The sequence below is a fragment of the Streptomyces sp. NPDC050145 genome, assembly GCF_044460245.1.
Taxonomy (GTDB): Bacteria; Actinomycetota; Actinomycetes; order Streptomycetales; family Streptomycetaceae; genus Streptomyces.
Genome location: NZ_JBITJS010000014.1, coordinates 110829 through 222439, shown reverse-complemented (window position 1 = coordinate 222439; position 111611 = coordinate 110829). Strand labels below are relative to the sequence as shown.

At 72.9% G+C, this 111611-nt stretch carries 92 protein-coding genes and 1 riboswitch (1 of these 93 only partly in view); of the genes, 61 read left to right on the top strand and 31 right to left on the bottom strand.

The genetic code is table 11. The features are described 5' to 3' along the window. Window positions 1-134: 134 nt before the first annotated feature. The gene (locus ACIBTU_RS27630; RefSeq protein WP_399129206.1) at window positions 135-1526 is read right to left on the bottom strand and encodes a cellulase family glycosylhydrolase; all 1392 of its coding nucleotides are present in this window, start codon (window positions 1524-1526) and stop codon (window positions 135-137) included. Window positions 1527-1683: 157 nt separating this feature from the next. On the opposite strand from ACIBTU_RS27630, the gene alr reads away from it, so the two are divergent. The 3 genes from alr to tsaE are packed head-to-tail and all read left to right on the top strand — an operon-like array spanning window position 1684 to window position 4589. Then, window positions 1684-2862: an alanine racemase gene (gene alr, locus ACIBTU_RS27625; protein ID WP_399129171.1), complete on the top strand. Its 1179-nt coding sequence runs from the start codon at window positions 1684-1686 to the stop codon at window positions 2860-2862. 13 nt (window positions 2863-2875) lie between these two features. Beyond that, complete coding sequence (locus ACIBTU_RS27620; RefSeq protein ID WP_399129170.1) at window positions 2876-4093, top strand: alpha/beta fold hydrolase; 1218 nt, start codon at window positions 2876-2878, stop codon at window positions 4091-4093. Next, complete coding sequence (gene tsaE / locus ACIBTU_RS27615; protein ID WP_399129169.1) at window positions 4074-4589, top strand: tRNA (adenosine(37)-N6)-threonylcarbamoyltransferase complex ATPase subunit type 1 TsaE; 516 nt, start codon at window positions 4074-4076, stop codon at window positions 4587-4589. Before ACIBTU_RS27620 ends, tsaE begins: the two co-directional genes overlap by 20 nt. 777 nt (window positions 4590-5366) lie before the next feature. Here the strand turns inward: tsaE and ACIBTU_RS27610 are convergent. Next, a complete protein-coding gene (locus ACIBTU_RS27610) occupies window positions 5367-5915 on the bottom strand; it encodes a hypothetical protein (RefSeq protein ID WP_399129168.1) in 549 nt (182 codons plus the stop codon). A gap of 146 nt (window positions 5916-6061) precedes the next feature. On the opposite strand from ACIBTU_RS27610, the gene tsaB reads away from it, so the two are divergent. The 6 genes from tsaB to ACIBTU_RS27580 all read left to right on the top strand — a co-directional run bounded on the left by tsaB (window position 6062) and on the right by ACIBTU_RS27580 (window position 10376). Continuing rightward, complete coding sequence (tsaB, locus tag ACIBTU_RS27605; RefSeq protein ID WP_399129167.1) at window positions 6062-6718, top strand: tRNA (adenosine(37)-N6)-threonylcarbamoyltransferase complex dimerization subunit type 1 TsaB; 657 nt, start codon at window positions 6062-6064, stop codon at window positions 6716-6718. 20 nt (window positions 6719-6738) lie between these two features. Then, window positions 6739-7221, top strand: a complete 483-nt coding sequence (gene rimI / locus ACIBTU_RS27600; RefSeq protein ID WP_399129205.1) for a ribosomal protein S18-alanine N-acetyltransferase — start codon at window positions 6739-6741, stop codon at window positions 7219-7221. After that, window positions 7214-8308: a tRNA (adenosine(37)-N6)-threonylcarbamoyltransferase complex transferase subunit TsaD gene (tsaD, locus tag ACIBTU_RS27595; protein ID WP_399129166.1), complete on the top strand. Its 1095-nt coding sequence runs from the start codon at window positions 7214-7216 to the stop codon at window positions 8306-8308. The genes rimI and tsaD overlap by 8 nt, the downstream gene beginning before the upstream one ends. Then, on the top strand, window positions 8305-8553 hold the full coding sequence (locus ACIBTU_RS27590; protein ID WP_399129165.1) for a hypothetical protein: 249 nt from the start codon (window positions 8305-8307) through the stop codon (window positions 8551-8553). The genes tsaD and ACIBTU_RS27590 overlap by 4 nt, the downstream gene beginning before the upstream one ends. A gap of 153 nt (window positions 8554-8706) precedes the next feature. After that, on the top strand, window positions 8707-9063 hold the full coding sequence (locus ACIBTU_RS27585) for a YciI family protein (protein WP_399129164.1): 357 nt from the start codon (window positions 8707-8709) through the stop codon (window positions 9061-9063). A gap of 98 nt (window positions 9064-9161) precedes the next feature. Beyond that, window positions 9162-10376 (top strand): RNA polymerase sigma factor, encoded by a 1215-nt coding sequence (locus tag ACIBTU_RS27580; RefSeq protein WP_399129204.1) that lies wholly within the window; start codon window positions 9162-9164, stop codon window positions 10374-10376. A 31-nt stretch (window positions 10377-10407) separates the two neighbouring features. Here ACIBTU_RS27580 and ACIBTU_RS27575 read toward each other — a convergent pair whose 3' ends face one another. Beyond that, the gene (locus ACIBTU_RS27575; RefSeq protein WP_399129163.1) at window positions 10408-11607 is read right to left on the bottom strand and encodes a methyltransferase domain-containing protein; all 1200 of its coding nucleotides are present in this window, start codon (window positions 11605-11607) and stop codon (window positions 10408-10410) included. A gap of 496 nt (window positions 11608-12103) precedes the next feature. Between ACIBTU_RS27575 and ACIBTU_RS27570 the strand changes: the two genes are divergently transcribed. The 5 genes from ACIBTU_RS27570 to ACIBTU_RS27550 all read left to right on the top strand — a co-directional run bounded on the left by ACIBTU_RS27570 (window position 12104) and on the right by ACIBTU_RS27550 (window position 16698). Then, window positions 12104-12922, top strand: coding sequence for a polysaccharide deacetylase family protein (locus ACIBTU_RS27570; protein WP_399129203.1), 819 nt, complete (start codon window positions 12104-12106; stop codon window positions 12920-12922). Beyond that, window positions 12919-13773, top strand: a complete 855-nt coding sequence (locus ACIBTU_RS27565) for a polysaccharide deacetylase family protein (protein ID WP_399129162.1) — start codon at window positions 12919-12921, stop codon at window positions 13771-13773. The genes ACIBTU_RS27570 and ACIBTU_RS27565 overlap by 4 nt, the downstream gene beginning before the upstream one ends. A gap of 331 nt (window positions 13774-14104) precedes the next feature. Beyond that, on the top strand, window positions 14105-14413 hold the full coding sequence (groES, locus tag ACIBTU_RS27560) for a co-chaperone GroES (protein ID WP_399129161.1): 309 nt from the start codon (window positions 14105-14107) through the stop codon (window positions 14411-14413). Window positions 14414-14546: 133 nt separating this feature from the next. After that, window positions 14547-16175 carry a chaperonin GroEL gene (groL, locus tag ACIBTU_RS27555; RefSeq protein WP_399129160.1) on the top strand — a complete coding sequence of 543 codons (1629 nt, stop codon included), beginning with the start codon at window positions 14547-14549 and terminating at the stop codon, window positions 16173-16175. 88 nt (window positions 16176-16263) lie between these two features. Next, window positions 16264-16698 (top strand): SAM-dependent methyltransferase, encoded by a 435-nt coding sequence (locus tag ACIBTU_RS27550; RefSeq protein WP_399129159.1) that lies wholly within the window; start codon window positions 16264-16266, stop codon window positions 16696-16698. On the opposite strand, the gene ACIBTU_RS27545 is transcribed toward ACIBTU_RS27550, so the two are convergent. The 3 genes from ACIBTU_RS27545 to ACIBTU_RS27535 form a co-directional block, all read right to left on the bottom strand. Beyond that, the gene (locus ACIBTU_RS27545; RefSeq protein ID WP_399129158.1) at window positions 16699-17472 is read right to left on the bottom strand and encodes an SDR family NAD(P)-dependent oxidoreductase; all 774 of its coding nucleotides are present in this window, start codon (window positions 17470-17472) and stop codon (window positions 16699-16701) included. It abuts the gene before it with no gap. 20 nt (window positions 17473-17492) lie between these two features. Further along, entirely contained in the window at window positions 17493-19049 is a 1557-nt protein-coding gene (locus ACIBTU_RS27540) for a multicopper oxidase family protein (RefSeq protein ID WP_399129157.1), read from the bottom strand. Window positions 19050-19160: 111 nt separating this feature from the next. Next, the gene (locus tag ACIBTU_RS27535; protein WP_399129156.1) at window positions 19161-19841 is read right to left on the bottom strand and encodes an MOSC domain-containing protein; all 681 of its coding nucleotides are present in this window, start codon (window positions 19839-19841) and stop codon (window positions 19161-19163) included. Between the two features lie 82 nt (window positions 19842-19923). Between ACIBTU_RS27535 and ACIBTU_RS27530 the strand changes: the two genes are divergently transcribed. Next, window positions 19924-20874 carry a LysR family transcriptional regulator gene (locus tag ACIBTU_RS27530; RefSeq protein ID WP_399129155.1) on the top strand — a complete coding sequence of 317 codons (951 nt, stop codon included), beginning with the start codon at window positions 19924-19926 and terminating at the stop codon, window positions 20872-20874. Between the two features lie 102 nt (window positions 20875-20976). Here ACIBTU_RS27530 and ACIBTU_RS27525 read toward each other — a convergent pair whose 3' ends face one another. Next, entirely contained in the window at window positions 20977-21318 is a 342-nt protein-coding gene (locus ACIBTU_RS27525; protein ID WP_188337339.1) for a WhiB family transcriptional regulator, read from the bottom strand. A gap of 393 nt (window positions 21319-21711) precedes the next feature. Between ACIBTU_RS27525 and ACIBTU_RS27520 the strand changes: the two genes are divergently transcribed. The 4 genes from ACIBTU_RS27520 (at window position 21712) to ACIBTU_RS27505 (ending at window position 26125) form a co-directional block, all read left to right on the top strand. Next, window positions 21712-22323, top strand: coding sequence for a response regulator transcription factor (locus ACIBTU_RS27520; RefSeq protein ID WP_003948568.1), 612 nt, complete (start codon window positions 21712-21714; stop codon window positions 22321-22323). Window positions 22324-22653: 330 nt separating this feature from the next. Then, a complete protein-coding gene (locus ACIBTU_RS27515) occupies window positions 22654-23241 on the top strand; it encodes a sigma-70 family RNA polymerase sigma factor (protein ID WP_188337338.1) in 588 nt (195 codons plus the stop codon). Between the two features lie 151 nt (window positions 23242-23392). After that, entirely contained in the window at window positions 23393-24898 is a 1506-nt protein-coding gene (gene guaB, locus ACIBTU_RS27510) for an IMP dehydrogenase (RefSeq protein ID WP_399129154.1), read from the top strand. A 102-nt stretch (window positions 24899-25000) separates the two neighbouring features. After that, window positions 25001-26125: a GuaB3 family IMP dehydrogenase-related protein gene (locus ACIBTU_RS27505; RefSeq protein ID WP_399129153.1), complete on the top strand. Its 1125-nt coding sequence runs from the start codon at window positions 25001-25003 to the stop codon at window positions 26123-26125. A gap of 74 nt (window positions 26126-26199) precedes the next feature. Here ACIBTU_RS27505 and ACIBTU_RS27500 read toward each other — a convergent pair whose 3' ends face one another. Further along, window positions 26200-26778: a hypothetical protein gene (locus ACIBTU_RS27500; protein ID WP_399129152.1), complete on the bottom strand. Its 579-nt coding sequence runs from the start codon at window positions 26776-26778 to the stop codon at window positions 26200-26202. A 61-nt stretch (window positions 26779-26839) separates the two neighbouring features. Continuing rightward, entirely contained in the window at window positions 26840-28093 is a 1254-nt protein-coding gene (locus tag ACIBTU_RS27495; protein ID WP_399129151.1) for a nucleotide sugar dehydrogenase, read from the bottom strand. 343 nt (window positions 28094-28436) lie between these two features. Here ACIBTU_RS27495 and ACIBTU_RS27490 point away from each other — a divergent pair, with 343 nt between their 5' ends. From ACIBTU_RS27490 to ACIBTU_RS27450, 9 genes are all read left to right on the top strand, one after another. Next, window positions 28437-30143: a glycerol-3-phosphate dehydrogenase/oxidase gene (locus tag ACIBTU_RS27490; RefSeq protein WP_399129150.1), complete on the top strand. Its 1707-nt coding sequence runs from the start codon at window positions 28437-28439 to the stop codon at window positions 30141-30143. 1227 nt (window positions 30144-31370) lie between these two features. Continuing rightward, on the top strand, window positions 31371-33281 hold the full coding sequence (locus tag ACIBTU_RS27485; RefSeq protein WP_399129202.1) for a serine/threonine-protein kinase: 1911 nt from the start codon (window positions 31371-31373) through the stop codon (window positions 33279-33281). A 94-nt stretch (window positions 33282-33375) separates the two neighbouring features. After that, window positions 33376-35664 carry a protein kinase gene (locus tag ACIBTU_RS27480; protein WP_399129149.1) on the top strand — a complete coding sequence of 763 codons (2289 nt, stop codon included), beginning with the start codon at window positions 33376-33378 and terminating at the stop codon, window positions 35662-35664. Between the two features lie 135 nt (window positions 35665-35799). Next, complete coding sequence (locus tag ACIBTU_RS27475) at window positions 35800-37422, top strand: protein kinase (RefSeq protein ID WP_399129148.1); 1623 nt, start codon at window positions 35800-35802, stop codon at window positions 37420-37422. A 70-nt stretch (window positions 37423-37492) separates the two neighbouring features. Beyond that, a complete protein-coding gene (locus tag ACIBTU_RS27470; protein ID WP_399129146.1) occupies window positions 37493-39106 on the top strand; it encodes a serine/threonine-protein kinase in 1614 nt (537 codons plus the stop codon). Between the two features lie 80 nt (window positions 39107-39186). Next, window positions 39187-40956, top strand: coding sequence for a serine/threonine-protein kinase (locus ACIBTU_RS27465; RefSeq protein WP_399129144.1), 1770 nt, complete (start codon window positions 39187-39189; stop codon window positions 40954-40956). Between the two features lies 1 nt (window position 40957). Next, window positions 40958-42589, top strand: a complete 1632-nt coding sequence (locus ACIBTU_RS27460) for a serine/threonine-protein kinase (RefSeq protein ID WP_399129143.1) — start codon at window positions 40958-40960, stop codon at window positions 42587-42589. A 146-nt stretch (window positions 42590-42735) separates the two neighbouring features. Beyond that, complete coding sequence (locus ACIBTU_RS27455; RefSeq protein ID WP_399129142.1) at window positions 42736-44352, top strand: succinic semialdehyde dehydrogenase; 1617 nt, start codon at window positions 42736-42738, stop codon at window positions 44350-44352. A gap of 250 nt (window positions 44353-44602) precedes the next feature. Then, window positions 44603-46393, top strand: coding sequence for a GMC family oxidoreductase N-terminal domain-containing protein (locus tag ACIBTU_RS27450; protein WP_399129141.1), 1791 nt, complete (start codon window positions 44603-44605; stop codon window positions 46391-46393). Between the two features lie 83 nt (window positions 46394-46476). Here ACIBTU_RS27450 and ACIBTU_RS27445 read toward each other — a convergent pair whose 3' ends face one another. Both ACIBTU_RS27445 and ACIBTU_RS27440 read right to left on the bottom strand, forming a co-directional pair. After that, a complete protein-coding gene (locus ACIBTU_RS27445) occupies window positions 46477-47595 on the bottom strand; it encodes a peptidase (protein WP_399129140.1) in 1119 nt (372 codons plus the stop codon). Between the two features lie 116 nt (window positions 47596-47711). Further along, on the bottom strand, window positions 47712-49883 hold the full coding sequence (locus ACIBTU_RS27440; protein ID WP_399129139.1) for a glycosyltransferase family 4 protein: 2172 nt from the start codon (window positions 49881-49883) through the stop codon (window positions 47712-47714). 196 nt (window positions 49884-50079) lie between these two features. Between ACIBTU_RS27440 and ACIBTU_RS27435 the strand changes: the two genes are divergently transcribed. Both ACIBTU_RS27435 and guaA read left to right on the top strand, forming a co-directional pair. Further along, on the top strand, window positions 50080-50796 hold the full coding sequence (locus ACIBTU_RS27435) for a hypothetical protein (RefSeq protein ID WP_399129138.1): 717 nt from the start codon (window positions 50080-50082) through the stop codon (window positions 50794-50796). A 630-nt stretch (window positions 50797-51426) separates the two neighbouring features. Further along, the gene (gene guaA / locus ACIBTU_RS27430; protein WP_399129137.1) at window positions 51427-53007 is read left to right on the top strand and encodes a glutamine-hydrolyzing GMP synthase; all 1581 of its coding nucleotides are present in this window, start codon (window positions 51427-51429) and stop codon (window positions 53005-53007) included. 69 nt (window positions 53008-53076) lie between these two features. Here guaA and ACIBTU_RS27425 read toward each other — a convergent pair whose 3' ends face one another. Beyond that, a complete protein-coding gene (locus ACIBTU_RS27425) occupies window positions 53077-53511 on the bottom strand; it encodes a pyridoxamine 5'-phosphate oxidase family protein (RefSeq protein ID WP_399129136.1) in 435 nt (144 codons plus the stop codon). A 128-nt stretch (window positions 53512-53639) separates the two neighbouring features. Between ACIBTU_RS27425 and ACIBTU_RS27420 the strand changes: the two genes are divergently transcribed. The 3 genes from ACIBTU_RS27420 (at window position 53640) to ACIBTU_RS27410 (ending at window position 56512) form a co-directional block, all read left to right on the top strand. Next, entirely contained in the window at window positions 53640-54431 is a 792-nt protein-coding gene (locus ACIBTU_RS27420) for a class II aldolase/adducin family protein (protein ID WP_399129135.1), read from the top strand. Between the two features lie 176 nt (window positions 54432-54607). Continuing rightward, a complete protein-coding gene (locus ACIBTU_RS27415) occupies window positions 54608-55879 on the top strand; it encodes a hypothetical protein (RefSeq protein ID WP_399129134.1) in 1272 nt (423 codons plus the stop codon). 117 nt (window positions 55880-55996) lie between these two features. Further along, window positions 55997-56512, top strand: coding sequence for a DoxX family protein (locus ACIBTU_RS27410; RefSeq protein ID WP_399129133.1), 516 nt, complete (start codon window positions 55997-55999; stop codon window positions 56510-56512). A 367-nt stretch (window positions 56513-56879) separates the two neighbouring features. On the opposite strand, the gene ACIBTU_RS27405 is transcribed toward ACIBTU_RS27410, so the two are convergent. Then, window positions 56880-58187, bottom strand: coding sequence for a PspC domain-containing protein (locus ACIBTU_RS27405; protein WP_399129131.1), 1308 nt, complete (start codon window positions 58185-58187; stop codon window positions 56880-56882). A gap of 174 nt (window positions 58188-58361) precedes the next feature. On the opposite strand from ACIBTU_RS27405, the gene ACIBTU_RS27400 reads away from it, so the two are divergent. The 3 genes from ACIBTU_RS27400 to ACIBTU_RS27390 are packed head-to-tail and all read left to right on the top strand — an operon-like array spanning window position 58362 to window position 61176. Further along, window positions 58362-59657 carry a PspC domain-containing protein gene (locus tag ACIBTU_RS27400; protein WP_399129130.1) on the top strand — a complete coding sequence of 432 codons (1296 nt, stop codon included), beginning with the start codon at window positions 58362-58364 and terminating at the stop codon, window positions 59655-59657. Continuing rightward, on the top strand, window positions 59654-60346 hold the full coding sequence (locus ACIBTU_RS27395; RefSeq protein WP_399129129.1) for a LuxR C-terminal-related transcriptional regulator: 693 nt from the start codon (window positions 59654-59656) through the stop codon (window positions 60344-60346). The genes ACIBTU_RS27400 and ACIBTU_RS27395 overlap by 4 nt, the downstream gene beginning before the upstream one ends. After that, window positions 60343-61176, top strand: a complete 834-nt coding sequence (locus tag ACIBTU_RS27390; RefSeq protein ID WP_399129128.1) for a phosphotransferase — start codon at window positions 60343-60345, stop codon at window positions 61174-61176. The genes ACIBTU_RS27395 and ACIBTU_RS27390 overlap by 4 nt, the downstream gene beginning before the upstream one ends. 3 nt (window positions 61177-61179) lie before the next feature. On the opposite strand, the gene ACIBTU_RS27385 is transcribed toward ACIBTU_RS27390, so the two are convergent. Next, the gene (locus ACIBTU_RS27385) at window positions 61180-61608 is read right to left on the bottom strand and encodes an ATP-binding protein (protein WP_399129127.1); all 429 of its coding nucleotides are present in this window, start codon (window positions 61606-61608) and stop codon (window positions 61180-61182) included. 81 nt (window positions 61609-61689) lie between these two features. Here ACIBTU_RS27385 and ACIBTU_RS27380 point away from each other — a divergent pair, with 81 nt between their 5' ends. From ACIBTU_RS27380 to ACIBTU_RS27365, 4 genes are all read left to right on the top strand, one after another. After that, on the top strand, window positions 61690-62487 hold the full coding sequence (locus tag ACIBTU_RS27380) for a helix-turn-helix domain-containing protein (RefSeq protein ID WP_399129126.1): 798 nt from the start codon (window positions 61690-61692) through the stop codon (window positions 62485-62487). Then, window positions 62484-62744, top strand: a complete 261-nt coding sequence (locus tag ACIBTU_RS27375) for a DUF397 domain-containing protein (RefSeq protein ID WP_399129124.1) — start codon at window positions 62484-62486, stop codon at window positions 62742-62744. Before ACIBTU_RS27380 ends, ACIBTU_RS27375 begins: the two co-directional genes overlap by 4 nt. A gap of 216 nt (window positions 62745-62960) precedes the next feature. Beyond that, window positions 62961-63824, top strand: a complete 864-nt coding sequence (locus tag ACIBTU_RS27370) for a hypothetical protein (protein WP_399129123.1) — start codon at window positions 62961-62963, stop codon at window positions 63822-63824. Between the two features lie 59 nt (window positions 63825-63883). Then, window positions 63884-64558, top strand: a complete 675-nt coding sequence (locus ACIBTU_RS27365; RefSeq protein ID WP_399129122.1) for an esterase/lipase family protein — start codon at window positions 63884-63886, stop codon at window positions 64556-64558. Here ACIBTU_RS27365 and murJ read toward each other — a convergent pair. Then, a complete protein-coding gene (gene murJ, locus ACIBTU_RS27360; protein ID WP_399129200.1) occupies window positions 64527-66212 on the bottom strand; it encodes a murein biosynthesis integral membrane protein MurJ in 1686 nt (561 codons plus the stop codon). The two genes, ACIBTU_RS27365 and murJ, sit on opposite strands and share 32 nt — an antisense overlap. Window positions 66213-66361: 149 nt before the next feature. Between murJ and ACIBTU_RS27355 the strand changes: the two genes are divergently transcribed. Then, window positions 66362-66814 carry a hypothetical protein gene (locus tag ACIBTU_RS27355; protein WP_399129120.1) on the top strand — a complete coding sequence of 151 codons (453 nt, stop codon included), beginning with the start codon at window positions 66362-66364 and terminating at the stop codon, window positions 66812-66814. 9 nt (window positions 66815-66823) lie between these two features. On the opposite strand, the gene ACIBTU_RS27350 is transcribed toward ACIBTU_RS27355, so the two are convergent. Beyond that, window positions 66824-67723 (bottom strand): sigma-70 family RNA polymerase sigma factor, encoded by a 900-nt coding sequence (locus tag ACIBTU_RS27350; RefSeq protein ID WP_399129119.1) that lies wholly within the window; start codon window positions 67721-67723, stop codon window positions 66824-66826. A 13-nt stretch (window positions 67724-67736) separates the two neighbouring features. Beyond that, on the bottom strand, window positions 67737-68786 hold the full coding sequence (locus ACIBTU_RS27345) for an NlpC/P60 family protein (protein ID WP_399129118.1): 1050 nt from the start codon (window positions 68784-68786) through the stop codon (window positions 67737-67739). A gap of 347 nt (window positions 68787-69133) precedes the next feature. Between ACIBTU_RS27345 and ACIBTU_RS27340 the strand changes: the two genes are divergently transcribed. After that, window positions 69134-69487, top strand: coding sequence for a hypothetical protein (locus ACIBTU_RS27340; RefSeq protein ID WP_399129117.1), 354 nt, complete (start codon window positions 69134-69136; stop codon window positions 69485-69487). Here the strand turns inward: ACIBTU_RS27340 and ACIBTU_RS27335 are convergent. Both ACIBTU_RS27335 and ACIBTU_RS27330 read right to left on the bottom strand, forming a co-directional pair. Then, complete coding sequence (locus tag ACIBTU_RS27335) at window positions 69465-70409, bottom strand: tellurite resistance/C4-dicarboxylate transporter family protein (protein ID WP_399129199.1); 945 nt, start codon at window positions 70407-70409, stop codon at window positions 69465-69467. The genes ACIBTU_RS27340 and ACIBTU_RS27335 overlap by 23 nt on opposite strands. 88 nt (window positions 70410-70497) lie before the next feature. Next, window positions 70498-71712, bottom strand: a complete 1215-nt coding sequence (locus ACIBTU_RS27330) for an NlpC/P60 family protein (protein ID WP_399129116.1) — start codon at window positions 71710-71712, stop codon at window positions 70498-70500. 7 nt (window positions 71713-71719) lie between these two features. Then, window positions 71720-71923: riboswitch (cyclic di-AMP (ydaO/yuaA leader) on the bottom strand. Window positions 71924-72200: 277 nt separating this feature from the next. Between ACIBTU_RS27330 and pcrA the strand changes: the two genes are divergently transcribed. Next, a complete protein-coding gene (pcrA, locus tag ACIBTU_RS27325; RefSeq protein ID WP_399129115.1) occupies window positions 72201-74789 on the top strand; it encodes a DNA helicase PcrA in 2589 nt (862 codons plus the stop codon). A gap of 35 nt (window positions 74790-74824) precedes the next feature. Here the strand turns inward: pcrA and ACIBTU_RS27320 are convergent, their stop codons facing one another. Both ACIBTU_RS27320 and ACIBTU_RS27315 read right to left on the bottom strand, forming a co-directional pair. After that, window positions 74825-76585: a peptidoglycan DD-metalloendopeptidase family protein gene (locus ACIBTU_RS27320; RefSeq protein WP_399129114.1), complete on the bottom strand. Its 1761-nt coding sequence runs from the start codon at window positions 76583-76585 to the stop codon at window positions 74825-74827. Window positions 76586-76859: 274 nt separating this feature from the next. Further along, on the bottom strand, window positions 76860-77918 hold the full coding sequence (locus tag ACIBTU_RS27315; RefSeq protein WP_399129113.1) for an esterase/lipase family protein: 1059 nt from the start codon (window positions 77916-77918) through the stop codon (window positions 76860-76862). A 665-nt stretch (window positions 77919-78583) separates the two neighbouring features. Between ACIBTU_RS27315 and ACIBTU_RS27310 the strand changes: the two genes are divergently transcribed. Further along, on the top strand, window positions 78584-78994 hold the full coding sequence (locus ACIBTU_RS27310; protein ID WP_399129112.1) for a cobalamin B12-binding domain-containing protein: 411 nt from the start codon (window positions 78584-78586) through the stop codon (window positions 78992-78994). Between the two features lie 273 nt (window positions 78995-79267). Here the strand turns inward: ACIBTU_RS27310 and ACIBTU_RS27305 are convergent, their stop codons facing one another. Together ACIBTU_RS27305 and ACIBTU_RS27300 are read right to left on the bottom strand one after the other, a co-directional pair. Next, the gene (locus ACIBTU_RS27305) at window positions 79268-80854 is read right to left on the bottom strand and encodes a DUF5691 domain-containing protein (RefSeq protein ID WP_399129111.1); all 1587 of its coding nucleotides are present in this window, start codon (window positions 80852-80854) and stop codon (window positions 79268-79270) included. A 76-nt stretch (window positions 80855-80930) separates the two neighbouring features. Next, on the bottom strand, window positions 80931-82298 hold the full coding sequence (locus tag ACIBTU_RS27300; protein WP_399129110.1) for an SWIM zinc finger family protein: 1368 nt from the start codon (window positions 82296-82298) through the stop codon (window positions 80931-80933). Window positions 82299-82441: 143 nt separating this feature from the next. Here ACIBTU_RS27300 and ACIBTU_RS27295 point away from each other — a divergent pair, with 143 nt between their 5' ends. The 7 genes from ACIBTU_RS27295 (at window position 82442) to sucD (ending at window position 92436) form a co-directional block, all read left to right on the top strand. Further along, window positions 82442-83575 carry an AAA family ATPase gene (locus tag ACIBTU_RS27295; RefSeq protein WP_399129109.1) on the top strand — a complete coding sequence of 378 codons (1134 nt, stop codon included), beginning with the start codon at window positions 82442-82444 and terminating at the stop codon, window positions 83573-83575. Then, the gene (locus tag ACIBTU_RS27290; protein WP_399129107.1) at window positions 83572-85830 is read left to right on the top strand and encodes a DUF5682 family protein; all 2259 of its coding nucleotides are present in this window, start codon (window positions 83572-83574) and stop codon (window positions 85828-85830) included. Before ACIBTU_RS27295 ends, ACIBTU_RS27290 begins: the two co-directional genes overlap by 4 nt. A gap of 241 nt (window positions 85831-86071) precedes the next feature. Next, window positions 86072-87244 (top strand): vWA domain-containing protein, encoded by a 1173-nt coding sequence (locus ACIBTU_RS27285; protein ID WP_399129106.1) that lies wholly within the window; start codon window positions 86072-86074, stop codon window positions 87242-87244. A gap of 104 nt (window positions 87245-87348) precedes the next feature. Beyond that, window positions 87349-88506 carry a hypothetical protein gene (locus tag ACIBTU_RS27280; protein WP_399129104.1) on the top strand — a complete coding sequence of 386 codons (1158 nt, stop codon included), beginning with the start codon at window positions 87349-87351 and terminating at the stop codon, window positions 88504-88506. 121 nt (window positions 88507-88627) lie between these two features. Beyond that, window positions 88628-89884, top strand: coding sequence for a hypothetical protein (locus tag ACIBTU_RS27275; protein WP_399129102.1), 1257 nt, complete (start codon window positions 88628-88630; stop codon window positions 89882-89884). A gap of 470 nt (window positions 89885-90354) precedes the next feature. Beyond that, window positions 90355-91533, top strand: a complete 1179-nt coding sequence (sucC, locus tag ACIBTU_RS27270) for an ADP-forming succinate--CoA ligase subunit beta (RefSeq protein ID WP_399129101.1) — start codon at window positions 90355-90357, stop codon at window positions 91531-91533. A gap of 21 nt (window positions 91534-91554) precedes the next feature. After that, a complete protein-coding gene (gene sucD / locus ACIBTU_RS27265) occupies window positions 91555-92436 on the top strand; it encodes a succinate--CoA ligase subunit alpha (protein WP_399129100.1) in 882 nt (293 codons plus the stop codon). A gap of 81 nt (window positions 92437-92517) precedes the next feature. Here sucD and ACIBTU_RS27260 read toward each other — a convergent pair whose 3' ends face one another. Next, window positions 92518-93675, bottom strand: coding sequence for a helix-turn-helix domain-containing protein (locus ACIBTU_RS27260; protein WP_399129099.1), 1158 nt, complete (start codon window positions 93673-93675; stop codon window positions 92518-92520). Between the two features lie 122 nt (window positions 93676-93797). Here ACIBTU_RS27260 and ACIBTU_RS27255 point away from each other — a divergent pair, with 122 nt between their 5' ends. Continuing rightward, entirely contained in the window at window positions 93798-95417 is a 1620-nt protein-coding gene (locus tag ACIBTU_RS27255; protein WP_399129198.1) for a DUF6350 family protein, read from the top strand. A 31-nt stretch (window positions 95418-95448) separates the two neighbouring features. Here the strand turns inward: ACIBTU_RS27255 and ACIBTU_RS27250 are convergent, their stop codons facing one another. After that, window positions 95449-96222: a hypothetical protein gene (locus ACIBTU_RS27250; RefSeq protein WP_399129098.1), complete on the bottom strand. Its 774-nt coding sequence runs from the start codon at window positions 96220-96222 to the stop codon at window positions 95449-95451. Between the two features lie 297 nt (window positions 96223-96519). Between ACIBTU_RS27250 and purN the strand changes: the two genes are divergently transcribed. The 3 genes from purN (at window position 96520) to ACIBTU_RS27235 (ending at window position 99320) form a co-directional block, all read left to right on the top strand. Beyond that, entirely contained in the window at window positions 96520-97140 is a 621-nt protein-coding gene (gene purN, locus ACIBTU_RS27245) for a phosphoribosylglycinamide formyltransferase (RefSeq protein ID WP_399129097.1), read from the top strand. Then, window positions 97137-98711 (top strand): bifunctional phosphoribosylaminoimidazolecarboxamide formyltransferase/IMP cyclohydrolase, encoded by a 1575-nt coding sequence (purH, locus tag ACIBTU_RS27240; protein ID WP_399129096.1) that lies wholly within the window; start codon window positions 97137-97139, stop codon window positions 98709-98711. The genes purN and purH overlap by 4 nt, the downstream gene beginning before the upstream one ends. Before the next feature lie 171 nt (window positions 98712-98882). Further along, a complete protein-coding gene (locus ACIBTU_RS27235; RefSeq protein WP_399129095.1) occupies window positions 98883-99320 on the top strand; it encodes a hypothetical protein in 438 nt (145 codons plus the stop codon). A 9-nt stretch (window positions 99321-99329) separates the two neighbouring features. On the opposite strand, the gene ACIBTU_RS27230 is transcribed toward ACIBTU_RS27235, so the two are convergent. From ACIBTU_RS27230 to ACIBTU_RS27220, 3 genes are all read right to left on the bottom strand, one after another. Then, window positions 99330-100907: a protein kinase gene (locus tag ACIBTU_RS27230; protein ID WP_399129093.1), complete on the bottom strand. Its 1578-nt coding sequence runs from the start codon at window positions 100905-100907 to the stop codon at window positions 99330-99332. Next, complete coding sequence (locus tag ACIBTU_RS27225) at window positions 100904-101638, bottom strand: FHA domain-containing protein (RefSeq protein ID WP_399129092.1); 735 nt, start codon at window positions 101636-101638, stop codon at window positions 100904-100906. The genes ACIBTU_RS27230 and ACIBTU_RS27225 overlap by 4 nt, the downstream gene beginning before the upstream one ends. Before the next feature lie 158 nt (window positions 101639-101796). Then, window positions 101797-102468, bottom strand: a complete 672-nt coding sequence (locus ACIBTU_RS27220) for an RDD family protein (RefSeq protein WP_399129091.1) — start codon at window positions 102466-102468, stop codon at window positions 101797-101799. A 143-nt stretch (window positions 102469-102611) separates the two neighbouring features. On the opposite strand from ACIBTU_RS27220, the gene ACIBTU_RS27215 reads away from it, so the two are divergent. The 4 genes from ACIBTU_RS27215 to ACIBTU_RS27200 all read left to right on the top strand — a co-directional run bounded on the left by ACIBTU_RS27215 (window position 102612) and on the right by ACIBTU_RS27200 (window position 106591). Next, the gene (locus tag ACIBTU_RS27215; RefSeq protein ID WP_399129090.1) at window positions 102612-103475 is read left to right on the top strand and encodes a bifunctional methylenetetrahydrofolate dehydrogenase/methenyltetrahydrofolate cyclohydrolase; all 864 of its coding nucleotides are present in this window, start codon (window positions 102612-102614) and stop codon (window positions 103473-103475) included. Continuing rightward, the gene (locus ACIBTU_RS27210) at window positions 103465-103884 is read left to right on the top strand and encodes a DUF3017 domain-containing protein (RefSeq protein WP_399129089.1); all 420 of its coding nucleotides are present in this window, start codon (window positions 103465-103467) and stop codon (window positions 103882-103884) included. Before ACIBTU_RS27215 ends, ACIBTU_RS27210 begins: the two co-directional genes overlap by 11 nt. Window positions 103885-104189: 305 nt before the next feature. Then, window positions 104190-105233 (top strand): DUF2690 domain-containing protein, encoded by a 1044-nt coding sequence (locus ACIBTU_RS27205; protein WP_399129088.1) that lies wholly within the window; start codon window positions 104190-104192, stop codon window positions 105231-105233. Window positions 105234-105598: 365 nt separating this feature from the next. Further along, a complete protein-coding gene (locus ACIBTU_RS27200; protein ID WP_399129087.1) occupies window positions 105599-106591 on the top strand; it encodes a malate dehydrogenase in 993 nt (330 codons plus the stop codon). 257 nt (window positions 106592-106848) lie between these two features. Here ACIBTU_RS27200 and ACIBTU_RS27195 read toward each other — a convergent pair whose 3' ends face one another. Further along, window positions 106849-107907 (bottom strand): alpha/beta hydrolase, encoded by a 1059-nt coding sequence (locus ACIBTU_RS27195; protein WP_399129086.1) that lies wholly within the window; start codon window positions 107905-107907, stop codon window positions 106849-106851. A 66-nt stretch (window positions 107908-107973) separates the two neighbouring features. Further along, entirely contained in the window at window positions 107974-108903 is a 930-nt protein-coding gene (locus tag ACIBTU_RS27190) for a zinc-binding dehydrogenase (protein ID WP_399129085.1), read from the bottom strand. Window positions 108904-108991: 88 nt separating this feature from the next. Here ACIBTU_RS27190 and ACIBTU_RS27185 point away from each other — a divergent pair, with 88 nt between their 5' ends. Beyond that, complete coding sequence (locus ACIBTU_RS27185) at window positions 108992-109969, top strand: LysR family transcriptional regulator (RefSeq protein WP_399129084.1); 978 nt, start codon at window positions 108992-108994, stop codon at window positions 109967-109969. 4 nt (window positions 109970-109973) lie between these two features. On the opposite strand, the gene ACIBTU_RS27180 is transcribed toward ACIBTU_RS27185, so the two are convergent. Beyond that, window positions 109974-110876 (bottom strand): hypothetical protein, encoded by a 903-nt coding sequence (locus ACIBTU_RS27180; RefSeq protein ID WP_399129083.1) that lies wholly within the window; start codon window positions 110874-110876, stop codon window positions 109974-109976. Window positions 110877-111108: 232 nt separating this feature from the next. On the opposite strand from ACIBTU_RS27180, the gene ACIBTU_RS27175 reads away from it, so the two are divergent. Continuing rightward, window positions 111109-111611 carry the 5' end (the start) of an aldehyde dehydrogenase family protein gene (locus tag ACIBTU_RS27175; RefSeq protein WP_399129082.1) on the top strand. The gene runs 1000 nt beyond the window's last position, so the window shows 503 of its 1503 coding nt (coding positions 1-503); it begins with the start codon at window positions 111109-111111; its stop codon lies beyond the right edge, outside the window.

Below are 111611 nucleotides of genomic sequence, written 5' to 3'. Positions count from 1 at the left end.
CGCGCAGTTCCCCGCGCCCCTGAGATGCGCACTTCGTGCGCCATCTCAGGGGCGCGGGGAACTGCGCGAGAAGCCCCACCGGGCCGCACTCGCACGACAAGCGCACCAGGCAGACGAAAGGGCGCCCCCGAACCTCAGCCCCGGGTCACCGTCACCGACACCCGAGAGCCCGGCACCGCCGTCACCACCAGGCGCCCCGGGCCCAGGGCCCGGACCCGGGCCCGCCCCTCGACCCCGACCCGCCAACCCCGCGACGGAAGAGAGAGCACCGTCGCGTGCGCGCCGCGCCGCGCCGCGTCGTAGGTCAGGCGATAGACACCCGCCGCCGCGTCGAACGCCGAGGAACGGACCCGCCCGGCGACCGCCTCCGCGTAGGGCTCCGCCGTCGCCTCCTTGTTCGTACGGAACGCGCCCTTCTCGTCGACCGCGCAGTAGCCGCCCCCGTAGCACCAGACGTAGCCCGCCGAGCCGGAGCTGTAGCGGCCCAGGGAGGCCATCGCGTCGCGGTAGAAGGGGCCCATGTTCGGGAGGGAGTTGTTCAGCGGGCCCCATTCGCCGACGACGACCGGGACCTTGTACGTGCGCGGGTACTCGGTGACGGCCGCTTCGTACGTCTCGACCCAGCCCGCCGACGGGTCGTAGTCCGCGCCCGCCTCCATGGCCGTGTTGTAGAAGTGCGGGGCGTAGACGACCTTGCGGTCGTCGATGCGGCCGAGGTCCGTCGGGACGCCCTCGCCGACGATCGGGGTCGGCTCGACGAACAGCCACGCGTCGCGGTCCTCGGTGCGGATCGCGTCCGCGACCCGGTTGTACATCGGGGTCAGCTGCTCGCGCTCGATGCGCCGGGCCGCCGTCGGCAGGTCCTCGCCCTCCCGCAGCTCACCCATCGGCTCGTTGATCACGTCGTAGCCGAGCACGGCCGGGTGGTGCGCGAAGCGGTCCGCGACGACCTTCCACATGCGGGCCTGTGCCTGCCGCAGGTCCTCGTCCTCGTACAGGTGCGTGAAGGCCCGCTGCACGGCCGGCTCGAAGTACTCGGCGAACCAGTCCTCGGGATGCCGCTGGAAGGGCAGCCCGTCCGTGCGCGTCGCCCACTCCGGGATGCCGCGGTGCCCGAAGGCCGGCCCGAAGACGTCCTGGTGGGCGTCGAGGACGACATGGATGTCGTAGCGGTCGGCCCAGTCCAGGACCCGTTCGATCTTGTCCAGGTACGCGCGGCTGTACCGGCCCGGGCTCGGCTCCAGGTCGTCCCAGAAGATCAGCAGCCGGGCGAAGTCGAAGCCCTTGGCCCGCATGTCGCGGAAGTGCCGCTCGGTGATCGCGGACAGGGCGGCGTCCCCGCGGTTCCCCTTGTCCTCGACGTTCCAGCCGCGCAGCGTCAGCGTCCGGCCGTGCTCGTCGGTCAGTACGGGGGCGGAGGAGGAGGGCGGGGACGGCTTACGGGGGGACGGGTGCGCGGTGCCGGCCTGGGCGGCCGAGACCGGGAGCAGGACGGCCGCCAGAGCGGCCGCAAGGGTCACACGCAGCAAGAAAGGCTCCCTCGGGGATGGGCGGGCCGGACGGTCAACCGAGGTTCTACCGGTCGGTAGCGCAGTTGGGAATGGGTACGGCACGCCGACTTCGCGGCCCCGGGCGGCCCGGCACTCGAGGGCCCCTCGAGGCGCTCTGAGAGACTGGCGCACGATGAACGAGAACGTGACTGCCCCGCTCCGTGCCCGCGCCGAGATCGATCTGGCCGCCCTGCAGGCCAATGTCAGGTCGCTGCGCGCCCACGCGCCCTCGGCCGCGTTCATGGCCGTGGTGAAGGCGGACGCGTACGGGCACGGCATGATCCCGGTGGCCCGCGCGGCGAAGGCGGCGGGCGCCGAGTGGCTCGGCACCGCCACGCCCGAGGAGGCGCTCGAACTGCGCGCGGCGGGCCTGACCGGTCGAATCATGTGCTGGCTCTGGGTGCCGGGCGGCCCCTGGCGCGAGGGCATCGAGGCCGACCTCGACATGTCGGTCAGCGGCATGTGGGCGCTGCGCGAAGTGACCGCCGCCGCACGGGAGTCGGGCCGCACCGCCCGGATCCAGCTCAAGGCCGACACGGGCCTCGGGCGCAACGGCTGCCTGCCCGCCGACTGGCCCGAGCTGGTCCGCGAGGCGCTCGCCGCGCAGTCCGAGGGCCTCGTCACGGTCACCGGCCTGTGGTCGCACTTCGCGTGCGCCGACGAGCCCGGCCACCCGTCCATCGCGGCCCAGCTGGACCGCTTCCGGGAGATGACGGGGTACGCCGAACAGCAGGGTGTCACCCCCGAGGTGCGGCACATCGCGAACTCGCCGGGCACGCTCACCCTCCCCGAGACCCACTTCGACCTCGTCCGCCCCGGCATCGCGATGTACGGGATCTCGCCGAGCCCCGAGCTCGGCACCCCCGCCGACTTCGGCCTGCGCCCGGTGATGTCGCTCAAGGCGTCGCTCGCGCTGGTGAAGCACGCGCCGGGCGGACTCGGCGTCAGCTACGGCCACCACTACGTCACTCCCGGCCCGACCACGCTCGCCCTGGTCCCGGTCGGCTACGCGGACGGCGTCCCGCGGCACGCCTCCGGCACCGGACCCGTGCAGATCGGCGGCAAGCGGCGCACGGTCGCGGGCCGCGTCGCCATGGACCAGTTCGTCGTCGACCTCGGCGGGGACGAGCCCGCCGCCGGCGACGAGGCGGTGCTCTTCGGGCCCGGCGACGCGGGCGAGCCGACCGCCGAGGACTGGGCGGTCGCGGCGGGCACCATCGCGTACGAGATCGTCACGCGGATCGGATCCCGCGTCCCGCGCGTCTACCTCCAGGGGGACCGCGGGGCCGGACGAGAAGGAGCGGGCACGTGAGCGAGACCGGGGCATGACCGAGAGCAGCGGCGCGACGCGGGCCGCGCAGGCCGTGACCGAGGCCGCCGCTACGGGGAACTGGCGGCGGGCCGGCATCGCGGGCGCGGCGATAGGTGTGGTCGCCGCGGGCGCCGCGGCCGGTGTCGCCATCGAGCGGCTCACGGTCGGGCGCGGCATGCGCAAGAAGGCCCGCCTCGCCCTGGACGCGGCCGGACCGTACGGTGCGCTGCGCGGCACCCCCGGCAAGGCCCGCGCCCAGGACGGCACCGAGCTCTACTACGAGGTCGACGAGGCCGAGCCGGGCGGTGACGGCGCGCGCCGGCGCCGCCTGTTCGGGCGCAAGGCCCCGGCCCCGGTCACCGTCGTCTTCAGCCACGGCTACTGCCTCGGCCAGGACTCCTGGCACTTCCAGCGGGCGGCGCTGCGCGGCGTCGTGCGCTGCGTGTACTGGGACCAGCGCAGCCACGGCCGCTCCGGGCGCGGCGTCGAGCAGACCGAGCAGGGCGCGCCGGTCTCCATCGACCTGCTCGGCGCGGACCTCAAGGCCGTCATCGACGCGGCCGCGCCCGAGGGCCCGCTCGTGCTGGTCGGGCACTCCATGGGCGGCATGACGGTGATGGCGCTGGCCGACCGCTACCCGGAGCTGATCCGCGACCGCGTCGTCGGCGCCGCCTTCATCGGTACGTCGGCGGGCCGGCTCGGCGAGGTCAGCTACGGGCTGCCGGTCGCGGGCGTCAACGCGTTGCGGCGGGTGCTGCCCGGGGTGCTGCGGGCGCTCGGGCAGCGGGCCGAGCTGGTGGAGAAGGGGCGGCGGGCGACCGCCGATCTGTTCGCCGGGGTCATCAAGCGGTACTCGTTCGCGAGCCGGGACGTCGATCCGGCGGTCGCGCGGTTCGCCGAGCGGATGATCGAGAGCACGCCCATCGACGTGGTCGCCGAGTTCTACCCGGCGTTCCAGGATCACGACAAGACGGCGGCCCTGGAGCGGTTCGCGGACGTGCCCGTCCTCGTCCTGGCGGGGGAGGGCGACCTCGTGACGCCCAGCGAGCACAGCGAGGCGATCGCGGCGCTGCTGCCCGACGCGGAGTTCGTACTGGTCCCCGACGCCGGGCACCTGGTGATGCTGGAACACCCCGAGCTGGTCACGGACCGCCTGGCCGACCTCCTCGCGCGTGCGGGGGCGGTGCCCGCAGCCGCTACCGTGGGGACTCATGGAGAACCCGGCGACTGACGCCCTGCCCGTCACCACAGTCACAGCCACCGTCGACTCCCCGGACGCGATGCGCGAGCTGGGCCTCGCGCTGGCCAAGCGGCTGCGCCCCGGCGACCTCGTGATGCTCACGGGAGAGCTGGGCGCCGGCAAGACGACACTGACCCGGGGGATCGGTGAGGGGCTCGGCGTGCGCGGCGCGGTCACGTCGCCGACCTTCGTGATCGCCCGCGTGCATCCGCCGCTGGGCGACGGGCCGGCGCTGGTCCACGTCGACGCGTACCGCCTGGGCGGCGGGCTCGACGAGATGGAGGACCTCGACCTCGACGTGTCCCTGCCGGACTCGGTGGTCGTGGTCGAGTGGGGCGACGGCAAGGTCGAGGACCTCGCGGACGACCGCCTCCACGTGATCATCGACCGGGCGACGGGCGACACGACGGACGAGCTCCGCGTCGTCACCCTGAACGGGATCGGCCCCCGCTGGACCCAGTCCGACCTGGCCTCCTTCGCCCTCTGACCCACCCGGCATGTGGCTGTGCGGTTCCGCCGCGTGGGCGCGCTCAGCCACGACGCTGGTGTCACCCGGCGACGAAGCCGCGCCCCGCGACGGTGTTGCCCCCAGGGGGCTCCGCCCCCGGCCCCCGCTCCTCAATCGCCGGAGGGGCTTGTTATTGCCGACCCACCACTGTCGGGCGCGCGAAGGCGTCGCCCCTGGTGCGCACGGAGTGCGCCTTCAGGGGCGCGGGGCTGTGTCCGATCAGCGACTCGTCGCGGGGCGCGACCAGCCACGACGCACCCGCACTCGGCGACGATTCCGCAATCCGCAACGGCGCGAGGCCCAGGGGCTCCGCCCCGGCCCCGCTCCTCAATCGCCGGAGGGGCTTGATTGGGCGACCCCTCGCATCAACCTTGACCGCAGCGCCGGTCCCAGGCGTGGGCGCCGGGCCGACGGCCCCCGGAGGGGGCGGGCGGGTGGGAGAAGGGCTGGGCGGATGGGGTGCGGTCAGGTGCCGAGAGGATGGCGGGGGCACCAGGGCGGGGCCGTACCGTACCGACACCCTGTCGGTAAAACCTTGCGCACAGGGGAACCCGTAGTTAGGGTTACCTAACTACGGGGCTCTGATGAGGTGCGGGAGGCTGTTATGGCCGGTGCGGAGCAGGACGCACGGGGACCGGAGACGCAGGCCCGGCGGGACGCGAAGCGCGGCGTGAGCATGCGGGACCTGCTGGCCTCCTGCGCCGCGGCGCGGGCCGTCTCGACCCCGCCCCCGGCACCGGAGAAAGCCGCCCGGACTCAGGGGACGACGACGACCTGACGGCCGATCCCGGCGAACTCCCACATCTTGTCGCCCTGCTCCCGCGACGAACGGATGCCACCGGTCTGCTTCGTCGGGTCCGGCTCCGGCGTAGAGCCGTCCACCGCGGCACTGAAGCCGATCGCCACCCCGTTCACCAGGGCGAACCGCACGACGTGCTCGATCGACTTCCCGTCCGTGCCGACCACAGACCCGGTCCGCGAGTCGACCGTGTACTTCCCCGGCGCGGGATCCACCGTGCCCGGCATGACCTCGTACGTGCTCAGCGCCTTGCCCCGCGCGTCCACCAGCCACACCCGGTCGGTGCTCAGCGCGTACACGACCCGCTCGCCCTTGCCGGACGCGGCGGGCAGCGCCTCCGGGTCCTTGTGCTTCGGCTTCTTGGACGCGGTCGCGGCCGGGGTGGCGGACTTGTGGGCGCCGAGGTCGGCCGGGGCGCTCGCCGAGGCCTGGTAGGCGAGGAAGCCGACCACGGTCAGCGCGCCCGCGGTCAGCGCGGTGACGAATCCGGTGCTGCTCCGTGCCACCAGGTGCCTGCCTCTCATGTCCCACGTACCGACGTCCCGCGTACGACGCCAGGACGGCTCCCCGTGACGTTAGCAGCAGGGCGCGGCGCCCCCCGGCCGACAGGAGGACGGACGTGTCCGGGGCTGTGTGGCCGTAGGCTGTTCGCGTGCTGTTGCTCGCTCTGGATACCGCCACCCCCGCCGTCACCGTCGCCCTGCACGACGGGACCTCCGTCGTCGCCGAGTCGGGTCAGGTCGACGCCCGCAGACACGGGGAGCTGCTGCTGCCCGCCGTCGACCGGGTGCTCCGCGAGGCCGGCACCGGCCTCGACGCCGTGACCGGGATCGTCGTGGGCACCGGCCCGGGCCCGTACACGGGTCTGCGCGTGGGCCTGATGACCGCCGACACCTTCGGGCTCGCCCTCGGCGTGCCCGTGCACGGCGTGTGCACGCTCGACGGACTCGCCTACGCGGCCGAGGACGTCGAGGGCCCCTTCGTCGTCGCCACCGACGCGCGGCGCAAGGAGGTCTACTGGGCGCGCTACCAGGACGCCCGTACCCGCCTCACCGGCCCCGCCGTCGACCGGCCCGCCGACATCGCCGAGGAACTCGCCGGGCTGCCCGTCGTCGGCGCGGGCGCGCTCCTGTACCCCGACACGTTCACCGACCCGCGCGGCCCCGAGCACGTGTCGGCCGGTGCGCTCGCCGCGCTCGCCGCCGAGCGTCTCGCGGCCGGCGAGGAGCTGGACGAGCCGCGGCCGCTGTACCTGCGCCGCCCCGACGCCCAGGTCCCCAAGAACTACAAGGTGGTCACCCCGAAGTGACCGGCGCCGAACTGCGCGAGATGCGCTGGTGGGACATCGATCCCGTGCTCGCCCTGGAGAAGGAGCTCTTCCCGGACGACGCCTGGTCGCGCGGCATGTTCTGGTCCGAGCTCGCGCACGCGCGCGGCACCGGCGCGACCCGCCGCTACGTCGTCGCGTACGACAGCGACGGTGACGGCGGCGAGCGGCTCGTCGGCTACGGCGGCCTCGCCGCCTCCGGGGACCTGGCCGACGTGCAGACCATCGCCGTCGCCCGCGACCAGTGGGGCACCGGGCTCGGCGCCCGGCTGCTCACCGAACTCCTGCGGCACGCCACCGCCTTCGAGGTCGCCGAGGTGATGCTCGAAGTACGCGTCGACAACACGAGGGCGCAGAAGCTCTACGAGCGTTTCGGCTTCGAGCCGATCGGCTTCCGCCGCGGCTACTACCAGCCGGGCAACGTGGACGCCCTCGTGATGCGCCTCACCACCGAGAAAGCGACTGAAGAGAACAACCATGGCTGACGAACCGCTCGTCCTCGGCATCGAGACCTCCTGCGACGAGACCGGCGTCGGCATCGTCCGCGGCACCACCCTGCTCGCCGACGCCGTCGCCTCCAGCGTCGACGAACACGCCCGCTTCGGCGGCGTCGTCCCCGAGGTCGCCTCCCGCGCGCACCTGGAGGCGATGGTCCCCACGATCCAGCGCGCCCTGAAGGACGCGGGCGTCACGGCGAAGGACCTCGACGGCATCTCCGTCACCGCCGGACCCGGCCTCGCGGGCGCCCTGCTGGTCGGTGTCAGCGCCGCCAAGGCGTACGCGTACGCGCTCGGCAAGCCGCTCTACGGGGTCAACCACCTGGCCTCGCACATCTGCGTCGACCAGCTGGAGCACGGCAAGCTGCCCGAGCCGACGATGGCGCTGCTCGTCTCCGGCGGCCACTCCTCGCTGCTGCTCTCCACCGACATCACCGCCGACGTGCGCCCCCTCGGCGCCACGATCGACGACGCGGCCGGCGAGGCCTTCGACAAGATCGCCCGCGTGCTGAACCTGGGCTTCCCGGGCGGCCCCGTCATCGACCGGTACGCGCGGGAGGGCGACCCGGCCGCCATCGCGTTCCCGCGCGGTCTGACCGGCCCGCGCGATCCCGCGTACGACTTCTCCTTCTCCGGGCTCAAGACGTCCGTGGCCCGCTGGATCGAGGCCAAGAGGGCGGCCGGCGAGGACGTGCCGGTGCGGGACGTCTCGGCGTCCTTCCAGGAGGCCGTCGTCGACGTGCTGACCCGCAAGGCCGTGCGGGCCTGCAAGGACGAGGGCGTCGACCACCTGATGATCGGTGGCGGAGTCGCGGCCAATTCGCGGCTGCGCGCCCTCGCCCAGGAGCGCTGTGAGCGCGCCGGGATCCGGCTGCGCGTGCCCCGCCCCAAGCTGTGCACGGACAACGGGGCGATGGTCGCCGCGCTCGGCGCCGAGATGGTCGCCCGCAACCGGCAGCCGTCCTCCTGGGGCCTGTCGGCGGACTCCTCGCTCCCGGTGACGGAGACCCATGTGCCCGGCCATCACCACCACGACCACGTGCACGAGGTCAGCAAGGAGAACCTGTACTCGTGACGGTCGCGCTGATGTGGGAGGCCCGGGCCGTCGAGGGCCGCGGCGAGGACCTGCTGGCGTGGGCGAAGGGCCAGGTCCTGGAGCGGGAGCCGGAGCGCCGCGAGACGTTCCGCGCCCCGCAGGACCGGGTCCTCGTCATCACGTGGTGGGACGCGGCGTACGACGCCCCGCTCCCCGAGCTGCCCGAGCCGGCGGCGGATCTGGTGACGCGGGCCGTGCACCGGTGGCGGTTCGAAGCCGTCTGACCTGGTGTTTCTTCCTCGTAGTTCGGTGGTTCTGCGGGCGCGGGAAAAAATCTTGAAGAAAAATCGGTGCCGGTGTCGATCGGGGCGTTCCCCGATCGACGCATGGGTGAGAGGCCGGGAACGGCCACCACGAAACGCACCGAGGAGAACACCATGCCCCGCTACCTGACCATGGTCCGCATCGACGAGAACAACACTCCCGCCGAGGGCATCAGCGAAGGCCTGATGCAGCGGATGGGCGCCCTCATCGAGGAGATGACCAAGGCCGGCGTGCTGCTCGACACGGCCGGACTCATGCCCACCTCGAAGGGCAAGCGCGTGCACTACGAGAACGGGCAGATCACCGTCACGGACGGCCCGTTCACCGAGACCAAGGAGGTCATCGGCGGCTACGCGCTCCTGCAGACCAAGGACGAGGCCGAGTGCCTGGAGTGGACCAAGCGCTTCCTCCAGGTCCACGAGCCGCACTGGACCGTCACGTCCGAGATCCGGGAGATCCAGGAGGGCTGACCCCTCCGTGCTTGGCGGCGCCCCGCTCCGGGGTGTCTGATGTGGCCGTGACCGAGCAGCAGCCCACCACGGCCCGCACCGTCGAGACCGTCTTCCGTATGGAGGCCCCGCGCATCATCGCGGCCGTCACCCGCGTCGTGCGCGACGTCGGCATAGCGGAGGAGCTGGCGCAGGACGCGCTGGTCGCCGCGCTCGAGCAGTGGCCGGAGGCGGGCGTCCCGGACAACCCGGGAGCCTGGCTCACGGCCACCGCGCGGCACCGCGCCGTCGACCTGGTCCGCCGCCGCGAGAACTACGCGCGCAAGCTCCAGGAGGTCGGCCGCGCCACCGAGTTCGCGTACGCGGCGCCCGAGGCCGCCGACCCGGACGACATCGACGACGACCTGCTGCGGCTCGTCTTCATGAGCTGCCACCCCGTGCTCTCCGCCGAGGCCCGCGTCGCCCTCACGCTGCGCCTGCTCGGCGGCCTGACCACCGCCGAGATCGCCCGCGCGGTCCTGGCCCCCGAACCGACCGTCGCCCAGCGCGTCGTCCGCGCCAAGCGCACCCTCGCCACCAAGAACGTCGCCTTCGAGGTCCCGTACGGGCCGGAGCGCGCGGCCCGGCTCGGCTCGGTCCTGGAGGTCATCTACCTCATCTTCAACGAGGGCTACGCGGCCACCGCGGGCGACGACCATCTGCGGCCCGGCCTGTGCGAGGACGCCCTGCGCCTGGCCCGCGTCCTGCAGACCCTGATGCCGGACGAGCCCGAAGTGCACGGCCTGGCCGCGCTGTTGGAACTCCAGTCCTCCCGCGCCGCCGCCCGCACCGCGCCCGACGGCACCCCCGTCCTGCTCAGGGACCAGCGCCGGATGCGCTGGAACCGGCTGCTGATCCGGCGCGGGTTCACGGCCCTCGCGGCGTCGCAGGCGGTCGCCACCGGCGCCCCGGGACCGTACGCGCTGCAGGCCGCGATCGCCGCCTGCCACGCGCGGGCGCACACGTACGAGGAGACGGACTGGCACCAGATCGCCGCGCTCTACGCCCTGCTCGCGGCCCGCACCCCGTCGCCGGTCGTGGAGCTGAACCGCGCGGTGGCCGTCTCGATGGCCGAGGGCCCCGAGGCCGCTCTCGCCCTCGTGGACACCCTCACCGCCGAACCGGCCCTGCGGGACTACCACTTGCTGCCGAGCGTGCGCGGGGACCTGCTGGAGCGCCTGGGGAGGCGGGAGGAGGCGGTCGCCGAGTTCCGCCGCGCGGCCGCGCTCACGCAGAACGAACGGGAACGGGACTTCCTGCTGGGCCGGGCCAAAGCAAGCCTCTCCGGCGATTGAGGAGCGGGGCCCGGGGCGGAGCCCCGTGACCTCAGCGAACGGGGGCGCCCACCAACATGGTCGGGGCGCCGGCAACCCGGGTCAGGAACACGGTCGCGGAGCCCTTCCCGTACGGCTTCGGCATCACCTTCCGCCGCAGCTCCTCCGGCTCGACGGCCGACCCCCGCTTCTTGACGGTGAGCACCCCGACCCCGCGCTCCCGCAGCAGCGCCTTCAGCTTCTTCACGTTGAACGGCAGCAGGTCCGTGATCTCGTACGCCGCCGCGTAGACGGTGTCGTGCAGCTCGTCCGCCGTGACGTACGCGATGGTCTCGTCCAGCAGCCCGCCGCCGACCTCCTCGGCGACCTCGGCGACCAGATGCGCCCGGATGACGGCGCCGTCGGGCTCGTACAAGTACCGCCCCACCGGCCGCACTTCGGGGTCGGGCAGCCCGCGCCCGGCGAGCGCGCGCGGACCCGGGAGCAGCGTGGCCCGCATCCGGCCGGGCTCTGTGCCGAACCACAGCACGGCCTCCTTGACCTCGCCCCCGTCCGAGATCCACTCGGCGTCCGCCTCCGCCGGGATCGCCTCGTGCGGGATGCCCGGGGCGATCTTCAGCGCGGCGTGCGGTGCCTTCAGGGCGGCGGACACGGCCCAGGACAGCGGCGGCGAGTACGCCTCGGGGTCGAAGATCCGGCCGCGCTTGTCGGAGCGCCGGGCCGGGTCGACGAACACGGCGTCGTAGCCGGCGGTGTCCACCTCGGTGACGTCCGCCTCGCGCACCTCGATGAGCGCGGTGAGCCCGAGCGCCTCCGCGTTGGCCCGGGCGACGGCGCAGGTCAGCGGGTCCCGGTCGACGGCCAGGACGCGGACGCCGGCGCGGGCCAGCGCGATCGCGTCGCCGCCGATGCCGCAGCACAGGTCGGCGACCGAGCGGACGCCGAGCGCGGTGAACTCGGCGGCGCGGTGGGCCGCCACGTTCGTCCGGGTCGCCTGCTCGACGCCGTGCGGGGTGAAGAACATGCGGGCCGCGTCCTGCGCCCCGAACTTCGCCACCGCGCGCTGGCGCAGCCGGGCCTGGGTGAGGGCCGCCGAGACGAGGTCGGCGGGGTGGTCGCGGCGCAGCCGGGTGGCGAGCGCGAGCTCCTGGCCCGGGTCGTGGTCGCGCAGTTCGTCGAGGAGGGCCCGGCCCTCGGGGGCGAGGAGGGCGGCGAGGTCGGCGGGGGTGGAGAAGGAGCTCACCCGGACCATTGTGGGCCAGTCGGTGGATGGTGCGGTCCCGGCGGCGGTGTCGGCCCCCGATCGGCGGTGTGAACTGCGAGGATCCGGCGCCATGCAACTAGTACGACAAAACGAAGAAACCGCCGCGAAGGGGACTCCGAGGCGTGCGGGCCGCCGGGCCGGACCTCACTCGGGACGCCGTGCGGGCCGCCGTGGCGCGGTGCGCGGCACGGCCGCGGCACTGATCGCCGCCGCCCTCGCCTCGGGCTGCGCCGCGGGCTCCGAGGACCGGGGCGGCACGGGTGCGGCCCGCGACGCGCAAGGAGCCCAGGGTGCCCAAGGCGCCCAGGGCCACGCCGAACGGCCCGCGGAGAAGCCGGCCGGCGAGCACACCGGGAAGCACGCCGAGAAGCCTGCCGAGAAGCCCGTAGGGAAGAAAGCCGAGAAGCCCTCCGGCAAGAAGGCGCAGCAGCCCGCCCGGCCCGCGCAGGGCGCCCCGCAGGCCCTCGCCGCACTCCCGGCGGGCATGCCGCGCGGCGTCCTGCGCTCGGTGCCGCAGGGCCTGGGCGCGGCGGCCCCCGCCGGGGCCCGCACGGACTACGCGGCCCGCCAGCGCGTGGCGCAGACCGCCCGGCTCGTCCTCGCCAGGCAGTGGGGCCTCGCAAGGGCGCCGCTCGTCGCGCCCGCCCCGCCCGCGCACAAGCCCGTCATCGAACCGCGCAAGGGATTCGAGGTCGACGACCAGGAGGAACTGGGCCTGCCCCCGGTCTTCACGACCATCCCCACCAAGGACAAGATCGTCTTCCTCACGATCGACGACGGGGCCGAGAAGGACCCGAGGTTCCTCAAGATGATGAGCGAGCTGCGGATCCCGTACACGGCCTTCCTCACGAACGACGAGATCGAGGACGACTACGGCTACTTCAGGAAGGCCCAGCGGCTCGGCGTCTCCCTGAACAACCACACGCTGACCCACCCCTACCTGCCGGGCCTGTCCTACGCCCGGCAGAAGCACGAGATCTGCGGCATGCAGCGGGTGATGGAGAAGGAGTACGGCGAGCGGCCCACGATGATGCGGCCGCCGTTCGGCAACTACAACCGGGACACCCTCAGAGCCGCCAAGGCCTGCGGGATCAAGTACGCGCCGATCTGGAACGCCGAGGTCTTCGTCGACCGTATGGACTACCGGGAGTGGGACAGGAACATCCATCCGGGGGACATCATCCTCACTCATTTCCGCGGACGGGACGAGTGGAAGGGCACCATGCCCGACATGGTCCGTAAATTCCTGAAGTACGTCACCGACAAGGGCTACGCGGTCGCCCGCCTGGAGGACTACCTGTGACACGTCCAGGGGTGGGGGCGGCGGTACGGCGGTGCGGCGCGCGGCTGATCGGCTGCGCGCTGGCCGCCGCGCTGCTCACCGGGTGCGCGCAGTCCGTGGATCCGATCGAGCGGATGGGCCGCAAGGCCGCCCAGAAGGTCCGCAGCCATCCGCACCGGGCGTCGGCGCGCGCCTCCGGTGCGGCGGGTCCCGCGCGGGACGACCGTGCCGGCCCGGCTGCGCACCGCCGCTGGGGGCTCGCCGAGCCGCTGGACCCGCCGCCCGTGCCGCCGTCGCGTCCGGTGCTGCCGAGCCGGGCGCCGGGCGCGGTGCCACCGGTGATCGAGCGCGTCCCCACCCGGGACAAGGTGGTCTTCCTGACCTTCGACGGCGGCGTGGAACGCGACCCGCGCTTCCCGCAGCTGGTCCACGACCTGCGCCTGCCCGTCTCGGTGTTCCTGGACGGCTCCGCCGCGGGCCCCGGTCAGGACCCGTATGGCAGGCTGCGCGCGCTCGGCGCCGGCGTCCAGAACCGCACCCTGACCCACCCGTACCTGCCCGGCCTCGGCTACGTCCGCCAGCACGCCGAGATCTGCGGGCAGCAGCGCCGGCTCGCGGGCCGCTTCGGCCGGGCCCCGCGGCTGCTGCGGCCGCCGTCCGGCGACTACGACGCCAGCACCCTGAGGGCGGCGGGTGCCTGCGGCATCGACGCGATCGTCCTGGGCCGCGACCCGTCCCGCACGGACCGCCTCCGCCCCGGCGACATCATCCTCCCGCCGTCCACCAGGTCCCTGACCCCGTCGACGGCCACCCTCCTGCGCCATATCCAGCAACAGGGCTTCACGGTCGCCAAACTGGAGGACTACATCTGACGAGCCCCTGAAGGCTGCGCGCAGCGCATGCCTTCAGGGGCTCGGGGAACTGCGCGAGAAGCCCCACCGGCCGGCACCCGGCAACGATCAAGCACCCCCGCGGCGCCCCCCCGGATCGGCGAAGCCGCCCCGAAAACCCCACGCCGCGCCGCAGGCATTTGGCACTCCGCTTGACCGAGTGCTAATCGCGGTCATAGTCTCGGCCCTGGCACTCACCACTGGAGAGTGCCAACACAGCGACGGGCAGATCCGGCACCCGCGACGACGGATCCACCTGGTCGCCACCTCAGACAGTTAACCCCGTGAGATCTCCGAAGGGGGAGGTCGGATCGTGACGACCACCAGCTCCAAGGTTGCCATCAAGCCGCTCGAGGACCGCATTGTGGTCCAGCCGCTCGACGCCGAGCAGACCACCGCCTCTGGCCTGGTCATCCCGGACACCGCCAAGGAGAAGCCCCAGGAGGGCGTCGTCCTGGCCGTGGGCCCGGGCCGCTTCGAGAACGGCGAGCGCCTGCCGCTCGACGTCAAGACCGGCGACATCGTGCTGTACAGCAAGTACGGCGGCACCGAGGTCAAGTACAACGGTGACGAGTACCTCGTCCTCTCGGCCCGCGACGTCCTCGCGATCGTCGAGAAGTAAGTCGAGAAGCAGCACCTTTGTTTCGAATCTGCGCCCCTGGCACCCGCATCGTAAGAAGCCGGGGTCGGGGGCGCGGTTCGTTGCTCACCACCCAGCAGCACCCCTAGCTTTCCGAGAGGGCTGAACCGCTCCCATGGCGAAGATCCTGAAGTTCGACGAGGACGCCCGTCGCGCCCTCGAGCGCGGCGTCAACAAGCTTGCCGACACGGTCAAGGTGACGATCGGCCCCAAGGGCCGCAACGTCGTCATCGACAAGAAGTTCGGCGCCCCCACCATCACCAACGACGGTGTGACCATCGCCCGCGAGGTCGAGGTCGAGGACCCGTACGAGAACCTCGGCGCCCAGCTGGTGAAGGAGGTGGCGACCAAGACCAACGACATCGCGGGTGACGGTACGACCACCGCCACCGTGCTGGCCCAGGCTCTGGTCAAGGAAGGCCTGCGCAACGTCGCCGCCGGCGCTTCCCCGGCCGCCCTGAAGAAGGGCATCGACGCCGCGGTCAAGGCCGTGTCCGAGGACCTCCTCGCGACCGCCCGCCCGATCGACTCGAAGTCCGACATCGCCGCCGTCGCCGGTCTGTCCGCCCAGGACAGCCAGGTCGGCGAGCTCATCGCCGAGGCGATGGACAAGGTCGGCAAGGACGGTGTCATCACCGTCGAGGAGTCCAACACCTTCGGTCTGGAGCTGGACTTCACCGAGGGCATGGCCTTCGACAAGGGCTACCTGTCCCCGTACTTCGTCACCGACCAGGAGCGTATGGAGGCCGTCCTCGACGACCCGTACATCCTGATCCACCAGGGCAAGATCGGGTCCATCCAGGACCTGCTCCCGCTCCTGGAGAAGGTCATCCAGGCCGGTGGCTCCAAGCCGCTGCTGATCATCGCCGAGGACGTCGAGGGCGAGGCCCTGTCGACCCTGGTCGTGAACAAGATCCGCGGCACGTTCAACGCCGTCGCCGTGAAGGCCCCCGGCTTCGGTGACCGCCGCAAGGCGATGCTCGGCGACATGGCCACCCTCACCGGTGCCACCGTCATCGCCGAGGAGGTCGGCCTCAAGCTCGACCAGGCCGGTCTGGACGTGCTCGGCACCGCCCGTCGCGTGACCATCACCAAGGACGACACGACGATCGTCGACGGTGGCGGCAACTCCGACGAGGTCGCCGGCCGCGTCAACCAGATCAAGGCCGAGATCGAGAACACGGACTCCGACTGGGACCGCGAGAAGCTCCAGGAGCGCCTCGCGAAGCTCGCCGGTGGCGTCTGCGTCATCAAGGTCGGTGCCGCGACCGAGGTCGAGCTCAAGGAGAAGAAGCACCGTCTGGAGGACGCCATCTCCGCGACCCGCGCCGCGGTCGAGGAGGGCATCGTCTCCGGTGGTGGCTCCGCGCTCGTCCACGCCGTGAAGATCCTCGAGGACAACCTCGGCAAGACCGGCGACGAGGCCACCGGCGTCTCCGTCGTCCGCCGCGCCGCCGTCGAGCCGCTGCGCTGGATCGCCGAGAACGCCGGCCTCGAGGGCTACGTCATCACCTCGAAGGTCGCCGAGCTCGACAAGGGCCAGGGCTTCAACGCCGCGACCGGCGAGTACGGCGACCTGGTCAAGGCCGGCGTCATCGACCCGGTCAAGGTCACCCGCTCCGCCCTGGAGAACGCGGCCTCCATCGCCTCCCTGCTCCTGACGACCGAGACCCTGGTCGTCGAGAAGCCGGCCGAGGAGGAGGCCGAGGCGGGCCACGGCCACGGCCACGGTCACAGCCACTGACCCTCCCAGGTCTCACGAGGCCCGGCTCCCCGAAGCACTTCGGGGAGCCGGGCCTCGGCGCGTTCGACACACGCCCTAGCCTGAGGTCATGACCTCGCGTCCGTCCCCCCGCCTTGCCGCGATCGTGGACGCGCTGCCGCTCCGCCCCGACTCCCGCGTCCTGGAGATCGGCTGCGGTCCCGGCGTCGCCGCCCGCGCCGTGGCCGACCGGCTCGACACCGGCTTCGTCCTGGCGGTCGACCGCTCCGCCACCGCCGTCGAGCAGGCCCGCCGCGCCGGGGCGGCGCAGATCGCCGCCGGGCGCCTCGCGGTCCGGCAGGTCGCCGCGGAGGACTTCGTCCTGCTGGACGGCGAGGAACCGTACGATCTCGTCTTCGCCGTGCGCGTGGGAGCCCTGGACGGCCGCCACCCGGAGGCGGGCCGCCGCGCCCTCACCCGCATCGCCGAGGCCACCACCCCCACCGCCCGCCTCTTCGTCGACGGCGGCGCCCCCCTGCGCGAGCTCACCGTCCCGCGGGCCTGACTACTGAGGCCCGTACTTGCGCCCCGTCCGCGACGTGAGGCCGCCGAGCAGCGGGCGCGGGGTCACCTTCACGACGCCCATCAGGGCCTTGTAGCGGGGGTCGGGGATCGAGAGGGTCTTGCCGCGGGAGAGGTCGGCCAGGGCCGCCGCGACCAGCTTGTCCGCGTCGAGCCACATCCACTTCGGGATGTTGTCCGTGCCCATGCCGGCCCGCTCGTGGAACTCCGTCCGCACGAAGCCGGGGCACAGCGCCATCAGGCGGACGCCGCTGCCCGCCAGGTCCTTCGCCGCGCCCTGCGTGAACTGCACGACCCACGCCTTGGACGCCCCGTACGTGCCGCGCGGCACGAACGCCGCGACCGACGCCACGTTGATCACGCCGCCGCGCCCGCGCTCCCGCATCGACTCGGTCGCCGCCGAGGTCAGCCGCAGCACCGCCTCGATGTGCACCTTCAGCATCGTCAGCTCGTCGGCCATCGGGACGTCGAGATAACGGCCCTTGTTGCCGAAGCCCGCGTTGTTGACGAGGAGGTCGACGGGGGAGCGGCGGTCACGCAGCCGCTCCTCGACCGCCGCGATGCCCTCGTCCGTCGACAGGTCCGCGGAGAGGACCTCGGCCTCGATGCCGTGCCCGTCGTGCAGTTCGGTGGCCTGCTCCCGGAGCCGCTTCGTGTCGCGGGCCACGAGGACCAGGTTGTGGCCGTCGGCGGCCAGGCGCCTGGCGAACGCGGCGCCGATGCCCGCGGTGGATCCGGTGATCAGTGCCGTAGTCATGGGGCAAGGGTAGTGAGCGATCAGTGCCCCGCGTGCCCGCCGCCCTTCGGAGTGCCGGCCCGGCCGCCCTTGTCGACGACCACGAACTGGCCCATCATTCCGCCGTCCTCGTGGTACAGCAGATGGCAGTGGTACATGAACGGCGTGTCGGGGTCGGCGAATTCGGGCCCGCCGTCGAAGCGCAGCGCCAGCTTCACCGTCGTCCCGCTCGGGATCAGGACCGTGTCCTTGCGGCCGCGCAGCGCGGCGGGCGGCGGCGCGCCGTTCACCTCCACGACCCTGAACTGCACGTCGTGGACATGGAAGTTGTGCGGCATGCCGTTGTCGTTGCGCACCGTCCAGACCTCGGTGGTGCCCCGGGTCACCGTCGCGTCCACCCGGTCCCTCTTCATCGCCCGGCCGTTGATCCCGCCCATCTCCAGGTCGAAGAACCGGGAGCGCACGGCGTCGGCGGGGTCCGGCAGCTCGGTCCCGGCGAGCTTCGCGGGGACGTCGGGGGAGGGGCGCAGCCGGGACGCGGCCCGCAGTTGCAGTACGTCGAACGAGTCGTCGCCGCCCCCGAACCGCTTCTGCCACGCGTCCCCGTACCCCGAGCCCAGCGGGAAGCCGCGCAGCACCGCCCGCTCCCCGGCCCGCATCCGCACCACGACCTCGGCCCGTTCACCGGGCGACAGCCGTACGCGCCGCATGGCCGCGGGCCGTTCGAGGAGCCCGCCGTCCGTGCCGACGAGCGCGACGCCCCGCCCGTCGGAGAAGCCGAAGTCGTACGTGCGCGCGGTGGAGGCGTTGAGAAGGCGCAGCCGTACGCGCTCGTCGTGGACCGTCCGGTACGGGTCCAGGGTGCCGTTGACCATGGTGCGGTCGCCGAGGAAGCCGATGTTCTGCATCAGTCCGTGGCCGTGGTCGAAGCGGTCCCCGTCGAACTTCACGTCCTGCACCACGACCGGCAGGTCGTCCACCCCGTACCGCTTCGGCAGCGCGAGCCGCTCGCTGTTCTCGTCGTCCAGCAGGAACATCCCGGCGAGCCCGCGCTGCACGTGCCGTTCCGTTTTCCCGTGCGGATGCGGGTGGTACCAGAGGGTGGCCGCGGGCTGGTCGATCCGCCAGTTCGGGGACCAGCGGGCGCCCGGCTGGACCATCTGGTGCGGGCCGCCGTCCATCCGGGCGGGCAGGTGCATGCCGTGCCAGTGCACGGTGGAGGCCTCGTCGAGGGAGTTGCGGACCCGGACCTCGACCCGTTCGCCGCGCTTCGCGCGCAGCGTGGGGCCCAGATAGGTCCCGTTGAAGCCCCAGGTCGGCGTCTTGCGGCCGGGGCGGAACTCGGTCTCGCCCGCCCGCATCCGCAGGTCGAAGACGCGCCGCCCGGTCCTCTTGTCGACGTGGGACTTCGCGAGCGGCGGGATCGCCAGTTCGTTCGTGAACGTCGTCCGGCCGGCCGTCGTCACCTTCGCGTCGGACCACAGCCACCACACCCCCGCGCCGATCGCGAGGGCGAGGACGGCGACGAGGGAGCCGAGGACGACGAGGACACGGCGCAGGCGGCGTCTGCCGGGGGACTTTCGGTCGGTGTGGGCCATGCGCCGAGCGTCCCGTCGGGGCCCGTCCCGGCACATCGGGGACGGCCCCGGAGCCGACCCCGATCCCCGCCCCCACTCCCGGCCGGGTTCTCCCTTAAGAGGCGCCCCGGCTCAAGAGGCGTCCCCCGAGCCGTACTTGGCCACGTACTCCCGCGCCGCCCGCGCGGTGTCGGGGCTCAGCGCGTCCCCGGCCGCCAACACCCGCGGTAGCAAAGCCCGTTCGACCGTCACCGCGCGGAACTGGAAGGCCACCGTCACCTCGTGCTCCGGCCGGTGCACGACCTCGATCGGGTCCCCGGCCCGGATCTCTCCCGGCTCGATCACCCGCAGGTACGCCCCCGGCGCCCCCTCCTGCGTGAACCGCTTGACCCAGCCCTGCTCGCCCAGGTGCCCCTGGAACGTGCGGCACGGGATCCGGCCCGAGGCCACTTCGAGGAGCAGCTCGGAGCCGACCCGCCAGCGCTCGCCGATCCGGGCGCCCGACACGTCGACGCCCTCCGTCGTGAGGTTCTCCCCGAAGCAGCCGCTCGGCAGCGCCCGGCCCAGGGCCCGCTCCCAGCCGTCCAGGTCCTCGCGCGCGAACGCGTACACGGCCTGGTGGTCCCCGCCGTGATAGCGCAGGTCGCACACCGCGTCCCCGGCCAGGCCGCTCCCGCCGACCCCGCGCTCCCCGGGCGCCGCCACCCGGACGGGCCCCTCGACGGGCTGCTTGTCGATACCGGTCACGCCCTCGGCCTGATCGGTGTACTCCACGGCCTTGGGGCGGCCCAGATTGAGAGACAGAAGCTTCATGACAGCGCACGCTACGGGACTCCGATCCAAAGCCGCCATGCATTAATCGGCGCCAACCCCAAGCTCCGCTTATGCTTGAGGAATGATCGAGGCTCGTCATCTCCGTGTCCTGCGCGCCGTCGCCGCCACCGGCTCCTTCTCCGCGGCGGCCCGCGAACTGGGCTGCACCCAGCCCGCGGTCAGCCAGCAGATGAAGGCCCTGGAGTCCTCGGCCGGCACCCCCCTGCTCATCCGTACCGGCCGCGAGATGCGCCTGACCCAGGCCGGCGAGGCCCTCGTGCGGCACGCGGCGGGCATCCTCGCCGGGCTCACCGCCGCGGAGGAGGAGGTCGCCGCGATCGCGGGCCTGCGCGCGGGCCGGGTCCGGCTCGTCTCCTTCCCCAGCGGCAGTTCGACGCTCGTACCGACCGCACTGGCCGCCCTGCGCGCCGAGCACCCCGGCACGCGCGTGTCGCTGGTCGAGGCCGAGCCGCCGCGCTCGGTCGAGATGCTGCGCGAGGGCGACTGCGACGTGGCGCTCGCGTTCCGATATGAGGGGCGGCGCGAAGCGCCTCAGGAGAAGGGTGGTGGTGGGAGACGGGAGGGCGAGGGGGCGCAGGCCAAGGAGGAGTGGGACGACCTCGTCGTACGGCCGCTGCTCGCCGACCGCCTGGTCGGCCTGGTGCCCGAGGCGCACGCGCTGGCGGGCGCGGGCTCGGTGACCATCGACGCGTTCGCCGACGAGCCCTGGATCGCGGGCTGCCCCCGCTGCCGCCGTCAGCTGGTGGAGGTGTGCCGGGAGGCGGGCTTCACGCCGCGCATCGACTTCGCCACGGACGACTATCCGGCCGTGGTCGGACTCGTCGGCGCGGGTCTCGGCGTGGCGGTCCTGCCCGAACTGGCCATCGAGTCTGTTCGGCCCAAGGGTGCACGCACAGTGACGGTGGAGCCGCCCGTGCAGCGCGAGATCGTCGCGCTCACCCTGCCGGATCTGGCCCAGGTGCCGGCCGTCGCGGCGACGCTCGACCATCTGGCGCGTGCCGCCACGCGCTGATCCGCCGGCGCGCGGGAAACACCGCGGGCCCGGGCGCGCCGCAGCGCGCCCAGGCCCGTCCGGTGTGCAAAAACGTTCCTTCAGTGGTTCCTCGGCGGTCCCTCAGTGGCCGGCCGAACTGGTCGCCGGGCGCCCCGCACCCCCCGCCGACGCCGTGACGAGCCGGTTGCGCGCCCGTCCCATGAGTTCTTCGCGTTCGTCCTCGGTCAAGCCGCCCCACACGCCGTACGGCTCACGCACCTGTAGCGCGTGAGCTGCGCACTCTGCACGTACGGGGCACCTCATGCACACCTCTTTGGCCGAGTTCTCACGGGCGCTGCGCGCCGCCCCCCGCTCGCCCTCCGGGTGAAAGAAGAGCGAGCTGTCGACCCCGCGGCAGGCCGCGAGGAGCTGCCAGTCCCACAGATCTGCGTTCGGTCCGGGAAGGCGGGAGAAATCTGCCATTGCGTTGTCCCCTTGTAGCCGTTGTGACGCGGATACGGTGCCCATGACCGTACATCTACTGTCTAAGGAGATGAAAATATGACTCATTGAGAATCTAGCTACAGACACCAGCGGATGGGAAGAAAAGCGGCCGAATGGGGCATAGGTTGTGGGGAAACCTTGTGAGTACGCCGCGCTGCCCTTGCCGTGTGCGGCCCCTCACGTAGAGTGCCGAACCAGGCCGTCCGACCCGTAACTCTTTCGGGTGACCGTCGTTGAGAGTGCAGAGGCGGTTGCAACACCGAGGGGTTCGGGCAGATGTCCGGATCGCTCGGAGAGGGTCGACCGCACAGGTGACGATTTCGTACCAGCCTGGAGGCTCAAGGTGACGCGCATCAGCTGCGGAGGACGGTCATGACATCCGTCCTCGTCTGCGACGACTCCCCGCTTGCCCGAGAAGCGCTCCGCCGCGCGGTCGCGACCGTGCCCGGCGTCGAGCGCGTGACGACCGCGGCCAACGGCGAGGAAGTCCTCCGCCGCTGGGGCGCCGACCGCTCGGACCTGATTCTGATGGACGTACGCATGCCCGGTCTGGGCGGCGTCGAGACGGTCCGGCGGCTGCTGTCCGCCGACCCCGGTGCGCGCATCATCATGCTCACCGTGGCCGAGGACCTGGACGGCGTGGCCCTCGCGGTCGCCGCCGGTGCCCGTGGATACCTGCACAAGGACGCCTCGCGCGCCGAGCTGCGGGCCACGGTGACGCAGGCGCTCGCCGACCCGACGTGGCGGCTCGCCCCGCGCCGGCTCCGCTCGGCCGAGATGGGCGCCGCGCCCACGCTCACCGCGCGCGAGATCCAGGTGCTCGAGGGGATGAGCCACGGGCGGTCCAACGCGGAGATCGGGCGCGAGCTCTTCCTCTCCGAGGACACCGTGAAGACGCATGCCCGGCGCTTGTTCAAGAAGCTCGGCGCGTCCGACCGGGCGCACGCGGTCGCGCTGGGTTTCCGGTGGGGGCTCGTTCGATAACGCCTGAGGCTCGGGGTTGGTGGTCGTTCTCGCGCGACTGGCCCGCCGTCGTGGCTGGTCGCGCAGTTCCCCGCGCCCCCTCAGGCGCACTTCGTGCGCCCCGGAGACGTTCGGCGTGGGCGTCGCTGTCTCGTTTCGCGTCGGATGCCGCATCCTTGATGTGTGGAGTTCCTCGGGAACGACGAGTCGGGCGAACAGGGTCAGCGAGAGGGGAGGGCGCAGGAGATGAGTTCCGGCGCACCTGTCCATGACGCTTCTGTCCATAACGCTTCGGTGCACAACCAGGGGCGCGGTGCCGCGGACCGCGCCTCGGCAAGGCACCATGGATCGATGCGCGACGACGAGACAGTGACCCCTCAGGGGGGCATCGGCACACTCGTCGGCCGCGCCGTCGACGGCGACGAGCAGGCCACGCACGATCTGCTCGCGCACGTCCATCCCCTGGCCATCCGCTACTGCCGCACGCGGCTGTCGCGGCTCCCGGGGGACGCGCGGCACTTCGTGGAGGACCTCGCGCAGGAGGTCTGCGTCGCGGTGCTCCTCGCCCTGCCGCGCTACAAGGACACCGGCCGGCCCTTCGAGGCCTTCGTCTTCGCCATCGCCGCGCACAAGGTCGCCGACCTGCAGCGCGCGGCCATGCGCGGGCCCGGGTCCACGGCCGTGCCCTCCGACGAGATGCCCGAGCGGCCCGACGACTCTCTCGGCCCGGAGGAGCGCGCGCTGCTCAGCAGTGACGCCGCATGGGCGAAGAAACTGCTCGCCAACCTTCCGGAGAACCAGCGGGAGCTGCTCCTGCTGCGCATCGCTGTCGGGCTCACCGCGGAGGAGACCGGGCAGATGTTGGGCATGTCACCCGGCGCCGTCCGGGTCGCCCAGCACCGCGCGCTCAGCCGCCTGCGAGCCCTGGCGGAGCAGTGAATCCGGCCGTAGCGGCCAGGTGACGCACGACCCCTGTGGCAGACGTGTGAACGTACAAAGTCTGCCGATGATCTTGCTCGTGGAATGAGACGGGTCCTGTTCCCGTTAGCATGGACATCCGCACCGATCAAGGCCATTTGGGGAAGGTGTCATGACTGCAAACGTCGACGGAGTGCCCGCTAAATTCGCGACACTCGGGCTGACCTACGACGACGTGCTGCTGCTGCCGGGCTCGTCGGACATGGCGCCCGACGACATCGACACTTCCTCGCACGTGTCCAAGAACGTCAAGGTGAACATCCCGCTGCTGTCCGCGGCGATGGACAAGGTCACCGAGTCCCGCATGGCGATCGCCATGGCGCGGCAGGGCGGCGTCGGCGTGCTGCACCGCAACCTGTCCATCCAGGACCAGGCGAACCAGGTGGACCTGGTCAAGCGCTCCGAGTCCGGCATGGTCACCGACCCGATCACGGTGCACCCGGACGCGACGCTCGGCGAGGCCGACGCGATCTGTGCCAAGTTCCGGATCTCCGGCGTCCCGGTGACCGACCCGGCGGGCAAGCTGCTCGGCATCGTCACCAACCGCGACATGGCCTTCGAGTCCGACCGCACCCGGCAGGTGCGCGAGGTCATGACGCCGATGCCGCTCGTGACCGGCAAGGTCGGCATCTCCGGCGTCGACGCCATGGAGCTGCTGCGCCGCCACAAGATCGAGAAGCTTCCGCTGGTCGACGAGGCGGGCGTCCTCAAGGGCCTCATCACCGTCAAGGACTTCGTCAAGGCGGAGAAGTACCCGAACGCCGCGAAGGACTCCGGGGGCCGGCTGCTCGTCGGTGCCGCCGTCGGTGTCGCCGGTGACGCCTTCGAGCGCGCCCAGGCGCTGATCGAGGCGGGCGTCGACTTCATCGTCGTCGACACCGCGCACGGCCACTCGCGCCTCGTCGGCGACATGGTCGCCAAGATCAAGTCCAACCACGCGGGCGTCGACGTCATCGGTGGCAACATCGCGACGCGCGACGGCGCCCAGGCGCTCATCGACGCGGGCGTCGACGGCATCAAGGTCGGCGTCGGCCCGGGCTCCATCTGCACCACCCGCGTGGTCGCCGGTATCGGCGTCCCGCAGGTCACCGCCATCTACGAGGCCTCGCTCGCCGCGAAGGCGGCCGGTGTCCCGGTCATCGGCGACGGCGGCCTGCAGTACTCGGGCGACATCGCCAAGGCGCTCGTCGCGGGCGCCGACACCGTGATGCTCGGCTCGCTGCTCGCGGGCTGCGAGGAGTCGCCGGGCGAGCTGATGTTCATCAACGGCAAGCAGTTCAAGTCGTACCGCGGCATGGGCTCGCTGGGCGCCATGCAGACGCGCGGCGAGCGCAAGTCGTTCTCGAAGGACCGCTACTTCCAGGAGGGCGTCGCCTCCGACGAGCAGCTGATCCCCGAAGGCATCGAGGGCCAGGTGCCCTACCGCGGCCCGCTGTCCTCGGTCGTCCACCAGCTCACCGGCGGACTGCGCCAGTCGATGTTCTACGTCGGCGGCCGCACCGTGCCGGACCTGCAGGCCAACGGCAAGTTCGTCCGCATCACGTCGGCGGGTCTCAAGGAGAGCCACCCGCACGACATCCAGATGACGGTCGAGGCGCCGAACTACAGCCGCAAGTAGCCGTACGCCCATGAGGGGCGGTCCCGGACACTCCGGGGCCGCCCCTCACGCGCGTGTCGGGGATACTGGTACGCGCAGACCAAGAGGGAAAGGCCCCACAACGTGACTGAGATCGAGATCGGGCGCGGCAAGCGCGGCCGCCGCGCGTACGCCTTCGACGACATCGCCGTCGTGCCGAGCCGGCGCACCCGCGATCCGAAGGAGGTCTCGATCGCCTGGCAGATCGACGCCTACCGCTTCGAGCTGCCGTTCCTCGCGGCCCCGATGGACTCCGTCGTCTCGCCCGCCACCGCGATCCGCATCGGTGAGCTCGGCGGCCTCGGCGTGCTGAACCTCGAGGGTCTGTGGACCCGGTACGAGGACCCGCAGCCGCTGCTCGACGAGATCACGGAGCTGGACCCGGAGACCGCCACGCGCCGCCTCCAGGAGATCTACTCGGCCCCGATCCAGGCCGACCTGATCAAGCAGCGCATCAAGGAGGTGCGCGACTCCGGTGTCGTCACCGCCGCCGCGCTCTCCCCGCAGCGCACCGCCGAGTTCTCCAAGGCCGTGGTGGACGCGGGCGTCGACCTGTTCATCATCCGCGGCACGACGGTCTCGGCCGAGCACGTCTCCGGTGCCGCCGAGCCGCTGAACCTGAAGCAGTTCATCTACGAGCTGGACGTGCCGGTCATCGTCGGCGGCTGCGCCACGTACACCGCCGCGCTGCACCTGATGCGGACCGGCGCGGCCGGTGTCCTCGTCGGCTTCGGCGGCGGCGCCGCGCACACCACGCGCAACGTGCTGGGCATCCAGGTGCCGATGGCGACCGCGGTGGCCGACGTCGCCGCCGCGCGCCGCGACTACATGGACGAGTCCGGCGGCCGCTACGTGCACGTCATCGCCGACGGCGGCGTGGGCTGGTCCGGCGACCTGCCCAAGGCCATCGCCTGCGGCGCGGACGCCGTGATGATGGGCTCGCCGCTCGCCCGCGCGACGGACGCGCCGGGTCGCGGTCACCACTGGGGCATGGAGGCCGTCCACGAGGACGTGCCGCGCGGCAAGAAGGTCGACCTCGGCACGGTCGGCACGACGGAGGAGGTCCTCACGGGCCCGTCGCACCGCCCTGACGGCTCGATGAACTTCTTCGGCGCCCTCAAGCGCGCGATGGCCACGACCGGCTACAGCGAGCTCAAGGAGTTCCAGAGGGTCGAGGTCACGGTGGCTGACTCCCAGCACCGTCGCTGACGCTGTGTCGTAGCAGGACATGAGCGGGGCCCCACCGATCCGGTGGGGCCCCGCTCATATGTGGTGAGCGCTGCTTACAGCGCGGCCTTCTTCGAGCTGCCGAACGCCGCGATGGCGCCGACCGCCATGAAGACATAGGTCAGGACGTCGGACTCCGACTTCCAGGCCTCGTTGATGATCTCGAAGTGGTCGAAGAGGGCCTCGAAGAAGCCGATGTTCGCGTAGTCCGCGAAGGCCATCGCGAGGCCGGATATCTGGCCGAGGTACACGGCGACCAGGGAGATCACGGCGCAGATGAAGGGCAGGGCCTCGTTGCGGCCGCCGATCTTGCCCGCGGTGAAGCCGACGACGGCGCCGACGGCCACGGCCGCGTAGCCGATCTCGTGCTCGGTGGCCTTCATGATGGCGCCGTAGATCCCGGCGAGCACGAGGGCGACGACCACGGCGGCGAGGATCGCCAGGCCGGTGTTGCCGCTGCGGGCGGCCGGCGGGGGCGGGAAGCCCATCGGGGCCTGGCCCTGCTGCTGGGGGAACGGGGCGTAGGGCTGGCCCGGGGCGGGCGGCTGCTGCTGCGGGTAGCCGTAGCCGGGCTGCTGCGGCTGCTGCTGGGCGTAGGGGTTGTTGTTGTCCTGTGGCGGTGGCGGCTGGGTCATGCGGTCCCCCATGTGAGTGAACACTGGTACGGATGTACGCAGCGGGGCCGCACAGTAGCAGTCAGAGACGGTGGGCCGCCCCCGCCGGAGTGACGCCTCTGGTGTCCAGGAGGAGTTGGGCCTTGACCGCGAGGCCCTGGAGGTCGTACGTGCGGTGCGGCTGGAGCAGGATCGTCAGGTCGGCGTCGGCGGCCGCCTCGTAGAGGGAGTCGGCGCGGGGGACCGGGCGGGCCAGCACGTTCCAGGACGGGACGTACGGGTCGTGGTAGCTGACGGACGCGCCGAACTGCATGAGGCGGGTGGCGATCTCCTCGGCCGGGGTGGCCTGCTGGTCGGCGAGGTCGGGCTTGTAGGTGACGCCGAGGAGCAGGACGCGGGCGCCGCGGGCCGACTTGCCGTGCTCGTTGAGGAGGGCGGCGGCGCGCTGGACGACGTAGGTCGGCATGTGGTCGTTGACCTGGCGGGCCAGTTCGACCATGCGCAGCGGGCGGGTGGGCAGGTGGGGGGAGGTCAGGTCCTGGGGGAGGGCGTGGCCGCCGACGCCGGGGCCGGGGCGGAAGGCCTGGAAGCCGAAGGGCTTGGTCTCGGCGCAGCGGATGACGTCCCACAGGTCTACGCCGAGGTCGTGGCAGAGCACGGCCATCTCGTTGACCAGCGCGATGTTGACGTGCCGGTAGTTGGTCTCCAGGAGGTGGACGGTCTCGGCCTCGCGGGGGCCGCGGGCCCGTACGACCTTGTCGGTGAGCCGGCTGTAGAAGGCGGCGGCGGACTCGGTGCAGGCGGGGGTGAGGCCGCCGATCACCTTGGGCGTCGCGGTGTACGGGTGCGAGCGGCTGCCCGGGTCGACCCGGCCGGGGGCGTGCGCGAGGTGGAAGTCGCGGCCGGCGCGCAGCCCGGAGCCCTCCTCGAGGACGGGCAGGAGCAGGGTCTCCGTGGCGCCGGGCGGGACCGGCGACTCGACGACGACGGTGGTGTGCGGGCGCAGGTGCGCGGCGAGGGTGCGGGTCGCGTCGAGGACCTGGGTCAGGCTCGGGGTGCCGTCGGGGCCCGGTGGGGTCGGGGCACAGATCACGGCGGTGCGGACCCGGGCCAGCTCGGCCGGGTTGGCGGTGGGGCGGAAGCCGGTGGCGAGCATGCGGCGGATGTCGGCGGCGGTCAGGGCCGTGCCGTCGCTGTCGCAGGGGAGCCGCCCCGCGGCCAGGTCGCGGGCGCGCACCTGGTCGTGGCCGACGGTCGCGATGCCGGCGGTGACGGCGGCCTGGGCGAGGGGCAGGCCGAGGTGGCCGAGGCCGATGACGGCGAGGTCTGCGGGCATGGCTGGTGCGTCCTTCCCGGGAGACGGACCGGCCTTTAGCCGGAGCGGGACGAGGGCGCAAGCCCTGTGGACAGGACGGGCGAGCGCACAGTCAGACTAGGAGTAAATATGACCGTTATGTGGCATTGCGCGATCATGGCCTGTCGCATGTCGCCGAACCGGGGTACGCGCGGGTGGGGCGCGGCCGGAAGCCGTCGGGGTTGTCCACAGGCGGCGGGACAGTGGTGGCCGGAATCGGGCAGCCGGGACAGAATCGGGAGCATGCCGCACCGGGGGTGACACCGGCCGGCCCGGGTACATCTGGCGGTGAAGGCGGCGGCCGACGACAGCGGGAGGCAGCAGCATGAAGGCAGCGGCACTGGGACCCGAGGAGCGCGCGGAGGCCCTCGCGGGCATGGCCGAGCGTGAGCTGGACATTCTCGTCGTGGGCGCCGGGGTGGTCGGCGCGGGCACCGCGCTCGACGCGGTCACCCGCGGACTGTCCACGGGGCTCGTCGAGGCGCGCGACTGGGCGTCCGGCACGTCCAGCCGCTCCAGCAAGCTGATCCACGGCGGACTCAGGTATCTGGAGATGCTGGACTTCGCGCTCGTGCGGGAGGCGCTGAAGGAGCGCGGACTGCTGCTCGAACGGCTCGCGCCGCACCTCGTCAAGCCCGTGCCGTTCCTGTACCCGCTCCAGCACAAGGGCTGGGAGCGGCTCTACGCGGGCTCCGGCGTCGCGCTCTACGACGCGATGTCCATGGCCCGCGGGCACGGGCGCGGCCTGCCCATGCACCGGCACCTCAGTCGCAAGCACGCGCTGCGCGTGGCGCCCTGCCTCAAGAAGGACGCGCTCGTGGGCGCGCTCCAGTACTACGACGCCCAGATGGACGACGCCCGCTACGTCGCCACGCTGGTGCGCACCGCCGCCATGTACGGCGCCAAGGTCGCCAACCGGGCCCGGGTCACCGGGTTCCTGCGGGAGGGCGAGCGGGTCGTCGGGGCGCGGGTGCGGGACGGGGAGGGCGGCGGCGAGTACGAGATCCGCGCCCGGCAGGTGGTCAACGCGACGGGCGTGTGGACCGACGACACGCAGGCGATGGTCGGCGAGCGCGGCCAGTTCCACGTGCGCGCCTCCAAGGGCATCCACCTCGTCGTCCCCAAGGACCGGATCAACTCGACGACGGGACTCATTCTCCGTACGGAGAAGAGCGTGCTGTTCGTCATTCCGTGGGGGCGGCACTGGATCATCGGCACGACCGACACGGACTGGGACCTCGACAAGGCGCACCCGGCGGCCTCGAGCGCCGACATCGACTATCTGCTGGAGCACGTGAACTCGGTGCTCGGGGTGCCGCTCACGCGGGACGACGTCGAGGGGGTCTACGCGGGCCTGCGGCCGCTGCTCGCCGGGGAGTCCGACGCCACGAGCAAGCTGTCGCGCGAGCACACCGTCGCGCATCCGGTGCCCGGGCTCGTCGTCGTGGCGGGCGGCAAGTACACGACGTACCGGGTCATGGCGAAGGACGCCGTCGACGAGGCGGTGCACGCGCTCGACCAGCGGGTCGCGGAGTGCGTCACGGAGGACGTGCCGCTGGCGGGGGCGGAGGGGTACCGGGCGCTGTGGAACGCGCGGGCGCGGATCGCTGCGCAGACCGGGCTGCACGTGGTGCGGGTCGAGCATCTGCTCAACCGGTACGGCGCGTTGGCCGAGGAGGTGCTCGCGCTCATCGGCGAGGACCCCGGGCTCGGGGCGCCGCTCGGTGGCGCCGAGGACTATCTGCGGGCCGAGGTCGTGTACGCGGCCTCGCACGAGGGGGCGCGGCACCTCGACGACGTCCTGACCCGGCGTACGCGCATCTCCATCGAGACCTTCGACCGGGGGACGCGGTGCGCGAAGGAGGCGGCGGAGCTCATGGCGCCGGTGCTCGGCTGGGACAAGGACCAGGTCGAGCGGGAGGTCGAGCACTACGAGAAGCGGGTGGAGGCGGAGCGCGAGTCCCAGCTCCAGCCGGACGACCTGACGGCGGACGCGGCACGCCTGGGGGCGCCGGACATCGCGGCGCCGTAACCGGGTCCTTTCGGCCGCGCCCCTCTTGGTGCCGGGGCGCGGGGAACTACGCGCTCGGCCACGATGGCGCGGTGGCCGGGGGTGATGCTCGGCGCCTACGGTGAGAGCCGGAGGTGCGGGCCGGTGGGGGCTGGTCGCGCAGTTCCCCGCGCCCCTGAAATGCAGACGCTTCGCGTCGCATTTCCCCGCTCAAGGTGCGGGGTGCCTGTGGTCGGGGGAAGGCGCGGCAAAGCCGCATGCCTTCCAGGGGCGCGGGGAACTGCGCGAGCAACCACGACGGCGCGGCAGTCGGCGTGGATGCTCGGCGCCTGTGTCGAGAGCCTGTGGTGCGGGCTGCCCGCGGTCTTCTGGCTGACGGGGCGATGGCGCCCCGTCAGGGGCGCGGGGAACTGCGCGAGCAGCCACGATGGCGCGGCAGTCGGCGGAGGTGCTCGGCGTCACGGCGAGAGCCGGTGGCGCGGCTGTCCGCGGGATCCTCTGGGCGCCGGGGTGGTGGCGTCCCGTCAGGGGCGCGGGGAACTGCGCGAGCAACCACGATGGCGCGGCAGCCGGCCGAGATGCTCGGCGCCCACGGCGAGAGCCCGTGGGGCGGGCCTCCCAAAGGGCTGGGGCGGCCGGATCAGGGGCGGGAACTCGGCCACGTACTCGCCGAGTTCAGGCGTGCCCGCGCCTCAAGACAGGGCTTGCCACCCGTTGCGCGGAGCGGAAGAGTGGGGCCCGGTGCGGAGGCGGAACGTGGCGGACCGCTCTTCATCGGGCGCAACCGGACGTTCCTGACAGCCGCGCCGGGGGCCACCCTGGGCGCCGGACGGTCCCCGGGTGAGGGACAATGAAGGCTCTGTCAGGGCGGGTTGCAGAGGGGACGCAGTGTCGGAGGCGGAGCGGGCGGGCGAGGCCCGTCAGGACAACAGCACGCGTCGGGACTCTCAGGACGCCCGGCCCCCCAAGGATGCCCCGGCCCCCGAGGACGCCAAGGCGCCCCAGGACGCCGATCCCGGCCTGGACGCCAAGACCGGCCGGGACAGTGACGCGGCCCAGGATGCCAAGGCGGCCCAGGACGTCAAAGGCGGCCAGGACTCCGAGGCGGCTCAGGACGTCAAGGGCGGCCAGGACTTCAAGGCGGCCCAGGACGTCAAGGGCAGCCAGGACTCGAAGGCCGGCCAGGACTCCAAGCCCGGCCGCGACTCCAAGGCCGGTCAGGGCGGGAAGGCCAAGGATCCCCGGCGGGTGGACGACACGCCGTCCAAAGTCGAAGGGCGGCTGCTTTCCGGGCGGTACCGGCTCGGCGAGGTGCTCGGCCGGGGCGGCATGGGCACCGTATGGCGCGCGAAGGACGAGACGCTCGGCCGTACCGTCGCCGTCAAGGAGCTGCGCTTCCCGTCCGCGATCGACGAGGACGAGAAGCGCCGCCTGATCACCCGGACCCTGCGCGAGGCGAAGGCCATCGCCCGGATCCGGAACAACGGCGCGGTGACGGTCTTTGACGTGGTCGAAGAGGACGACCGCCCCTGGATCGTCATGGAGCTCATCGAGGGCAAGTCCCTCGCCGAGGCCGTCCGCGAGGACGGCCTGCTCGACCCCCGCCGCGCCGCGGAGGTCGGCCTCGCCATCCTCGACGTGCTGCGCGCCGCGCACCGCGAGGGCATCCTGCACCGCGACGTGAAGCCGTCCAACGTGCTGATCGCCGAGGACGGCCGCGTCGTCCTCACCGACTTCGGCATCGCCCAGGTGGAGGGCGACCCGTCCATCACCTCCACCGGCATGCTCGTCGGCGCCCCCTCCTACATCTCGCCCGAGCGCGCCCGCGGCCACAAGCCCGGCCCCGCCGCCGACCTGTGGTCCCTCGGCGGCCTGCTCTACGCCTCCGTCGAGGGCATCCCCCCGTACGACAAGGGGTCGGCGATCGCGACGCTGACCGCCGTGATGACCGAGCCGGTCGACCCGCCGCAGAACGCGGGACCGCTGGAGCCGGTCATCTACGGGCTGCTCGCCAAGGACCCGGACCAGCGACTCGACGACGCCGGCGCCCGCGCGCTGCTCACCGAGGTGCTGCACGCCCCGGAGCCGAAGCCCGCCCCCGCCCCCGAGCCGGAGCCGGTCGAGGCCACCAAGGTCGTACCGCTGCCGCCCCTGCCGCCGAAGCTGAAGAAGCGTCCCGCCAAGTCGGGTCCGGCCGTCGCCCCCGCCGCGGCGACCGGTGTCGCCGCCAAGGGCGAGGCCGCCGAGCGGCTGCGCGGCGCGCTGAGGTCGGTCCGCAACGCGGCGGCCGCGTCCCGCGCCAAGGACGGCGCGGCCACCACGACCGTCACGGGCGGCCCGGCACAGCCCGCGACCCCGCCGCGCACCCCCGCCAAGGCGTCGATCACCGACGTCGTACCGCGCCGCACGCTGGTGATCGCCGCGGTCGTCGCGGCCGTCCTGGTGCTCGGCAGCATCCTGGCGCTGTCCCTCAAGGGCGGCGACGACTCCGGCACCAAGGGCGGCGGCACGGCCGCCTCCGCCGGTGCCAGTGGCGGCGACGACGCCAAGGGACAGGACTCGGGCAAGGGCACGGGGGACAAGGGCCAGGGCGCCGACGACCACGCCCAGGGCTCCGGCGACAGCACCGCCGAGCCGAGCGGCAAGCCCGACGACGACGCCTCCGGTGACAGCGGCGCCGGCCAGGGCGCCTCGCCCGGCAGCGACACCGACGGCTCGAACGGCAGCACCGCCGAGCAGATCTACCGCCACCCGCAGGGCTTCTCCATCGGCCTGCCCAAGGGCTGGAAGTACGCGTCGACGAGCGCGGCCGGCGCCCGCTTCAACGGCCCGAAGGGGCAGAAGCTGCTCGTCGGCTGGACCAGCACGCCCAAGGACGACCCGGTCGGCGACTGGCGCAACCAGGAGAACTACATGCGCCGCTCCCAGTACGACCGGATCAGGATAGGGGCCGTCGAGTACCGCGGCTGGAACACGGCCGACTGGGAGTTCACCTACGTCGACGGCGGCACCAAGTACCGCACGATAGACCGCGGTTTCGTGGTGAACGGCTCGCAGGGCTACGCGCTGATGTACACCGCGAAGGACGCCGACTGGGGCAGCGCGCTGCGCAAGTCCACGTGGCGGACGTTCACACAGACGTTCAAGCCCAAGTCCTGACTCGGGGACCCGTTCTGCACGTATCGTGAGTGCTTGCGGACCGTGTGCGAACGGATGTGACGCCCGGTGACCACCGGGCGAGGCAGGGGGCGTTGTGGAGGAGTACGCGGGGCGAGTGCTCGCCGACCGTTACCGCCTGCCGCTGCGCGCCTTCGACGACGACGGCTTCGGCGACGCCGCGGCGTACGCGCCGCACGACGCGACCCGCGCCTTCGACACGTACAGCGGGCAGGAGGTGCTCGTCCGGCAGGTGCCGCTGCCGGAGGTCGTCGAGGCGGAGGTGCTCGACGCGGACGGACTGCCGGACGGGTTCCGGCCCGGGGCGCCGGTCCGGGCGTCCGCCGAGCCGACCGTGGCCCGGGCCATCGAGGCGGCGCAGGCCGCCGCGCAGATCCCCGACCACCCGAGGCTCGACCAGGTCTTCGACGTGTTCGCCGAGGGCGGTTCGCTGTGGATCGTCAGCGAGGCCGTCGCCGCCCGGCCGCTCGCGGCGCTGCTCGACGCGGGGCCGCTGAGCCCGTACCGGGCCGCCGAGGTCGCCTCCGACGTGCTCACCGCGCTGCGGGCGCTGCACGCGCACGGCTGGGTCCACCGGAACGTGACGGCGCGGACGGTGATGATCTGCGACGACGGGCGCGTGCTGCTCACCGGGCTGGCCGCGGGAGCCGCGGAGGAGGCCCTGTGCGGCTACGATCCGCGGCCCGAAACCGCCCTGGAGGACGCCGAGTCGGAGTCCGAGCCGGATGAGGAGTCGGAGCCTGTGGCGCCGCCGGCCGCCGGGCCCGGCGCGGAGGACTTCCGGGCGGCCCGGGCCGGGGCCATCGCCGCGTACCGGGCCGGGGCGCGGGCCGCCACGTCCGGCGGTCGGATCGACGATCCGTACGGGGTGCGGGAAGAGTGGCACGGAGCCACGCCCCGCGCCGGTGTCCCGGTGCAGCCTGCCCGTTGGAACGAGCTGATACCCCGCGACGGCGGCACCGACCCGGAGCTCCGCCCCGAGCCCCGCCCGTCGAGCGCCGGAGAAGCCGGGACCGAGAGCCCCGTGCTGGGCGCCGTCGCCGCCGAGCGCGCCCGCCAGGTCCGGATGACCGTAGTCGGCCCCGTCACCGAACGCTGGGCGCCCGAACAGGCCCACCCCGTGCAGGACAGCTGGCAGTTGGCCGCCCCCGTCGGGCCCGCCACCGACCTGTGGGCGCTCGGCGCCCTCCTGTTCCGCGCTGTGCAGGGCCATGCCCCGTACCCGGAGGAGTCGACGCCCGAGCTGGTGCAGATGGTCTGTGCCGAGCCGCCCGCGTTCGCCGAGGAGTGCGGGCCGCTGCGGCCGGTCGTCGAGTCGCTGCTGCGCCAGGACCCCACCGAGCGGCTCGACATCGAGGAACTGCGCGGCTGGCTGCGGTCGTTGGTGCGCTCCGCGCCGGAGCCGGAGGCTGGGACGAACGTCGTGCCCGCGCCCGCCTTCGACGCGGCCCGGCTCCCCGTCGTCCGCCGCCGGGGCGAACTCGTCCGCAGACGGCGCCGCTCCAAGGCCGCCGCCGGGCATCCGCACGCCCGGCACAAGCGCGCCCCGCGCGAGCCCCAGCCGCCGCGCCGGGCCCCGCAGCCCCGGAGAGCCCCGCAGCCCCAGTCCCGGCAGGGCGGCGGCGAGCGGCGACCCGCCTCGCTGGGGCGCTGGCTGCTCGTGCTGATCCTGCTCGGCCTGGTCGGAGCCGTCGCGTACGCGATGGTGTTCCTGCCCGAGGCGGGCTCCAGCTCGGGCGCGCCGCGCGAGCAGGCGGGCGTCGTCGGCGGCGCCCCGGACAAGAACGGGGACGCCGACCCGAAGGCCGATCCGTCAGGACCGGACGCGAAGCCGAAGGACGGTACGCCGAAGGGCAAATCGCCGTCGAAGAAGGAGACCTCCGACCCGTCGAGCACCCAGCCGCAGTCGGACGTCGCGGCCGGATTCAGCCTGCGCAAGGACCCCGAGGGCTTCCAGGTCGCTGTGGCCAAGGGGTGGCAGCGCCAGGCGAAGAACGGGCGGGGCCAGATCCTGTACACGCACGGGAACTTCGCGCTGCTCGTCGTCCCCGGCCGTGACAGCACCGCCACGTACGGCGGCGACCCGATGAAGTACCAGCGCGAGGACGAGCGGGAGCTCCAGCCGTTCCGCGACTCCAGCTGGGCCACGTCCAGCGGCATGAAGACCATCGAGGTCGGCGGACGGACCATGGCCGAAGGGCAGTTCACCTGGCAGGAGTCCGGCGGCGAGGTGTTCGTGCGCAATGTGGCGATGGTGATCGGCGGCAGGTTCCACATCGTGCAGGTCCGGGGCCCCGAGGCCGAGCGCGACGAGGTGTCCCGGCTGTTCGAGCAGGCGTCCGCCACCTACCGGTACGGCGGTTGAGGCCGGTTCGCCGCGAGGTGGCCGGATCCCGTCCTGCGTCACAGTGACGTATCCATGGCACCCCGGCTGTTCCTCGGGGGCCGCCCGCTCCCTAGTGTGACCCTGTCAAGACCATTGCGGGGGAACGTGAATCAGATGCAGGGCGAGCTCCTCGCCGGGCGCTACCGGCTCGGCGAATCGATCGGGCGCGGCGGCATGGGACGCGTGTGGCGCGCGCACGACGAGGTGCTGCACCGCGTCGTCGCCGTCAAGGAGCTGACCGCCGCCACGTACGTGTCCGAGGCCGACCGGGCCGTGCTGCTGACGCGGACCCAGACCGAGGCGCGGGCCGCGGCCCGGATCAACCATCCGGCCGTCGTCACCGTCCACGACGTCCTGGAGCACGACGACCGGCCGTGGATCGTCATGGAGCTGGTCGAGGGCCCCTCGCTCGCCGACGCCGTCAAGGAGCACGGCCGCATCGTCCCGGCCGAGGCCGCGCGGATCGGTCTGTGGACGCTGCGGGCGCTGCGCGCCGCGCACACCGCGGGCGTCCTGCACCGCGACGTGAAGCCGGGCAACGTGCTGCTCGCGCGCGACGGCCGGGTCAAGCTCACCGACTTCGGCATCGCCCAGGTCGAGGGCGACTCGACCATCACCCGGACCGGCGAGATCGTCGGCTCCGTCGACTACCTGGCGCCCGAGCGGGTCAGCGGCGCCGAGCCGGGCCCCGCCTCCGACCTGTGGGCGCTCGGCGCGACGCTCTACACGGCCGTCGAGGGCCGGTCCCCGTTCCGCCGCACCTCCCCGCTGAGCACCATGCAGGCCGTCATCGAGGAGGAGCCCGAGATCCCCGCACACGCCGGGGCGATCGGGCCGGTGATCAGCGCGCTGCTCCGCAAGGACCCGGCCGCGCGCCCGGACGCCGACACGACCGAGGCGATGCTCGCGGAGGCCGCCGAGGGCCGCAGGCCGAGCGCGGCCCAGGCGTACGTGCCGACGCAGGTGCACCGCACGGGGCAGACCCAGGTGCACCACCAGGCCCCGCCCGCGGCGCCGGGCGGCACCGCCGTCATGGCCCCCCAGCCGGCCCCGCACCCCGCTCCGCACCCCGCGCCCCGCCCGCGCCGGCTGCCCCGGGTGCTGGCCGTCGTGGTCGCCGCGCTGCTCGTCGGGGGCGGCGGCGCGTACGGCGGGATGTACTACCTGGAGCACCGCGACGACGGCTCCACGTCCCGGCAGAACGCCGGCGGGAGCACGGGCGGGAAGACCGGCGGCACCGGCGAGAGCCCGTCGAAGCCGGCCAAGCCCGCGTCCGGCGCGATCCCCGAGAACTGGGAACGGGTCCATGACGTCGAGGGTTTCAGCCTGATGCTGCCGCCGGGCTGGACCCGCCAGCAGGACGGCACACAGATCGACTACACGCCGGACGGCGGGCAGCGGTTCGTGCGCATCGCCGTCGACAAGAACTCCCAGTGGCCGGACTCGTACCAGCACCAGCTGGACCTGGAGAAGGGCGTGCGCCCCAAGCTGCCGCAGTACCAGCGGGTGACGCTGCAGTCGAACATGTACCGGGACCGGCCGGGATCCCTCTGGGAGTTCACCTGGACCGCGGGGAACAAGGACACGACGTCCGGCCCCCGGCACGCGATCGAGCAGACGTACCGGACCGCGGACGGCACCGAGTACGCCATCTACCTGTCGGTGCCCGAGGAGAACTGGCCCGAGGCACGCACCCAGTTCGACGCGATCCTGCGGGGCTGGCAACCGGACGCGTAGGCCGTGTCCTCACACTCATGACCGGAACGGCACCCGTGCGCGTCTGTGACGGTGCGGCATGATGGGACGCATGGGGACCGAGGGGGACAACGTCCGTGTCGTGGGCGGACGTTACCGGCTGGAGGCCAGGATCGGGCGCGGCGGCATGGGCGTCGTCTGGCAGGCCGACGACACGCTGCTCGGACGGCGGGTGGCCGTCAAGGAGCTCGCGGTCGACGAGACCCTCTCCGAGGCCGAGGCGGCGCAGCAGCGCGAGCGCATGCTGCGCGAGGCCCGCGCGGTCGCCCAGTTGAGACACCCGCACGTGATCGTCGTGCACGATGTCGTGGTGCACGAGGGGCGCCCGTACATAGTGATGGAGCTGATCGAGGGCTGCTCGCTCGCCGACCGGATCGCCCGGGACGGGCCGCTCGACGCCCCCGAGGCGGCCCGCGTCGGGCTTGCCCTGCTCGGCGCGCTGCGCGTCGCGCACGCCGCGGGCGTCCTGCACCGCGACCTCAAGCCCGCCAACGTCCTGCTCGAACCGGCGACCGGCCGCGTCGTCCTCACCGACTTCGGCATCGCCCAGGTCGAGGGCGCCACGACGCTCACCGAGACCGGCGGCTTCGTCGGCTCGCCCGAGTACACGGCGCCGGAGCGGATGGCGGGGGAGCGGGCCGGGGCCGGCGCCGACCTGTGGTCGCTGGGCGCGCTGCTGTGCACGGCGCTCAGCGGCGAGTCCCCGTTCCGCCGCGACTCCCTCGGCGGCATCCTGCACGCGGTCGTCTACGAGGAGATCCGCCCGCCCGCGCAGGCCGCGCCGCTGCTCCCGGTGATCCGCGGCCTCCTGGAGCGCGAGCCCGCGCGGCGCATCGGCCTCGATGAGGCGGAGCGGCTGCTGGGCGCGTACGTGGACACGGGCGCGACCCCGCGCGCGGTGGGCCAGGGCCGCGCCGCGTACTCCCCGACCCGGCGCGACGTGCCGACGGTGACCCGGCAGCAGGAGCGGCGGCGCGGCCCGGCGCCGCGGTTCGTCCTGGTGGCGGCGGCGCTCGTCGCGGCGCTCGCCGGGGCCGGGATCGTGACGGGGGTGTATCTGGCGGGGGACCGGGAGGATCCGGCGCCGCCGGGCGGTTCCACGGGTCCGACGACGGGCGCGGGCGGCACGGCCTCGGCCGGTGTGTCGCCGAGCGCGGCGCCGACCGTCACGGTCACCGCGCGGCCGACCCGTACGCAGCGCCCGGGGGCCGGGGCCCCGGCCGGGTACCGGGTCGTGACGGACGAGGAGGGGTTCCGGCTGGCGGTGCCGAAGGGCTTCACGCGCTCCGTGGACGGGCCGCGGGTGTTCTACAAGTCGCCGGGCGGGGCCTTCCGTATCGGCATCAAGGTGACGGAGCCGGTTCCGGCCGGTGGGCCCGGCGGTGTGCAGCGGCGCTCGGCCGCGGCGGGCCCGAAGAACAATCCGGGCTACCGCGACGGCAGGGTCACCGACACCACGCACCGGGGCGGCGCCGCCGCGCTGTGGGAGTTCTCCTGGGACGGCTTCAGCGTGACCGAGGGCGCCCGGCACACCGTCGACCTGTGCTGGCAGCAGGCCGGCCGGCTGTACGACGTGTGGGTGTCGGGGCCGGTCGGGCGGCGGGCGGAGGCGCGCGGGCACTTCGACGTGGCCGTCGACAGCTTCGCGCCTTCTGTCACGGATTGACCTGTTCCGCTGCTGCAGCGCGGTCACAATGCCATGACCTGAGTGGAACCGGGGCGCCTTCGCACGGTAGTCATGGACGCATGAGTGACAACGGGGGAGCCGGATACGGCCCGAACGATCCCACCAGCTTCGGCCTCCAGCCGCCGCAGCAGCCGTACGCCTCCGCGCACCAGGGCGGCAACCCCTACGGTGCGGGTGACGGCAACCCGTACGCGCAGCCCACGCAGGCCACTTCGTACCCGCAGCACCCCCAGGCCCCGCAGCACCCGCAGCACCCGCAGGCCCAGCCCCAGCAGCACCAGCAGGCGCCGCAGGCCCCGCAGCCCACGCAGGTCGTGCCGGATCAGGCCGACCCGGGCGCGGGCCGCCTCGTCGCGGGCCGCTACCGGCTGCTGAGCAAGCTCGGCCACGGCGGCATGGGCACCGTGTGGCGGGCCAAGGACGAGACGGTGGACCGCGAGGTCGCGGTCAAGGAGCCGCGCATCCCGGACCACCTGCCGGCGCAGGAGCGGGCCAACGCGTTCGAGCGCATGCGGCGCGAGGCGCGGGCCGCGGCGCGCCTCGACCACCCCGCGGTGGTGAACGTGCACGACGTCGCCGTCGAGGACGGCCAGCCGTGGATCGTCATGGAGTTCGTGCAGGGCCGTTCGCTCGGCGAGGCCCTCAAGGAGGGCACGCTCGGCGCGCGGGAGGCCGCCCGGATCGGCCTGGAGGTGCTCGGCGCCCTGGAGGCCGCGCACGCCGCCGGCATCCTGCACCGTGACGTGAAGCCGGACAACGTGATGCTCGGCCGCCACGACCGCGTGATCCTCACCGACTTCGGCATCGCCCAGATCGAGGGCGAGACGAACCTGACGGACACCGGCGGCTTCGTCGGCTCGCCCGAGTTCATCGCGCCCGAGCGGGTCCTCGGCCAGCGCCCCGGCCCGGCCTCCGACCTGTGGTCGCTCGGCGTCGTCCTCTACGCGGCGACCGAGGGCGTCTCCCCGTTCCGCCGCAACAACACCCCGGCCACTCTCCAGTCCGTCCTGAACGCGACCCCGGCCGCGCCCGCCTCCGCGCAGGGCCCGCTGGCCGAGGCCATCAACGGCCTGCTCCAGAAGGACCCGGCCCGCCGGCCGAACGCGGCGCAGGTCCGCGCCCTCCTGGAGCGCGCCGTGCAGCCGCCCGCTCCGCAGCCCACCCAGGTCGTCCAGATCGGCTCGTCGCAGAGCGGGCTCCGGCTGGGCCGCAAGGCGCTCCTCGGGATCGGCGCGGGTGTCGTCGTGGCCGCGGTCGCCGCGTACCTGGTCCTCGCGAAGCCGTTCGCGGGCCCGCTGCCGGACGGCTGGAAGAAGCACGACGAGGCGAAGCCGGTGGACGCGACCGTCGCCGTGCCCTCCGACTACATCCGGATCCCGGACGAGGACACGGTCGAGGTCACCTACAAGGACCCGAGCGGCGCGATCACCGTCATGCTGGCGCGCTGGGACCACGTCGACGACAAGACCGACATCGCGGGGACGGCCGACGCCGAGGCGTTCAAGGACTCCGACGACATCAAGAACAACTCGTTCCTCGGTGCCGGTGCGTCCATGTCGAGCGACACCAAGCCCACGAGCGAGACCGACTCCAACTTCACGTACAAGGAGAAGGACGCCGCGCTCAACAAGATCACGTACGGCGTCAGCGGCACCGCGCTCGACCTGGACAAGGACGTGCCGCGCGAGGCGCAGGCGTTCTACTACAAGACCTCGGCCGGGGACATGTACCGGCTGTGGATCGACTATCCGGGCAAGGGCGACTTCACCGAGCGCGGCCGGGAGGTCGCCAAGACCGCCATCGCCAACCTCGACATCCACAAGCTCTGAGGTGGCCGCGCAGGGGGAACGGCTGATCGGAGGACGCTACCGGCTGGCCGAGCGCATCGGCTCCGGCGGCATGGGCACCGTGTGGCGCGCGGTCGACGAACGGGTCGGCCGCGATGTCGCCGTCAAGGAACCGCGGCTGCCGGGCGATCCGGAGCGCGCCTACGCCCGGCTCCAGCGCGAGGCGCGGGCCGCGGCCCGGGTCGAGCACCCGTCGGCGGTCGCCGTGCACGACGTCGTCGTCGAGGACGGGCTGCCGTGGATCGTCATGGAGCTGGTGCGCGGCGAGTCGCTGCACGAGGTGCTCCAGCGCGGCCCGCTGCCGCCCGCGGAGGCGGCGCGGATCGGCCGGGACGTGCTGGGCGCGCTGCGCGCCGCGCACGCCAAGGGCATCGTGCACCGGGACGTGAAACCGGCGAACGTGCTGCTCGGGCCGCACGGCCGGGTCGTGCTCACCGACTTCGGCATCGCGCACGTGCAGGGCGAGGAGTCGCTCACGATGAGCGGCGAGTTCGTCGGCTCGCTGGAGTTCATCGCGCCCGAGCGGATGGCCGGGGACGGCGCGGGCCCGTCCAGCGACCTGTGGGCGCTGGGCGTGCTGCTGTACACGGCGGTGGAGGGCTGGTCCCCGTTCCGCCGCACGACGCTGGAGTCGACGCTCGCCGCGATCCTCTCCTTCGCCCCGCCGCCGGCCGAACGGGCCGGTGTGCTGGGCCCGTTGATCGACCGGCTGCTCGCCAAGGAACCGGCGGACCGGCCGGACGCGGCGACGGTCGCGGCGGGGCTCGCGGCCGCCGCCGACGGGCGCCCGCTGCCGGAGCCGTTCACCGAGCCGGTGGCCCAGGACCCGGCGGGGCTGCGGGAGTTGGGCGACGACGTCGGCACCGTACGGCTGAAGGCGCCGGCCGCTCCTGAGGCACCGGCCGCTCCTGAGGCGGCGTCCGTCGCGGAGCGGCCCGCGGCGAAGGGCCCGCGCCGTCGCTCGCCGGTCGCGCTGGTCGTCGCCGCGCTCATGGGCGCCGTCCTGGTCGGCGGCGGTGTCTGGCTGGGCACCTCGCTCGGCACCTCGGGCGACGACGGCGCGCCCTTCTCCGAGGGGTCCAGTGGGGAGCTGCACGAGGCGTCCCTCATGCCGGAGGAGCCGCAGGACGCCACCGCGCCCGGCAAGGTGAAGGGCTGGACCGCGCACAAGGAGAGCAGCGTCGGCGCCGTGATCTCGGTGCCGGACGCGCTCACCGACGTCTACCACGAACCGTCCGACGACGGTGTCCAGTACACCGACCCCAAGAGCGACGTGACGCTGAGCCTGAAGCGCTGGGCGCCGGAGACGAGCGGTTCGACGGCGTACGCCTGGGCGACCGGCGCCGCCGACGGGTACGCCACGAACGGCAGCACCGACATCCGCAAGACGATCACGCGGACGAGCTTCCACGGCAAGGACGCCGCCCAGCTCGACATCACGTACCGCAGCGCCGCCGACAGCGGCCTCACGCGCGAGATGCGGCTCTACGTCGTCGACGAGACGGGCCGCTACGACCTCGGGGTGAGCATGCCGAAGGGCGTGAAGACGTACGAGAAACAGGGCACCGACACCTTCAAGGGGGCCCGGGACAGGCTCGAACTCGAAAAGAGTTGACCGGCCCGGTGCGGCCGGTGGCGGCACCGGTAAAGCCACTGATCAGCGGCTTTGCTGCCAGCGATCACTGGCGTGGTGTGTGGAGGCCGTGAAAGCCGATTACCGGTGGGTACACAAAGCGTCGGCTTCCGCATACCCTCCCCCTCATGACGGAGTCGCAGGCCACCCACGAGAAGACCGGAACCAACCCGACAGCGGCCGCCCCGGAGGGCGTGCGCACCGCTGCCGACGTGGTCACGCCCGAGCTGATCGCCCAGCTCACCCGAGGCGTGGTCGGCTCGGGGCGGACCGCGAACCACACGCCGTTCACCGGTGAGAAGCTCGCCGACCTGCCGGAGTCGACGCCCGAGGACGTGGCCACCGCCTTCGAGCGGGCCCGCGCCGCCCAGGAGGTCTGGGCGAAGACGCCGGTGCGCAAGCGCGCCGCGGTGCTGCTGCGCTTCCACGACCTGGTGCTCGCCCGCCAGGCCGAGGTCCTCGACCTCATCCAGCTGGAGACCGGCAAGGCCCGCCTGCACGCGCACGAAGAGGTGCAGGCCGTCGCCGTCGCGTCCCGTCACTACGGCCGCAAGGCCCCGGCCTACCTCAAGCCCCGGCGGCACACCGGCGCGGTCCCGACCCTCACCAAGGTGACCGAGCTGCGCCAGCCGCGCGGCGTCGTCGGCCAGATCGCCCCGTGGAACTACCCGCTGGAGCTGTCGGTCGGCGACGCGCTCCCCGCGTTCGTCGCGGGCAACGCGGTCGTCATGAAGCCCGACACCGAGACCTGCCTGACCGCCCTGTGGGCCCGCGACCTGCTCATCGAGGCCGGTCTGCCCGCCGAGGTCTTCCAGGTCGTGCTCGGTGAAGGCCCGGTCGTGGGGCCCGAGTTGGTCAAGCACGCCGACTACGTCTCCTTCACCGGCTCCACCCGCACCGGCCGCGAGGTCGCCCAGGGCGCCGCCGCCCGCCTCGTCGGCGTCTCGCTCGAACTCGGCGGCAAGAACGCCATGCTGGTCCTCAAGGACGCCGACGTGGAGAAGGCCGCCGCCGGCGCCGTCCGCGCCTGCTTCTCCTCCGCGGGCCAACTCTGCATCTCCATCGAGCGGTTGTACGTCCACGAGTCGATCGCCGACGCCTTCCTGGAGCGCTTCGCCGCCCGCACGAAGGCGATGCGGCTCGGCACCTCCCTCGCCTACGGGGCCGACATGGGCTCCCTCGTCGGCGAGCGCCAGCTCACCACCGTGACCCGGCACGTCGAGGAGGCCGTCGCCAAGGGCGCCACGCTCGTCGCCGGCGGCGTCGCCCGCCCCGACATCGGCCCGTACTTCTTCGAGCCGACCATCCTCGACGGGGTCGAGGCCCCGATGTCCGTCTGCACCGAGGAGACCTTCGGCCCGGTCGTCTCGATCTACCGCTTCACGGACGAGGACGAGGTCATCGCACAGGCCAACGGCACGCCGTACGGCCTCAACTCCTCGGTCTGGACGAAGGACGCCCGGCGCGGCCACGAGGTCGCCGCCCGCCTGCGCACCGGCACCGTGAACATCAACGAGGGCTACGCCCCCGCCTACGGCAGCGTCCAGTCGCCCATGGGCGGCATGAAGCAGTCGGGCCTCGGCCGCCGCCACGGCTCCGAGGGCATCCTCAAGTACACCGAGGCGCAGACGGTCGCCCACCAGCGCGTGATGCCGATGGCCCCGTCCTTCGGCATGGACGACGCGTCCTACGCCAAGTTCATGACCACCAGCCTGAGCCTGATGAAGAAGCTCCGCCTCAAGTAGCCGATTTCGTCTGCGGCCCGGTGGGGCTTCTCGCGCAGTTCCCCGCGCCCCTGAAATGCAGACGCTTTGCGTCGCATTTCCCCGATGGGGCATCGCCCCGATGGAGATCGCGCACGAAGTGCGCATCTCCAGGGGCGCGGGGAACTGCGCGACCAGCCCCCACCGGGCTGCACCCGGCAACGAGACATCCCCCGCCACGGCGAGATTCCGAAGCCCGCACCAGATCCGACCCGCACAAGGAGACGCCCCCATGGCCCAGGCCGCGCAAGACCCCGGGTACGACTACGACGTCCTGGTCATCGGATCCGGCTTCGGCGGAGCCGTCACCGCCCTGCGCCTCACCGAGAAGGGCTACAAGGTAGGCGTCCTGGAGGCGGGCCGCCGCTTCGCCCCCGGCACCCTCCCCAAGAACTCCTGGGACCTCAAGAACTTCCTCTGGGCGCCGAAGCTCGGCATGTACGGCCTCCAGCGCATCCACCTGCTCGGCAACGTGATGGTGCTGGCCGGCGCCGGCGTCGGCGGCGGCTCCCTCAACTACGCCAACACCCTCTACGTTCCGCCGAAGCCCTTCTTCGACGACCCGCAGTGGAAGCACATCACGGACTGGCAGGACGAGCTCGGCCCGTACTACGACCAGGCCAAGCGCATGCTGGGCGTCCGCCTCAACCCGACGATGACCCCCGCCGACGTGCACCTCAAGGCGGCGGCCCAGTCCATGGGCATCGGCGACTCCTTCCACATGGCCCCGGTCGGCGTGTTCTTCGGCGACGGCGAGGACGCGGACGGCGCGAGCAGGGCGAAGCCCGGCGCCCAGGTGCCGGACCCGTACTTCGGCGGCGCGGGCCCGGCCCGCAAGGCGTGCACCGAGTGCGGCGAGTGCATGACCGGCTGCCGGCACGGCGCGAAGAACACCCTGAACGAGAACTACCTGTACCTGGCCGAGAAGGCGGGCGCCTCCGTGCACCCGATGACGACGGTCGTCTCCGTCACCGACGACTCGCGGGGCGGCTACGCGGTGGCCACCCTGCCGACCGACGACAAGAAGAAGTCGGCGGGCCGCGTCTTCCGCGCCCCCAAGGTCGTCGTCGCGGCCGGCACCTACGGCACGCAGACCCTGCTGCACCGCATGAAGGCAGGCGGCCAACTCCCGTACATCTCCAAGAAGCTGGGCCACCTGACCCGCACCAACTCGGAGGCCCTGGTCGGCGCCCAGACCACCGACCGGCGCTACCGCAAGAAGCACGGCGCAGCGAAGGCCGACTTCACCCAGGGCGTCGCGATCACGTCCTCGATCCACCCGGACGAGAACACCCACATCGAACCGGTCCGCTACGGCAAGGGCTCCAACGCGATGGGCGGCCTGACCATCCTTCAGGTGCCGTACGCGGAGGGCTCGTCCCGCGTCGCCGGCTGGCTGGCGAACGTGGTCAAGCACCCGACCCTGCTGGCCCGTTCGCTCTCCAACCACCGCTGGTCCGAGAAGACCATCATCGGCCTCGTCATGCAGTCCCTGGACAACTCGCTGACGACGTACCTGAAGCCGGGCGGCGTCGGCAAGGGCCTGCTCACCGCCGAGCAGGGCCACGGCGCGCCCAACCCGAAGCAGATCAAGGCCGCCACGGACGGCGCGTCCGCGATCGCCGCCGAGATCAACGGCTTCGCCGGGTCGAACGTCGGCGAGCTCATGGGCACCCCGCTCACCGCCCACTTCCTCGGCGGCTGCCCCATCGGCGACAGCGCCGAGACCGGCGTCATCGACCCGTACCACCGGCTCTACGGGCACCCGGGGATCTCGGTGGTGGACGGCGCCGCCGTCTCCGCGAACCTCGGCGTCAACCCGTCCCTGACCATCACGGCGCAGGCCGAGCGGGCCATGTCGTACTGGCCGAACAAGGGCGAGGAGGACCCGCGCCCCGAGGTCGGCACCGCGTACGTGCGGCTCGCGCCCGTCGAGCCGAAGAACCCGGCGGTCCCCGCGGAGGCGTTCGGCGCGCTGAAGCTGCCCTTCCTCGGCATGCCCGAGGTCCCGCCGAAGAAGTAGGCCGAAGAAGGAGACAGACAAGAAAGGACCCGCACCCCCCTCCGAGTGCGGGTCCTTCCTCGCTAGCGCGTCAAGTGGCGCGCTCAGCCCTCGGCGCCCACCTTGCGGCGACGCACGGAGTAGACGACACCGGCACCGGCGACGACGGCGATGCCGCCGATCATGCCGACGGTCGGCAGCATGGAGCTGGAACCCGTCTCGGCCAGCGACCCGCCGAGCGGGGTGCTGCTGGCCTGCGGGGCGGGGGTGTTGGACGGGCGCGGCTTGACCGGCTTGCCGGGCTTGCCCTTGGCCGGCGGCACCTCGCCCGGCTTCGTGCCCGCGGCGAGGATCTCGAACTCGTAGAGCGAGTTCTCCCCGTCGTTGAACGAGCACAGGCCGTCGCTGTCCACGCTCATGCCGAGCGAGACGCCGGCGCCGAAGCCGGCCGGGGCCTTGGCGTCGACCTGGATGCGCAGCGCGAAGTCGGCGTGCTCACCCGGGGCGAGCGGGCCGGAGTGCTGGAACGGCAGCATGGTCTCGTCGCCGATCGCGGCGTCGTGCCAGCCGTCCGCCCCGCGCCACTGCACGGTCAGGTACTTGGTGGCGTCGGAGCCCTCGGCGTCGTCCGCCACCGCGAAGACGTACAGGGACGCGTACACCTTGTCGAAGTCGCGGTCCGACGCGTTCGCGACGCGGTACGTGAAGTCGTGCCAGCCGGAGCCGGCGACGATCTTCGACGGCAGGCCGCGCAGCTCGGCGACGGTGCCCTTGTCGTCCTCGTCGGCGACGTCGTCGCAGGACTCCAGCGGGTCGGTGGTCTCCGACGGGCTGGGGCTCGTGGTGGTCGGGGTCTCGGTGCCGGGCGTCTCGGTCTTCGTGCCGTCCTCGGCGCCGGGCTCGGTGCCGGGCTCGGTGCCGGCCTCCTCGCCCGTGCCGGCCTCGGCACCGGAACCGTCCTCGGTGCCCGCCTCGGAGCCGGAGCCGTCCTCGGTGCCGCCCGCCGGGGGCTGCTCGGCGTCGGCCGAGCCGTCGGACTCGCCGGTGCCCGGGGCGTCCGTCGACGGCGCCGGGTCCGGCGTCTCGGTCGGCTGGGTGTCGGTGGCGCCGGCGGTGGTGACCGGAGCCGGGTCGTCCGCGAACGCGGCCGGTGCGGACAGGAGCGCGATCGGGGCGAGGGCGGCCGTCGCGGCCGCCGTCACCAGTGCGCGGCGAAGCTTCATTCAGGACCTCGTGGGTACGAAGGGCGGCCCCGCGATGGCGGACGCGGACGTGGCCGTGGTGTCGCAAAGAGGACCCTTGATCGGCGCGCATGGTTGTCCTGCCACTGACAGGATCTTTATGTGACCTGGGTCACGACCTTCGGTGTGCGGGCGCGTACGCCCAGGTCATGGCCCCCGGTGAAGTGCAACCCGACCCTGTCGGGGCCTTCCGGGAACAGGTCCGTCTTGTTGCGGTCCATGACGTCGCTGCCGATTCGCCCGATCGGCACCGGCACCGCCGCGGCCGCCGACCGGTGCAGCCACAGCGTCCAGTCCGCCCGTTCCCCGTCGCGCCGCGCGGCCGCCTCCGCGTACGGCAGCGTGAACTCGAAGTGCTCGTCGGTCACCCGCACCACGGGCACCGAGAAGTCCCGCTCCTCGCCGGCCCGCGCGACGGCCACCACCCGTGCCCCGTCGAGCCCGCCGCGCACCCCGTACAGCGCCGCCCCGACCACGGCCCGCTCCGGCCCCGCGTCCACGTGCAGCACCTCCGCGTGCGCGGGCCGCAGCCAGGCCCGCAGCGCGAGGAACCCGTCGGACGTGGCGTACGGCAGCCAGGCCGCGACCCCGTCGGGAACCGTCCGGGGGCTCGCCCCGACCCGCCGCGCCCGCTCGGCGAGCCCGCACTCCAGACGCCGCCGCCGGTCGGTGCCGCGCGGCGCGACGTAGCAGTCCCAGCGGCCCTCGGCGAGGCGGTGCGCGTCCGCCGCGACCACGACCTCCCCGTCCTGCGGCACCGCGATCCGCACCTCCCGCCCCTTGGGGTCCCGGCGCAGCCGCGCCACGAAGTCCAGCGGTCCGGCCGGCAGCGTCGCCGGGTCGAACCGCACGGTGAACCCGCCGTCGCCGGTCGACCGGGCGAACGCGACGGGCGCGACGGGAGCCGCCGCGGCCGCGGCGGGCGCCGCCCCGGGCACCGGCGCCGCGACGGCCTTCGGCGCGGGGGCAGCCGACCGCAGCCGCCGCCACATCCGCGCCCCGAACGAGGGCGCGACCGGGGCCGCGACCGGCACCGGTCTCTGGGACGGTTCCGGCACCTGAGCCGGAGCCTCGGCACCCCGCTCCCGCCCCGCACCCAGCTCCCGGAACAGCTCCTCGTACCGGAGCGCGACCGCCGCCGGCTCGAAGTCCCGGGCCCGCTCGAGGGCCGCCGCCCCGAGCCGCGCACGCAGCCCGTCGTCCGACATCAGCCGGCGCAGCGCGTCGGCGTACCCGGCCACCCCGGCCTCCAGCGGCACGAGCAGCCCGTCCCGCTCGTGCGTGATGATCTCGGCCGGACCGTGCGGACAGTCCGTCGCGACCACCGGGACCCCGCAGTGCATGGCCTCGACGACGGTCATCCCGAAGGACTCCATGTCGGAGGTGACGGCGGCGATCGCCCCCTTCGCCCACTCGGTCTCGATGGGGGAGACCGGCCCCATGAGGCGCACCTGCCCGTACAGCCCGAGCCGGTCGATCCGCTCCCGCAGCGCCGCCTTCTCGGGCCCGCGCCCGTACAGCCGCAGCGCCCAGTCCGGATGCTCGGCGGCGACCTCCGCGAACGCGTCGACGAGCCGGTCGTAGCGCTTGACCGGGATGAGCCGCCCGGCCGCCACGATCACCTTCGAGTCCAGCGGTGACCGCTCCACGCCAGGCGCGGGCACCCCGTTCGGTACACAGGTGATCCGCGTACGGACCTGGGGCAGCTCGGCGCGGTAGCGCGCGGCGTCGGCCTCGGAGACGGTGACGAACGCGTCGAGCCCGGCCAGCGCCACGTTCTGCGCGTGCCGCACCTCGTCGGTGTGCCCGTCGTACGAGAGGTGTTCCTGGCCGACGCGGAGATAGCGGTCGGCGCCGTACCGGGCGAGGTAGCCGTTGAGGATCGGCCGGGTCGCGACGACGATGTCGGCGTCGGTCCGGTCGAGGAACGCGGCGATCCGCTCGTCGTGCAGGGCGGTGTAGGCCAGCCGCCCCGTCCGGGTGCCGCGCTCGTGGTACATCGCGCACGGCTGCTGGGCGAGGGGTTCGGCCCCGGCATGGTCGGGGCTGTCCTCGCGCAGGTCGATCAGGGTGGTCATCCGCACGCGCGGGTCGAAGGGCAGCCCGGTGCGGTCGAGCACCCGGTGCACGCTCACGACCTCGACGCTGTGCCGCTCGGCGAGCGCCGCCGACATGTTGGCCGTGGCACGGATGGTGCCGCCGATGCCGTACGCGTTGTTGAGCAGGAAGACGATCTTCTGCCGGGGGAGGGAAGAAGCAGGGGGAGTCACGATATGACACCAATGTTCCACTTATTGCGCCGTGTTGAGCGTCATGTTCGAGCAGTACAACCTTTTCGCCGATTCCCGATCGTTATGGGGAACGGGCGGTCAGGAGTGGTCCGGCACCCCAGGTCCCGGCTTTGATGGCCGCTCGGCGCGACCGCAACGGCGGCCGCGCTGTCGAGTGCATGAGGTGGGGAACGAAGTGAAGTCAGGTCTCGGGCGCACGCTGGCAGGGATCGGTGCGCTGGTCGCGCTCACGGCGACCGCGGGATGCGGCGGCGGCGGCACGGACGACGGCGGCAAGACCGGCGACAAGCCGGCCGCGAAGGCCCCGGCCACGGCGAAGCCCGGTCTGGAGCCGCTCGGCATGGCGCAGCTGAAGAAGGCGGCGCTCGCTCAGGGCGATGTGAAGGGCTACCGGATCACCCCGGCCGCCGAGGACGAGATCCCGGACGTCAGCGTCCCGGCGAAGCCGGCGTCCTGCCAGGCGATCGCCGACCTGTTCCTGCTCGGCACGGAGCCGGACGCCGAGGCGCGGGTGGCGCGCTCGGTGATCTCGACGGACGCGACGGACGCGACGCTCCTGAAGGTGGGCCTGTTCGGTCACGAGGAGGCGAACGCGAAGAAGATCCTCGCCGACGTGCGCGAGCAGAGCGAGAACTGCCACTCGTACGAGCACACCGACTACCAGTACAGCGACGTGAAGCCCGGCGAGGCGCCGAAGCTGGGCGACGAGGCGGTCGCGTTCACGGTGCGCGGGAACGTCGACGGCACGAAGATGACCTTCGGGTACACGGTCGTGCGCAGCGGTTCGAGCCTCGTGGTCTTCCAGGCGCTGAACGCCCTGGGCGGCGCGAAGGCCGAGGTGCCGGACGCGGTCGTGGAGGCGCAGATGGGCAAGCTGGAGAAGCAGGCGTAACCGCCGGCTCGTGGAGCAGGGGACCTGAGGCGAAGGCGTGGGGTCGGTCTACGCATCGTGCTCACCGATGGGGTCTCGAGCGCTGGTCTGGGGGGCGGGACGGAGGCCGACCGGCCCCGGGCGTCCCCGGGACCGGTCGTTCTCTTGGTGTGACCGGGCTGCTGTCCCCTGCCGTCCGGTCACTGAGCTGAAGCGAGGTCCCACGACGTACGGCATCACCGTGACGTCTCATCGCTCCAGCGGAGCCACGCGTGGTTCGATCGGCCCGCCCCTGGCTGGAACGGACTAACCGAACCAACGAAGCCCCTCCCCTCCGGGTCACGCGCCGTACGGGTGAGCCCGGAATCGAACTCGGGTGCGGCTCCGGTGGGGCTTCTCGCGCAGTTCCCCGCGCCCCTGAAATGCAGACCCTTCGGGTCGCATTTCCCCGATGCGTCAGCGCCCCTGGAGATGGCGCACGAAGTGCGCATCTCAGGGGCGCGGGGAACTGCGCGACCAGCCCCCACCGGGCGGCGCCCGGCGACACACGGTCGGAGCTACGGCGGCGGCCGCGAACGCCCGGAAGCCCGACAACCCCGAGCCGGTAGAATCGGGGTCACGACTCCCCGCTCAGCCGCCGGAAGGCAACCCGTGTCATCAGCGACCCCCGCTGCCACCACCCCCGACACCGTCCTGGTCGTCGACTTCGGTGCGCAGTACGCCCAGCTCATCGCCCGCCGCGTCCGTGAGGCCCGGGTCTACAGCGAGATCGTGCCGAGCACCATGCCGGTCGCGGAGATGCTCGCCAAGAACCCGGCGGCGATCATCCTCTCCGGCGGCCCCTCGTCGGTCTACGCGGAGGGCGCCCCGCGCCTGGACCGCGCGATCTTCGACGCCGGCGTCCCCGTCTTCGGCATGTGCTACGGCTTCCAGCTGATGGCCACCGCCCTCGGCGGCACCGTCGACGACAACGGTGCCCGCGAGTACGGCCGCACCCCCCTCACCGTCTCCAAGGCGAGCTCCACGCTCTTCGAGGGCACCCCCGCCGAGCAGTCGGTGTGGATGTCGCACGGCGACGCCTGCTCCGCCGCCCCCGAGGGCTTCACCGTGACCGCGTCCACGGACGTCGTCCCGGTCGCCGCCTTCGAGAACGACGAGAAGAAGCTGTACGGGGTCCAGTACCACCCCGAGGTCATGCACTCGACCCACGGCCAGCAGGTGCTCGAGCACTTCCTGTACCGCGGCGCCGGCATCGAGCCGAACTGGACCACGGGCAGCGTGATCGAGGAGCAGGTCGAGGCGATCCGCGCCCAGGTCGGCGACAAGCGCGCGATCTGCGGTCTGTCCGGCGGCGTCGACTCCGCCGTGGCCGCGGCCCTCGTGCAGAAGGCCATCGGCTCGCAGCTCACCTGCGTCTACGTCGACCACGGCCTGATGCGCAAGGGCGAGACCGAGCAGGTCGAGAAGGACTTCGTCGCCGCGACCGGGGCGAACCTGAAGGTCGTCGACGCGAGCGAGCGCTTCCTGAACGCGCTGGCGGGTGTCTCCGACCCGGAGACCAAGCGCAAGATCATCGGCCGCGAGTTCATCCGCGTCTTCGAGCAGGCGCAGCTGGAGATCCTCCAGGAGGACGGCCCCGAGGTCGCGTTCCTCGTGCAGGGCACGCTCTACCCGGACATCGTCGAGTCCGGCGGCGGCACGGGCACGGCGAACATCAAGTCGCACCACAACGTCGGCGGTCTGCCCGACGACATCGAGTTCGAGCTCGTCGAGCCGCTGCGCCAGCTGTTCAAGGACGAGGTCCGCATGGTCGGCGCCGAGCTGGGCCTGCCGGACGAGATCGTCCAGCGCCAGCCGTTCCCCGGCCCCGGCCTGGGCATCCGTATCGTCGGCGAGGTCACCAAGGACCGTCTCGACCTGCTGCGCGAGGCCGACGCCATCGCCCGCGAGGAGCTCACCGCGGCCGGCCTGGACCGCGAGATCTGGCAGTGCCCCGTCGTGCTGCTCGCCGACGTCCGCTCGGTCGGCGTCCAGGGCGACGGCCGCACCTACGGCCACCCGATCGTGCTGCGCCCCGTCTCCTCCGAGGACGCCATGACGGCGGACTGGACCCGGATGCCGTACGAGGTCCTCGCCCGGATCTCGACCCGCATCACGAACGAGGTCGCTGACGTCAACCGCGTCGTGCTCGACGTCACGAGCAAGCCGCCGGGCACCATCGAGTGGGAGTAGTCCCCACGGTTCAGTGAGAGTGCCGCCCACCGCATCGGTGGGCGGCACTTTCGCTTTCATGAGGCGGCGCTAGGTGCGCTTCATCGTGCGGACCGGGCCGCCGCCCGGGTTCCACACCTGCACCACCAGGTACTTGTCGTCCTCGACGAACGTCCGCGTCACCTCGGTCAGCTCCACGCGGAAGGCTGTCGCCTCCGGGTCCTCGACCGGTACCGCCCGTCCACTGATCCGTACGTCGCCGCCGCCCAGCGTCGTGCCCTCGCCCGGGTTGGCCATGAGGGAGAAGCGCGGGTCGCGCAGCAGGTCACGGGCCTTGAGCGAGTCCGGCATCATGGCGAGCCGGAGCTCGCCGTCCGGGAAGTGCACCTCCAGACCGCTGGTGCGCGGGGAGCCGTCCTTGCGCAGCGTCGCGAGGACATGATGGACGTGCTGCGCGAAGCGCTCCTCGACGGTCTTGGCGAATGCGGGTTCGGCGATGGCGAAGGCAGCCCAGTTCGAGGTCATGGGACGAGTCTCGCGCCGATACCCGACACCCCCTGTCCCCTTTCCCCGGGATTCCCGGGGCGTTTCGCCGCATTCTTTTCACAGCTCGGCTCTGTCGTCCTCGCGTCGCCGGAGGTACCTTCCGCAGCATGTCGACGCAGATCCCCGCCCCGATACCCACCGACCAGCTGCATTTCGCGATGCCGCCCGTGCACACCGACCCCGCCGACGAACGGCGGTACCGCAAGGAGCGGCTCGCGGGGGCGCTGCGCAACTTCGGCCGGCTCGGGTACGAGGACGGGGTGTCGGGCCACATCACGGCCCGCGACCCCGAGTTCGAGGACTGCTACTGGGTCAACCCGTTCGGCATGCCGCTGCGGCACGTCACCGTCGGCGACCTCGTCCTGGCCAACGGGGACGGCCAGGTCCTGGAGGGCCGCTACCACGTCAACCAGGCCGCCTTCACCGTGCACGCCGAGGTGCACCGGGCCCGCCCCGACCTCGTCGCCGTCGCGCACTGCCACTCCGTCCACGGGCGGGCCCTGTCCGCGATCGGCGAGCTCATCGAGCCGATCACCCAGGAGGCCTGCGCCTTCTACGAGGACCACGCGCTGCTCGACGAGTACACGGGCGTGTCCGTCGACGCGGGGGAGGGCAAGCGGATCGCGGTCGCGCTCGGCGCGTTCAAGGCGCTGATCCTGCGCAACCACGGGCTGCTCACCGTGGGCGACTCGGTGGACGCCGCCGCCTGGTGGTTCATCGCGCTCGAACGCTGCGCGCAGGTGCAGCTCGCGGCGCGGGCCGCGGGCCGTCCCGTACTGATCGACCGGCGCCAGGCCGTCGAGACCCGCGAGAAGACGGGCAGCGACCTCGTCGCGTGGATCAACTACCAGAGCATGTGGCAGGACATCACGCGCAGTGAGCCGGAGTTCCTGGCCTGACCGGCCCCGGGCAGGGAGGTCAACCCGCGTCCGGATCGTTCACCCGGGCGAGGCGGGGCCGTGCGCCGGAGCGTGCGCCGCGTAAGGCACAATTCCCTCTCATCACAAGGAAGTTGACGACAGGCGCCACGAGCCGCGTGACCGCTGTCGAACGATCTTGAAGGTGGGGCGTCGCGGTGGCGGTGCAGGAAGCCCGGCAGGGCCAGGGGACGCACGAGGGCGGCTGCGCGTGCGGCGACTGCCCGCACGGTGCGCGCGAGGGGCACCGCCGGGCCGTCGCCGCGTTCGCCGCCAAACGCGACGAGTTCGCGGCCGGGCAGGGCCTGCCGCCCGCCGTCGAGCACTCGGCCGGCGCCTCCCGCCAGTGGATCTCCGACGAACTGACCCAGTCCGCGCGGGACGTCACCGAGCGCGGCCGCGAGGAGAGCGCCATCTGGCTCGCCGCGCTGCGCCCGCGCACCCTGTGGGTGGTCTGGGGCGGCGTCGGCGTGCTGCTGCTCGTCCAGCTCCTCACCGCGTTCGGCGCCGGCTGGACCACCGCCCGCTCCGCCGGACTCGCCGCCGCCGTCCTCCTGGCCGGGCTGCTGACCTGCGCCGCGTATCTGCACCGCGCGCGCGGCGGCGCTCTCGCCCCGCTCATCGGCGAGGACAACCGGCTGTCCACCTCGCGCGCCGTCGCCGCCGCCGTCCTCCTCCTCACCGTCCTCGCCGTGCTCGTCCTCGCCGGTGAACTCGCCGTCGCCGACGGACCGGCCCGCCGCGACGCCCTCATCGACGGGCTCGAACTCGCCCGGGGCGCCGGACTGCTGACCGTCCTCGCCGTCGTCTGCGCCGTCTCCGTCCTGGTCCGCCGGGTCGTCACCCTGCGCGTCGCCGGGCAGCGCCTCCAGAAGGTGCGGGCGGCCCGGCCGCGCGCCGCCGACCTGCTCACCGACGACGCCGGACGCGGCAGCTTCACCGACACGCAGTACGTCGCCGTCAGCGCGGCCGCGGTCGTGTGGGCGGCCGCCCGGCTCGCCCGCCGCCCCGACCAGCTGCCCGACCTGCCCTGGGGGCTCGCGGTCCTCGTCGTCGTCTCCGCCGCCACGTATCTGTGCGGCAAGTACGCGGAGGGCGGCCGGCCGGTGATCCTCTCCGTGGTGCGGGCCCGCGAGGCCGGTGACCTGGACGCGCCGATCCGTACCGGCGACGACATCGAGATCCGCGGCACCGGGTTCGTGCCGCCCGGCGCGGGCGGTGCCGAACAGCTGGCCCGGGTCGCCGTCCGCATCGGCCCCGTCCACGTCCACGTCCCGCTGGTCCCGGTCCCCGGCGGCTTCACCAACCCCACCGACGCCCTGCTCACCGTGCCCGTACCGGTCGACGTCGAGCCCGGCCGCGTCGAGGTGCAGGTGATCACCGCGACCGGCGTCGAGACGAACCGGGTCACCGTCGACGTACTGGACTGACCTCCGGGCAGATTCCGCACGTCCGAACGGCCGCACGACTGAGCCGGATCGCCCTCCCGTACGTATCGTCGGATGACGGGTTGCAGGCATCAGGCGCGGAGAGGCGGCGGACCGGCGATGGCACACGGCATGCGGACGGACGTGCACACCAGCTACGTCGAGGGGAGCACGGACTGGCGGGACTCGGCGCAGCGGTTCGCCCTGCTCCCGCTCCGGATATTCCTCGGCGTCACCTTCATCTACGCGTCCTTCGACAAACTCACCGACAGCGCGTTCTTCAAGTCGAACGGGCCCGGGTCGATCGGGGCCCAGATGCACGGGGTGCGCGACATCTCCGCGTTCCCCGAACTGGTCGACCTGGCACTCAAGTCGCCGCCCGCCTTCGGCTACGCGATCGCCTTCGGCGAGCTGGCGGTCGGGATCGGGACGCTGCTCGGCATCCTCGCGCGGGTCGCCGCGCTCGGCGGCGCCGCCATCTCCCTCAGCCTGTGGCTCACGGTCAGCTGGGCCACGGAGCCGTACTACCTGGGCAACGACCTGGCCTACCTGATGGCATGGCTCCCCCTGATCCTGGCGGGGGCGGCGGTCTGGTCCGTCGACGCGTGGTGGCGCGAACGCCGAGCCCGCCCGTAGACCTCGCACGTCTCGTCGCCGGGCGCGCCCCCGGTGGGGGCTGGTCGCGCAGTTCCCCGCGCCCCTGACGAGGCTGCGCCTCATCGGGGAAATGCGCCCGAAGGGCATGCATTTCAGGGGCGCGGGGAACTGCGCGACCAGCCACGACGGACCGGTGGACGGCGACGGTCAGTCGGAGCTACGGCGGCGACCGCGAACCCGGACCAACTGAGTCGCCGCCCCCACGAGAAGCGCCAGAAACAACCCCCCGCCCACCAGAGGGACGGCGACCCACCAGGGAGCCGTCCAAGCCTCACCCGCGTCGCCGAAATAGACGACCGCCGTGACGAGCAGCACCAGCCCCGCCACCAGCCGCCCCGGAAAGAAGTCATGCCGCACGGGACACCTCCACCTGTCCGAGCCCGACCTCGACGTGGACCCTGATCAGCCCCACGTCGTCACTGCCCCGCGCCGCGGGCAGCGTCACGTTCTCGGAGACGTCAGGCCGCACGTCGACGTCCTTCGACGGATCGTCCGGCATCCGCACGTCCCCGACCTCGACCTCGAGCCGCAGTTCCACCCGCTCGTCCTTCGGCAGCACGAGTCTCACCCGCCCCGCCCCGACCTCGACCCGCGTGGACACGGACGCGCCCCGCGCCACGTCCACCCGGGACAGATCGAGCGTGCCGGTGCCGGCCCCCAGCTCGTAGCGCGGCTCGACCCGCGCCGCGCTCACCGGCGTCCAGGTCTCCCGCTTCCAGTCCTTGGAGAGGTCCGCGGGCAGCGCGGCGGAGGCCGTGAGCAGCCCCGCCGTGAGCACCGCGAGCACGATCGACCCGGCCCCGGTCCGCCCCCGGAACGCGCTCACCGCGATGCCGAGTCCGAAGACCCCGAGCGCGCAGGCGAGCCCGGTCTGCAGACTCGCCGACAGCGTCCGCTCGTCCCACGTGACCCCCGTACCGATGCCCGCGGCGACCAGCGCGCCGAGGAACACCCGCCCGCCGATGCCCCGCGGCCCGCGCGGTGGTGCGGGCGGTGCGGGACGCTTCGTCGCGGGCCCGCCCCCGGAGACCCCGGAGCCCCTGGCCCCGTACGCGGGACCGAGGTCCTCGCTGCCGTCGGGCCCCCAGAAGTACCCGGTGCCGCCGACGTGCGTGCCGTCCTTCACGATCGGGTCCCGCCACCAGGAGGGCGCCCCGGAGACCGGCGGCGCCTGCGCCTCGGGCGGCGCGTCGGCGACGGCCTGCGCGGCCACCGGGTCGGGGTCGGCGCCGCGCCGCTGCTGCGACCAGTAGCCGGTGCCCGCGAGCAGCAGGGCGAGAACGGCGGCGAACGTGAGCACGCCCCCGTTGTTCAGCATCGACAGGAACAGCCCGCACCCGAGCAGCGCCGTGACGATCGCGGCGAGCCCCGGCCCGTCGACGCGTCCGGTGAGCAGCTTGCGGAACTCGTTCTCGTCCTCGTCGTCGTAGGGGACGAAGAGCCACGCGAAGCCGTAGAAGATGAGGCCGACGCCGCCGGTCACGGACAGCACGGCGAGTCCGATCCGGAAGATCACCGGGTCCATGTCGCACTGCCGGCCGAGCCCCGCGCAGACCCCGCCCAGCGTCTTGTACCGCCGGTCGCGGCGGAAGCGGGGCGGGGCGTGGGTGTCGGGGACCGTCGGGTCCGTCGGGTTCTGGGGGGCCTCGGTCATACGTCCATCCTGACGGGCCCGCGCCGCCAGGGGCAGCAGGGACAACCCTGGCGGAACCCTGAGATCGCCCCGACCCGCGCCGCGCGCCCGCACCAGGCCCGCACCCGAGATCAGGGGAGTCCCAGGGGTCGACCCTGATGCCCGAGGACACCGTGCCGTGTGACGATCGGTGCCATGCCGGAAGCAGCGACCGCCCCTCTCACCGAAGACCCGCGCGACCCGCGGCCGCCGCGCAAGCTCTACCGCAGCAGCGACGGACGCTGGCTGGGCGGGGTCGCGCGGGGTCTCGCCGGGCATCTCGGCCTGCCGGTGATCTGGGTGCGCCTGGTCTTCGTCGGCCTGTTCATGGCCGACGGGCTCGGCGCGCTGCTCTACGCGTCGTTCTGGTTCTTCGTGCCGCTCGGCGTCGGAGGCGTCGGCGCCGACCGGCCGCCGGTGCTCACGTCGGAGGTGTCGGCGGACGGCCGGCGCCGGCTGGTCACACGCCGCCCCGACCGGGGCCAGGTGCTCGCACTGCTGCTGATGGTCGTCATGTCGATGATCTTCGTGCAGAACGTGAACCTCACCGGCAACACCAAGGCGTACGTCGTCCCCACGATCCTCGTCGGCGCGGGCGTCGCCCTCGTCTGGCGGCAGGCGGACAACGCGCGCCGGGCCCGCTGGATGGAGGTCGGCCGCCGCCGGCGCACCCTGAACCTGGCGCGGGCCGCGGCCGGCGTGCTCCTCGTCGGCGCGGGCGTCACCGGCATCTTCGTCACCCAGGGCGCCACCGAGCACCTCGGCTCGATCCTCCAGGCGGCCCTCGCCGTGCTCGTCGGCGTGGCCCTGCTCGCCGGCCCCTATCTCATCCGCATGACCCAGGACCTGTCCGAGGAACGCCTGATGCGCATCCGCGCCCAGGAGCGCGCCGAGGTCGCCGCGCACGTCCACGACTCCGTCCTGCACACCCTTACCCTGATCCAGCGCAACGCGGACAGCCCCGCCGAGGTCCGCCGCCTGGCCCGCGCGCAGGAACGCGACCTGCGGGCCTGGCTCTACAAACCGGCCGCCGCCGAGAACCCGCAGGAGCCCGAGACGGTCGCCGAGGCCGTCAGGGGCAACGCGGCGGAGGTCGAGGACAAGCACGGCGTCCCCCTGGAGGTCGTGATCGTCGGCGACGCTCCCCTGGACGACAAACTGGCCGCACAGATGCAGGCCGCGCGGGAAGCGATGGTGAACGCCGCCAAGTACGGTGGCGAGGGCGGGGCCGTCCAGGTCTACGCGGAGGTCGAGGGGGACGAGGTCTTCGTCTCCGTACGGGACCGGGGCCCCGGCTTCGATCTCGACTCCATCCCCGCGGACCGCATGGGCGTAAGAGAATCGATCATCGGCCGGATGGAGCGCAACGGCGGGACGGCCCGGCTGCGGGCGGTCCCCGACGGGGGCACCGAGGTCGAACTGACCATGAAGAGGGCGGAGAAGACGGCATGACGGAACCGACTGAGGAATCTGGTCCGGGACGGCACGTGCGGGTGGTCCTGGTGGACGACCACCGCATGTTCCGCACCGGCGTGCAGGCCGAGATCGGCCGCACCGAGGAGACCGGCGTCGAGGTCGTCGGCGAGGCGGCCGACGTCGACCAGGCGGTCACCGTCATCACGGCGACGCGCCCCGAGGTCGTCCTCCTCGACGTGCACCTGCCGGGCGGCGGCGGCGTGGAAGTCCTGCGCCGCAGCGCCCAGTTGATGGCCGACGCGGACAACCCCGTCCGCTTCCTGGCCCTTTCGGTCTCCGACGCGGCGGAGGACGTCATCGGCGTGATCCGCGGCGGCGCCCGTGGCTACGTCACGAAGACCATCACCGGCGCCGACCTCGTCGACTCGATCTTCCGCGTCCAGGAGGGCGACGCCGTCTTCTCCCCGCGCCTCGCCGGCTTCGTCCTCGACGCCTTCGCTTCGACGGACGCCCCGCCGGTCGACGAGGACCTCGACCGCCTCACCCAGCGCGAGCGCGAGGTCCTGCGCCTGATCGCCCGCGGCTACGCCTACAAGGAGATCGCGAAGCAGCTCTTCATCTCCGTGAAGACGGTCGAGTCCCACGTCTCCGCGGTCCTCCGCAAACTCCAACTCTCCAACCGCCACGAGCTGACCCGCTGGGCGACGGCACGCCGCCTCGTGTGACCGGCACCGGAACCGGCACCGGGCCCGAGCTCCTGCCCGGCGGGCTCGCCAACGCGGGCGCCGTCTTCCGCACCGGCGAGACCGTCGACCGCCCGGCCCCGCCGCACGCCCCCGCGCTCCACGCCCAGCTGCGGGCACTGCGGGCGCGGGGCTTCGACGGGGCGCCGCTCCCCGTCGCCCACGACCCGGCCCGCGGCCGCGAGCGGCTGACCTACGTCCCCGGCGACGTCGCCCTGCCGCCGTTCCCGCCCTGGGCCATGACGGACGCGTCGCTCCGCTCGGTCGGCGCCCTGCTGCGCCGCCTGCACGACGCGTCCGCGTTCGACGCGGAAGCCCGAGCCGCGGCCTGGCCGCGGGACATGGCCGACCCCGAGGGCGGCACGGTCCTGTGCCACAACGACGTCTGCCCCGAGAACGTCGTCTTCCGCGACGGCCGCGCCACCGCCCTCATCGACTTCGACCTCGCGGCCCCGGGCCGCCCGGTGTGGGACCTGGCGATGACCGCCCGCTACTGGATCCCGATGCTCGACCCGCACGCCGCGGCCCACTCCTACCCGCCCCGCCTCGACGTTCCGCGCCGCCTCACCGTCCTCGCCGACGCGTACGGCCTCGCCCCCGCCGACCGCGCCGCGCTCCCCGCCACGATCGAGGAGACCACGGCCGTCTGCCGCGCCTTCGTCGCCGCCCGCCTGACCGCGGGCGACCCGCACTTCATCCGGTCCCACGCGGAGCGCGGCGGCTGGCCCCGCTGGGACCGCCTCCAGACCTGGCTGGAGGACCACCGCGGGGAGTTCACGACGGCACTGACGGCCAGCCGCCCGGGCGCCTGACCCTTACTTCGGCGGGGCCAGCGCCAGCTCGAACCACACGACCTTCCCCACCCCGCGCTCGCGCCGCTCCGCACCCCACCCGTCCGCGAGCATCGCCACCAGCGCGAGCCCCCGCCCCGAATCGACCTCGGGTGATGCAGGGCGAGCCTTCGGAAGCACCTCGCTCGCGTCCGTCACCTGCACCCGCAGCCGCCCTTCGGCCAGGATCGCCCGCGCCCAGATCTCCCGGCCCGGCGGGACGGAGGCGTGCCGGTACGCGTTCGTCATCAGCTCGCTGAGCAGCAGCTCCGCCGTGTCGATCACCGCCGGGTCGAGCCCCCACGACCCGGCCTGGTCCCGGAACAGCGACCGCGCCCGCCCCACGCTCCGCGCACGCCGTGCCATGCGCCATTCGATGTCCTGCGGAAGCCTCGTGGGCCGTTCGCTGTGCATGCGCACCAAGGTCCCGCCCCAGCCGAGGCCAGGGGAGTAACCACATGGGTACAACGGGTACTTGTACCCATCGTGGACCCGGTGACGAATCCCGCCTGGCGGTACTGCGGCAGCCAGATCAAGCTCTGGCGCACGGAGGCGGGCGTGGCGCGCGAGACCCTGGCCGACGAGGCCGGTTACGGCTACGAGTACGTGAAGTCGATGGAGAACGGCCGGCGCCGCCCCACGACCCACCTGCTCCAGGTCGCGGACCTGCTCTGCCAGGCGGGTGGCAAGATCGCCGCCGCGCAGCAGTACCTCAAGCCGGAGCCGCATCCTCAGCGCTCCCAGGAGTTCATGTCCCTGGAGCGCGATGCGATCGCCGTCTCCTCCTACGAGCCCTTGCTCATCCCCGGCCTGTTACAGGCTCCGGAGTACGCGAAGGCCCTGATCGGGGCCAGTTCCCCGCCTCTTGACGACGAGACGGTCGAGCAGCGGGTCGCCGGTCGCCTCAAGCGGCAGGAGGCGCTGACCGCGCGGCCGGGAGTGATGTTCTCCTTCGTGATGTTCGAGGCGGCGTTGCGGACGCAGGTGGGTGGACGGGGCGTGATGCGTGGGCAGCTCGAACGTCTGTTGTGCGTAGGGGAGTTGCGTAACGTCTCGATCCAGGTGCTGCCGTTCGGCAAGGCCTACGGGGTGGGCCTCAACGGCGCCATCGCGCTGCTGGAAACTGCCGACCATGAGCGATACGCCTACGTGGAGGGGCCGGAGAGCAGCACGCTCTATGCCGAGGGAGGCAAGGTCAGCGCACTGTCCCGAGCCCATGACATGATCCGCGTGCATGCCCTCGGGCCGGAGGAGTCGGCCGAGTTCATCAGGAAGGTGGCGGAGGAACTGTGAGCGACGACGCCCGACTCTCGTGGTTCAGGTCGACCTACAGCGACAGCCAGGGCGGCAACTGCGTCGAAGCCGCCATGGACTGGCGTAAGTCGAGCCACAGCGACGATCAGGGCGGCAACTGCGTGGAGATCGCGACCCTCCCCACCCACATCCACATCCGAGACTCGAAGCTCGGGCCCCAGAGCCCGACGTTCGTCTCAACCGCCTCCGCCTGGACGGCATTTCTGGCGCACGCCTGCGCCACTCGCACCGCCTGAACCCCGAGCTTCGAGACGCGAGCCCTGCCTTTAGCGGAATGGCTGGATGGGTCTTAACCCACCACCCACCCTCCCTCGAAGCCGACCGCGATGACTTTCCGTGATCGGCTTGCGGCGGAGTGTCGCGGCACTCTAAGTTCGCGGAAAGAAACAACCCCGGTCGGGTGCTGGAACACCCGCCGGGGTCTGACCCTCAAGATCGAAAAGAGCGATCCTGTGGCTGTTCAAAACCTTAGCCCTGCCCTGCCGTCCTCCGCACACCCCCTGGCCAACCCCGGCTACGGAAAACGCGGCACCCCAGACCAGGAACCCCTCCACCGCGACAGCTTCGCGCACCTCCCCCTCCGCGCCCGCTACCTCGCAGGGTTCATCGACGCGCTCCCCGAGGGCGCCGCCATAGACGCCAAAACACTCGCCAAGGCCCAGCCGCTCTACGGGCAGATGGCCGTGCGCTCGGCACTGAACGAGCTGACCGTCGCCGGACATCTGCGCAGGGTGCGCCGGGTCGCCGAGCAAGAAGACGGCACCGTCCGCTGGGTGTCGGAAACGTACTGGTCCCGCACCGCACGCAGTAGCGCATGGTGGACCCGCTTCCTCGACGGTGACGTACCGGAGCCGGACCCCGAGGTAGCCCACGTTGACCCCGCCCCCGAGCCGCGCGCACCCCGCAGCGAGGCCTACCGAGTGCTCGCCCAATTAGGCCTCCGCGACCCCCGCCTCACCCTCTCCGCCGCCGACTGCGCCGCCCTCGAAGACCACGCCGCGACCTGGCTGGCCCGCGACCCGGCCCCGCGCAACCTCACCCAAGCCCTGACGGCGGGCCTACCGCCCACCGTCCACGCCCCCCGCGCCTTCGTAGCCCGCCGCCTGCGCGACAAACTCCCGCCCGAGCGGCTGCAGTTCAGTCCAGCGGCCCCACCCGCAGAACCCCGCCACCGCGGCGGCCATCGCAACCTGGTCGAATGCACAGAATGCGGTGTCCCCGGCCGCCCCGACGCCATCCCCGACGGCCTCTGCAACCCCTGCCAGGCGACCCGATCCCGTACGCACCCTGTTGATCTGACGGTCCGTCACGCATGATGCGCGTGCATGTCCCGCGAACATGCCACCCCCTTCGCCCGACGGACATCGGAGCAGCCATGCGTCGCCTCGCCACAGCCACCACGACCGCCGCCCTCGCCGCGGCCCTCCTCGCCGCCCCCGGAGCCGCCGTCCCGGCTCAAGCGGACGACACGGGCATCCCCGTCGTCCTCATCCACGGCCGCAGCGCGAACGCCGGAGTGTGGGGCAGCCTGAAGGACCGTCTCGTCCGGAGCGGATTCCCCGAGGACAGAATCCACACCTGGGAGTACGACACCTCGAAGTCGACCAACGAGGTCCTGGCCGGGCAGCTCGCGGCCTACGTGAACTCCCTCGGGGTACCCAGGGTGAACATCGTCGCCCACAGCCTGGGCAGCCTGCCGAGCCGCTGGTACATCAAGTTCGGCGGAGGCGGCCAGAATGTCGACCAGTGGATCTCCCTGGCAGGCCCCAACCACGGCACCTCGCTCGCCTACGCGTGCGCCCTGTGGGACCAGGGCTGCAAGGACATGACCCCGGGCTCCTGGGTCGTCAGCCACCTCAACGAGGGCGACCCCACCCCCGGCTCCACCCGCTACACGACCTTCTGGTCCCCGAACGACGAACAGATCCTCCCGCAAACCAGCACCCAGCTGACCGGCGCCACCAACATCAAGACCGACGGCCTCAAACACAACGACTTCCTGTCGAACCCGACAGTCCTCAACCAGCTCGACGCCCTGCTGACCCGCTGACCGCGACGGGAATCCGCAGCAGCCGGGCCAGGCCGAGGAACACCAGCCCCAGCACGAGGACACCCGCGGCCAGGGCGACCGCCGAGCCGGCGACGCCCTCACCCACTCCGAGCCGTCCGCACGCGCGGGCCGCCGCCCAGCCCAGCGCGGCGGCCGGCGCGGCGGCGCCGAACAGCTTCAGGTACGTGCGTCGCAGGTCGCCCTCGTCGAGTCGACGTCCCAGCCTGCGGCGCAGCAGGTACGCGGTGAGGCCGAGCCCGGCGGCGTAGGACAGGGTGTAGGCCCCGGCCATCCCGACCACGGCCCACCGCACGGGCAGCAGCAGATGGCAGGCGGTGGCCAGCACGATGTCGACGGCCGCGACCCACGCCGCCATGAAGAACGGGGTGCGGGTGTCCCCGAAGGCGTAGAAGCCGCGCAGCAGCAGGTACTGGGCGGAGAACGGGACGAGCCCGAGCCCGAACGCCGCCAGCATGTACCCGAGCGGGCGCACCGCGGCGGCGTCCGAGGTCCCGTGCGCGAACAGCAGCGCGGCGATGTCGGGGCCCAGCGCCAGGAACAGGAACGCGGCGGGGACGATGACGACCCCGGTCATCCGCAGCGCCCTCGCCAGATCCGCGCGCAGGTCCGCGAGGCGTCCCTCGGTGACGGCCCGGCTCATGCGCGGCAGCAGCGCCGTGACGAGTGAGACCGTCACGATCGACTGCGGCAGTATCCAGATGGTCTGCGCGTACGTGTACGCGGAGTAGCCCGCTCCGGCGTGCGGGAGGGCCTGGTCGGCGGCGTTGGCGTAGTTCGTGACGACGGTCAGCGCGACCTGGTTGGCGAGGACGAACAGGAGGGTCCACTTCGCCGCGTGCACCCCGGCCCCCAGCCCCGAGCCGCGCCAGTCGAACCGCGGCCGGAACCGGAACCCGGCGGCCCGCGCGAACGGGACCAGCGCCAGGGCCTGCACGGCGATACCGGCCGTCGTCCCGATCCCGAGCAGCCGCACCTGCCCGGCACTGATGTCCTCGATCCGCTCCGGAGCCGACATGAGCCCGAGATACACACCGAACATCGCGACGAGGACGACGTTGTTGAGCACCGGCGTCCACATCATCGCGCCGAACTTCTCGCGGGCGTTGAGGACTTGGCCGTACATCCCGAACAGCCCGTAGAAGAAGATCTGCGGCAGCAGGAACCGGGCGAACGTCACCGTCAGCTCGAACGCCTCGTGCCCCTGCGGGGTGTCCCGCATGTACAGGCCCACGATCTGGGGCGCGGCCCACACCGCCAGCGCCGTCCCGACCCCGAGCACACACACCACGAGCGTGACGAGGCGCTGCTCGTACGCCCGCCCGCCGTCCGCCTGTGTCGCCCGGGCCCGCACGAGCTGCGGCACGAGCACGGCGTTGAGCGCCCCGCCGATCAGCAGCGTGTACAGGCTCGTCGGCACGGTGTTCGCCGTGTTGTACGTACTGGCCAGCAGGCCCGTCCCCAGCGCGGCGGCCTGCAGCACCTGCCGCACGAGCCCGGTCCCCCGGCTCACGACGGTCCCGACAGCCATCACCACCGAGGACCGCCCGGCGCCCCCGAGCCGCCCCTTGCCCTTGCTCTCGTCCTGCTCGCGCGACCTGTCCCGCACCGCCGCCGAGTCCGCCCCCTCAACCACCATCCGGTCAACCTACGCCGCCCGGCGCCCTCGCCCGTGACCAGGCCCTCGTACGCTGGAGCGGACACGACGGGGGAGGTTCGCGGGGCATGGGGCGCTTTCGGGACTGGTGGACGGGGACGCGGTATCCGGAGGCGGGGGTCGCGCCGATGACCCGTGCGCACGTGCACTCCGCGCTGCTGGCCCTCGACGATCCGGACAAGCCGTGGCGGATCCGGGCCGGGCAGAGCGGTGCCGACATCGTGGCCGAGTGGCACATGATCGAGCCCGCCTGGGGGCGCGGCCGGGACCGTGAGCAGACGGAGCGGCGGTTCAAGTTCGTGTTGCGGCTGGACGAGTCGGCCCGTGAGGCGCGCGTCCTTGCCCACGTCCACGAGGTCACGCGGCGGGGGAAGAACCTCCGGTGGGTCGCGGAGAAGAAGGTCGGGCGGGGGCCGCGCACCCGGGTGTGGTCGAAGAAGTTCCACTGGGAGAAGGACGCGGAGGGGCGCCGTCAGCGCGTCTACAGCGTCGACTTCGACTCCAACTACATGCGGGACCCGATGCAGAAGGTCGTGCTCGGCTCGGGGTGGACGTGGCGCGGGGTCCACCGGCTGACGTGACGCGGACGGTTACTCCGGCAGCACCGAGATCTCCATCCCCGCCAGCTCCTCCCGCTCCGCCACCACTCCGATCCCCGTGATCGCCGAGTCGTCCTCCGTGAACGTGAACGTGAGGACCAGGGACAGGCGGCCGTGGACGGACATGACCAGGGCGGGGGTGCCGTCGATGAGGGCCGGGCCGGTGAGGCGGGCGCGGGACATGGCCGCCATCGCGCTCTCGGCGACCTGGCGGGCGCCGGAGAGGGTGACCGGGTGCGGGGTCGGGATGACCGCCGCGTCGGCGTGCAGGATCACGTCGGGGGCCAGGAGCGTGAGGAGGGCCTGGAAGTCGCCGCCTCGGGTCGCTGTGAGGAAGGCCTCGACCATGCGGTGGCGGCGGGTCAGGTCCGGGGAGGGATCCGGATGGGCGCCCTTCACACGGCGGCGGGCTCGGCTCGCCAGTTGGCGGACGGCCGCGGGGGAGCGGTCCAGGAGCGGGGCGATCTCGTCGAACGGGACGGCGAACGTGTCGTGCAGGACGAACGCGACCCGCTCGGCCGGCGACAGCGTGTCCAGGACGACGAGGAGCGCGACGCCCACCTCGTCGGCGAGCAGCACCTCCTCCTCAGGTCCCGCTACGCCCGCGTCCAGCGTGTCGAGCGGGTCCTCGCGACGGGTCGTACGGGAGCGCAGGAGGTTCAGGCAGACCCGGGCCACGACCGTCGTCAGCCACGCCGACAGGTTCTCGACGTCGTCCGTGCCGGCACGGTCGGCCCGCAGCCACGCCTCCTGCACCGCGTCCTCGGCCTCGCTGAGGGAACCGAGCATGCGGTACGCGACCGAGCGCAGCCGGGGCCGCTCCGCCTCGAAGCGGTCCGCCAAGTCCTGCGCGCCCAAGTCCCTTGCGCCGCTGCCCTGTTCTGTCGTCACAGGGGGCAGTAGATCACGCCACCCGGGTGGCGCCCGCGAACGGCATCTCGTCGATCGGGGCGATCCGGATCGGCGCGCTCGGGTTCGGGGCGTGGATCATCTTGCCGCCGCCGATGTAGAGGCCCACGTGGGAGATGCCGGAGTAGAAGAACACCAGGTCGCCGGGCTGGAGTTGGGAGCGGGCGATGCGGCGGCCCGCGTTGATCTGGGAGTACGTCGTGCGGGGCAGGGAGACGCCCGCGGCGCGGTACGCGGCCTGGGTCAGGCCCGAGCAGTCGTACGCGGAGGGGCCGGTCGCGCCCCAGACGTAGGGCTTGCCGAGGGCGCCGTACGCGTAGGAGATCGCCGCGGCCGTACGGGAGTTGGTCGCCTTGGAGGGGGCGCCCGCGGTGGTCTCGCGCGGGGCGGAGCGGGAGGCGCGGTCCGGGGCGGGCTCGCGCTCGGCCGGGGTGAGGCGGTCGAGGAGGCGGCGGGCCTCGGCCAGCTTCCGGGTGACGGTCTTCTTCTGGCGTTCCAGCTCGGCCCTGCGGGCCTTCAGGCGGCCGAGCTCGCCGTCCGCGCGCTCCCGGAGCTGGTCGATCTCGCGCAGCTCCTTGCGGACCCGGGTGATCGCGGCGGCCTGCCGGGTGCCCGCCCGCTCGGCGAGCGCGGCCTGGTCGAGATAGCGGTCGGGGGTGGAGGAGAGGAGGAGCTGCACGGACGGGTCGATGCCGCCGGTGCGGTACTGCGCCGCCGCCGTCTCGCCGAGCGCCCGGCGCTGGGTGCCGAGCGCGGCCTCCCGGCGCGCGGCCTCGTCCTGGAGCGCGGCGACCTTCTTGCGGGCCTCGCCCGCCTTCTCCTTCGCGCCGTTGTACTGGTCGGTGGCGGCCTCCGCCTCCTGGTAGAGCCGGTCGACCTTCGCCCGTACCTGGGCGGCGGTGAGGTCCGGCTCCGCGTACGCCGCGCCGCCCTCGAAGGCGGTGGCGGCGGTCGCCGCGGAGGCGAGCGCGAGGGTTGCCGCGGTACGGGCGGCCGTATGGCCACTGAGCGAGCGCTGTTTCGGCTTGCGATGCGCTGCCGGCACGTTCAGCCACGTCCTTTCGGGTCGTACTGCACGCACGGTTTCGTACGCCCGCCGAGAGGGAGTGATACGCGTCCGGCGGCGGCCCGCACAGGGGGAGCGGACCGCCGCCGGACCTTTCTCGGCGGTGATGGCCGACTGCCGCCCCTGGCCGGGCGGCGGTGGGGAGCCGGTCACCTGAGGAAGGACGCTAAACCTCGGAGTAACGGCTTGGTGCCGGACTGTCCCCAACTGGCCCCTTTGTTATGGGCTGTGGCGGAGTGTGAGCGTCCGATGTTCGTGCGTGACCGGCGGGAAGGGGTGGGGGAGGGGTGGAGGGGGCCGGGCGGCGCTTGGCTAGGCTCCGCCTCATGGACGTACTCCTGCACCTCTTCGTCGGCCTGCACATCATCGGCATCGCCTCGCTGCTCGGCGGGTTCCTCACGCAGATGCCGGCGCTGAAGCAGGGCACCGCCCGCTTCAACAAGGCGATGCTGCACGGCGCCCTGACGATGCTGGTGACCGGCGTCGCCCTCGTGGGCCTCAACCAGGCCCAGGACTACAGCGTCGACAACATCAAGATCGGCGTGAAGCTCGCGGTCCTGCTCGTCATCCTCGGCATCGTCTACGTGAAGCGCGACGAGGAGAAGGCGGAGAAGCCGCTGTTCCTCACGGTCGGCGCGCTGACCGTGGCGAACATCTTCATCGCCGTTCTGTGGACCTGAGCGAGGAGAACGACGCGGACAGGGACAGGGCCGCTCCCGTCGCCGTGACGAGCCACACCGCGACCGCGACCCACACGAGCACCCGCCCCGGAGTCTCCAGCCACTGAGTCTCCACCGCGGTGGCGACCATGAGCGTCGCCACCGCCGTCATCCCCATCGGGAACACCGTCGACCAGCGCCGCACGTCGTAGTGCGGACGCGGCCGCACCACCTCCGCCACGCACAGCACGGCGTACCAGCCCAGATCGAGCGCGAGCAGCAGCCCCGCCATGAACCGCAGCACCTCGGTGTCCTGGTTGTTCCACAGGTCACCGGCCCGATCCGCGAGCACGAGCCGGGCCGCCGCGAGCGCCGAGATCGCGAGCGCGCCGCCCGCCACCCAGTGGTCCCCGGCCCCGGTCAGCACCTGCCGCAGATCGAAGCGGACGAACGCGGCCGCGTACACCACGAGCCCGAACCAGAAGAACCCCACCGCCGCGTAGCCCAGCCACGCCACGTGCGCCGACGCGCTCAGCGTCGCTCCCAGCACCGCGAGCGCCTGGGTCGCGACGCAGGTGATGAAGACGGCGCCGGGCATCTTCGGCCGCCAGTGCCGCACCACGGCGACGAACAGCACCGGCCACACCACCACCGCGATCCCCAGCAGCACCTCGGCGAACCCGAGGCTGCCGGCCAGCGCGTACCGGGTGCCGAGCACACACGTCGCGGCCACCGCCGTGAGCGCCGCGGGCGTGTCCGCCTCCCGCTCCCAGCGACCCCGGTCCCCGAACAGACGGGCGCAGAAGACGACCGCGAGCAGCCCCCACAGCGCGGAGGCCAGCACGAGGAAGACCGCCGACAGCACGTTCTGCCCGAGCAGGTGCAGGCCGATCGACACGATGCCGGTGGCCATGACGGCCGCGCCGGCGGCCGGCGGGATCATCGCCCAGGGCGAGGCGGGTGCGGGGTCGGGGGTCCCGGGCACGTCCGGGCGGTCGCGGTCCACCGCCCGAACGTAACCGTGAGCGACGTCAGGCGGGGCGCACCACGCTGTGGATCGACGCCGTGCCGTCGTAGTAGATGGACTCCTCGCGCACGTACGCGCCCGGCTTCGGGGCGTGGATCATGATCCCGTCGCCCTTGTAGATGCCGACGTGACTGATGTCGTCGTAGAAGAAGACCAGGTCACCGGGCTGGATGTCGGACAGCGGGACCGTCGTGCCGAACTCCACCTGGTCCCAGGTGGTGCGCGGCAGCGAGACCCCGGCCGCCTTCCAGGCCGCCCCGGTCAGCCCCGAGCAGTCGTACGAGTCCGGGCCCGTCGCGCCCCACACGTACGGCTTGCCCTCCTGGGCCTTGGCGAAGGCGAGGGCCTTCGCGGCCTTCGTGGCGTACGAGGTGTCCGTCGAGCCGGAGCCGCCGGTCGAGGAACCCGAACCGGTGTCCGAGCCGGAGCCCGTCGAGGAACCGGACCCGGAGGCGTCCTCCTGCTGCTGCGCCTCCTCCGCGGCCTTCCGCTTGGCCTCTTCCTCGGCCTTCTGCTTCGCGGCCAGCTCGGCGGCCTTCTTGCGGGCCGCCTCCTGCTTCTGCCGCTCGATCGCGGCGAGCCGCGCCTTCTCCTCGGCTGTCAGATCCGACAGCAGCTTCCGCGCGTCGGCGAGCTTGGTCTGGACGGTCTGCTTGGACGTCTTCAGCTCGGTCTGCGACGTGGTCAGCTGCTTGAGGCTCTCCTGCGCCTCGGTGCGCTTCTTCGCCGTCTCGCGCTGCTGCACCTGGTAGTCGTCGACCGCCTTCTTCTGGCGGGACGTCAGCCGGCTCATCAGCTGGTCCTGGGCGAAGTAGTCCTCGGGGTTCTCCGCGAGGAACATCGTCGCCGTGTCGCTCACCCCGCCCGTGCGGTACTGCGCGGCGGCGAACCGGCCCAGCTCCTCGCGGGCCGTGTTCATCTTCTCGGTGCGCTGCGCGATGTCGTCGAGGAGGTGATCGACCTGCTTCTTCTTGCCGGTGGTCCGCTCCTGCGCCGCGTTGTACTTCTGCGTGGCCACCTCGGCCTGGCGGTAGAGCGTGTCGACCTTCTTCTGCACCTCTTCGAGGCTCGGCTTCGCGGGCTGGGCCGGAGCGGCCTGGGCCGTCTGCGAGAGCAGGGCGACGGAGGTGAGGGCCGCGGTCGTGATGCCGACCGCGGAGGTCGTACGGGTGCCTCCGGTCATCCGGGAGCGGGTACGCGGCTTGCGGTGCGACGCCAAAGCAGGCGACTCCTTCCGTGGTCCGCCTACCGAGTTAGCTGTCGGGTTCGGGCCCGTGCCCATCGCTTCGGTGCGCGGTGGTGCACGTCGTACGGAAGGCTGCCCTACGGTCAACCATCCGGCGCCGCCGGACTGTTGACCGATTCACCCCAAGGTCGGTGGGTCCCCGGTTCCCTGCCTCTCGGCGTACGGGACTCGGCGGGGGCTGCCCGCTCGCCGCGTTGTTCGCGGGCGGGGGGACGGGCTGCCCGCGCAGCACCGTAGCCAACTCGTGTTGCTGCTGTGAAGGTTGATGTTCGATATGCCCGATACATTTTCGTGACCATTTTCATGATCTCTACGCCGCGGGCCCCGAACGGGCTTTGCTGTCGCGCTGGGTGACCGGGTCATCGCAAAGGGTGTCGTGAGGGGTGTCTCCGTGAATGCGAGGAGCGTCTCGGTGAAGGTGACGGCGGGCTGTCGGTGGGGCGGCCTAGACTCGGAGAGCGATGAGCAGCCTCTTTGACGACAGCTTCCTGGCCGGCCTCCAGTCCCCCGCGGAGGAGCCCCCGCCGCCGCCCGAGGACGACCCCGAGCACCACGGGGCCCCCGAGCCGCTCCCGGACGACCTGTTCGGGGGGAAGTTCGACGCGCCCGTGGACCGGGACACGCACTACCGCGACGGGGCGCCCCGCCCCGCCCTGGACCCGGCGGCCCTCCTGGACGGGCTGAACGAGAACCAGCGGGCGGCCGTGGTGCACGGCGGCTCCCCCCTGCTCATCGTCGCCGGCGCCGGCTCCGGCAAGACCCGCGTCCTCACGCACCGCATCGCGTACCTGCTCGCCCAGCGCGGCGTGCACCCCGGCCAGATCCTCGCGATCACGTTCACGAACAAGGCCGCGGGCGAGATGAAGGAGCGCGTGGAGGCCCTGGTGGGCCCGCGGGCGAACGCGATGTGGGTCTCCACCTTCCACAGCGCCTGCGTCCGCATCCTGCGCCGCGAGTCCAAGAGGCTCGGCTTCACGTCCTCCTTCTCGATCTACGACGCGGCCGACAGCAAGCGGCTCATGGCCCTGGTCTGCCGCGACCTGGACCTGGATCCGAAGAAGTTCCCGCCGAAGTCCTTCAGTGCCAAGATCAGCAACCTGAAGAACGAGCTGATCGACGAGGAGGACTTCGCCGCCCAGGCCGCCGACGGTTTCGAGAAGACCCTCGCCCAGGCCTACGCGATGTACCAGTCCCGCCTGCGCGAGGCGAACGCGCTGGACTTCGACGACCTGATCATGACGACGGTCAATCTGCTGCGCGCCTTCCCGGACGTCGCCGAGCACTACCACCGCCGCTTCCGGCACGTCCTGGTCGACGAGTACCAGGACACGAACCACGCGCAGTACGCCCTGGTCCGCGAGCTGGTCGGCACCGCCGCCGCCCACGACGCGGAGGTGGAGGCGGGCATGGACGCGCCGCCGGCCACGGACGACCCCGGCCCGGCCGAGCTGTGCGTCGTGGGTGACGCCGACCAGTCGATCTACGCCTTCCGCGGCGCCACGATCCGCAACATCCTCCAGTTCGAGGAGGACTACTCCGACGCGACGACGATCCTCCTCGAGCAGAACTACCGCTCGACCCAGACAATCCTTTCCGCGGCCAACGCGGTCATCGAGCGCAACGAGTCCCGCAGGCCCAAGAACCTGTGGACGAACGCGGGCGCGGGCGCCCAGATCACCGGCTACGTCGCGGACACCGAGCACGACGAGGCCCAGTTCGTCGCCGACGAGATCGACCGGCTGACCGACGCGGGCGACGCGAAGGCCGGCGACGTCGCCGTCTTCTACCGGACGAACGCGCAGTCCCGTGTCTTCGAAGAGGTCTTCATCCGCGTCGGCCTCCCGTACAAGGTCGTCGGCGGCGTCCGCTTCTACGAGCGCAAGGAGGTCCGGGACGTCCTCGCCTACCTGCGGGTCCTCGCCAACCCGGAGGACTCCGTCCCGCTGCGCCGGATTCTGAACGTGCCGAAGCGCGGCATCGGCGACCGCGCCGAGGCCATGATCGACGCCCTCTCCCAGCGCGAGAAGATCTCCTTCCCGCAGGCCCTGCGCCGGGTCGACGAGGCGTACGGGATGGCGTCCCGCTCGACGAACGCGGTGAAGCGGTTCAACACGCTGATGGAGGACCTGCGCACGATCGTCGAGTCCGGCGCGGGCCCGGCGACGGTCCTCGAGGCCGTCCTGGAGCGCACCGGATACCTGGCCGAGCTCCAGGCCTCCACCGACCCGCAGGACGAGACCCGCATCGAGAACCTTCAGGAACTCGCGGCCGTGGCCCTGGAGTTCGAGCAGGAGAACGCGGCGGAGGAGGGTGCGGCCGAGGAGGGCGGCGCGCAGGCCGAGGCCTCCGGCGGCACGCTCTCGGACTTCCTGGAGCGGGTCGCGCTCGTCGCCGACTCCGACCAGATCCCGGACGAGGACGACGACGGCAGCGGCGTCATCACGCTGATGACCCTGCACACCGCGAAGGGCCTCGAGTTCCCCACGGTCTTCCTGACCGGCCTGGAGGACGGCGTCTTCCCGCACATGCGCTCCCTCGGCCAGGCCAAGGAGCTGGAGGAGGAGCGCCGGCTCGCCTACGTCGGCATCACGCGCGCCCGCGAGCGGCTCTATCTGACCCGCTCCTCGATGCGCAGCGCCTGGGGCCAGCCCTCGTACAACCCGCCGTCGCGGTTCCTGGAGGAGATCCCGGCCGCGCACCTGGACTGGAAGCGCACGGGCCCGGCGACGCCGTCGGCGACGGCCGGGCGCGGTGGCTTCGGTGGCAGCAGCGGCGGCTTCGGGAAGAGCGGTGTCGCGGCCTCGCTGTCGTCGACCCTGTCCTCGTCGCGCTCGCGGTCGACGCCCGCGTTCGCCACGAGCCGTGGGCGGGCGGGCGACAAGCCGGTCGTGGCCCTCGCCGTCGGCGACCGTGTCACGCACGACCAGTTCGGCCTGGGCACGGTCGTGGGGGTCAACGGGCAGGGCGACAAGGCGGAGGCGACGATCGACTTCGGCGACCCGAAGCCGAAGCGGCTGCTGCTGCGGTACGCGCCGGTCGAGAAGCTGTAGCCCGGCCCCGGGGTCGGGAGGTCGGGCCGGGGGCGTCAGGTCGGGTCGAGGCCGTGGCTGCGCAGCCACGGCAGCGGGTCGACCGCGGCGCCGCCGCCCGGGTGCACCTCGAAGTGCAGGTGCGGGCCGGTCGAGTTTCCGGAGTCGCCGGACGTCGCGATGACGTCACCCGCCTTCACCGGCCCGCTCAGCACGGTGTGCCGGGACAGGTGGCAGTACCAGGTCTCGGTGCCGTCCTTGGCGGTGACGATCGCCATGTTCCCGTACGCGGTGTTGAACTGCGTACGGACCGTGCCGTCGGTCGCCGCCATCACGGGGACGTACGAGACGGGGAAGTCGATGCCGGTGTGCGAGGACATCCAGTTGATGCCGGCCTGGCCGAAGTAGGCGGACAGTCCGTGGGCCGAGACCGGCAGGGCGAACTTGGGGCGGGCGGCCTCCTTGGCTGCGGCCTCCTCGGCGGCCTTCTTGCGGTCCGCCTCCTGCTTCGCCTTCAGGTCGATGCGCTCCTGCGTGCGGCTCGCCCGGTCGGCGAAGTCGCCCGCGTCCGCGGAGAGTCCGCGCAGCTGGGTGTCCAGCTTGTTGTTCGCGACGGAGGGCTTCACCGTCTGGACGTCGGGCGCCGCGGCGGCCTTCGTCTCCTTGGGCTCCTCGCCGCCGAGACCGCCGACGGACGCGGCCGCGACACCGGCGACACCGATCGCGCAGACCGAGGGCACGGCGACGGTCAGCAGGGCGGAACGCTTGGCGGGAGTCCGGCGACGGGCCGCCGCGCGGCCGCGCGGGGCGCTCCGCGTCGCCGCGGCCCGGGCCAACTCCGGCTCCCAGGGGTTCGGTTGCTCCTCGGCGTCCACGTCCGCCGGGTGTTCGTGCTGCTCCGCATCGGCGGGGGTGGCGGCCGGGGTGTCCGCCGCGTCGTAGGCGTCCTCGGGCACGTACTGGTCCGGTACGTGGGCGTGGAGCGTGTCCTGCGCGGGCTGCGCTGTCTGCGCGGTCCGGGTTTCGGCGCCGGCCGAGTTCCAGGCGGTGGCGTCGTAGGCGCCGGTGTCGTAGGACGTGGAGCCGAGGAGCGCCGAGTGGTCGAAACCGGGGGAGTCGAAGCCAGGGGTCTCGAAGCCCGAGGTGTCGTAGTTCGGGGTGTCGTAGCCGGGGGTGTCGAACGTGGCGGTCCCGTGCGCCGGGGTCTCGTAACCGCCGCTCTGGAAGCTCCCGGTCTCGAAGCCTGGCGTCTCGAAGCCCGGAGTCTCGAAGGCTGGCGCCTCGAACGAGGACGTCTCGAAGGCGGAGGCCTCGAACGTGGACGTCGTCGTCGCCGTGTGATCCGTGTAGCCCGTGTAATCAGGCGTCGCGGCCGGGAAGCCCGCCGAGGTGGCGTCGTAGCCCGGGTGCTGGAACCCGGTGGCGTCGAAGGTCTGCGTCCCGAACTCTGACGCACCGTCAAAACCCGTGTGTCCGTGCCCGGTATAGGACTGCGTGTCCCACTGCCCGGTGTGCTGCTGCCCGTGCCCGGGGTCGGTCCACAGGCCCGACGTGTCGTAACCGCCGGTCCCGTGCGTCCCGTGCGTCTCGTACGAGGACGTGGCGTACGGGTCCGCCGGGGACGCGTACTGCTGTTGCTGGTGCTGCCCGTCCGCTCCGTACCACTGCCCGGAGTGCTGGACATGGCCGTAGGAACCGGTGTCGTACGAGTCGGGGCCCGCCAGGTCGCCGAAGAGCGGGTCAGTGGCGAAGCTGGTCGTGGAGTAACCGTCGTAGGTCGCGTCCTGCGCGGTCCCCGACGGATGACGGTCGTTCACCAACTTCTCTTTCGCCTCGACAACAGGGGCTGCCAGAGCAGTGCGGCGACTGTACCCGGCGGTACGAGCACACGACAATCTTCGGCAGGTTTCCCCGCTCCAGGAAAGGGGCAATCGGCGTTGTTTCGGTGAACTGCGGGCATGCGCTTGGCGGTGAGTTCGAGACGAGTTCGACAAGGCCGGAGCCCAGGACGTGCGGGTACGTACCGCTCTGTGTGAGTTGGCGGCCTGGAGGGGCCGCGGGTTCGAACACAGCCCCTTGGAAAGGTCGTCGTCAGGCGACGGTCAGACCGCCGCGCGTGTCGGCGGCCCCGTCCGCCCCGGCCGCCGGGCCGGGGGCGAGCGCCTCGCGGATGGCCGCCGCGACCGCCGGATGCACCGGCAGGGCCAGGTGTCCGATGCCGGTCACGCGCACGTTCTGCGCGATCAGATCCGGGTGGTCGACGCAGGCCGTCTCCAACGGGACCATCAGCGGGTCGAGGTCGCTCCAGAAACTCACGAAGCGGGTGGCGCAGCCCGGCGCCGGTTCCTTCAGCTCCTCGATCACCGACGAGCCCGGCCGCATCTGCCGCACGATCGGATGCGCGTCCGCCAGCGGCGCGACCCGGGTGCCGCTGTGCGGGGTGCCGAGCGTGACGACGGTGCGGACGCGGCGGTCGCCGCCCAGCCGCTGCACGTAGTAACGGGCGATGAGGCCGCCCAGGCTGTGGCCCACGATGTCGATCCGGTCCTGACCGGTCCGCTCGCACAGATCCTCGATGTGCCGGCCCAGCAGTGTCGCGGCCGCCCTGATGTCACAGGTCAGTGGCGAGTAGTTGAGGGACTCCAGGTGCCGGGTGCCGTGCTGGGCCAGGGCGCGGCGCAGCAGTACGAAGACCGAGCGGTTGTCGATGAACCCGTGCAGGAGCAGCACCGGCGGGCGCTCCGGGGCCGCCGAGGGGACATCGGCGGGGGCGGGGACGCGCGGGGCGCGGCGCTCCGGGGCGAGGCCCGAGGGGTACAGCACCAGATGTCCGGCGAGGATCGCGAGCTCCAGCGCGGTCGCCTTCACCAGGACGGTCGACAGCCCGGCGAGCCGGCCCGGCAGGAGGCGGCGGGGGAGGGCCCGAAAGGGCGGGAGGTCGGCGAGGGCCGCGAGGGCGCTGAGTGTGGTGAGAGCGGTGGAGAGGGTTCTGGAGGCGGTGGAGGCGGTGGAGGCGGTGCTCACCGGGGCGGCGGGTGTGGCGTGAGGTGCGGGTGTCGCCGCGCCTGCCGGGTCCGTGGCGCCGGTGACCGTGTCGGTCGCGGCGGTGTCGGTGGCGGTGTCCGTGATGGCGGTGTCCGTGGACTTCATCGGTCGACCTCCCGTCGGCACAGGGAGGACATCAGCGTCCCCGTGTGCACTCGTGGGAGCCGGACGAGGACGAGGCGGTGGAGATGGTGGAGATGGTGGAGATGGTGGTGGGGGTGGAGGCGGTGGTGCGGTCGGTGGAGGGATGCGGCTGCGTTGCTCGTTTCTCGCTGCTTGGCGTCGCCCGGTCGTGGCGTCGGCACCCTGACTCACCTCTCACGGTGCTGCACCGTGATCAGGTCCGCCACCGCAGTCGCTGTCCGCGTTCCTGCGGACACCAGCGGTCACCGAAAGCGCCGTCTTTCCCCGCCCGCTCCTGTACTGCCCCTGTCCCCGTTCGGTCTCGTGCTCACCGTCCGCCATCGTGCTTCCGTGCCGTGCGGCCGGCGGCGCGGAAGGCGCGGTGACTTCGTCGCGGCTCCCCGCGCATCGGATCCGGAAGGGGCGGGTGGACCGCCCGGAACGGTAGCGATGCGCAGTGAACGTGTCCCACCGTGTGATTTCCCCCTCGCTCCGCACCGCGAAACGGCCGGTTGCGGGATGCTGTCGATAACGTTCGTTCACTTCGGGCGTCCGGAATCGGGTATCCGCAAGCGGGTGTCCGGACGGGCACCCGGAACCCGGGACGGTCCAGGGCCCCGGGGATCAGTCACTTCATGGAGGCAGTGATGGGTGTGGCAGCCGGTCCGATCCGCGTGGTCGTCGCGAAGCCGGGACTCGACGGCCACGATCGCGGGGCCAAGGTGATCGCGCGGGCGCTGCGTGACGCCGGTATGGAGGTCATCTACACGGGCCTGCACCAGACGCCTGAGCAGATCGTGGACACGGCGATCCAGGAGGACGCCGACGCGATCGGGCTCTCGATCCTCTCCGGCGCGCACAACACGCTGTTCGCCCGCGTCATCGAACTGCTCGCCGAGCGTGACGCGGCGGACATCAAGGTCTTCGGAGGCGGGATCATCCCCGAGGCGGACATCGCTCCGCTCAAGGAGAAGGGTGTCGCCGAGATCTTCACGCCCGGGGCGACCACGGCGTCGATCGTGGAGTGGGTCCGGGGCAACGTCCGCGCGCTGGCTTAGGGCAGGTCCCGGCCACTCGCCGTAGGGCCGGGGCTCCGTCGCCGGGTGCGGGTGCGTCGTGGCTGGTCGCGCAGTTCCCCGCGCCCCTGAAATGCAGACGCTTCGCGCCGCATTTCCCCGACGGGGCACCGCCCCGATGGAGGTGGCGCACGAAGTGCGCATCTCCAGGGGCGCGGGGCTGTATCGATATGCGGCTCCGCCGCGTGGGCGCGACCAGCCCCCACCGGGGCCGCACCCGGCAATGACGCCGAGCCCCTGCGGCGGGAAGCCGGGCTATCCCGCACCCGGCGGCGCCAGTTCGTCGCGCATGGCCCGCCGCAGGCGCAGCGTGCCGACCAGTCTCTGGAAGGCCTCCGCCCAGTACCCCCCGGCCCCGGGCGCGGCCCCCTCCGGCTCGTCGACCGCCGCGGTCAGGCCCTCGAGCCGCACCGCCTCCTCCGGGTCCAGACACCGCTCGGCCAGCCCCATCACCCCACTGAAACTCCACGGGTAACTCCCCGCGTCCCGCGCGATGTTCAGCGCGTCCACCACGGCCCGCCCGAGCTCCGGCGCCCACGGCGTCCCGCACACCCCGAGCAACTGGAACGCCTCCGACAACCCGTGCGCCGCGATGAACGCCGCCACCCAGGCCGCCCGCTCCGCCCCCGGCAACGCCGCCAGCAACTTGGCCCGCTCCGCGAGCGACACCGCCCCGGGCCCCGCCGCCCCCGGCGCCGTCGGCGGCCCGAGCAGCGCCCGCGACCAGGCCGTGTCCCGCTGCCGCACGGCCGCCCGGCACCACGCGCCGTGCAGCTCGCCCTGCCAGTCGTCCGCGACCTCCAGCGCCACGATCTCCTCCGGCGTACGCCCCCCGAACCGCGCCGCCCACCGGTCCAGCGGCGCCGATTCCACCAACTGCCCGAACCACCACGACCGTTCGCCTCGCCCCGCCGGCGGCACGGCCACGACCCCGTCCCGCTCCATTCCGGCATCGCACTCGTGCGGCGCCTCCACCACCACGACCCCCGCCGCCCGGTCGAGCGCCACGCACGACAGCGCCCGGTCCGCCATCCGCGCGGCCAGCGCCGAACGCGGCAGCGCCGACAACAGCTCGGCCGCCGTCGCCCGCACGTTCCTGCTGCGGTCGCCGAGCGCCTGCTCCAGGAACTCCTCGTCCGCGTCACCGAGCCCCGCGCGCAGCGAGTCGAGGAACATCAGCCGGTCCTCGGCCCGCTCCGTGCGCCACGTCCCCGCGAGCAGCGACCGCGCCGCCGCCGGATCATGGACACGCACCGCCGCGAGCAACGCGACCCGCTCCGCGAACAGCCCCTCGCCCCACAACCGTCCGACCCCCTCCGCGTCGTCCGGCGCGGGCAGGGCGGCCCCCGCACCCGGAGTGGCCCGGAGCGCGAACTTCCAGTCCCCGTTCAGCCGCGCCAGCCACAAGCCGCGCGGCCCCGCGAACGTCAGCACCTGCGGGCGCAGATCCGTCCGCCCCCGCGCCGCGTCCAGCAGCGCCGGAAGCAGCTCGGGCGGGGGCGCGTACCCGTACCCGTTGGCCGTGGCGAGCCACTGCGGCAGCAGCTCCAGCAGGTCGGGCGCCGAGCCGCGGCGCGTCCCGCCCGAACCGGCACGGTCCGTGAGCAGCACGGCGAGCCGCTGCCGCGCCGCGGCCGGCAGCGCGGGCCGCGCATCGTCGAGCGCGGGCTCGGGCGCGGCGACCGCGGCCACCGGCCGCAGCCCCGCCCGCCGCCGCACCGTCTCCAGGGCGGCCGCGTCGAGCAGCGCCTCCGGAGTGGTGGACGAGCGGCGCGCGGTCCCGAGCAGAGCGGTGCTGACCAGCTCGTCCCAGGACGAGCCGACACCGGACGAAGCGATCATGAGGTAGGCCTCCCTGTGCGTCAGTGCGTCAGTGCGTCAGTGCGTCAGTGCGTCGGTACGAAGGTGCGTCGTGGGGTCAGTCGGTCAGGGGGATCAGCGGCGCGTTCGGGATCCGGGGGGCCCATGCCGACAAGGGGCGGAAGCCCGCGTGGCCGCACGAGCCGAAGACCGTCACCGGGGACCCTCCCGAGAGGGCGACCAGGCGCCACAGGCCGGGGGACGCCGCCGCGGCCGGGGTGAGGGGCAGGGCGGACTTGCCGTCGGCGTCCGCCAGTTGCCAGCCGCCCGAGGTGTCCGGGTCGCGGGCCGGGACGACGTCCGCCAGCGTCACCGGCCAGGACTCCAGCCACGGATCGGCCCGCAACTCCCCTCCGTAGAGGGCCACAGCCGAGCCGGCATCGACGCCGGCCGGTCTCGCGCCCCCGGGCTCCGGCGCCCCGAACTGCTCGGTCAGCTCCGCCCGCAGGGAACCCGGACGCCCGGAGACCGACGCGTCCAGGACCAGCCCGGGCGGCAGCACGAGAGACGGCGCGCGGCCCGCCGCACCGTAGGAGAGAAGCAGTACGGTGCGGCCCGACTCCGTGCCGTACAGCCAGATACGGCGCGTCGTCAGATGGCCGTCCGACGTGTCGTACTGACACAGGATCAGCCACCGGTCGCGCAGCGGCTCACCGGTCGCCGACGCGGGCAGCCCGACACGGGAACGCACCGTCGCCGCCAGCCCCTCCGGCAGCTCCGCCCGCCGCAGCCACCCCCGGTCCAGGAGGTGGAGCAGCGCGCACTCCTCCAGCAGCCGGGCCGGCCAGCCGGGCCCGGACCCCGGTATCGCCCCCAAGTCCCGGACGCGCGCGGCCAGTCCGGGTGCCTGTGCGTCGACCATGCGCGCCGCCGTCTCCTCCCACAGCCCGTACCCGGCCTGCTCCGCCTGCGCCAGGCCCCCGCGCAGCAGATCGGTCAGCCGCTGCTCCAACTCCGTGGCCCCCGCCGAGATCCGCTGCGCGCGCCGCTCCGCCCTGCGCCGCGCCGCCTCCGGATCGGCCGGAGCCGCCGACGCGCCCTGCGGAGCCGCCCGCTGCCGCTCGGCCCGCTCGCGCCGCCCCGCGAGCCACTCCTCCGCCCAGTCCGGCGCGACGGCCGTGCCCGGCACCTGCGCCGCCCCGCCCGCCCAGAGCAGCAGCAGCCCCAGCGCGTGCTTGCACGGGAACTTGCGGCTCGGACAACTGCAGTTGTACGCGGCGCCCTGCGCCCCGCCGATGTCCACGACCGTCCGGTACGGACGGCTGCCGCTCCCCTTGCACTGCCCCCACACCGCCCCCTCGTCCGTACTCCCCGTCCCCGACCACGGCCCCGCCGTCCCGAGCTTGCTTCCCGCCTTGCGTGACGCGACGTCAGGTGCCAGTGCCAGCACCTGGTCCGTCGTCCAGCGCACCCCCAGCTGAGTCATGTCATCGACGTTAGGTCCCGCCACTGACAATCCACCCGGGAACCGCCCTGACCTGCGCCGACGCCCGGCGCGAGGTCGATTGTCAGTGGCGGGACCTACCTTCGAAACATGGCTTGACCGGGCTGATCTGGAGGGGGAGAGGCATGTCCGTTTCCGTCGAGGGACACACCGAGGGACACGTGGGGGAAGAGGTCGCGGCGCAGGTGCTGCGGCCGCACGCGGAGAACGCGTTCGCGCACGAACTCGCGGCGCTCGCCGCGCAGGACGACCGGCAGCGGCCGGACCGCTGGCGGCTGTCGCCCTGGGCCGTCGCGACGTACCTGCTCGGCGGCACCCTGCCCGACGGCACCGTCATCTCGCCGAAGTACGTCGGACCGCGGCGCCTCGTCGAGGTCGCGGTGACGACACTGGCGACCGACCGAGCTCTGCTCCTGCTCGGGGTGCCCGGCACCGCCAAGACCTGGGTGTCCGAGCACCTCGCGGCCGCGGTCAGCGGCGACTCGACGCTGCTCGTGCAGGGCACGGCCGGCACGCCGGAGGAAGCCATCCGGTACGGGTGGAACTACGCGCAACTGCTCGCGCACGGCCCCAGCCGGGACGCCCTCGTGCCGAGCCCCGTCATGCGTGCGATGGCGGACGGCACGACCGCCCGCATCGAGGAGCTGACCCGCATCCCGGCCGACGTGCAGGACACGCTCATCACCATCCTGTCCGAGAAGACGCTGCCGATCCCGGAGCTGGGCCAGGAGGTGCAGGCCGTCCGCGGCTTCAACGTCATCGCGACGGCCAACGACAGAGACCGAGGGGTCAACGACCTGTCGAGCGCCCTGCGCCGCCGGTTCAACACGGTGGTGCTGCCGCTGCCCGCCACCGTCGAGGCCGAGGTCGACATCGTCGCGCGCCGGGTCGAACAGGTCGGCCGGTCCCTGGAGCTGCCCACGGTCCCGGACGGCGTCGACGAGATCCGCCGCGTCGTCACCGTCTTCCGCGAGCTGCGCGACGGGGTGACCGCCGACGGCCGTACGAAGATCAAGTCGCCCAGCGGCACGCTCTCCACGGCCGAGGCCATCTCCGTCGTCACCAGCGGCCTCGCCCTGTCCGCCCACTTCGGCGACGGCGTGCTCCGGCCCTCGGACGTGGCCGCCGGCATCCTCGGCGCCGTCGTCCGCGACCCGGCGGCGGACCGGGTGGTCTGGCAGGAGTACCTGGAGGCCGTGGTGCGCGAGCGGGACGGCTGGAAGGACTTCTACCGCGCCTGCCGCGAGGTGAGCGCATGACGTCGTCCGGAGTGTCCGCGGCACCGCTGCTCCTGGGCATCCGCCATCACGGGCCCGGCTCCGCCCGCGCCGTCGCGCACGCGCTGGACGCCGCCGCACCCGGCGTCGTACTGATCGAAGGCCCGCCGGAGGCCGACGCGTTGGTGCCGCTCGCCGCCGACCCGGACATGCGGCCCCCGGTCGCGCTGCTCGCGCACATCGTGGACGAGCCGGGGAAGTCGGCGTTCTGGCCGTTCGCCGAGTTCTCGCCGGAGTGGGCCGCCCTGCGCTGGGCCCTCGACCACGACGTGCCCGTCCGCTTCATCGACCTGCCCGCCGCGCACAGCCTGGCCCTGCGCGACGCCGAGGACGAGGAGGAGGCGGCGGAGAAGGGGGAGCAGGTCCGGGTCGATCCGCTGGGGGTGCTCGCCGAGGCCGCCGGGTACGACGACGCGGAGCGCTGGTGGGAGGACGTCGTCGAGCACCGGCGGGGCGATGCCTTCGCCGCGCTCGGCGAGGCGATGGAGGAACTGCGCGCGGCCTGCGGCGAGGAGGGCGGGGACCGCCGCGACGCGGTGCGCGAGGCGTACATGCGACTCCAAGTGCGGGCAGCGGTGAAGGAGTTCGGGGCGGACAAGGTCGCCGTGGTCTGCGGGGCCTGGCATGTGCCCGCGCTGCGCGCGAGGACCACGGTCACCGCCGACCGCGCGCTCCTCAAGGGCCTCCCCAAGGCCAAGGTCGACATGACCTGGGTCCCGTGGACCCACCGCCGGCTCGCCCGCGCCAGCGGCTACGGCGCGGGCATCGAGTCGCCCGGCTGGTACGGGCACCTGTTCAGCGCCCCCGACCGGCCGGTCGAGCGCTGGCTGACCAGGATCGCCGTACTGCTGCGCGAAGAGGACCGCGTCGTGTCCTCCGCGCACGTCATCGAGGCGGTGCGGCTCGCCGAGACGCTGGCCGTGCTGCGCGGCCGGCCGCTCGCCGGGCTCACCGAGACGCTTGACGCCGCACGGGCCGTGCTGTGCGAGGGCTCCGACGTGCCACTGTCCCTCATCCGCGACCGGCTCGTCGTCGGGGACGTGCTCGGCGAGGTGCCGGAGAGCGCGCCCGCCGTGCCGCTGCAGCGCGACCTCACCCGGCAGCAGCGCAGCCTGCGCCTCAAGCCGGCCGCGGTGGAGAAGGAGCTCGACCTCGACCTGCGGGGCGACACCGACGCGGCGCGCAGCCGGCTGCTGCACCGCCTGCGGCTGCTAGCCGTCGACTGGGGCGAACCGGCACGGTCCGCGCGCGGCTCCACCGGCACGTTCCGCGAGACCTGGCGGCTGCGCTGGGAGCCCGAGCTGTCGGTGCGGGTCGCCGAGGCAGGGGTGTGGGGGACGACCGTGCTCGGCGCCGCGACCGCGAAGGCGGAGGCCGACGCGATCGGCGCGAGCGCGCTCGCCGACGTCACCACGCTCGCCGAGCACTGCCTGCTCGCCGGGCTGTCCGAGGCGCTGCCCGTGGTGATGCGGGTCCTCGCCGACCGGGCCGCGCTGGACGCGGACGTCGGCCATCTCGCGCAGTCGCTCCCCGCGTTGGTGCGCGCCCTGCGGTACGGGGACGTGCGCGGGACGGACACCGCCGCCCTGACCGAGGTCGCGGCCGGCCTCGCCGAGCGCGTCTTCGTCGGGCTGCCGCCCGCCTGCGCCGGGCTCGACGCCGACGCGGCCACCGCGATGCGCGGGCACGTCGACGCCGTGCACGCGGCCGTCGGGCTCCTGGACGACGGCGGGATGCGGGCCCGCTGGCGGTCCGTCCTGCGCGGGCTCGCGGGGCGCGACGCGGTGGCCGGGGCGATCCGGGGGCTGTGCGCGCGGATCCTGCTCGACGAGGGGGAGCTCGGCGACGAGGACGCGGCGCGGCTCATGGGGCTCGCGCTGTCGCCCGGGACGGAGCCGGGGGAGGCGGCGGCGTGGATCGAGGGGTTCGTCGGGGGCGGGGCCGGGGGCGGGCTGCTGCTCGTGCACGACGAGCGGTTGCTCGGGCTGGTCGACGCGTGGTTGTCGGGGGTGGGGGCGGAGGCGTTCACGGACGTACTGCCGTTGCTGCGGCGGACGTTCTCGGTCTTCGAGCCCGGGGTGCGGCGCTCTCTGGGCGAGCTCGTCCGCCGCGGCCCCAAAGGCTCCGCCGAGCCCTGCTTCGGGCCCGGCGGCGTCGAGTCGGTGGATCTGGAGCGGGCGGAGGCGGTGGTGCCGGTCGTTCGGTTGTTGCTCGGGGTCGGGGCGGGGGGCGGATGAGGGGGCGTCGCCGGGTGCGGGTCCGGTGGGGGCTGGTCGCGCAGTTCCCCGCGCCCCTGAAATGCAGGCGCTACGCGCCGGATTTCCCCGACGCGTCAGCGCCCCTGGAGATGGCGCACGAAGTGCGCATCTCCAGGGGCGCGGGGAACTGCGCGACCAGCCACGACGAGAGGCGCGCTCGCCGGACGTCGAGGACATGGCAGACGAGTACGCGGGACAACCGAGACGCGGAGGTGGGGAGATGAGCGTGGCCAGTGACGAGACGGAGCGGCTGCGGCGATGGCGGATGGTGTTGGGCGGAGATCAGGCCGACGGCACCGGGCACCAACTCACGGGGCAGGACGCCGCGATGGACGGCGCGCTCAGCGCCCTGTACGGAGAAGAGGCGCCGGGCCAGGGGCGCCCCGGAACGAAGGGCACCCGTACCGCCGGGCTCGGGGCCGGCGCCCCGAACGTGGCCCGCTGGCTCGGAGACATCCGTACCTACTTCCCGTCCTCCGTCGTCCAGGTGATGCAGCGCGACGCCATCGACCGGCTCGGCCTCTCCGCCCTGCTGCTGGAGCCGGAGATGCTGGAGGCGGTCGAGGCGGACGTCCACCTCGTCGGCACGCTGCTGTCTCTGAACAAGGCGATGCCGGAGACCACGAAGGAGACGGCGCGCGCCGTCGTCCGCAAGGTCGTCGACGACCTGGAGAAGAAGCTGGCGACCCGCACCCGCGCCACCCTCACCGGCGCCCTCGACCGCAGCGCCCGCGTGAGCCGCCCCCGCCACCACGACATCGACTGGAACCGCACGATCGCGGCCAACCTCAAGCACTACCTCCCCGAGCACCGCACGGTCGTGCCCGAGCGCCTCATCGGGTACGGGCGTGCCTCGCAGGCGGTGAAGAAGGAGGTGGTGCTGTGCATCGACCAGTCGGGCTCGATGGCCGCGTCGGTCGTCTACGCCTCGGTGTTCGGGGCGGTGCTCGCCTCGATGCGGTCGATCCGGACCCGGCTCGTCGTCTTCGACACGGCGGTCGTCGACCTGACGGACCAGCTCGACGATCCGGTCGACGTGCTGTTCGGCACCCAGCTCGGCGGCGGCACGGACATCAACCGGGCGCTCGCGTACTGCCAGTCGCGGATCACCCGCCCCGCCGAGACGGTCGTCGTGCTGATCTCCGACCTCTACGAGGGCGGCATCCGCGACGAGATGCTGAAGCGGGTCGCGGCGATGAAGGCGTCGGGCGTGCAGTTCGTGACACTGCTCGCGCTGTCCGACGAGGGAACCCCCGCGTACGACCGGGAGCACGCGGCGGCGCTGGCCGCGCTCGGGGCGCCGGCGTTCGCCTGCACACCCGATCTGTTCCCGGACGTCATGGCGGCGGCTCTGGAGAAGAGACCGCTGCCGATACCGGACACGGGGGTCTAAACCGGCGGAGCCACGGCGAAGCGGATATGCCTACCCATCGGTAACGCGGGGCTTGCGCGGGCGCCCTCGTGCCGTGCGAGGATCGGCTCACCGTGACTTCCCCGATGACCGTTTCCGCCCCCGCCGTGCGCGCTCCGCGTGCGGTGGCTGGTCGGCGTGCGCTGCAACTGGCGCTGCTCGTCATCGGTTTGGTCGCCCTCGGAATTCTGTGCGGCGGCCGGGCTCACGCGGACGAGGCGTCAGGCGCCGCCGAGACCCTGCGCGACACGGTCTCGGGGTCCGTGCAGGAGCCGTCCGGCACGTCCGGCGCGGCCACCGTTTCCGAGCGGGCCGTGGAGCCCGTACGGGAGCAGGGCACGCGGCCGGTGGGCGAGGAGTTCACCGGCCCGGCGCTGGAGCGGGCCTCGGGGCCCGTGCGGGACCAGGTCGCCGAGCCGGCCCGCGAGGCGCTCGTGGAGCCCGTCCGTGAGCGGGGCACCGCCCCCGCGAGCGACCGGGTCGCCGAGCCCGCGCTGGACCGCGCCGCCGGACCCGTGGAGCACCGGGTGGCCGATCCCGTCCGCACCGAGGTCGTCGGGCCCGTCCTCCGGGACGCGGCCGGCGGTGCCGCGCGGGACGCCGATCTCGCACCCGGCGCCGCACTCGTCCAGGGCGCCGTGGCTCCCGTACGGACCACCGTGACCGAGCCCCTGCTCGGCGTCGTGCGCGATGTCGCGGGGCCGGTCCGGGAGCTGGGCGAGGAGGTCGTCGACGGCCTTGCCGCCGCACCCGCGGCGCTGGCCTCCGGGGCGTCGGACTGGCCGGGACTGCCGGGACTGCCCGGGCTGCCCGGACTGCACGAGCTTCCCGGGACGCCCGTACCGGCGCAGCCCGGCACGGCACCCGCACCGGACGCGGGTGCGCCCGCGCACCCGCACGGGGACCGGTCCGGCGACCGCCCGCACCGCACCCCGTCGGCCGTGCCGGCGGCATGTTCCGCGACGGCGGTCTTCGGCGGCGCGTACCGCCACGGCGCCCGCGCCGCGGCCGGCGCCGTCCCCGCGGCCGCCCGGCCCGCCGGGCCCGGCGCCCCGGCGCGTCCCGACGGTGTCCCCTCGGCCGGTGCGGTCGCGGGGGACGGGGGCTCGCCGCGGCACGGCGATCTCCACGCGGCGGCGTTCGGCGACCGCCTCCCCGTCGTCCTCCCGGCCCGTGGCGTCGCGCCCGGATCCGGTCCGGCCGTGATCGACCGGCACCAGGACATTCCCGCTTTCCCCGGCTAGGGCAGCCCCTTCCCCGCTCGTGACCTGTCGCGCGGGGGCGGAACAGGTCTGCCCCGTATCCGGAGGCCGGAGCACCCGGCCCGCCGGACCCCAGCCGGAACATGAAGGAAGCACGTACGCCATGAACAAGAACCTCCGCCGCTCGATCGTCATAGCCGCCGGTGTCTCGGGGGCCTGGGCCCTCGGCTCGGCCGTCGCCAGCGCCGACGAGCTGCCCGCCCACTCCCTGTCGGTCCCCGACCTCCCGGTCTCCGACCTGTCGGTGCCGGACCTCTCGGACGCCGGCCTCTCGGTGCCCGACGCCACCACCCCGGACGTCTCGGCCCCCGACGTCTCCGCCCCCGCGCTGTCCGTCCCGGACGTCTCCGTGGGCGGCCAGGCCGGTGACGCCATCGCCGGCACGCAGCACACCGTGAAGAAGCTCGCCGACAGGGCCGAGGCCCCGCAGGCCGCCCCGGCCCTGCGTGGGCACGGCGACCACGTCGCGCAGGTCGCCGAGCAGACGAAGCAGGCCGAGGTCGACTACCTCTTCGGCCCGCTGTCCGACTTCGCCCCCGAGCTCCAGCAGCAGCTCCACGCCCAGGTCGCGCAGGCCCCGGGCACCATCTCCATGACCGCCGCCTCCGCGCAGCGGGCCGCGGGCCCGATCGCCGACGAGACGGTCGCCGCCGCGCTGCCGCCCGTGGCCGGGCACGCCGTCGACAGCGTGCTGCCCGTCGTCGGGCAGACGGTCGGCGAGGTGACCGGCGACGTGACCGGTTCGGTGCTGCCGCCGGTCGCCGCGACCGCCGTCCACGGCGTGCTGCCCGTCGCCGGCCAGGCGGTCGGCGACGCGGGCGTCCTCGCGTACGGGGTCACCGGCGACGTCACGCCGTTCGTCGGCACGGTCGTCGGTGACGACGTCGCGCCGTTCGCCACTGGTGTCACCGGCCAGGTCCACCCGCTGGCGACCGGTGTCGTCGGCGAGGTCGGCCCGTTCGCGCAGGGTCTGGTCGCCGACGACGTGGCGCCGTTCGCCACGGGCGTGGTCGGCGCCGTCCAGCCGCTCGTCCAGACGGTCGTCGACCAGGTCAGCCCGGTCGTGTACGGCGTCGGCACCAGCGCGCACGGCCTGACCCAGGGCGTGACCGGCGACGTCGCCCCGTTCGCGGGCGCCGTGGTCGGCGACAACGTCGCGCCGTTCGTCCAGAACGTGGTCGGCGAGCACGTCGACCCGCTGGTCACCGGCGTCACGGGCCAGGTCGCCCCGTTCGCCCAGGACCTGACCGGCACCGTCGTGGCGGACGTCGACCCGCTCGCGGGCAACGCCGTCACCGGCGTGCAGGGCCTGGCCGGCTCGGTCGCCCCGAGCTACCTGCAGTACGGCACCGGCGTCTGATCCCGTAGCGGACCGGGCACACACAGACCGACGCCGCCGACCCCCGTACGGCCGAAAACCATCGGACGGGCGGGGGACCTCCGGCGGCCGGTCCGGGGCGGTCCCCGTCGGGGACGGGACCGCCCCGGCCGGGCCCCTGAACAGCGGGGCCCCTCGGATGGCCTCACCGTGCGCACCCCAGCACGGTGAGGCCGTATACCGCCCCCGGAGCCCGGAAACAAGTGCTGATCAGTGCCGCAAACAGGACGCTCTGTGACCGGTATCACCGCTCAGGTGTGATCTGCGAATTAGAAGGCATCGCGCAGCGGCGATAACCTGCGAGACGGACATGCCGCGTACCCGGCCACTGTGTACGCCTCGTACGCCTCCCTTGTGACAGCGGAGTCACGTTGCCCTTCGCGGCACGCCCACGCAGACAGCAGATATTTCAGAACGCTGAACCGCGAGATCACTGATAGGGACGGACGCGCGTGGACCTGTTCGAGTACCAGGCGAGGGACCTCTTCGCCAAGCACGGTGTACCGGTGCTGGCCGGTGAAGTCATCGACACGCCTCAGGCAGCCCGCGAGGCGACCGAGCGTCTTGGCGGCAAGTCCGTCGTCAAGGCCCAGGTGAAGGTCGGCGGCCGTGGCAAGGCGGGCGGCGTCAAGCTGGCCGCGAACGCCGACGAGGCCGTGGCCCGTGCCACCGACATCCTCGGTATGGACATCAAGGGCCACACGGTCCACAAGGTGATGATCGCCGAGCTGTCCCCGGAGATCGAGGCGGAGTACTACGTCTCGTACCTCCTCGACCGCACCAACCGCACCTTCCTGGCCATGGCCTCGGTGCAGGGCGGCATGGACATCGAGGAGGTCGCGGAGAAGACCCCCGAGGCCCTCGCGAAGGTCCCGGTCAACGCTGTGGACGGCGTGGACATCGCCAAGGCCCGCGAGATCGTGGCCCAGGCGAAGTTCCCGGCCGACGTGGCCGAGGGCGTCGCCGAGGCCATGGTCACCCTGTGGGACACCTTCGTCGCCGAGGACGCGCTCCTCGTCGAGGTGAACCCGCTGGTCAAGACCAAGGACGGTCGCATCCTGGCCCTGGACGGCAAGGTCTCGCTCGACGAGAACGCCGACTTCCGCCAGGCCGACCACGAGGCCCTTGAGGACAAGGACGCGGCCGACCCGCTCGAGGCCGCTGCCAAGGCCAAGGGCCTCAACTACGTCAAGCTCGACGGCGAGGTCGGCATCATCGGTAACGGTGCCGGTCTGGTCATGTCGACCCTGGACGTCGTCGCGTACGCCGGTGAGAACCACGGTGGGGTCAAGCCCGCCAACTTCCTCGACATCGGTGGCGGCGCCTCCGCCCAGGTGATGGCGAACGGCCTGGAGATCATCCTCGGCGACCCGGACGTCAAGTCCGTGTTCGTCAACGTCTTCGGTGGCATCACCGCCTGTGACGAGGTCGCCAACGGCATCGTCCAGGCGCTGGCGCTCCTCGAGGAGAAGGGCGAGAAGGTGGAGAAGCCGCTCGTCGTCCGCCTCGACGGCAACAACGCCGAGCTGGGTCGCAAGATCCTCTCCGACGCCAACCACCCGCTGGTGCAGCGCGTGGACACCATGGACGGCGCGGCCGACAAGGCCGCCGAGCTCGCGGCCGCGAAGTAAGGGACGAGGGACAGAACAGCCATGGCTATCTTCCTCAACAAGGACAGCAAGGTCATCGTCCAGGGCATGACCGGTGCCACGGGCATGAAGCACACCAAGCTCATGCTGGGTGACGGCACCAACATCGTCGGCGGTGTGAACCCGCGCAAGGCGGGCACGAAGGTCGACTTCGACGGCACCGAGGTGCCGGTCTTCGGCACGGTCAAGGAGGCCATGGAGGCGACGGGCGCCAACGTCTCCGTCCTCTTCGTGCCCCCGGCCTTCTCCAAGGCCGCCGTGGTCGAGGCGATCGACGCCGAGATCCCCCTCGCCGTCGTCATCACCGAGGGCATCGCCGTCCACGACTCCGCCGCCTTCTGGGCGTACGCGCAGTCGAAGGGCAACAAGACCCGCATCATCGGCCCGAACTGCCCCGGTCTCATCACCCCGGGCCAGTCGAACGCCGGCATCATCCCGGGCGACATCACGAAGCCGGGCCGCATCGGCCTGGTCTCGAAGTCCGGCACGCTGACGTACCAGATGATGTACGAGCTCCGTGACATCGGCTTCTCGTCCGCCGTCGGCATCGGTGGCGACCCGGTCATCGGCACGACGCACATCGACGCCCTCGAGGCGTTCGAGGCCGACCCCGACACCGACCTGATCGTCATGATCGGTGAGATCGGCGGCGACGCCGAGGAGCGTGCGGCGGACTACATCGCCAAGCACGTCACCAAGCCGGTCGTCGGTTACGTCGCGGGCTTCACCGCCCCCGAGGGCAAGACCATGGGCCACGCCGGCGCCATCGTCTCCGGTTCCTCCGGCACCGCACAGGCCAAGAAGGAGGCCCTGGAGGCCGCCGGCGTCAAGGTCGGCAAGACCCCGACCGAGACCGCCAAGCTGGCGCGCGAGCTGCTTTCCTAGTTCGCACTCAGGCCGCGTACGACAGCGGGCCCGCACCGGAACTCTCCGGTGCGGGCCCGCTGTCGTCTGTCCGCTGTCGTCTCACTCCGCCGCGGGGGCCAGGCGCTGCGGACCGCCGCTCAGCTCGGCCCGCAGCCGCTGCCGCAGCTTCCGGTCGTGCTCCGTCATGTGCTGCGGGCCGGTCAGGGGCGGTACGCCGCTGATGGGGGCGCCCGGCGCGGGCACCGGCTCGTACCTGGTCGGCGCCACCCGCACGGTGAGCGCCGTCGCGCCGACGATCAGCACCGTCACGGCGATCGCGGCCCGGGTCCAGAACCGGGTGCGCTTCTCGCCGCCGCTGCGCACCTGCGTCGACCGGGGCGCGTCCAGCTTCTCCGAGCCCGCCAGCTCGGTCAGCCGCTGGTGGAGCTCCTCGGGCACGGTGAGGTCGGGCAGCTGCTCCGCGACGGCCTCCCGGGCGTGCAGCACCCGGTTGGCGGCGGCCGGGGTGCTGGCCTCCGTCTCGGCCGCGGTCTCCGGCAGGTTCAGGCCCACGCCGTCGTAGAGCAGCAGCGTGCGCCGGTACGCGGGGGGCAGGCTGAGCAGCGCGTCGAGCAGCTTGCGGTCCTCCGGGTCGGCGGGCGGGGCCTCCGGGACGCGGTGGGCGCGGCGCAGCCGGTGCCAGGGCGACATCGCGTACTCGTAGGCCGCGGCCCGCACCCAGCCCGCCGGGTCCGGGTCGACGGCGACCTCGGGCCAGCGCTCCCAGGCCAGCTGGAACGCCCGCTCGACGGACTCCCGGGCCAGCGCGCGACGGCCCGTCAGGAGGTAGGTCTGGCGCACGAGATAGGGCGCGCAGTGTGCGTAGAGGGCGTCGAAGGCCTCGGGCGGGGTGCCGGGCCGGTCCGTCGGTTCGGGCTCGCGCCGCGGTGCGTTGCGGCGGGCCGGTCGGGCGGGGGAGGGGGCCCGGCGGTTCCCGCGCGCGGGGGTGGCAGGGGCGCCGGCGCCCACGAGTTCGGGCTCGGCGGTCGTCTTCGCGGGCTCGACCGGCTCGGCCGGTTGGGCGAGTTCGGAGAGGAGGCGTGCGTACGCCTCCGCCTTCCGGCCCCGCGGGGTGGTGCGGCCCGACTCCCAGGAGCGGACCGTCTCACGTGTCACGCCGACCTTCGTGGCGACCTGAGCCTGGGTCAGCGACCGCGACTCGCGGAGCCTGCGGCGCTCCTTCGGTGTCGGGAGTGGGGTGGCAGCGCCCTGCGTCATGGTGAACTCCACACACCCTTTCGCGGGAAAAAGTACATAAACGTATCTTGAGCGACACATCCGTACTTCGCCTGTTACGCCGTGAAAGCGCGTGTCGTTGGGAGCATGGCCCGGTGACCCAGATGACCGGCCGTGGACCGTCGTTGCCCCTGCTCCTCACCCGAGTGCGGGAACGATCACCGGGGCCCGCCGCCGGGGCGTTCGGCGGAGTCCTCGCGGCCGGGCTCGGGCTCGGCGGGTGCGCGGTGCTCGTGACGGTGCTCTGGATCAGCTCCCCGTACCCGGACAGCGGACCCGACGGCGCCCTGCGCACCGCCGCGGCCCTGTGGCTGCTCGCCCACGGCGCGGACCTGGTCCGCACGGACACGCTGTCCGGGGTGCCCGCACCGATGGGCGTCAGCCCCCTGCTGCTGCTCGCCCTGCCCGTGTGGCTCGTGCACCGGGCCGCACGGGACGCCGCCGAGGGCACCGACGGGCGGCCCCTGCCGCAGTCCGGCGGGGTCTGGGCCGGAGTCGTGCTCGGCTATCTGCTGGCCGGGGCCGGCGCCGCGGTCTACGCCTCCGGCGGCGAACTGCGACCCTCCTGGCCGAGCTGCGCGTTCCACCTGGTGGCCGTCACCGTTCTGGCGGCGGGCGCCGGGGTGTGGACCGCGCACGGAAGGCCGCGCGGCCCGCTGCCCGAGCGGCTCGCCCGGCACGTGGACCGGCTGCCGCGCACCTTCGTCCACGAGGTGCTGCCGGTCGGGGCGCGGGCGGCGGCCGCCGGGATCGTCGTGCTGCTCGCCGGGGGCACGCTGGTGCTCGGCGCGGGCCTGGTCTGGCACGGGGGAGCGGTCCGTGACTCGCTCTTCCAGCTCACGGCGGCCTGGTCGGGCCGCTTCGCGGTGCTCCTGCTGTGTCTCGCCCTGCTGCCCAACGCGATGATCTGGGGCGCCGCCTACGCGCTCGGCCCCGGCTTCCTGCTCGGTACGGGGCACCAGGTCGGCCCGCTCGGCGGCGCGGCGGGGCCGTACCTGCCCGCGTTCCCGCTCCTCGAGGCGGTGCCGTCGGGGGCCACGGGGTCGCCGCTGACCTGGGCCGTCGGGGCGGTACCGGTGGTGGCGGCGCTGACCGTGGCCCGGTTCGTGGTGCGCGGGGCGGACGACGGCCTGCCGCTGAAGCGGGTCGCGGGCGCGGTCGGCACGGCGGCGGGCCTGTGCGGGGCGGCGCTCGCCGGGCTGGCCGTGGTCTCGGGCGGGGCGCTCGGCGTCCACGCCCTGTCCGCGTTCGGCCCCGTCGGCTGGCTCACCGGGGCGGCGGCGGTGGCGTGGATCGCGGTGCCGGGGCTGCCGGTGGCGCTCGGGGTCTGCTGGTGGCGCGGCCGTGAGTCCTCGGTCCGCCCGCGCCTGTCGGGCTGGGTCACGGACTGGAAGGAGCGCCGTCGCGCCGCGGCGGAGGCCAAGGACACCGCCCGGGCCGCGAAGGAGGCATCCGCCGGCTTCGAGCCCTACGACTTCTTCCACGGCCAGGACCAGGAGGACCGGGAGTTCTTCGACGCGGCCAAGCTGTCGCCGCCGTCCGTCACCCCGGATTCCGCCCCGCCGCAGGAAAACACGGGCTCGGACACGGCCCTGGCCCCAGCCCCAGCCCCGGCGGACCTGAAGGTCACGCCCCCGGCATCGACGGTCCAGACAGACCAGGCGGACCAGGCAGACCGGTCGGACCAGGCAGACCGAACGGACGGCGAGCCCGGAGACAGCTGACCGCCCGGCCCGCCCGCCGGGCCCGCAGGGATCAGCGCGTGCCGAGCAGCGGCCGGAGCTGCTCCGGAAGCTGCTGCTCGCAGGACTTCTCCGCCGCGTTCGTCAGAGCGTCCGCCCGGCACTCGTAGTAGTCCGCGTACACGAGCTTGAAGCTGAACATCGCGGCGACCAGGGCGAGGGCCAGTCCGCCCGTCACCAGGCCGCCCACCGCCGCCGTGGTCGGCGACCGGGTCGGCTCCGGCGCGGGCGCCGGCTTCGGGGCGTCCGGGTCCGCGGTGCCGGTCTTGCCGCGCAGCGCGCTGATGCCCCAGTACAGGGCGAGCGCGCCGAGCAGCAGGGCCACGTACGGCCAGCTGAACAGGGCGAAGAAGAAGCCCCACATGCCGGACAGCAGGGCGTAGCGCGCGCGGCGCTGGACCGGGTCCGTGGGGTCCCAGCGCATCCCGCCGCCCGGGCCGGGGCCCTGCCCGTCGGGACCGCCCTGGCCGCCGCCCCCGCCGGGACGCTCGCCGAAGCGGCCGCCGCCGGTACGGCCGGGCTGACGGTCGCTCCACTGACCGCCCCAGGGCGCCTGGCCCTGGGAGTCGTCAGAGCCGTCGGAGCCGTCAGAGGTGTCGGAGTTCTTGCGGCGGCGCGGCTGCCAGGGGCGGTCGGGCGTGCCCGCGGGCGGCGGCGCGAAGGGATTGTCGTCACCGGAACCGGACCCGGAGGACTCGGGCGCCTCCGGCTCCTTCTCCGTGGGTCGGCCTTCGCGCGAGAGGACGGCGCCGGCGTGCAGCGTGAGGCGAAGGCTTCGATCCGGCATCAGGTGTGCGTCTTCCCCTAGGTCGTGGACGAGGTGGAACGTCGGTCGGGCGGTGTGCTCGTCACGTCAACGTCCCACAACCGCCCGGCGTTCCGTCCCGCGCCGGTCTTCACCGGCGCATCCTGAACGCTGACGCTACCTCCCGCCCCGGCCCCCGTCCCGCGGGGGCTGTCCGGAGTGCCGGTATCGTTGCTGGCGGTCGGCCGCTTCGTAGGGTTCCCCGTATCGGGGACACCGAAGCCTTTGTACGACCATACAAAGTCGCAAGACGCTCAGTTCCCGAGAAAGGGCCCCGTCGTGGCCAAGGCCAAGCGCCTCGTCGTGCTGGTCTCCGGATCAGGCACGAATCTGCAGGCACTGCTCGACGCCGTCGCGGCGCAGGGCCCGGAGGCGTACGGGGCCGAGATCGTGGCCGTCGGCGCCGACCGCCCGGGCATCGCCGGTCTGGAGCGCGCCGAGCGCGCGGGACTGCCGACCTTCGTCTGCCGCGTGCAGGACCACGCCTCGCGCGACGAGTGGGACCGCGCGCTCGCCGAGGCGACCGCCGCGTACGAGCCCGACCTCGTGATCTCCGCGGGCTTCATGAAGATCGTGGGGAAGGAATTCCTCGCCCGGTTCGGCGGCCGGTTCGTGAACACGCACCCCGCCCTGCTGCCCAGTTTTCCCGGTGCGCACGGCGTGCGCGACGCGCTCGCGTACGGCGCCAAGGTCACCGGATGCACCGTCCACCTCGTCGACGACGGCGTCGACACCGGCCCGATCATCGCCCAGGGCGTGGTCGAGATCCGGGACGAGGACGACGAGAGCGCTCTGCACGAGCGCATCAAGGAAGTCGAGCGCACGCTGCTCGTGGAGGTCGTGGGGCGTCTGGCCCGTGACGGCTTCACCATCGAGGGACGAAAGGTAGTCATCCCGTGACCGCGGAAAACACCGCCGGAAGCAACAAGCGGCCCCTGCGCCGGGCCCTGGTCAGCGTCTACGACAAGACCGGTCTGGAGGACCTCGCGCGCGGGCTCCACGAGGCGGGCGTCGAGCTGGTGTCCACCGGTTCCACCGCCGCGAAGATCGCCGGTGCCGGGGTTCCGGTCACCAAGGTCGAGGAGCTCACCGGGTTCCCCGAGTGCCTCGACGGGCGGGTGAAGACCCTGCACCCCAAGGTGCACGCGGGCATCCTCGCCGACCTGCGTCTCGAGGACCACCGCAAGCAGCTCGACGAGCTGGGCGTGCAGCCGTTCGACCTCGTCGTCGTGAACCTCTACCCGTTCCGGGAGACCGTCGCCTCCGGCGCCACCCCCGACGAGTGCGTCGAGCAGATCGACATCGGCGGCCCCTCCATGGTCCGCGCCGCCGCCAAGAACCACCCCTCGGTCGCGGTCGTCACCAGCCCGGCCCGTTACGCGGACGTCCTCGTGGCGGCCAAGGACGGCGGCTTCGACCTCACCACCCGCAAGCGGCTCGCCGCCGAGGCCTTCCAGCACACCGCCGCCTACGACGTGGCCGTCGCCTCCTGGTTCGCCGACGACTACGCCGCCGCGGACTCCTCCGGCTTCCCCGACTTCCTGGGCGCCACGTACGAGCGCAAGAACGTGCTCCGCTACGGCGAGAACCCGCACCAGGGCGCCGCGCTCTACGTCGACGGCACGGGCGGCCTGGCCGAGGCCGAGCAGCTGCACGGCAAGGAGATGTCGTACAACAACTTCACGGACACGGACGCCGCGCGCCGTGCCGCGTACGACCACGAGGACCCGTGCGTCGCGATCATCAAGCACGCCAACCCGTGCGGTATCGCCGTCGCCTCGAACGTCGCGGAGGCTCACCGCAAGGCCCACGCCTGTGACCCGGTCTCGGCCTACGGCGGCGTCATCGCCGTGAACCGCCCGGTCACCAAGGAGATGGCCGAGCAGGTCGCCGACATCTTCACCGAGGTCATCGTCGCGCCCGACTACGAGGACGGCGCGCTCGAGGCCCTCACCAAGAAGAAGAACATCCGCGTGCTGCGCGCCCCGAACGGCCCGTCCGCGAAGGTCGAGACGAAGCAGATCGACGGCGGCGCGCTCCTCCAGGTCGCCGACCGCATCCAGGCCGACGGCGACAACCCGGCCACCTGGACGCTCGCGACCGGCGACGCCCTCTCGCAGGGCGAGCTGGACGAGCTGGCGTTCGCGTGGAAGGCCTGCCGCGCCGTGAAGTCCAACGCGATCCTGCTCGCCAAGGACGGCGCCTCGGTCGGCGTCGGCATGGGCCAGGTCAACCGCGTCGACTCCTGCAAGCTCGCCGTCGAGCGGGCCGGCGAGGAGCGGGCGCGCGGCTCGTACGCCGCCTCCGACGCCTTCTTCCCGTTCCCGGACGGGCCGCAGATCCTGTTCGACGCCGGCGTGAAGGCGGTCGTGCAGCCCGGCGGTTCCATCCGTGACGAGCAGGTCGTCGAGGCCGCCAAGAAGGCCGGCGTGACGATGTACTTCACGGGCACGCGTCACTTCTTCCACTGACGCACGAAGCAGTGAACGGGTGAGGGCCCGCCGGTCACCGACCGGCGGGCCCTCACCTTTGCCCACACGTCCCCCGGACGGACCCTCGGACGTCCGAGGCTGTCAGCGGGCGCCCCCGCGAGCACGATGAACTCGACCGCAACACCCGAACGACCACGGGGAGTTCAGCTCATGCGTCTTCGTCTCCTGCTCGGCACCGCAGCCACCGCCGCCGGTGTCGCCGCCGTCAGCCTGGTACCCACCGCCACCGCCTCGCCCGCGTCCCCGGCCCGCGCCGAGCGGGTCGCCGCCGCCTCGCCGAGCGTGTCGCCGGCCGCGCCGTACTTCTACTCCGACGGCCCCGGCTACACCTGCCCGACCGGCAACCTGTGCGTGCGCACCTGGGACCCGAACAAGGGCCAGTACAAGGTGTTCAAGCTCTACGAGTGCCACACCTACTCGCTGTCCTACTTCAAGGGCAACGGCGGCTACGCCAACTTCCAGACCGGTGACCGGGCGACCGCCACCTTCTACGGCCAGTCCGGCAACGTCGTGAAGAACGTGCCGGTCGACGCCCAGTCCACCAGCTACGACTGGGGCCCGGTCTGGAAGATCCGCAACTGCTACTGACCACGACCGCTACTGACCGGCCTTCGGCGGCGGCGCGTACGCCTTCAGCCAGTGCCCGACCCGGTCCGCGTACGGGCGGACCCGGTCGGGGACGCCGCCCTCCTTGTTCACCGTCCCGGCGGAGGTGCGGTAGCCGACCGCGACGAGCACGCCGCGCTCTCCCTCGACCCGGCCGGGCGGGGCGAGCTGGCGGGCGATGTCGCAGGCGTAGCGCCCCACCGCCGGGATCGACACGTCCGGGGGGAACGGCGGCCGCAGATCCTTGATCACCTGGGGTCTGCGGCGCGGGTCGATCCAGTACCAGAGGACGGACGGGGTCCAGCGGGCGATGCCGTACTCGTCCTTGCCGGGGTCGGACAGATCCGGGTCGAAGCCGCTCTCCGCCTTCAGGATCGCGGCGATCAGGGCCGGGGTGACCTCCGGCTCGCGGCAGCCGTGCGCGGCGTCCACGATCAGCTTCCGGTAGCGCACCGGGACGCCCGCGTCGGTGCGCAGCTCGGACGCGCCGTACCGCGCGGCGGCCTTCCCGTCGCCGCCCGAAGTGCCGTCTCCGGGAGCGCCGCCGCCGGTCAGCGCGAGCGTCACCCCGCCCGCCGCGAGGACCGCCACAACCGCACCCGCCGCCCAGGCCAGGACCCGGCGCCGACGGGGTCCGAGCGGCCGCCGTGCGGACCGGACACCCGTGGCCGCCTCCACCCGGCGCAGCAGTTCCGCGGCGTCCAGGGCGGCGCGCTCCTCGTGCGTGCGGGCGAGACAGTCGGTGACGATGCCGCGCCAGGCGTCGGGGACGCCGGGGGCGAGCCGCAGTTCGTCGCCGCCCCGCGCGTAGCGCACCGCCGCGTCACGGCGCGCGGCGGGCGTGCCGCCGGGCAGCGGGAACGCCCCGCTGAGCACCAGATGGGCGAGGACGCCGAACGCCCAGACGTCCGCCGTCGGCCGGATCTTCTGCCCGCGCTCGCCGATCTCCGCCCACAGGAGCTCCGGCGGCGTGTAGTCGGGTGTCGCGAAGGCGGGCGTGTAGGCGTGCGTGCCGTCCAGCTCGGCCGCCATGTTGAAGTCGGCCAGCCGCACCGAGCCGTCGGCGAGCAGCAGCACGTTGGCCGGTTTCAGGTCCCCGTGCACCCACCCCGCCCGGTGCAGCTGGTACAGCCCCTGGCAGACCTGGGCGAGCAGCTCCGGGGCGTGCGGCGGAGCCGGCGTCCGCTCGAGCAGCCCGGCCAGCGAGCCCTCGGCCAGCTCCAGTACGAGGACGGTGGCGCCGTCGAGCCCGGGCTGGTCCGGCGCGTCGACGGTGAGGGTCTCGTAGAGCCGGACCAGCCGGGGCGTGTCCCGCAGCCGGCGCAGCAACTGCACCTCCCGGTCCGCCAGCTCCCGCAGGTGGGAGAGCTGGCGCGGGGTGCGGGTGCCGGTCGGCAGGAACTTCAGGGCGGCCGTGCGCGGCAGCGTGTCCGACGGCCGGGCACGCCGGGCCGCGTACACCGTGCCGAAGGCTCCGGAGGCGAGCGGCTCGCGCACCTCCCAGTGGCCGATCCGGAACCCCTTCGCGACCCGCACGGTGTGCCCGAAGGAGCCCCCGGACCCGCTCACGACCGCCCCGGGCCGCCGCTCAGCACCGCCAGGTCGTCCTCCCGCACGAGGTCGAAGCGGAGGGCGAGGGAGGCGAGGGACTCCCGCTTGCCGTTGAGGCGCGGGCCGGGGTCCCAGGTGTCGGGGCCGGACTTCAGGCGCAGCTTCACCGCGAGGTAGTCGATGTTCCACTGCACGGCGGAGCGGCTCGACGCGGGCCAGGTCGGGCGCAGCCGCTCGGCGATCTGGTCGACGGTCGGCAGCGCGGCGTGCGGTTGCCCGCGCAGCCGGGGCTCGCACAGTGCGGCCAGGACCGCGAAGTACCGCTTGCCCGGGTCCAGGCTGAACGCGGGCGCGGTCGGCGCCCCCTCGCCGGCCCGGCCCGGGCCCCGCGCGTAGTCGTGCCGCGGCGCCCACACCTCGAACGGCAGCAGGTCGCCCGCGGCGGGCAGCACCACCCGGGAGAACTCGAAGGGCACCGGCGCGTCCAGCCGGCCCGCGGCGACCTTGATGTGCTCGCCCGCGCCCTCCGGGTTCTCCACCACGTAGGTCTGCCGCGAGCTGAGATTGCTCAGCACCCAGAAGGTGCCCTGGGCGGCGATCTCGCCCGCGACGCGCGACACGCCCTCGTGCGCGAACGTCAGGTCGTTGCTCCGGTCGCAGCGCCCGAAGCGCAGGCGCTCACCCGGGCCGAGCCGGAACTGCCCCCGCGGCTCCGTGTCCGGCGCGGGCACGACGATCACACTGTGCATGGTGGTGGCCCACCTTCCCCCGATTTCCGAGCGTTCCCCGGATTTCTCCGGCGGTCCGTGACTCAGCGTAGGGAAAGGGGCCGACCCGGATAAAGCGGATGGCCGCAAACCCCCCGAACGTAGGGGTGTTTGCGGCCATCTCCGGGACGGGCGGTCGGTCAGCCCTTCACGTTCACCACGACCGTGCTCGCGACCTTGTCGTGCCAGCCCTGCATACGGCCGGACTTGTCCCAGAACGGGGACAGATAGACGAGGAGCTGGCCGATGCCGCAGGCGAAGATGCCGACGACGGGGATGACCCAGCGCAGCAGGGCGGAGGCGAGGCCGGGCTTGCGGCCGTCGTCCACCTTCAGGACCCGGATGCCGACCGCCAGCTTGCCCAGCGTGCCGCCGGCGAAGGCGGTCATCAGGACCTCGTAGAGGAACACGACGACCAGCATCCCGAGCATCACCGGGATGATGCCGGCGTAGAAGTCCGTCATGGCGTCCTGGACGCAGCTGTTGAACGCGTCGGTGTCCGAGGAGTCACAGGACGTCAGGGCGTCGAAGTAGTCCGCCATCGCCGGGCGCATCAGCGCGAAGTTGATGATGGAGAGCGGGATGCCGTCGATCAGGCGGGCGCCGAGCCTGCGCCCCATCGAGGCCAGCGGCGGAACCCCGCCCGGAACCATCGGGCCGCCCGGCTGCTGCGGGTACGCCCCGTAGGGCTGGCCCGGCTGCTGCGGGTGGCCGTAGCCCTGCGGCGGCACGCCCTGTGGGGCCTGCTGTCCGTACGGGGTGCCCTGGGGCGGCTGCTGGCCGTAGGGGTTGTTCGGGTCGCCGAAACTCATGGCGGGTTTTCCTCCGGGGACGACAAGGAGAGAGCGGTGCCGATCATGCTTCTCAACGGGCGGGGCCCCTGTCCAGCCACTTCCGGGGGCCGTTGTGCAAGTGCAACTTGGGTGAACGAGGGCCGCCCTGGAACAATGGCGGCATGACCGCCCAGATTCTCGATGGCAAGGCCACCGCAGCCGCGATCAAGTCCGACCTGACCGCCCGCGTGGCGGCGCTGAAGGAGAAGGGCGTCACGCCCGGCCTCGGCACGATTCTCGTCGGCGAGGACCCCGGCAGCCAGAAGTACGTCGCAGGAAAGCACCGCGACTCCGCCCAGGTCGGAATCGCCTCGATCCACCGCGAGCTGCCTGCCACGGCCTCCCAGGAGGAGATCGAGGCCGTGGTCCGTGAGCTCAACGAGGACCCCGACTGCACCGGCTACATCGTCCAGCTCCCGCTGCCCAAGGGCATCGACGAGAACCGCATCCTCGAGCTGATGGACCCGGCCAAGGACGCCGACGGCCTGCACCCGATGAACCTCGGCCGCCTCGTCCTGAACGAGCCGGCCCCGCTGCCCTGCACCCCGTACGGCATCATCACGCTGCTCCGCGAGCACGGCGTGGAGATCAAGGGCGCCGAGGTCGTCGTCGTCGGCCGCGGTGTCACCATCGGCCGCCCGATGCCGCTGCTGCTCACCCGCAAGTCGGAGAACGCGACGGTCACCCAGTGCCACACCGGCACCCGTGACCTCGCCGCCCACCTGCGCCGCGCCGACATCGTCGTGGCCGCCGCCGGTGTGCCGCACCTGATCAAGCCCGAGGACATCAAGCCCGGCGCGGCCGTCCTCGACGTCGGCGTCTCCCGCGACGAGAGCGGCAAGATCGTCGGCGACGTGCACCCCGGCGTCGCCGAGGTCGCCGGCTGGATCTCCCCCAACCCGGGCGGCGTCGGCCCCATGACCCGCGCCCAGCTCCTCGTCAACGTGGTCGAGGCCGCGGAGCGGAACGCGAACGGTGTCGGCTGACGTGACCACCGGCGGGGAGAAGCACGGCACGCGCCGCTTCCCGCGGTGGACTCGTGACACGGCGCGCCCCGAGGGCGGCGGCCGCGCCGCCCCGGGCGGCGCCCCGGCGCCCGCCCGGCAGTGGCCGCTGATCGTCGTCCTCGCGGTGACCGGCCTCGGGCTGCTCCTGACGGCCTTCGACCTGTTCCGGATCGGCACGATCCTGGTCGGCGTCGCGCTGCTCGGCGGGGCCGTCATGCGCTGGGTGCTGCCGAGCGTCGGCATGCTGGCCGTGCGCTCCCGCTTCACCGATCTGCTGACCTACGGGATCCTCGGCGCCGTCATCGTGCTGCTCGCGCTGATGGCCCAGCCCGAGCCGTGGCTGAAGATCCCCTTCCTTCAGGACACCCTGCACTTCACCGTGCGCTGACCGGCCGGTGACGAACGGAGCGAGTCCGTCCCTGTGTGGTGATCTCCGGGCAGGTTCGGGGATTCTGTCGCACGGGGGCGGATCGCGCACATAGCCTGGAAAATCGGGACCGTCCCGGACGTCCCGGACCTGGTGCGGCGTGCGGGGGCGCGCCGCGGCGCGGGCGGGGCCGGATGCCCCCGTGCGCCCCCTGCCGGGGAACTGACATCCTGGCTACCCGCATCCCAATGGGTAGGCAGTGGGGGCCGAAGCGTTGGTGCGGCGCGGGGGAATCAGGCACGCACGGGGGGAATAGGGGGAAGGCAATGCCTCGTTGGAAGGCGCTACCGGACGAACTCGATCCGCAGGTCAAGGAGTTCGCCAGCCAATTGCGCCGGCTGGTCGACCGCAGCGGGCTCGGGATCGCCGCGCTGTCGGACCGCACGGGCTACAGCAAGACCTCGTGGGAGCGGTATCTGAACGGGCGGCTGCTCCCGCCGAAGGGCGCGATCGTCGCGCTCGCCGAGGTCACGGGCACCAATCCGATGCATCTGACCACCATGTGGGAGCTCGCCGAGCGTGCCTGGAGCCGCTCCGAGATGCGCCACGACATGACCATGGAGGCGATACGCATCTCCCAGGCCCGCGCGGCACTGGGAGAGTTCGGGGGTGACGCGCCGGGCGGCCGTGCGGCCCAGGGCGGCGGCCGGGGCGGCAGCGCCACCGCGGCCCGGCCCACCGGCGTCGCGGGCCCGGCGGGCGTCTCGCCGGCCATGGGGCCCCGTACCGACGGCTTCGGCCCCTCCGCGCCCCCCGCGGCTCCGGCCGCGCCCGGCGGTGGGGGCCGCCGCGGCGGGAACGGGGACGGGGACGGCAAGGGCAACGGGGGCGGCCGGCGGATCACCATGTTCGTGGCGGGCCTCGTCGGCGCCGCGCTCGTCGTCGCCCTCGCCTACGTGCTGACCAACGGCGGCGACAAGGGCGAGAAGGCCGAGCCGTCGCCCACCCCGACGACCAGCGCGCCGAAGCTGCCCGCGGGCGTCGAGTGCGTGGGGGACAGCTGCACCGGCAAGGACCCGGAGGCCATGGGCTGCGGCGGCGAACTCGCGTCCAACGGGGCGGAGGTCAGGTCCGGCACCACCGTCGTCCAGGTCCGCTACAGCAAGACGTGCAAGGCGGCCTGGGCCCGCGTCCAGGGGGCGGCCCCCGGGGACAGCGTGCTCCTGAAGTCCGGCACCGAGTCCTCGAAGAAGGGCCTGGTCGGCAAGGCCGACACGGACGCGTACACGCCGATGCTGGCCGTCGGCTCGGCCGCCGACGCGAAGGCCTGCGCGACCCTCGCCACCGGCAAGGAGATCTGCACGCAGTAGCCCCGAGCTCCCGCGCGGGTCACCCGGCCGGGCCATCGCGGCGAGGGGACGCGCGCGTGATGTGCGGGCGATGCGCGGGCGATGCGCATGGGGGCGCGCCTTCGGGGAAGGCGCGCAGTACCCCCACGGGATCGGTCACTTGAGTGGCACCCCCACAGCGGCCGCCGGCCCGGAATCACCGGCCGGCGGCCGCTTCGGTGTGAACAGGTCTGCGGTCCGTGACTCGCAGGAGTGCACTACGGTGCCGCTGTGGGCTGAGCCACACGCACCGGTAGGTCCGCCCGGGTTGGGGCGCGATAGCCTGACCGGCGGATCTCTTGATGTAGAGAGATCGATCAAAACCCCGCTGTCCTACGGAGAACGCCATGACCCGCACTCCTGTGAACGTCACCGTCACCGGCGCCGCCGGCCAGATCGGCTACGCACTGCTCTTCCGCATCGCCTCTGGCCACCTGCTCGGCGCGGACGTGCCGGTCAAGCTGCGCCTCCTCGAGATCCCGCAGGGCGTCAAGGCCGCCGAGGGCACCGCCATGGAGCTCGACGACTGCGCCTTCCCGCTGCTCAAGGGCATCGACATCTTCGACGACCCGAACCAGGGCTTCGAGGGTGCGAACGTGGCCCTGCTCGTCGGCGCGCGCCCGCGCACCAAGGGCATGGAGCGCGGCGACCTGCTGGCCGCCAACGGCGGCATCTTCAAGCCGCAGGGCAAGGCCATCAACGACCACGCCGCGGACGACATCAAGGTCCTCGTCGTCGGCAACCCGGCCAACACCAACGCCCTGATCGCCCAGGCCGCGGCCCCGGACGTGCCGGCCGAGCGCTTCACCGCGATGACCCGCCTGGACCACAACCGCGCGCTGACGCAGCTGGCCCAGAAGACCGGCGCCTCGGTCGAGGACATCAAGCGCCTCACCATCTGGGGCAACCACTCGGCCACCCAGTACCCGGACATCTTCCAGGCGTCCGTCGCGGGCAAGCCGGCCATCGAGGCCATCGGCGGCGACGAGAAGTGGCTGGCCGACACGTTCATCCCGACCGTCGCCAAGCGCGGCGCCGCGATCATCGAGGCCCGCGGCGCGTCCTCGGCCGCCTCGGCCGCGAACGCCGCGATCGACCACGTGCACACCTGGGTCAACGGGACCGCCGAGGGCGACTGGACCTCCATGGGTATCCCGTCGGACGGCTCCTACGGTGTCCCGGAGGGCCTGATCTCCTCGTTCCCCGTCACCACGAAGGACGGCAAGTACGAGATCGTCCAGGGCCTGGACATCAACGAGTTCTCGCGGGCGCGGATCGACGCGTCCGTCAAGGAGCTGGCGGAGGAGCGGGACGCTGTCCGCGAGCTCGGCCTGATCTGATCCCGGCTCCACGGAGCGGGTAGCCACCCGCGGCGGGTCGTCACGACCCGCCGCGGGTGGCTTTTGTTTGTGGGGCGGGTGCGGGTTTCGTCGTGGCTGGTCGCGCAGTTCCCCGCGCCCCTGAAATGCATGCCCTTCGGGCGCATTTCCCCGATAGAGGCTGAGCGGCGAAGCCGCTCGCCTCTAGGGGCGCGGGGCTGTGTCGATTTGCGGCTCCGCCGCGCGGGCGCGACCAGCCCCCACCGGCCGGCACCCGCCTACGAACCGGCACCCCGCAGACGCTCCGCGATCCAGTCCCCCACCACCGGCAGCCACCGGTCCCGCACATTGCCGAGCAGATGGTCCCCGCCCGGCACCGACAGGTACTCCCCGTACGGCGCCGCCGCAGCAAGAGCTGCCCCGTTCTCCACCCCGGGAATCACATCCTCCGCACCGTCGACCACGAGCAGCGGCACCTGGATCCGCGGCGCCGCGTCCCGGAGATCGACCCGGGCCAGAAACTCCCGCCCGGCCCGCTCCGAACCACTTCGCAGCGCCAGCGTCTCCCGCACGAACGGCACCGTGTCGTCCCACCCCGTCAGCCGGTACGGCCCGCTGACCGTGACGGCCGCCCGGATCCGCGGTTCGTGCGCGGCGCTCCAGGCCGCGTAGTAGCCCCCGAGACTGAGCCCGACGACGGCGACGGGCACGGGGGCGCCCAGCCGGGCGTGCAGGGCGTCGACGACCCGCGCCACGACGTGGTGGTAGTCGGCGTCCACCGTGGTCGTCGCCGCCCGCACCCCCTGCCCCGGCCCGTCCATCGCGAAGACCGCGACCCCGCGCGCGAGCAGCGCGTCCGCCAGGTCGTGGAACTCCTCCTTGGACGAGTCGAGGCCAGGGACGACGACGGCCACGCCCCGCCCCGCGTGCGCGGCCCCGCGCAGCCGGCCCGCGTAGGAGTGGTCCTCGATGCGTACGGCGTCCGGTTCGAGGAGGGCGAGCGCGCGGTCCATCGCCGCGTCCGCCTGCCGCGCGGCGTGCGCCGCCTGCTCGCGGTCGGGGTGCGGCAGCAGCACGGCGCAGTGGAACCAGCGGGCCGCCCGCCGGTACGCCTCCCCGGCCGAGCGCATCGCACCGCCCGCCTCGAACCGCTCCGCGTCGGCGAGGTGCCGACGCCCCTCGCCGACGAAGGTGCCGGGCCAGTCCATGAGGTCGGTGAGCGCGCCGGTGACGCGTTCGTACGTGTACGGGTCGAGGCCCGCGCCGTACGTCCGGGAGCGGTTCTGGGCGATGAAGTCGGGGAGGACGCCGGGCTGGCGGAAGAAGGGGGTCGGCATGGGTGCTCCGGGATTCTCAGCTTGTACGTGGGTGTGCGTGGGCGTACTTGGGTGTCTTCGGGGGCGTCAGGAGAGGGTGAGGACGGCGTTGCCGCGGATACGGCGCTCCCGCAGGTCGACGAGCGTGGCGGCGGTGTCGGCCCAGTCCGCGACCCGGCCCAGCTCGGGACGGAGCCGGCCGCCCGCGACGAGCCGCACCAGCGCCGTCAGGTCGTCGGCGAACGACTCGGGGAAGTCCATGTAGTGGAAGTGGCGCAGCGTCGCGGACTCGGGGCCTTTGAAGAAGTCGAAGAAGTCGAGCGTGACCGGGGTGCGGGAGGCCTGGCCGAACCAGATCAGGGTGCCGCCGCGGCGCAGGCGCGCGAGGGCGGCCGGCAGCGCGCCGCCACCCGTCGACTCCAGCACCAGGTCGTACGGGCCCGTCGCCGCGGTCACGTCGTGCACCACCTGCTCCGCGCCCAACTCCTTCAGCCGCGCCCCGCGTTCCGGCGAGCCGGTGACCGCGGTCAGCCGGGCCCCGGCGGCCGCCGCGAGCTCGGTGACGTAATGGCCGACCCCGCCCGAGGCACCGGTCAGCAGGACGCGGCGGCCGCCCACCGGGCCCGCCGCCCGCAGCAGCCGCAGCGCGGTGAGCCCGGCGAGGGGCAGCGCCGCGGCCCGCACGGTGTCGACGCCGTCGGGGAGCGCGGCGAGCGCCGACGCCGGCACCGCGGCGTACTCGGCCCAGCCCGCGTCCATCGGATGACCGACGACGCGCCGCCCCGCCTCCGGGCCGCTGCCGTCGGCGGCCTGCTGCACGACGAGCCCGGCGACGTCCTTGCTGGGCAGCCAAGTCGCCCCGGGCTCCTCCAGCTTGAAGGTCTCGCCCCGGTTCACGGAGTACGCCTCGACCTTGATCAGCGCCTCGTCGGGGCGCGGGCGGGGCTGCGGGCGCTCGGTGAGGACGACGTGCGGTGCGCCCGTGTGGGCCAGGCCGGTGGGTGCGTAGGCTCTCATGGGGCCAGTGGACCCGGGGCGGGGCGAGGCGGTCCAACAACCGGTGAGCGGGGGCGACAACCGGTGGTTGTTCCGTAGGCTGCCTCGTGTGGACGGCTTGAACGGCTTGAACGGCGTGAACGGTGACCTCGACCTCGACCTCGATCTCGCGCAGGTGCGGGCCTTCGCCGCCGTCGCCGACGAGCGACACTTCGGGCGGGCCGCCGGCCGGCTCGGGATCACCCAGCAGGCGCTGTCCAAACGGGTCGCCCGGCTGGAGGGCGTGCTCGGGGTCCGGCTCTTCGAGCGGGGGGTCCACGGGGTGGCGCCCACCGCCGAGGGCGCCCGGTTCCTCGAACCGGCCCGGCGGCTCCTCGACGCGGGCCGCACCGCCGTCGAGGCCGCGCGCGGCGCCCCGCCCGGCCCGCTGCGCCTCGACGTCTGGGGGCACCTGTACGCACCGCTGCGCTCCGTCGCCGCGATGATCGAGGCCGCGCCCGGGCTCCGGGTGGAATCGGGGGCGGGCCGGGACTATCCGTCCGTCGCGGAGGCGTTGGCGCGCGGCGACATCGACGCGGGCTTCGGCCGCGTGCACGCCCTGCCCGACGCGGGGCTGGTCCGGCGACTGGTGCGGCTCGAACCCGTGGACGCCGTCCTCGGCGCCCGGCACCCCCTGGCCGCCGCCGACGCCCTCCGCCCGGCCGACCTGCGCCCGTACGTGCTGCGCTATCCCGCCGAGACCGTACGGCTCGACTTCCTGACCCGGTTCGCCGACCGGTTCGGCATCGAGGCGCGGCAGGGCGGGCCCAATCTCGGCCTCGACGCGTTCCTGGCCCAACTCCGTGACGAGTCCGACCAGTTCACTCTCTTCCCGGCCGACGTCCCGCTGCCCCGCGATCCTGGGCTGCGCGTCGTCCCGCTCGTCGAGCCGACCCCGCTGTACGCCTGGTCCCTGGTGTGGCCCGCCGGGCGCGAGCACCCGGCGATCGCCGAACTGCTGCGGGCCTGCGCCGACTTGGCGGGGCGGCGGCGGTGGCTGGACCACGATCCGGTACGGGACTGGCTACCGGACCTCGACCAGCCCTGACCCTTCAGCCCGACCCCCGCGCCTTCCCGAGCCCGGAGACCTCGACCGAGTCCGACGCGGGCGGCTCCGTCACCCGTACCGGCGCGCCCTGGTCCGCGTACCGCGTCGTGAGGTCGGTGCGCCCACCGGTGCGGGTGTACTCGATCAGGCGGGGCGGGCCGCTCGCGGAGACGTACAGGGTGACGTCCGTGCCGCTCCGGGTGTCTCCCATGAGCGGGACGACGCGGACGCCGTGCAGGGTGCGGGGCCGGCCCTGCCGCGTGATCGTCTCGTCCCGCGCGTCCGCGCGGAGCTGGGCGCGCAGGGCGTCCAGGTCGCACACGCTCGCGAGGTCCTTCAGCGTCGGGTCGGAGGCGGGGCCGGTGACGTAACGGCCGTCGATCCGCTCGGCCAGGGTCCGGCCCGAGGCGCCGGGCACCCGGGCCCGCCACAGCGCGGCGTCCATGCGCAGCCACACCCGGTCGTCGCGGCGCAGGACGGAGGCCGCGCCGCGGGCACCGAACGTGACCGTCCCGCTGCAGTCACCCTCCCGGTCCAGGGAGAGATCCAGCGCGGACGGCGCGGAGCGGCCGGCACCCTCGGAACGGTCCGTGACGGTCACGTGCAGTGACGGGGCGGTCAGCAGTGCCTGACGGGCCTGCGCGGCGAGCGCGCCGGGGGTGGTGGCGCGAGGTGCGGCGGAGGCGGCCTTCGCGTTGCGGTCACCGTCCGTGCCGTCGTCGCCACCGCCCGAGCGGGCGGTGGCCGCCAGCAGCGCGGCCGTGACCACGGCCAGGACCAGAACCCAGGCCTGACCTGCCTTTCCTGCCATTTCCGTGCCGGGCGCCTTCCCCTGCGGCTTCGGCCGGGCCTTCCCCCGCGCGGCCCCCTGCGCCTTCCCGCGGGCCTTCTTCTGCTGCGTTTTCATGCGCGTCGTCTTCAGTTGCGTACCCCTCCGGACAGAACGTTCCTCAGGGTACGTTTCGCCGCTTTCGGCGACGCGCGCGGTGACGCAGCGCACTTTTGGCCATGGGTTGCGCATGCTTTGCCCACCCCCGGGCAGGGGCTTCCGACATCACCGCGGAGTGCGACTTCAGTGCGTACGAACGACCTGTGCGGTGCTCGGGGGAACTGATCTGGAACGGAAGGCGAAGCAGGACGTGTCAGCACAACACACCATCCATGTCGGCGGAGAGTGGCGCGAGGCCGCCTCAGGGGCGACCCGCGAGATCCTCGACCCGGCGGATGCCAAGCCCTTCGCCGTGATCGCCGAAGGCGGCACCGAGGACGCGGACGCCGCGATCGAGGCCGCCCGCCGGGCCTTCGACGAGGGCCCCTGGCCGCACACCCCGGTCGCCGAGCGCGCCGCGCTGCTGCGCCGCACCGCCGACCTCCTGGTCCGGGACCGCGAGAAGATCGGCCTCCTGGAGAGCCGCGATGCGGGCAAGACCGTCGAGGAGGGCCGGATCGACGTCGACTGCGTCGCCGACGCCTTCCGCTACTTCGCCGACCTCGTCGTCGGCGAGGGCGCGGGCCGGGTCGTCGACGCCGGGTCCGACGAGATCCACAGCGTCGTCGTGCACGAGCCCGTCGGCGTCTGCTCGATGATCACCCCCTGGAACTATCCGCTGCTCCAGGCCAGCTGGAAGATCGCCCCGGCGCT

Bases quoted from the DNA above. Each gene is read 5' to 3' on its own strand.
- ACIBTU_RS27535 (WP_399129156.1), bottom strand. From the start codon at position 19,841: ATGAAGCTTCTGTCTCTCAATCTGGGCCGCCCCAAGGCCGTGGAGTAC.
- ACIBTU_RS27290 (WP_399129107.1), top strand. From the start codon at position 83,572: ATGACGTCGTCCGGAGTGTCCGCGGCACCGCTGCTCCTGGGCATCCGC.
- ACIBTU_RS27340 (WP_399129117.1), top strand. From the start codon at position 69,134: ATGGACGTACTCCTGCACCTCTTCGTCGGCCTGCACATCATCGGCATC.
- ACIBTU_RS27385 (WP_399129127.1), bottom strand. From the start codon at position 61,608: ATGCACAGCGAACGGCCCACGAGGCTTCCGCAGGACATCGAATGGCGC.
- ACIBTU_RS27500 (WP_399129152.1), bottom strand. From the start codon at position 26,778: ATGACCCAGCCGCCACCGCCACAGGACAACAACAACCCCTACGCCCAG.
- ACIBTU_RS27580 (WP_399129204.1), top strand. From the start codon at position 9,162: ATGGAGGCCCCGCGCATCATCGCGGCCGTCACCCGCGTCGTGCGCGAC.
- ACIBTU_RS27515 (WP_188337338.1), top strand. From the start codon at position 22,654: ATGCGCGACGACGAGACAGTGACCCCTCAGGGGGGCATCGGCACACTC.
- ACIBTU_RS27490 (WP_399129150.1), top strand. From the start codon at position 28,437: ATGAAGGCAGCGGCACTGGGACCCGAGGAGCGCGCGGAGGCCCTCGCG.
- guaB (WP_399129154.1), top strand. From the start codon at position 23,393: ATGACTGCAAACGTCGACGGAGTGCCCGCTAAATTCGCGACACTCGGG.
- rimI (WP_399129205.1), top strand. From the start codon at position 6,739: ATGCGCTGGTGGGACATCGATCCCGTGCTCGCCCTGGAGAAGGAGCTC.
- ACIBTU_RS27190 (WP_399129085.1), bottom strand. From the start codon at position 108,903: ATGAGAGCCTACGCACCCACCGGCCTGGCCCACACGGGCGCACCGCAC.
- ACIBTU_RS27450 (WP_399129141.1), top strand. From the start codon at position 44,603: ATGGCCCAGGCCGCGCAAGACCCCGGGTACGACTACGACGTCCTGGTC.
- tsaD (WP_399129166.1), top strand. From the start codon at position 7,214: ATGGCTGACGAACCGCTCGTCCTCGGCATCGAGACCTCCTGCGACGAG.
- ACIBTU_RS27550 (WP_399129159.1), top strand. From the start codon at position 16,264: ATGACCTCGCGTCCGTCCCCCCGCCTTGCCGCGATCGTGGACGCGCTG.
- ACIBTU_RS27475 (WP_399129148.1), top strand. From the start codon at position 35,800: ATGCAGGGCGAGCTCCTCGCCGGGCGCTACCGGCTCGGCGAATCGATC.
- ACIBTU_RS27530 (WP_399129155.1), top strand. From the start codon at position 19,924: ATGATCGAGGCTCGTCATCTCCGTGTCCTGCGCGCCGTCGCCGCCACC.
- ACIBTU_RS27395 (WP_399129129.1), top strand. From the start codon at position 59,654: ATGACGGAACCGACTGAGGAATCTGGTCCGGGACGGCACGTGCGGGTG.
- ACIBTU_RS27570 (WP_399129203.1), top strand. From the start codon at position 12,104: ATGCCGCGCGGCGTCCTGCGCTCGGTGCCGCAGGGCCTGGGCGCGGCG.
- ACIBTU_RS27495 (WP_399129151.1), bottom strand. From the start codon at position 28,093: ATGCCCGCAGACCTCGCCGTCATCGGCCTCGGCCACCTCGGCCTGCCC.
- ACIBTU_RS27195 (WP_399129086.1), bottom strand. From the start codon at position 107,907: ATGCCGACCCCCTTCTTCCGCCAGCCCGGCGTCCTCCCCGACTTCATC.
- ACIBTU_RS27310 (WP_399129112.1), top strand. From the start codon at position 78,584: ATGGGTGTGGCAGCCGGTCCGATCCGCGTGGTCGTCGCGAAGCCGGGA.
- ACIBTU_RS27410 (WP_399129133.1), top strand. From the start codon at position 55,997: ATGGCACACGGCATGCGGACGGACGTGCACACCAGCTACGTCGAGGGG.
- ACIBTU_RS27540 (WP_399129157.1), bottom strand. From the start codon at position 19,049: ATGGCCCACACCGACCGAAAGTCCCCCGGCAGACGCCGCCTGCGCCGT.
- ACIBTU_RS27445 (WP_399129140.1), bottom strand. From the start codon at position 47,595: ATGAAGCTTCGCCGCGCACTGGTGACGGCGGCCGCGACGGCCGCCCTC.
- ACIBTU_RS27215 (WP_399129090.1), top strand. From the start codon at position 102,612: ATGACCGCCCAGATTCTCGATGGCAAGGCCACCGCAGCCGCGATCAAG.
- ACIBTU_RS27575 (WP_399129163.1), bottom strand. From the start codon at position 11,607: ATGGTCCGGGTGAGCTCCTTCTCCACCCCCGCCGACCTCGCCGCCCTC.
- ACIBTU_RS27205 (WP_399129088.1), top strand. From the start codon at position 104,190: ATGCCTCGTTGGAAGGCGCTACCGGACGAACTCGATCCGCAGGTCAAG.
- ACIBTU_RS27285 (WP_399129106.1), top strand. From the start codon at position 86,072: ATGAGCGTGGCCAGTGACGAGACGGAGCGGCTGCGGCGATGGCGGATG.
- ACIBTU_RS27295 (WP_399129109.1), top strand. From the start codon at position 82,442: ATGTCCGTTTCCGTCGAGGGACACACCGAGGGACACGTGGGGGAAGAG.
- ACIBTU_RS27525 (WP_188337339.1), bottom strand. From the start codon at position 21,318: ATGGCAGATTTCTCCCGCCTTCCCGGACCGAACGCAGATCTGTGGGAC.
- ACIBTU_RS27235 (WP_399129095.1), top strand. From the start codon at position 98,883: ATGCGTCTTCGTCTCCTGCTCGGCACCGCAGCCACCGCCGCCGGTGTC.
- groL (WP_399129160.1), top strand. From the start codon at position 14,547: ATGGCGAAGATCCTGAAGTTCGACGAGGACGCCCGTCGCGCCCTCGAG.
- ACIBTU_RS27225 (WP_399129092.1), bottom strand. From the start codon at position 101,638: ATGCACAGTGTGATCGTCGTGCCCGCGCCGGACACGGAGCCGCGGGGG.
- ACIBTU_RS27300 (WP_399129110.1), bottom strand. From the start codon at position 82,298: ATGACTCAGCTGGGGGTGCGCTGGACGACGGACCAGGTGCTGGCACTG.
- ACIBTU_RS27470 (WP_399129146.1), top strand. From the start codon at position 37,493: ATGGGGACCGAGGGGGACAACGTCCGTGTCGTGGGCGGACGTTACCGG.
- ACIBTU_RS27545 (WP_399129158.1), bottom strand. From the start codon at position 17,472: ATGACTACGGCACTGATCACCGGATCCACCGCGGGCATCGGCGCCGCG.
- ACIBTU_RS27585 (WP_399129164.1), top strand. From the start codon at position 8,707: ATGCCCCGCTACCTGACCATGGTCCGCATCGACGAGAACAACACTCCC.
- ACIBTU_RS27355 (WP_399129120.1), top strand. From the start codon at position 66,362: ATGACCCGTGCGCACGTGCACTCCGCGCTGCTGGCCCTCGACGATCCG.
- ACIBTU_RS27405 (WP_399129131.1), bottom strand. From the start codon at position 58,187: ATGACCGAGGCCCCCCAGAACCCGACGGACCCGACGGTCCCCGACACC.
- ACIBTU_RS27250 (WP_399129098.1), bottom strand. From the start codon at position 96,222: ATGCCGGATCGAAGCCTTCGCCTCACGCTGCACGCCGGCGCCGTCCTC.
- ACIBTU_RS27220 (WP_399129091.1), bottom strand. From the start codon at position 102,468: ATGAGTTTCGGCGACCCGAACAACCCCTACGGCCAGCAGCCGCCCCAG.
- ACIBTU_RS27260 (WP_399129099.1), bottom strand. From the start codon at position 93,675: ATGACGCAGGGCGCTGCCACCCCACTCCCGACACCGAAGGAGCGCCGC.
- alr (WP_399129171.1), top strand. From the start codon at position 1,684: ATGAACGAGAACGTGACTGCCCCGCTCCGTGCCCGCGCCGAGATCGAT.
- ACIBTU_RS27180 (WP_399129083.1), bottom strand. From the start codon at position 110,876: ATGAAAACGCAGCAGAAGAAGGCCCGCGGGAAGGCGCAGGGGGCCGCG.
- ACIBTU_RS27425 (WP_399129136.1), bottom strand. From the start codon at position 53,511: ATGACCTCGAACTGGGCTGCCTTCGCCATCGCCGAACCCGCATTCGCC.
- ACIBTU_RS27305 (WP_399129111.1), bottom strand. From the start codon at position 80,854: ATGATCGCTTCGTCCGGTGTCGGCTCGTCCTGGGACGAGCTGGTCAGC.
- ACIBTU_RS27520 (WP_003948568.1), top strand. From the start codon at position 21,712: ATGACATCCGTCCTCGTCTGCGACGACTCCCCGCTTGCCCGAGAAGCG.
- ACIBTU_RS27315 (WP_399129113.1), bottom strand. From the start codon at position 77,918: ATGAAGTCCACGGACACCGCCATCACGGACACCGCCACCGACACCGCC.
- ACIBTU_RS27620 (WP_399129170.1), top strand. From the start codon at position 2,876: ATGACCGAGAGCAGCGGCGCGACGCGGGCCGCGCAGGCCGTGACCGAG.
- ACIBTU_RS27400 (WP_399129130.1), top strand. From the start codon at position 58,362: ATGCCGGAAGCAGCGACCGCCCCTCTCACCGAAGACCCGCGCGACCCG.
- tsaE (WP_399129169.1), top strand. From the start codon at position 4,074: ATGGAGAACCCGGCGACTGACGCCCTGCCCGTCACCACAGTCACAGCC.
- ACIBTU_RS27455 (WP_399129142.1), top strand. From the start codon at position 42,736: ATGACGGAGTCGCAGGCCACCCACGAGAAGACCGGAACCAACCCGACA.
- ACIBTU_RS27200 (WP_399129087.1), top strand. From the start codon at position 105,599: ATGACCCGCACTCCTGTGAACGTCACCGTCACCGGCGCCGCCGGCCAG.
- ACIBTU_RS27280 (WP_399129104.1), top strand. From the start codon at position 87,349: ATGACCGTTTCCGCCCCCGCCGTGCGCGCTCCGCGTGCGGTGGCTGGT.
- ACIBTU_RS27420 (WP_399129135.1), top strand. From the start codon at position 53,640: ATGTCGACGCAGATCCCCGCCCCGATACCCACCGACCAGCTGCATTTC.
- ACIBTU_RS27275 (WP_399129102.1), top strand. From the start codon at position 88,628: ATGAACAAGAACCTCCGCCGCTCGATCGTCATAGCCGCCGGTGTCTCG.
- ACIBTU_RS27335 (WP_399129199.1), bottom strand. From the start codon at position 70,409: ATGATCCCGCCGGCCGCCGGCGCGGCCGTCATGGCCACCGGCATCGTG.
- ACIBTU_RS27465 (WP_399129144.1), top strand. From the start codon at position 39,187: ATGAGTGACAACGGGGGAGCCGGATACGGCCCGAACGATCCCACCAGC.
- ACIBTU_RS27365 (WP_399129122.1), top strand. From the start codon at position 63,884: ATGCGTCGCCTCGCCACAGCCACCACGACCGCCGCCCTCGCCGCGGCC.
- ACIBTU_RS27255 (WP_399129198.1), top strand. From the start codon at position 93,798: ATGACCGGCCGTGGACCGTCGTTGCCCCTGCTCCTCACCCGAGTGCGG.
- sucD (WP_399129100.1), top strand. From the start codon at position 91,555: ATGGCTATCTTCCTCAACAAGGACAGCAAGGTCATCGTCCAGGGCATG.
- pcrA (WP_399129115.1), top strand. From the start codon at position 72,201: ATGAGCAGCCTCTTTGACGACAGCTTCCTGGCCGGCCTCCAGTCCCCC.